The sequence below is a fragment of the Bdellovibrio sp. ZAP7 genome, assembly GCF_006874645.1.
GTDB lineage: Bacteria > Bdellovibrionota > Bdellovibrionia > Bdellovibrionales > Bdellovibrionaceae > Bdellovibrio.
Genome location: NZ_CP030082.1, coordinates 4,029,919 through 4,123,562 on the forward strand (window position 1 = coordinate 4,029,919; position 93,644 = coordinate 4,123,562).

Annotated in this window: 90 protein-coding genes (1 of these 90 running past the window's edge); 37 read left to right on the top strand and 53 right to left on the bottom strand. The window is 44.8% G+C overall.

Features of this window, described 5'->3' with window-relative positions; genetic code table 11:
* Together DOM22_RS19365 and DOM22_RS19370 are read left to right on the top strand one after the other, a co-directional pair.
* Window positions 1-812, top strand: the 3' portion of a protein-coding gene (locus tag DOM22_RS19365; protein ID WP_142701953.1) for a hypothetical protein. It extends 466 nt beyond the left edge of the window; only the last 812 of its 1,278 coding nucleotides appear in the window; its start codon lies beyond the left edge, outside the window; it ends in the stop codon at window positions 810-812.
* On the top strand, window positions 802-1,464 hold the full coding sequence (locus DOM22_RS19370) for a hypothetical protein (protein ID WP_142701954.1): 663 nt from the start codon (window positions 802-804) through the stop codon (window positions 1,462-1,464). Before DOM22_RS19365 ends, DOM22_RS19370 begins: the two co-directional genes overlap by 11 nt.
* A gap of 2 nt (window positions 1,465-1,466) precedes the next feature.
* Here the strand turns inward: DOM22_RS19370 and DOM22_RS19375 are convergent, their stop codons facing one another.
* Window positions 1,467-1,889: a hypothetical protein gene (locus DOM22_RS19375; protein ID WP_142701955.1), complete on the bottom strand. Its 423-nt coding sequence runs from the start codon at window positions 1,887-1,889 to the stop codon at window positions 1,467-1,469.
* A gap of 423 nt (window positions 1,890-2,312) precedes the next feature.
* Here DOM22_RS19375 and DOM22_RS19380 point away from each other — a divergent pair, with 423 nt between their 5' ends.
* The 9 genes from DOM22_RS19380 to DOM22_RS19420 all read left to right on the top strand — a co-directional run bounded on the left by DOM22_RS19380 (window position 2,313) and on the right by DOM22_RS19420 (window position 10,708).
* Complete coding sequence (locus tag DOM22_RS19380; RefSeq protein ID WP_142701956.1) at window positions 2,313-3,140, top strand: serine protease; 828 nt, start codon at window positions 2,313-2,315, stop codon at window positions 3,138-3,140.
* Between the two features lie 72 nt (window positions 3,141-3,212).
* Window positions 3,213-4,358, top strand: coding sequence for an AGE family epimerase/isomerase (locus DOM22_RS19385; protein ID WP_142701957.1), 1,146 nt, complete (start codon window positions 3,213-3,215; stop codon window positions 4,356-4,358).
* A 66-nt stretch (window positions 4,359-4,424) separates the two neighbouring features.
* Window positions 4,425-4,730 carry a hypothetical protein gene (locus DOM22_RS19390; protein ID WP_142701958.1) on the top strand — a complete coding sequence of 102 codons (306 nt, stop codon included), beginning with the start codon at window positions 4,425-4,427 and terminating at the stop codon, window positions 4,728-4,730.
* A gap of 14 nt (window positions 4,731-4,744) precedes the next feature.
* Entirely contained in the window at window positions 4,745-5,170 is a 426-nt protein-coding gene (gene ndk, locus DOM22_RS19395; protein WP_142701959.1) for a nucleoside-diphosphate kinase, read from the top strand.
* A 3-nt stretch (window positions 5,171-5,173) separates the two neighbouring features.
* Window positions 5,174-6,319: a class I SAM-dependent RNA methyltransferase gene (locus DOM22_RS19400; RefSeq protein ID WP_246845763.1), complete on the top strand. Its 1,146-nt coding sequence runs from the start codon at window positions 5,174-5,176 to the stop codon at window positions 6,317-6,319.
* Between the two features lie 24 nt (window positions 6,320-6,343).
* Window positions 6,344-7,099 (top strand): tetratricopeptide repeat protein, encoded by a 756-nt coding sequence (locus DOM22_RS19405; RefSeq protein ID WP_142701960.1) that lies wholly within the window; start codon window positions 6,344-6,346, stop codon window positions 7,097-7,099.
* Window positions 7,096-8,184, top strand: a complete 1,089-nt coding sequence (locus DOM22_RS19410) for a helix-turn-helix domain-containing protein (protein ID WP_142701961.1) — start codon at window positions 7,096-7,098, stop codon at window positions 8,182-8,184. Before DOM22_RS19405 ends, DOM22_RS19410 begins: the two co-directional genes overlap by 4 nt.
* Before the next feature lie 2 nt (window positions 8,185-8,186).
* Complete coding sequence (locus DOM22_RS19415; RefSeq protein ID WP_142701962.1) at window positions 8,187-9,503, top strand: glycosyltransferase family 39 protein; 1,317 nt, start codon at window positions 8,187-8,189, stop codon at window positions 9,501-9,503.
* Window positions 9,500-10,708 (top strand): hypothetical protein, encoded by a 1,209-nt coding sequence (locus DOM22_RS19420; protein WP_142701963.1) that lies wholly within the window; start codon window positions 9,500-9,502, stop codon window positions 10,706-10,708. Before DOM22_RS19415 ends, DOM22_RS19420 begins: the two co-directional genes overlap by 4 nt.
* Here DOM22_RS19420 and DOM22_RS19425 read toward each other — a convergent pair.
* Window positions 10,683-11,006, bottom strand: a complete 324-nt coding sequence (locus DOM22_RS19425) for a 2Fe-2S iron-sulfur cluster-binding protein (RefSeq protein ID WP_246845764.1) — start codon at window positions 11,004-11,006, stop codon at window positions 10,683-10,685. The two genes, DOM22_RS19420 and DOM22_RS19425, sit on opposite strands and share 26 nt — an antisense overlap.
* Window positions 11,007-11,075: 69 nt before the next feature.
* Between DOM22_RS19425 and DOM22_RS19430 the strand changes: the two genes are divergently transcribed.
* On the top strand, window positions 11,076-11,690 hold the full coding sequence (locus tag DOM22_RS19430; RefSeq protein ID WP_142701964.1) for a PolC-type DNA polymerase III: 615 nt from the start codon (window positions 11,076-11,078) through the stop codon (window positions 11,688-11,690).
* Here the strand turns inward: DOM22_RS19430 and DOM22_RS19435 are convergent.
* The 3 genes from DOM22_RS19435 to DOM22_RS19445 all read right to left on the bottom strand — a co-directional run bounded on the left by DOM22_RS19435 (window position 11,687) and on the right by DOM22_RS19445 (window position 14,693).
* On the bottom strand, window positions 11,687-13,300 hold the full coding sequence (locus DOM22_RS19435; protein ID WP_142701965.1) for an NAD+ synthase: 1,614 nt from the start codon (window positions 13,298-13,300) through the stop codon (window positions 11,687-11,689). The genes DOM22_RS19430 and DOM22_RS19435 overlap by 4 nt on opposite strands.
* Before the next feature lie 43 nt (window positions 13,301-13,343).
* Window positions 13,344-13,700 (bottom strand): DUF2203 domain-containing protein, encoded by a 357-nt coding sequence (locus tag DOM22_RS19440; protein WP_246845954.1) that lies wholly within the window; start codon window positions 13,698-13,700, stop codon window positions 13,344-13,346.
* 132 nt (window positions 13,701-13,832) lie between these two features.
* Window positions 13,833-14,693, bottom strand: a complete 861-nt coding sequence (locus DOM22_RS19445; protein ID WP_246845955.1) for a hypothetical protein — start codon at window positions 14,691-14,693, stop codon at window positions 13,833-13,835.
* A 25-nt stretch (window positions 14,694-14,718) separates the two neighbouring features.
* Here DOM22_RS19445 and DOM22_RS19450 point away from each other — a divergent pair, with 25 nt between their 5' ends.
* Window positions 14,719-15,783, top strand: a complete 1,065-nt coding sequence (locus DOM22_RS19450) for a tetratricopeptide repeat protein (RefSeq protein WP_142701968.1) — start codon at window positions 14,719-14,721, stop codon at window positions 15,781-15,783.
* Between the two features lie 69 nt (window positions 15,784-15,852).
* Here the strand turns inward: DOM22_RS19450 and rimO are convergent, their stop codons facing one another.
* From rimO to DOM22_RS19970, 3 genes are read right to left on the bottom strand one after another with little or no spacing between them, the layout of a single operon-like run.
* Window positions 15,853-17,226, bottom strand: a complete 1,374-nt coding sequence (rimO, locus tag DOM22_RS19455) for a 30S ribosomal protein S12 methylthiotransferase RimO (RefSeq protein WP_142701969.1) — start codon at window positions 17,224-17,226, stop codon at window positions 15,853-15,855.
* Window positions 17,223-17,873, bottom strand: coding sequence for an outer membrane lipoprotein carrier protein LolA (locus DOM22_RS19460; protein WP_168196702.1), 651 nt, complete (start codon window positions 17,871-17,873; stop codon window positions 17,223-17,225). The genes rimO and DOM22_RS19460 overlap by 4 nt, the downstream gene beginning before the upstream one ends.
* A gap of 22 nt (window positions 17,874-17,895) precedes the next feature.
* Complete coding sequence (locus DOM22_RS19970; RefSeq protein ID WP_168196703.1) at window positions 17,896-18,552, bottom strand: ComF family protein; 657 nt, start codon at window positions 18,550-18,552, stop codon at window positions 17,896-17,898.
* A gap of 95 nt (window positions 18,553-18,647) precedes the next feature.
* On the opposite strand from DOM22_RS19970, the gene DOM22_RS19465 reads away from it, so the two are divergent.
* Window positions 18,648-19,421: a protein-glutamine glutaminase family protein gene (locus tag DOM22_RS19465; RefSeq protein WP_142701971.1), complete on the top strand. Its 774-nt coding sequence runs from the start codon at window positions 18,648-18,650 to the stop codon at window positions 19,419-19,421.
* A 74-nt stretch (window positions 19,422-19,495) separates the two neighbouring features.
* Here the strand turns inward: DOM22_RS19465 and DOM22_RS19470 are convergent, their stop codons facing one another.
* The 7 genes from DOM22_RS19470 to DOM22_RS19500 form a co-directional block, all read right to left on the bottom strand.
* Entirely contained in the window at window positions 19,496-19,966 is a 471-nt protein-coding gene (locus DOM22_RS19470) for a 23S rRNA (pseudouridine(1915)-N(3))-methyltransferase RlmH (protein ID WP_142701972.1), read from the bottom strand.
* Window positions 19,966-20,991 carry a nicotinate (nicotinamide) nucleotide adenylyltransferase gene (nadD, locus tag DOM22_RS19475; RefSeq protein ID WP_142701973.1) on the bottom strand — a complete coding sequence of 342 codons (1,026 nt, stop codon included), beginning with the start codon at window positions 20,989-20,991 and terminating at the stop codon, window positions 19,966-19,968. Before nadD ends, DOM22_RS19470 begins: the two co-directional genes overlap by 1 nt.
* Window positions 20,991-22,019: a GTPase ObgE gene (gene obgE, locus DOM22_RS19480; RefSeq protein ID WP_142701974.1), complete on the bottom strand. Its 1,029-nt coding sequence runs from the start codon at window positions 22,017-22,019 to the stop codon at window positions 20,991-20,993. Before obgE ends, nadD begins: the two co-directional genes overlap by 1 nt.
* Before the next feature lie 114 nt (window positions 22,020-22,133).
* Entirely contained in the window at window positions 22,134-22,394 is a 261-nt protein-coding gene (gene rpmA / locus DOM22_RS19485; RefSeq protein ID WP_088615960.1) for a 50S ribosomal protein L27, read from the bottom strand.
* A 26-nt stretch (window positions 22,395-22,420) separates the two neighbouring features.
* Entirely contained in the window at window positions 22,421-22,981 is a 561-nt protein-coding gene (rplU, locus tag DOM22_RS19490; protein WP_142701975.1) for a 50S ribosomal protein L21, read from the bottom strand.
* A gap of 206 nt (window positions 22,982-23,187) precedes the next feature.
* Window positions 23,188-24,798, bottom strand: coding sequence for a hypothetical protein (locus DOM22_RS19495; RefSeq protein ID WP_142701976.1), 1,611 nt, complete (start codon window positions 24,796-24,798; stop codon window positions 23,188-23,190).
* An 84-nt stretch (window positions 24,799-24,882) separates the two neighbouring features.
* Window positions 24,883-26,400 (bottom strand): Rne/Rng family ribonuclease, encoded by a 1,518-nt coding sequence (locus DOM22_RS19500; protein ID WP_142701977.1) that lies wholly within the window; start codon window positions 26,398-26,400, stop codon window positions 24,883-24,885.
* A gap of 150 nt (window positions 26,401-26,550) precedes the next feature.
* On the opposite strand from DOM22_RS19500, the gene DOM22_RS19505 reads away from it, so the two are divergent.
* The 9 genes from DOM22_RS19505 (at window position 26,551) to DOM22_RS19545 (ending at window position 36,658) form a co-directional block, all read left to right on the top strand.
* Window positions 26,551-27,636: a type IV pilus twitching motility protein PilT gene (locus tag DOM22_RS19505; RefSeq protein WP_142701978.1), complete on the top strand. Its 1,086-nt coding sequence runs from the start codon at window positions 26,551-26,553 to the stop codon at window positions 27,634-27,636.
* Between the two features lie 145 nt (window positions 27,637-27,781).
* Entirely contained in the window at window positions 27,782-28,444 is a 663-nt protein-coding gene (deoC, locus tag DOM22_RS19510) for a deoxyribose-phosphate aldolase (RefSeq protein WP_142702311.1), read from the top strand.
* Window positions 28,444-29,763: a thymidine phosphorylase gene (locus DOM22_RS19515; RefSeq protein ID WP_142701979.1), complete on the top strand. Its 1,320-nt coding sequence runs from the start codon at window positions 28,444-28,446 to the stop codon at window positions 29,761-29,763. Before deoC ends, DOM22_RS19515 begins: the two co-directional genes overlap by 1 nt.
* Window positions 29,764-29,788: 25 nt before the next feature.
* Window positions 29,789-30,604, top strand: coding sequence for a purine-nucleoside phosphorylase (locus tag DOM22_RS19520; protein WP_142701980.1), 816 nt, complete (start codon window positions 29,789-29,791; stop codon window positions 30,602-30,604).
* Window positions 30,605-30,743: 139 nt separating this feature from the next.
* Window positions 30,744-31,538 (top strand): hypothetical protein, encoded by a 795-nt coding sequence (locus DOM22_RS19525; protein WP_142701981.1) that lies wholly within the window; start codon window positions 30,744-30,746, stop codon window positions 31,536-31,538.
* A gap of 155 nt (window positions 31,539-31,693) precedes the next feature.
* Complete coding sequence (locus tag DOM22_RS19530; protein ID WP_142701982.1) at window positions 31,694-32,923, top strand: S8 family peptidase; 1,230 nt, start codon at window positions 31,694-31,696, stop codon at window positions 32,921-32,923.
* A 129-nt stretch (window positions 32,924-33,052) separates the two neighbouring features.
* Entirely contained in the window at window positions 33,053-34,618 is a 1,566-nt protein-coding gene (locus DOM22_RS19535) for an acyl-CoA carboxylase subunit beta (protein WP_142701983.1), read from the top strand.
* A gap of 8 nt (window positions 34,619-34,626) precedes the next feature.
* Window positions 34,627-36,129 carry an acetyl-CoA carboxylase biotin carboxylase subunit gene (accC, locus tag DOM22_RS19540; RefSeq protein ID WP_142701984.1) on the top strand — a complete coding sequence of 501 codons (1,503 nt, stop codon included), beginning with the start codon at window positions 34,627-34,629 and terminating at the stop codon, window positions 36,127-36,129.
* 1 nt (window position 36,130) lies between these two features.
* Window positions 36,131-36,658, top strand: a complete 528-nt coding sequence (locus DOM22_RS19545; RefSeq protein WP_142701985.1) for an acetyl-CoA carboxylase biotin carboxyl carrier protein subunit — start codon at window positions 36,131-36,133, stop codon at window positions 36,656-36,658.
* Window positions 36,659-36,752: 94 nt separating this feature from the next.
* Here the strand turns inward: DOM22_RS19545 and tatC are convergent, their stop codons facing one another.
* Genes tatC through DOM22_RS19560 form a run of 3 tightly spaced genes read right to left on the bottom strand, consistent with a single transcriptional unit; the run spans window position 36,753 to window position 38,533 of the window.
* Entirely contained in the window at window positions 36,753-37,517 is a 765-nt protein-coding gene (gene tatC, locus DOM22_RS19550; RefSeq protein ID WP_142701986.1) for a twin-arginine translocase subunit TatC, read from the bottom strand.
* Window positions 37,517-37,894 carry a twin-arginine translocase TatA/TatE family subunit gene (locus DOM22_RS19555; RefSeq protein ID WP_246845766.1) on the bottom strand — a complete coding sequence of 126 codons (378 nt, stop codon included), beginning with the start codon at window positions 37,892-37,894 and terminating at the stop codon, window positions 37,517-37,519. Before DOM22_RS19555 ends, tatC begins: the two co-directional genes overlap by 1 nt.
* A gap of 33 nt (window positions 37,895-37,927) precedes the next feature.
* Window positions 37,928-38,533 carry a hypothetical protein gene (locus DOM22_RS19560; RefSeq protein ID WP_142701988.1) on the bottom strand — a complete coding sequence of 202 codons (606 nt, stop codon included), beginning with the start codon at window positions 38,531-38,533 and terminating at the stop codon, window positions 37,928-37,930.
* Between the two features lie 269 nt (window positions 38,534-38,802).
* On the opposite strand from DOM22_RS19560, the gene DOM22_RS19565 reads away from it, so the two are divergent.
* The gene (locus DOM22_RS19565; RefSeq protein WP_142701989.1) at window positions 38,803-40,332 is read left to right on the top strand and encodes a lytic transglycosylase domain-containing protein; all 1,530 of its coding nucleotides are present in this window, start codon (window positions 38,803-38,805) and stop codon (window positions 40,330-40,332) included.
* Between the two features lie 22 nt (window positions 40,333-40,354).
* Here DOM22_RS19565 and DOM22_RS19570 read toward each other — a convergent pair whose 3' ends face one another.
* A complete protein-coding gene (locus DOM22_RS19570; RefSeq protein WP_142701990.1) occupies window positions 40,355-42,955 on the bottom strand; it encodes a pitrilysin family protein in 2,601 nt (866 codons plus the stop codon).
* Between the two features lie 16 nt (window positions 42,956-42,971).
* On the opposite strand from DOM22_RS19570, the gene hemW reads away from it, so the two are divergent.
* The 9 genes from hemW (at window position 42,972) to DOM22_RS19615 (ending at window position 51,936) form a co-directional block, all read left to right on the top strand.
* Window positions 42,972-44,144 carry a radical SAM family heme chaperone HemW gene (gene hemW, locus DOM22_RS19575; RefSeq protein WP_142701991.1) on the top strand — a complete coding sequence of 391 codons (1,173 nt, stop codon included), beginning with the start codon at window positions 42,972-42,974 and terminating at the stop codon, window positions 44,142-44,144.
* A 77-nt stretch (window positions 44,145-44,221) separates the two neighbouring features.
* A complete protein-coding gene (grpE, locus tag DOM22_RS19580; protein ID WP_142701992.1) occupies window positions 44,222-44,743 on the top strand; it encodes a nucleotide exchange factor GrpE in 522 nt (173 codons plus the stop codon).
* 10 nt (window positions 44,744-44,753) lie between these two features.
* The gene (locus DOM22_RS19585) at window positions 44,754-45,764 is read left to right on the top strand and encodes a DnaJ C-terminal domain-containing protein (RefSeq protein ID WP_142701993.1); all 1,011 of its coding nucleotides are present in this window, start codon (window positions 44,754-44,756) and stop codon (window positions 45,762-45,764) included.
* Window positions 45,761-47,428 (top strand): penicillin-binding protein activator, encoded by a 1,668-nt coding sequence (locus tag DOM22_RS19590; RefSeq protein ID WP_142701994.1) that lies wholly within the window; start codon window positions 45,761-45,763, stop codon window positions 47,426-47,428. Before DOM22_RS19585 ends, DOM22_RS19590 begins: the two co-directional genes overlap by 4 nt.
* 108 nt (window positions 47,429-47,536) lie before the next feature.
* The gene (locus tag DOM22_RS19595) at window positions 47,537-47,908 is read left to right on the top strand and encodes a TraR/DksA C4-type zinc finger protein (RefSeq protein WP_142701995.1); all 372 of its coding nucleotides are present in this window, start codon (window positions 47,537-47,539) and stop codon (window positions 47,906-47,908) included.
* A gap of 181 nt (window positions 47,909-48,089) precedes the next feature.
* Window positions 48,090-48,452, top strand: a complete 363-nt coding sequence (locus DOM22_RS19600) for a TraR/DksA family transcriptional regulator (RefSeq protein ID WP_142701996.1) — start codon at window positions 48,090-48,092, stop codon at window positions 48,450-48,452.
* 105 nt (window positions 48,453-48,557) lie between these two features.
* Window positions 48,558-50,963: an endopeptidase La gene (lon, locus tag DOM22_RS19605; RefSeq protein WP_142701997.1), complete on the top strand. Its 2,406-nt coding sequence runs from the start codon at window positions 48,558-48,560 to the stop codon at window positions 50,961-50,963.
* Between the two features lie 185 nt (window positions 50,964-51,148).
* A complete protein-coding gene (locus tag DOM22_RS19610; protein WP_142701998.1) occupies window positions 51,149-51,352 on the top strand; it encodes a DUF2892 domain-containing protein in 204 nt (67 codons plus the stop codon).
* A gap of 65 nt (window positions 51,353-51,417) precedes the next feature.
* A complete protein-coding gene (locus tag DOM22_RS19615; RefSeq protein WP_142701999.1) occupies window positions 51,418-51,936 on the top strand; it encodes a thermonuclease family protein in 519 nt (172 codons plus the stop codon).
* Here DOM22_RS19615 and DOM22_RS19620 read toward each other — a convergent pair.
* Both DOM22_RS19620 and DOM22_RS19625 read right to left on the bottom strand, forming a co-directional pair.
* Window positions 51,869-52,690: an FAD:protein FMN transferase gene (locus DOM22_RS19620; protein ID WP_168196704.1), complete on the bottom strand. Its 822-nt coding sequence runs from the start codon at window positions 52,688-52,690 to the stop codon at window positions 51,869-51,871. The two genes, DOM22_RS19615 and DOM22_RS19620, sit on opposite strands and share 68 nt — an antisense overlap.
* A gap of 79 nt (window positions 52,691-52,769) precedes the next feature.
* Window positions 52,770-53,261 carry a hypothetical protein gene (locus DOM22_RS19625; RefSeq protein ID WP_246845767.1) on the bottom strand — a complete coding sequence of 164 codons (492 nt, stop codon included), beginning with the start codon at window positions 53,259-53,261 and terminating at the stop codon, window positions 52,770-52,772.
* 260 nt (window positions 53,262-53,521) lie between these two features.
* On the opposite strand from DOM22_RS19625, the gene DOM22_RS19630 reads away from it, so the two are divergent.
* The gene (locus tag DOM22_RS19630) at window positions 53,522-54,724 is read left to right on the top strand and encodes a patatin-like phospholipase family protein (RefSeq protein WP_142702001.1); all 1,203 of its coding nucleotides are present in this window, start codon (window positions 53,522-53,524) and stop codon (window positions 54,722-54,724) included.
* Here the strand turns inward: DOM22_RS19630 and DOM22_RS19635 are convergent.
* From DOM22_RS19635 to DOM22_RS19680, 10 genes are all read right to left on the bottom strand, one after another.
* Window positions 54,721-55,437: a hypothetical protein gene (locus DOM22_RS19635; protein ID WP_142702002.1), complete on the bottom strand. Its 717-nt coding sequence runs from the start codon at window positions 55,435-55,437 to the stop codon at window positions 54,721-54,723. The genes DOM22_RS19630 and DOM22_RS19635 overlap by 4 nt on opposite strands.
* Window position 55,438: 1 nt before the next feature.
* Window positions 55,439-57,157, bottom strand: coding sequence for a hypothetical protein (locus tag DOM22_RS19640; RefSeq protein ID WP_142702003.1), 1,719 nt, complete (start codon window positions 57,155-57,157; stop codon window positions 55,439-55,441).
* Between the two features lie 9 nt (window positions 57,158-57,166).
* Window positions 57,167-58,639, bottom strand: a complete 1,473-nt coding sequence (locus DOM22_RS19645) for a hypothetical protein (RefSeq protein WP_142702004.1) — start codon at window positions 58,637-58,639, stop codon at window positions 57,167-57,169.
* 178 nt (window positions 58,640-58,817) lie between these two features.
* Window positions 58,818-60,278, bottom strand: coding sequence for an NADH-quinone oxidoreductase subunit N (locus tag DOM22_RS19650; protein WP_142702005.1), 1,461 nt, complete (start codon window positions 60,276-60,278; stop codon window positions 58,818-58,820).
* Window positions 60,278-61,879: a NuoM family protein gene (locus DOM22_RS19655; protein WP_142702006.1), complete on the bottom strand. Its 1,602-nt coding sequence runs from the start codon at window positions 61,877-61,879 to the stop codon at window positions 60,278-60,280. Before DOM22_RS19655 ends, DOM22_RS19650 begins: the two co-directional genes overlap by 1 nt.
* 3 nt (window positions 61,880-61,882) lie before the next feature.
* Entirely contained in the window at window positions 61,883-63,814 is a 1,932-nt protein-coding gene (nuoL, locus tag DOM22_RS19660) for an NADH-quinone oxidoreductase subunit L (protein WP_142702007.1), read from the bottom strand.
* A gap of 5 nt (window positions 63,815-63,819) precedes the next feature.
* The gene (gene nuoK / locus DOM22_RS19665; protein WP_142702008.1) at window positions 63,820-64,143 is read right to left on the bottom strand and encodes an NADH-quinone oxidoreductase subunit NuoK; all 324 of its coding nucleotides are present in this window, start codon (window positions 64,141-64,143) and stop codon (window positions 63,820-63,822) included.
* Window positions 64,133-64,669, bottom strand: a complete 537-nt coding sequence (locus tag DOM22_RS19670; protein ID WP_142702009.1) for an NADH-quinone oxidoreductase subunit J — start codon at window positions 64,667-64,669, stop codon at window positions 64,133-64,135. Before DOM22_RS19670 ends, nuoK begins: the two co-directional genes overlap by 11 nt.
* Before the next feature lie 11 nt (window positions 64,670-64,680).
* Window positions 64,681-65,838 carry a complex I subunit 1 family protein gene (locus DOM22_RS19675; RefSeq protein ID WP_142702010.1) on the bottom strand — a complete coding sequence of 386 codons (1,158 nt, stop codon included), beginning with the start codon at window positions 65,836-65,838 and terminating at the stop codon, window positions 64,681-64,683.
* 3 nt (window positions 65,839-65,841) lie between these two features.
* A complete protein-coding gene (locus tag DOM22_RS19680; protein WP_142702011.1) occupies window positions 65,842-66,210 on the bottom strand; it encodes an NADH-quinone oxidoreductase subunit A in 369 nt (122 codons plus the stop codon).
* A 119-nt stretch (window positions 66,211-66,329) separates the two neighbouring features.
* Here DOM22_RS19680 and mfd point away from each other — a divergent pair, with 119 nt between their 5' ends.
* The gene (gene mfd, locus DOM22_RS19685) at window positions 66,330-69,851 is read left to right on the top strand and encodes a transcription-repair coupling factor (RefSeq protein WP_142702012.1); all 3,522 of its coding nucleotides are present in this window, start codon (window positions 66,330-66,332) and stop codon (window positions 69,849-69,851) included.
* Here the strand turns inward: mfd and DOM22_RS19690 are convergent.
* Entirely contained in the window at window positions 69,848-70,615 is a 768-nt protein-coding gene (locus DOM22_RS19690; RefSeq protein ID WP_142702013.1) for a hypothetical protein, read from the bottom strand. The genes mfd and DOM22_RS19690 overlap by 4 nt on opposite strands.
* 55 nt (window positions 70,616-70,670) lie before the next feature.
* Here DOM22_RS19690 and DOM22_RS19695 point away from each other — a divergent pair, with 55 nt between their 5' ends.
* Window positions 70,671-72,359, top strand: a complete 1,689-nt coding sequence (locus DOM22_RS19695) for a glycoside hydrolase family 3 protein (RefSeq protein WP_142702014.1) — start codon at window positions 70,671-70,673, stop codon at window positions 72,357-72,359.
* Here the strand turns inward: DOM22_RS19695 and DOM22_RS19700 are convergent.
* The 13 genes from DOM22_RS19700 to DOM22_RS19760 all read right to left on the bottom strand — a co-directional run bounded on the left by DOM22_RS19700 (window position 72,356) and on the right by DOM22_RS19760 (window position 85,759).
* A complete protein-coding gene (locus DOM22_RS19700) occupies window positions 72,356-73,936 on the bottom strand; it encodes an exonuclease domain-containing protein (RefSeq protein ID WP_246845768.1) in 1,581 nt (526 codons plus the stop codon). The two genes, DOM22_RS19695 and DOM22_RS19700, sit on opposite strands and share 4 nt — an antisense overlap.
* A complete protein-coding gene (locus DOM22_RS19705) occupies window positions 73,933-76,350 on the bottom strand; it encodes an ATP-dependent DNA helicase (RefSeq protein WP_142702015.1) in 2,418 nt (805 codons plus the stop codon). Before DOM22_RS19705 ends, DOM22_RS19700 begins: the two co-directional genes overlap by 4 nt.
* A 17-nt stretch (window positions 76,351-76,367) precedes the next feature.
* Window positions 76,368-77,468 (bottom strand): PA0069 family radical SAM protein, encoded by a 1,101-nt coding sequence (locus DOM22_RS19710; RefSeq protein WP_142702016.1) that lies wholly within the window; start codon window positions 77,466-77,468, stop codon window positions 76,368-76,370.
* Between the two features lie 85 nt (window positions 77,469-77,553).
* On the bottom strand, window positions 77,554-77,970 hold the full coding sequence (gene atpC / locus DOM22_RS19715) for an ATP synthase F1 subunit epsilon (protein WP_142702017.1): 417 nt from the start codon (window positions 77,968-77,970) through the stop codon (window positions 77,554-77,556).
* 61 nt (window positions 77,971-78,031) lie between these two features.
* Window positions 78,032-79,438: a F0F1 ATP synthase subunit beta gene (gene atpD / locus DOM22_RS19720; protein WP_142702018.1), complete on the bottom strand. Its 1,407-nt coding sequence runs from the start codon at window positions 79,436-79,438 to the stop codon at window positions 78,032-78,034.
* 11 nt (window positions 79,439-79,449) lie between these two features.
* Window positions 79,450-80,337 carry an ATP synthase F1 subunit gamma gene (atpG, locus tag DOM22_RS19725; protein ID WP_142702019.1) on the bottom strand — a complete coding sequence of 296 codons (888 nt, stop codon included), beginning with the start codon at window positions 80,335-80,337 and terminating at the stop codon, window positions 79,450-79,452.
* A 12-nt stretch (window positions 80,338-80,349) separates the two neighbouring features.
* Window positions 80,350-81,873 carry a F0F1 ATP synthase subunit alpha gene (atpA, locus tag DOM22_RS19730; RefSeq protein WP_142702020.1) on the bottom strand — a complete coding sequence of 508 codons (1,524 nt, stop codon included), beginning with the start codon at window positions 81,871-81,873 and terminating at the stop codon, window positions 80,350-80,352.
* A gap of 2 nt (window positions 81,874-81,875) precedes the next feature.
* Window positions 81,876-82,424 (bottom strand): ATP synthase F1 subunit delta, encoded by a 549-nt coding sequence (gene atpH, locus DOM22_RS19735; RefSeq protein ID WP_142702021.1) that lies wholly within the window; start codon window positions 82,422-82,424, stop codon window positions 81,876-81,878.
* Window positions 82,421-82,990 carry an ATP synthase F0 subunit B gene (locus tag DOM22_RS19740; protein ID WP_142702022.1) on the bottom strand — a complete coding sequence of 190 codons (570 nt, stop codon included), beginning with the start codon at window positions 82,988-82,990 and terminating at the stop codon, window positions 82,421-82,423. Before DOM22_RS19740 ends, atpH begins: the two co-directional genes overlap by 4 nt.
* 11 nt (window positions 82,991-83,001) lie before the next feature.
* Window positions 83,002-83,436: an ATP synthase F0 subunit B gene (locus DOM22_RS19745; protein ID WP_142702023.1), complete on the bottom strand. Its 435-nt coding sequence runs from the start codon at window positions 83,434-83,436 to the stop codon at window positions 83,002-83,004.
* Window positions 83,437-83,548: 112 nt separating this feature from the next.
* A complete protein-coding gene (locus DOM22_RS19750) occupies window positions 83,549-83,914 on the bottom strand; it encodes a polymer-forming cytoskeletal protein (protein WP_142702024.1) in 366 nt (121 codons plus the stop codon).
* Entirely contained in the window at window positions 83,905-84,936 is a 1,032-nt protein-coding gene (locus DOM22_RS19755) for a ParB/RepB/Spo0J family partition protein (RefSeq protein ID WP_142702025.1), read from the bottom strand. The genes DOM22_RS19750 and DOM22_RS19755 overlap by 10 nt, the downstream gene beginning before the upstream one ends.
* The gene (locus tag DOM22_RS19760; protein WP_142702026.1) at window positions 84,929-85,759 is read right to left on the bottom strand and encodes a ParA family protein; all 831 of its coding nucleotides are present in this window, start codon (window positions 85,757-85,759) and stop codon (window positions 84,929-84,931) included. Before DOM22_RS19760 ends, DOM22_RS19755 begins: the two co-directional genes overlap by 8 nt.
* Before the next feature lie 128 nt (window positions 85,760-85,887).
* On the opposite strand from DOM22_RS19760, the gene DOM22_RS19765 reads away from it, so the two are divergent.
* Window positions 85,888-86,430 (top strand): hypothetical protein, encoded by a 543-nt coding sequence (locus DOM22_RS19765; RefSeq protein ID WP_210415655.1) that lies wholly within the window; start codon window positions 85,888-85,890, stop codon window positions 86,428-86,430.
* Between the two features lie 44 nt (window positions 86,431-86,474).
* Here DOM22_RS19765 and rsmG read toward each other — a convergent pair whose 3' ends face one another.
* The 8 genes from rsmG to rpmH are packed head-to-tail and all read right to left on the bottom strand — an operon-like array spanning window position 86,475 to window position 93,429.
* Window positions 86,475-87,143: a 16S rRNA (guanine(527)-N(7))-methyltransferase RsmG gene (gene rsmG, locus DOM22_RS19770; protein ID WP_142702027.1), complete on the bottom strand. Its 669-nt coding sequence runs from the start codon at window positions 87,141-87,143 to the stop codon at window positions 86,475-86,477.
* Complete coding sequence (gene mnmG, locus DOM22_RS19775; RefSeq protein WP_142702028.1) at window positions 87,130-89,025, bottom strand: tRNA uridine-5-carboxymethylaminomethyl(34) synthesis enzyme MnmG; 1,896 nt, start codon at window positions 89,023-89,025, stop codon at window positions 87,130-87,132. The genes rsmG and mnmG overlap by 14 nt, the downstream gene beginning before the upstream one ends.
* A 3-nt stretch (window positions 89,026-89,028) precedes the next feature.
* Window positions 89,029-90,453 carry a tRNA uridine-5-carboxymethylaminomethyl(34) synthesis GTPase MnmE gene (gene mnmE / locus DOM22_RS19780; protein WP_142702029.1) on the bottom strand — a complete coding sequence of 475 codons (1,425 nt, stop codon included), beginning with the start codon at window positions 90,451-90,453 and terminating at the stop codon, window positions 89,029-89,031.
* A gap of 16 nt (window positions 90,454-90,469) precedes the next feature.
* Window positions 90,470-91,033: a R3H domain-containing nucleic acid-binding protein gene (locus DOM22_RS19785; RefSeq protein ID WP_142702030.1), complete on the bottom strand. Its 564-nt coding sequence runs from the start codon at window positions 91,031-91,033 to the stop codon at window positions 90,470-90,472.
* A gap of 35 nt (window positions 91,034-91,068) precedes the next feature.
* Window positions 91,069-92,709 (bottom strand): membrane protein insertase YidC, encoded by a 1,641-nt coding sequence (gene yidC / locus DOM22_RS19790; RefSeq protein ID WP_142702031.1) that lies wholly within the window; start codon window positions 92,707-92,709, stop codon window positions 91,069-91,071.
* The gene (yidD, locus tag DOM22_RS20270; RefSeq protein WP_371715757.1) at window positions 92,687-92,980 is read right to left on the bottom strand and encodes a membrane protein insertion efficiency factor YidD; all 294 of its coding nucleotides are present in this window, start codon (window positions 92,978-92,980) and stop codon (window positions 92,687-92,689) included. The genes yidC and yidD overlap by 23 nt, the downstream gene beginning before the upstream one ends.
* Window positions 92,931-93,290 carry a ribonuclease P protein component gene (gene rnpA, locus DOM22_RS20275; protein WP_142702032.1) on the bottom strand — a complete coding sequence of 120 codons (360 nt, stop codon included), beginning with the start codon at window positions 93,288-93,290 and terminating at the stop codon, window positions 92,931-92,933. The genes yidD and rnpA overlap by 50 nt, the downstream gene beginning before the upstream one ends.
* The gene (gene rpmH / locus DOM22_RS19805; protein WP_088616015.1) at window positions 93,280-93,429 is read right to left on the bottom strand and encodes a 50S ribosomal protein L34; all 150 of its coding nucleotides are present in this window, start codon (window positions 93,427-93,429) and stop codon (window positions 93,280-93,282) included. The genes rnpA and rpmH overlap by 11 nt, the downstream gene beginning before the upstream one ends.
* Window positions 93,430-93,644: the final 215 nt, after the last annotated feature.

A 93,644-nucleotide genomic window follows, 5' to 3' on the forward strand; every position in this document is an offset into this window, starting at 1 on the left:
CCGGACCGGTTCGCAATCAAGGCACCGATGGCTGGTGCTATGCTTTTACGGTTGCGAATATGGTCTCGTGGAAATCCGGAAAAGAAATCTCTGCTGCTGGTGTGGCATTCGGCTATACCGATAATGGTTACCATGATCTTTATCGCATGATCGGCATGACTCAAGATCAAATCACCAACCAGGGATTCACGACTGCAGCCTTCCGCGCTTCGAAACCCGGTGGATTCTGCCTAGAAAGTGAATTACCCAGTGAAGGCTTTAATGGCATCAACACCAACGTGCCACTGGCCTTCTTAGATAAACTTGGCAAAAAGGCCGTTGGCGGAAAAATTTCTGAAGAAGAGTTTATCAAAGTTGCTAAGACGATGTTTCCGAATCTAAGCAAAGAGCAATTTTCTGAGATTATTAAGAAATCCAGTAAATCGACGTACTTCAACACACTGGTAAGAAAAAGCTGCGAACACCGTGTAAGTGCTGACGGAATGGAAATGTCATTCTTTACCAATTTTAACTCTGAAAAATTTGGCAAACAGATCGAAAAACATCTAGAGCAGGGCACACCAGTTGAAATTGGCTATAATGCCGATTTCTTTGCTCACCCCTACAGCCCATCCGGCAACGCTTATCATTCAAGTTTGCTGGTCGGCCGTAGAATGAATACGAAAACAGGTCAGTGTGAATATCTACTAAAAAATACCTACGGCACCACTTGGAAACCAGCGGCTGCAGAGTTTGATTCAGCAGATGGATATGCCTGGGTTCCAAAATCCCGAATGATTGAAGCAACAAGGAACGCAAGCTATGTTAAATAAGTTCATTCTTATAACTTTATTATCTTTTTCTACTGCTCATGCTGTTGATCAGGTTAAAACTTATGGCTTTGGTGAAACGTCTTCCGAGCTGATCGCTGATGGCTACAAGTCCGTTATAAAATCAAATGGAAATGAAATTTATGAAAAACGTGGCAATGGAACTTGGTATAAAATAGTTTCCATGAAAAATGAAAACGTCACCAGACTTTACAGTGACAGCACTGGTAAATACCTTCAGTACACTAAACTTGATGACAAAGGAAAAGTACTTGGCCAGGCCCAGTGCAAGTTTAGAAGAGCTGTAATGACGACTTCCTGTGATGTTCAGACGGCTCCTATCTGCAAAGAGCTTATCAACAAAGTCGAATCCGGCGGATTTGATATCGATCTCAAAAAGATCAAAGAGTGCGCGGAAATTTCTGGAAAAGTAAATTACAGTCGTGCGGGAATAGATGAGTTTTTTGTGGAAGCAAAAAAACAGCTGGAATTGACAAACATGGGTGCACTTCCAAACGTTGTGAAAAGCACACCCAGTTCCCTGCAGACTCTTTTAAAAGATTACAATGCTTGTAAAGCCGTAGAGTCTGAACTTTCTGAACAAACAGAGTATTCAGCCGCCGCAAAAGTGACAGCTGAAAAAGGTGCGCACTAGGACTACTGACAAACCAAACCTGGCTCATTGCCTTCGCTGCGGAAGTCAAAGTAGCGGCGTTGATCCAGGTCATTCACGAACAATTGACCGGTGTATTTTCCTGTCGCCTTACCATTAGCAATCTGTGGATAAAGTTGTAGATAAACCCCGCCTTGGGAAGCGTCACCACGCATATTCAAATCACCACTCCCCTGAATCGGAGAAAGAACGATATCTGTTTTATAAAGATTGTTAGAACGATCTTCTTTAACAGTAAGGTGCGCATTGATCGTACTGAAACCAACCCATGGGCTTTGTGGATCAACGGAACGGTCCGTTTGAATGCGAACTAGATCGCCTGTGATAGTTGAGCAATTCAATTGAGTAAAAGACGCCATTGCGAATAGTGGGAACTGAATCAAAACGGCTAGGATCAATGTTTTCATGGATAACCCCTTAATTAATGGCACCGTTTAACCCCTCCTTTGCCATCAGGCAAGTGGGTATTTCCAATTAATAACTGATTGAAAACAGAGGCCGAAACAGCTTTGGACGAGGACTCCAGTACTGATATATTCTTTATAAGAAAGAAAACTCCCCATCCGAGGAAATCTTGTGCTTAAGGATGTTAAACAGACCTACAAACAAGGCGGCTTTCGAGCCCTCCGTAAAAAGTATGGCTGGAAGATGTTTGCGGTGATCGTCAGCTATTATCTGGTTCGGGACGTCACTCTGTATATAGTAATCCCCTATTTCGTCATAAAATCCTTCTGAGTCTGTGTCAAAAATCTCGACAGTTCACCCGGAAGAAATTTCCATTTCGCTGTTAGTTTCCCTCTGAAATACCCCTTCTGCTAAGATGCAATCCTATGAAATCATGGGCTTTGCTACTTCCATTCGTTCTCTCTGCTTGTGTCGCCAAAGAGGCCGGCAACGTGGGACCATTTGACGGACCTGCCGCGTACTATGACGGAGATTCTCGTCAAGAAGTAAGCGAATCGGATCGCACATATCTGGTTGGCCAGGCGACTGCGATGATTTTTGACGGCACTCGCAAAAACTTTCCCTTTCTGAAAGATATGTATCCCCTATGTGAAAATGAACGCTTCCAAGATCAACGAGTCATTGGTTTTTGCTCCGGAGTTTTAGTGGCTCCCAACAAAGTTCTGACCGCCGCGCACTGCATGCAGGAAGCGTCTCGCTGTGAAAATGGTAAATTTGTTTTTGGCGCGACCGACGGCGCTCAGAATCTTGCGATTTACAGCTGCAAAAAAGTTATTTCGATTGACCGCAACCTTGATTTTGCAGTTGTTGAATTAGATCGAACTGTTGATGACGTGATCCCTGCACAGGTTGCCACAACGCACTCCCTGAATGATGGTGATACGGTATTAAGCATGTCATATCCCCTTGGCCTTCCACTGAAGCAAGATCTGGGTAAAATTAAAGATGCGGCACCAGATAAGAACTTTTTTAAAGTCGCCGTCGATACGTTTTCAGGTAGCTCTGGATCACCGCTTTTTAATCGCCAAGGTGAGGTTATCGGCATCTTAAGTCGCGGCGCTGAAGACATCCTTGAAGACGATATCTATCGCGTGCAAACCAAAGGAGGGTGCGTCAACTTCAACGGCTGCGAAAACGGCCAATGCAGAGGCGAAACTTTCCTTAAGGTTTCACTGATCAGCGACAAAATTTAAACATGCCTTGACCATTTGCTCTCTGGATTTGATTCTTCAGATATCAACTTTTTCTGATGAACCGAGAGCAATATGAATCCATCACAACGAATTGAATTTTCTAAAAACTGGCTTACACAAAATGTCTTTCCACTGTGGAGTGAAAAAGGTATCGATCGCAAAAACGGAGGCTTCGTTGAGAGCCTTACCTTCGAGGGCGAACCGATGGATCTGCCTCGACGTGCGATGGTTCAGTCTCGTCAGATTTATTCTTTCCTGACAGGTTTGCGCATGAATACTGTTTCAAAAGAAGTTGCCACCTTCGCGGTTCAACAAGGTACCAAATACATGGTGGATAAATTCTCGCAACCCTCAGGTGCATTTATTTACTCTGTTAATCCAGACGGCACTCCCAAAAGCTTAAATCCCGATCTTTACACTCAAGCTTTCGCATTGTTTGGTTTGGCGCAAGCTTATCAGCTGGATCCAAAACCCGAATACAAAACTCGTGCGAAAGAACTGGTAAAGTATCTTTACCGTGAACGCAGCGTGAAGGCTGGTGGCTTTACGGAACTCGATGAAAAGGGAACTGTCAGCTACAAATCAAATCCGCATATGCACATGTTTGAATCCGCGATCGCGTGGATGCAAATCGATAAAGATCAAGAATGGTGGAAACTGGGCGACGAGCTTGCTCAACTGGCGATCACGAAATTTATCGATCAACAAACGGGTGTACTGGGCGAATACTTCGATGAAAACTGGAATCACTTGCGTGAAAACGGTCGCTTCATCTATGAGCCCGGCCATCAGTTCGAGTGGTCATGGTTGTTTTCACTGTATCAGGAACTGACTGGAAAAGACTGCAAGGCAATCCGCCACAATCTATTCCTTTTGGCTGAAAAGCACGGCACTGATCCCGTTCGTAAGATTGCCTATGACGAAATGTGGAGCGACTTCACTCCCAAATTGATTTCCTCACGTTTCTGGCCTCAATGTGAGCGCATTAAAGCGGCGGTTCGATTAGGAACTGAAGTCCCTGCTGGCGAAAAAGCTGCCTACCAAAAGGGCGCCGATGACGGGATGGACACTTTATTTAAGTTCTTTGAAACCCCTAAAAAAGGTATGTGGTACGACCAGCTTTCAGCTCAGGATACTTTTTCTGGAAATTCTTCCAAATCCAGCTCTTTGTACCATATTATCAATGCCTTAGAGGAATACGTAAACTTGCGAAATTAGGACGGAATGCTTGACAGCAGGGTCTCCCCAAGGCTAACAAGAGGACCTTAAAAAAGGGAGACCACTGTGAAGAAGCTTTTCGTCATGGCTTTGCTTTTGGCATCGTCGACAGCTCATGCAGGCGCCATCAAAGAAGTTGCTATCATGGCAATGGACGATGTCGAAGAAACTTTGAATCTATTAAATCCTGATTTTCGCTATGTCGTTAAAGGTCAGGGTTTCGCTGAGGCCGATGATTCCACAGGAACGGCAATTCAAACAGTGGTAGAGATCCGCAATTTGATCACGTTCCAAGTTCGCGAGTGGAATTGCACAACTCAGTTCCATAAAACACCAGAATTTTTTGAAATCACATATACAGTTTGTAAATAACAAGGAGATATCTAATGGCTATCGAACAAACATTCTCAATCATCAAACCAAACGCTATGAAAAAAAATGCTATCGGTGACATCGTAAGCATGTTCGAAGCAAACGGTTTGAAAATCGCTGCTGCTAAAATCGTAGTTTTAACTGCTGATAAAGCTGGCGAGTTCTACGCTGAACACAAAGCTCGTCCATTCTTTGGCGAACTAGTTTCTTTCATGACTTCTGGCCCAGTTATGTTGATGTGCTTGCAAGGTGAAGGCGCAGTTTTGAAAAACCGCGAAATCATGGGTGCAACTGATCCTAAAAAAGCTAACCCAGGCACAGTACGTTCTAAATTCGGTGACAACATGGGCGAAAACGCAGTTCACGGTTCTGACTCTGTTGAATCTGCAGCTCGCGAACTTGCTTTGTTCTTCGAAAAACACGAAATCTGCAACGTGTAGTTTGTGAACGTAAATTCTCGTATCCAAGTTAAGATCGAGAAAATGGCCATCGGGGGAGCGGGCATCGCCCGCCACGATGGCCTTGTTATTTTTGTCCCGCTGGCAGCACCTGAAGACGAACTTCTCGTCGAAATCACGACTGCCAAGAAAAATTTCGCTGAAGCCCGCATCGTTGATATTTTAAAACCGGGCCCCTCACGCAGAACTCCACCATGTCCCGTCGCGGATATTTGTGGTGGTTGCAACTGGCAGCAAATCACTGAAGACGAACAACGAAAACAAAAAGAATCTTTGGTTCTTGAGACAATTAAGAAGTTTAATCCCGAATTGAATTTCGAATATCTGCCGGTACAGGCGAGTCCTCGTTCGTTTCGCTATCGCAATCGTATTCAGCCTAAATTTCACAATGGTCGCTTCGGATTTTTCGCAAGAAATTCCCATGAAATCGTGGAAATCGATGATTGCCCGATCACCGAGGAAATTCTGACGAAAAAATTTGCTGAAGTCAGACAATGGGCCGCAGAAAAAAAATCTCGCGATCTGTTGCGCTTGGAAATGTACATCGCGGAAAACGAAGAAGTCCGTTATGGTCTGATCACTGATGAAGACGACGGCATCGGCTTTTCGCAGGTCAATCGCTTCCAGAATCCACATTTGTTAGAAACGACTTTGAATTGGGCCGGTGATATAGAATACCCGCAGGTTTTTGACCTTTACGCGGGCTCGGGCAACTTTACCTTTCCGTTAATGCAAAAGTATAAATCCGCCAAAGTGACCGCAGTCGAACTGAATCCGAAGTTAGTGGAACGTGGTCGAGGTTTGAATAAAGATAAGCGTCTTCGCTACTTTATGTCGGATGTGGAAAGCTACATGCGCAGAGCCGATATTCAAAATCAGGACCTCGTAGTCCTGGACCCTCCCCGTGCTGGAGCCAGCGAATATATCATGCGCTCCTTAGCTGCGGCAGCTCCGCAAAAGATCATTTATATTAGCTGCCACCCTGTTTCCCTGGCACGCGATCTGAAATGGTTCTTTGCATGGGCGCAAAAGCTCGGCAAAAATTTCCGCCTCGAGCGAATGCAAACATTCGAGATGTTTCCTCAGACAGACCATGTAGAGACTATTGCTGAGCTCAGGGTTGACTCTTAGCTCTCTAATGATACCTTTTTAGACATGCGTAAATGGATTATCGCTGCTTGCATGCTTGCTTTGGCTGGTTGTGCAAGTTGGAGTCAGAACAAAGAAAAGTCAGAATTATATCTTCGAATGGGCAATGCCTTTATCGAAGAGGGTAACTATCCCAATGCAATCGTGGCTCTACAAAAAGCTCAAGAGCTTGATACCACGAATGCCGCTGTACCAAACAGTATGGGCCAAGCGCTGTTCATGCGTGAACGCTACGATCTTGCAGAAAAACAATTCCGTAAAGCTGTTGCGATGAACCCGAAATACTCCGACGCCCGCAACAATCTGGGGCGTGTGTTGATCGAACAAGGAAAGTACGCTGAGGCAGATAAAGAGCTGACTCTGGTACTCAATGACCTGACTTATTCAGGCGTCGATAAAGCCTTTACTAACTACGGCCTCTCCAAATTCAACCAAAAGCAATATGCCGCTGCTCAGGAAGCCTTCTTAAGCGTTTTGAAGACTAAGTCGGATGATTGTTGGGCAAACTCATACTATGGTCGAGCTTTCTTTGAAGAAAAAAAGTATGCACAGGCCACAGAGGCCTTGGATCGCGCGATCGGCTTTTGTCAGAAAAATCTGATCGACGAACCTCACTATTACAGTGCACTGGCTTATTACCGTGTGGGCGACAAATCTAAATCTATCGCGCGCTTTGAAGAAATCATTCGTTACTACCCAGATGGCAAATACCGCGACAAAGCCAAGGGCATGCTGGATCTGATTCGAAAGGGACAACAATGAAGAAAACAGGTGAGATTTTAAAGGCAGCACGTGAAGAAAAAGGCCTCTCTCTGAATGAAGTGGCGTTGTCTCTTAAAATCAGCAGCAAAGTTTTGAAAGCCATCGAAGAAGGTGATGAAAGCCAGCTTCCAGCAAAAACATTCTTGCGTGGTTTTGTAAAAAGCTATGCAACATTCTTACGTTTGGATGCGGATAAGATTCTTGAAAGCTTCTATGAGGAAATGGGCAGCACTCGTCCCCAACCTTACATCCGTCCCAGCAGCACTCCTGAAAAAGATATTGCCGTCGACAACAAATCAGAAGCAACTGACTCTGCTGAGGCGACAGTTACGCCAATTCGCAAATCTGCACCCGCTTCCAGCAGCAACGATTACTCCCCGTTGAACAAAAAGAACAACACTAAGACTATCGTTGCGGCAGTTCTTTTGTGTGTGCTTGCGGGACTTATTATCTTTACTAAAAAGATGATCGATAAATATTCCAAAGAAGCAGAAATTCCACCGTCCGTTGCGCAAACAATGGAAGGCGTAACTCCTGTTGATGGAGAGGCTCCAACTTTGACAGAGCCTTTGACTTCCCAAAGTCCAACGCCAAGCACATCTCCATTGGAAAATCTGACTAAAGCAGACGCTGGCAAAACCGAGCCGGTCAGCAAAGCAACACCGACTGTGACGCCAAAAGCATCTCCTTCGCCGTCAACAACTGAGACGCCAAAGGCATCGCCAAGTCCTTCAGCAACTCATACTCCTTCGCCAACCCCATCGGCCTCCGCTTCTCCATCGCCAACAGCAAGCGCAACTGCGACGGCGTCAGCTTCTCCGTCTCCATCGGCCTCTCCAACTCCGGAAAAGCCAAAGCCAGTGGAGCTGATCGTGGAAGCACTCGACACGGTTGAAATTGAATACTCCTCCCCGAATGGCAAACCACAGAAAATCAAATTATCTGCGGAACAAGTTCATACATTCAAAAGCAAAAGCGGTTTAAAGATTAATTTCTCCAACGGCGGTGCCGTAAACTTGATTTTGAACGGAAAAGAATTGGGCATCCCGGGCGACCTGGGTAAGCCAATTAAATTGAGTTACTAATCTTGAAAGACCTCAAACGACTTTGGCTTATCAGCCTTTTCGTCAAACTGATTCTTGCGGCACTGATTCCACTCAGTGCCGATGAAGCTTACTACTGGGTCTGGTCTCACCGTCTGCAACTAAGTTATTTCGATCATCCGCCGATGGTGGCATGGCTGTTTTCTTTAGGACATTTTCTTGAGCCTTTTCTACATTCCGTGCGCTGGCCTGCAGTTATCCTGGGGCATGCTTCTATTTGGGTCGGAATCAAACTGCTAAGCAGGCACATGGATCTGGAAAAGATTCGTACTTGGATTTACTTGGTGTTGTTCTCTCCCCTTTTGGGATTTGGCTCTTTGATCGTTACACCGGATTTACCCGTGATCTTTTTCTGGATCGTGAGCCTGTACTATTTGGATCAGGTACTGGAGAAAAAAGATCTTAAAAACTATGCCGCTTTCGGTGTGGCATTGGGTTTGGGATTCTGCGCGAAATACCACATCGTTCTTTTTGTTCCCTGCCTTCTTTTGTATCTGCTAATCGAAAAAAAATGGACTGCCGTTAACTGGAAACTAGTTCCCGTAACATTGATCGCGGGCTTGGTATTCTGCCTGCCGGTGATTCTGTGGAACTATCAGAATGATTTTGCCTCCTTCAGGTTTCAGCTTGAACATGGCTTTGAAAGACCGCACTACAATCCAGAGTGGACAATTTCATACGTGCTTGCCCAGATCGTTATTATCTTCCCTTGGGTTCTTTGGGCCGCAATTCGTGTCAAGCCCGCAAAACCTGTTCGCTATATGATGTATTTCGCGTGGCTGCCGTTGTTGTTCTTCCTGGGCACCTCGTTTAAGGCTCTGGTAGAAGCGAATTGGCCTATCATCGCTTATCCTGCGGTATTTATGTTAGCGGCCATGCACCCACGCATGTCACAGTGGAAAAAATATTACGTCGGTTTCTTTGGAATGATTATCGCAGCTGCCGTAGTGATCTTGTTGGTGCCACAATTCAGAACGATTGATCCAAAAATTAATGAGCCCTTTGCTCTTCAAAATTTGGCGCAAGAAACTGCTGAATATCAGCCGCTGTATGGCGACTCCTATCAAATGTCATCTTCGCTGTGGTATTTCAGCAAATCACCCGTGTTTAAGCTGAAAGACATCAGTCGTTTTGACTTTTTCGACACGCTTCCCGAAGCAAAACCTGCTGGAAACAAGTTTTATTTAGTGAAGCATCAAGGCAATGGTTTACCCCAGTGGCTTTCCGAACAACAATGGACTTATCAGGAGATTAAGAAAATCGCTCCTGACTTTGTTGTTTTGGAATTCACACGACCATGAAATCACTAGTCGCTTTTTCATTTTTGCTGGTTTTCTATTTCCTGTTTGGATTTTATCTAAACCAGTTCGACACGTCGATTGTACCAAGACAGCTTTCCGCTGCGCACTCCTCCAATTACTATGACTATAAAGGCGTGATGAACGTTCACACGGATTTGTCATCCGGATCTGCCACTCCAAGCTTTGTCATCACTTCTGCAAAGCTCGCGAATTTAGATTTTCTAATTTTTACAGATTTGAATTTGTTCAACATGCCGACAAGTTTTGAATCTTATCACGGGAACCTAATGGTTCTTTCCGCTGGCAAGTACAGCTATCTGGATTCTCGATTGATTTATTACTCTTTATCTCAAGAAAGCATCGGTAGCAGTCTTGGCGATGCGCAAGTGACGCTGGCAGATTTACTTTCACAAAAAACAGGTGCAAACAAAGACTCTTTAACGATTTTGGCTCATCCCTATAAAGCCGGCTTCACTTGGAGTGGCGAAATTCCCTCCGGTCTTGATGGCTTTGAACTCTGGAATCTGAAAAGTCTTTCGAACCGCGCGTGGCAGGATTCAAAACTTTCCACTATCTGGAGTTTTTTGATTTATCCGTTTAATCCCCGTCTGTCTTTCCTGCGCCTTTACTCTGAACCTACAGACGAAATTGCCTTGCTGGATAAGCTTTCCATGGAACGTAAAATCGTTGTCTATGCCGGTGCAGAAGCCAACGCCCGCGCAATCCCCCTGGCAAATTATTTCATTCGCTTTCCGAGCTATAAGCGTTCCTTTGAGATAATGAGCAATCACGTGATGCTTAAGTCTGAACTGACAGGAAGTTTCAACGGCGACCGCGCCAAGATCTTCAATGCGCTTAAGCAAGGGAACTTCTATATGGCGATGGATATCCTGGGAGATCCTAAGGGTTTCGTTGCCACGATCGATGATGAAAAGCAGTCCTACATGATGGGTTCCGAGATGAAGTTTAAAAAGGGCATGGTCCTTAAAGTAAAACTTCCGACGACGCCCAAAGAATTTTTTGAAATCGTTATTTATCGCAACGGTGAAGCTGTTGCGCGCATCAATGAGGCGGAAACTTCATTTCCCATCACAGCAGCGGGTGTCTACCGCGTTCAAGTACGTGTGACTTCGACGATGCCAATTCCCGATGCGAAGAAATGGGTCACGTGGATTTATACTAATCCCTATTACGTACATCCTTAGAAGGTCTTTCAATCACCAGGCCATCCATCGGCTCGGTTTGACACGCCAAGCGTTCAAAATCCTGAAATCCACGATCCTCGGCGATATCCGCCTCAATTTCATTTCGTGGAGGCAGTTTCTCGAGTCCCTGGCGAATAAAAATCCGACACGTTCCGCAAGTTCCGAAGCCACCACAAGTGTGATCCAAAGCGAAGCCTTCCCGCACAGCCACATCAAGTATACTCTGGTCTTTTTGACTCACCAAGACATCAATGCCGTCCGGCAAAAAGGTTATATATTTTCCAGACTTAGGCTTCACGGCGGAAATCTCCTCTAAACAGACAGTCTTTCATTGAAAGGGCCTCTGCCATTTTGTATCAATTATGCCATGAGATTTGTAGCTTTTGACTTTGAAACAACTGGAACTGTACCTGGCGTAGACCAAATTATTGAAATTGGGGCTGTCCGCTTCATTAACGGTGAACCAGAGGCTGTATTTGCGACTCTTGTTGATCCACTTCGCCCGATTGCTCCTGGTGCCTCAAAAGTAAATGGTATTTACGACAATATGGTTAAAGGAAAACCAACTATCGACACGTTGTTGGACTCTTTGGCTGACTTTTGCGGTGATGACATCCTGGTTGCGCACAATGCTCCTTTCGATGCTCAATTCCTGACTGCAGACGTAAAGAAATACGAATCAAAAGCGCCACGCGGGATCGTCTTAGACTCCTTGCCAATCGCTCGTAAAGTATTCCCGGGTCTTCCAAACTACAAATTGGGGACTTTGGTTCAACACTTGAAAATTCCAACAACTGATTTCCATAGAGCTGAAGAAGATGCGACTTACTTAGGTCACATGTTCACTCAAATGCTGAAAAGAATTTCTGTGGGCGGACAAGCACCTCAAGTTGCTAACTTGGTGGCTTTGACTGGTAAACCTGAATTGCGTTTCCCACAAATCGTGCGCCAACCGAAACAAATGGATTTCTTCGGCGTTTAAGCTTTGTGGGCAATCGGATAGCGGCGTCCCCGTCCAAACGCATGCGGAGACACTTTTAGAATCGGCGCCGCCTGCCAACGTTTAAATTCAGTTCGCATCAACACGGGATACAACCATTTATCTGCAGCCGTTTTTGGTTCTTTAAATTGCTCAACCAAAGACACCACCGATTTATCCAAATCGTCGTACTCAGGCAAAGAATCCTGATCTTTTTGGTTCGGGCGAAGCTCTGCTGATGGTGGACGAGTGATGATCGTTTCCGGAATCACTTCGCCTTCTTTGTTATAATGTTTTGCTAGCGCATAGACTTGTTGTTTCGTCAGGTCACCCAGTGGCGCCAAGCCACCGCACATGTCTCCATAAAGAGTTGAATAGCCTGAAGCGTATTCACTCTTATTTCCCGTTGTAAGAAGCATGCTGTTGTTTTGATTTGAATACGCCATCAGTGTCAGGCCACGCAGACGAGCCTGCAGATTTTCGTTTACAACACTAAAGCCGGAAAGGCCGATGCCTTTTTCCAAACCCTTCACCACTTGTTCATACATGGGTGCAATTTCGACAACCTTGAATTCCACCCCAAGATTTTTCGCCAATGTTTCAGCCAACGTTAAACTCATCGAAGCATTGTAAGGGCCTGGCAAAGCCAGGGTCGTCACATTGGCCGGACCCATCGCATCCACTGCCAGAGCTGCTGCGACGGCGGAATCAATACCGCCACTGGAACCCAAATGGACTTTCTTCATTCCTGTTTTTGCGCAGAAATCACGAATACCCAAAACCAGGGCGCGACGAAGTTCTTCGACACTTTGGATTTTTGGATTCTTGCTCCACACTTCTTTGGTGTCGAGATCAATAACGTTTAAGTCTTCCTCGAAAGGAAGGCAGGTCATTAGCTTTTTGCCTTTTTTATCCAGCACAAAACTTGCGCCATCAAAAATGATTTCATCCTGCGCACCGACCATGTTCGCATATAAAATCGGTGCATTGAAATATTCTGCCGTTTTACGGGTCACGTATTCACGCTGCTTCATTTTATCCACGAAATATGGTGAGGCACTTAGATTTACGACCATGTCGACTTTCTGTTTCTTAACTTTCGCAAGCGGATTCACTCTGTAAGCAGAGTGACCCTTGGCATCCGGCCAAGCCCAGATATCTTCACAGATTGTCAGGAAAAATTTCTTACCCTTCCAGGTGAAATAGTTTTTCGACATATCGCCAGGTTCGATAAAGCGAGCTTCATCAAAAACATCGCCCGTCGGCAAAAGCTGTTTGTGGAAAAAGCGTGGCTTTTGACCCTTCACTGCAAAAACAGCAGAGTTGAAATAGGGACGACCCTTTTTATCTGGATTGCGCGTGATGACTCCGAAAATGACCGCGATGTTTTTGGGAATTTTTTTCAGTAAATCCCTCATTTCGGTTTCTTGTCTTTTAACGATTTGTTCGCGCTCTAATAAATCAAAAGGATGGTAACCAAATAGTGAACATTCCGGAAATACCACCATTTCGCACTTACGTTGTTGCGCCTGGTGGATATATTCCAAAATCTTTTCTTTATTGGTTTTAAAATCAGCAAGAGTGGGATTGATTTGCGCCAGAGCTATTCTCATGCGCTCAATATACGCTCACCCATTGGACTTTCAAGTCGGGTTTTTAATTGTCGATTGGTTTTCGGCCCGAGAAGCCATCGTGGTAACCATGGAAGTGACCAACATGGGTTTCAGGGTATTTCCAACAGAAATAGCCCTCGCCGCTGTCAAAATCAGCCATCCATAGACCCTTAGGTTCTGCGCCTAATTTTTCAATCTTGGCCTGCCAGCGATCAATAATGACGTTGATTTGCTCTTCGATAACAACAACAGAAGGGTGAGTTTTATCGGAATACGCTTCGATCCTGTTCACATGAACCTTCACTTCGCGATTGGCCTCATCAGTCAACCGATAGATGATCGGTAGCAACTGACGTGCTTCTTCAATTGTGAAGAATTTCTTGCGATTGATCTCAATCACATTTTCCAAAAATGGCCCCCTCGAAACAAGCGAGTGCCTTGTATGCTCGAAACAAACGATTGATTCAAGCACTTCCGTTTGGTGACAGACAACTTAAGATTTAATGTGGAATTTTTCTAAACGCGATGCAGACTATTTTTCACCACTCTTGGAAAATTGCAGAGCTTGACCACCGAGGAAGATCACGAGTGCAATTATCAACGCGGCGATGAATAACCAACGTATAAAATTTCCAAAAGTTACTGGTTCTTCCGGAGCTTCTGCGATGTTTCTTGCTTCCGGTTTTTTCACTGCAGTTTTCTTAGGTTTCGTACTCACGTCAGATGAAACCACAGTGGATTTTTTTCCTGCTTCGGCTTTCTTTTCGAGTTTTTTTCGGTCTTCTTCGGTCATACCACTGATCGGCAAAGAGGCCACACGTCGACCGCCCTCAACAACATAAGAAGATCCGTTTTTTGCTTTGTATAAAGTACCGGCGCCACCACCTTCGAGGGTGATCTCAATTACTTTTCCACCGCCAACATCACTATTTCCAGAGACACCTTTGTTCGGCGCTCTCGCGCTGATTATGGAGTTGCTTCCACGTGGACGAGAGCTCGAGCCAGCATAACTGCCACTGCTGGATGACGAGCTGGAACTGGATTTCGAACTGCTTTTATCCGATGAAGAACTATCGCTGCTGGAATTGTTGGAGTTTGATTTTCCGGTATTGGAAGAATTTGACGTGTTCCCAGAGACAGCTTGAAAGCTGAATTTGCATTCACTCTCTTTAGTGGTGTCTGCGCCGAGCGCGGGAAGCTCTCCGGTTTCCAGCAAACATGCAAGATAATCTCCCATGAACGACTGAACAAATGCCTGGAAGGGCTTAAAGATCTGAGTCATTAACATCAAGACGAGCGACACCGATATCACCAGCATCAATACGTACTCAATGACAGCCTGACCGCGATTATTTTTTAGTCTAGCTGAATATTTAGATTTCTTCACTCGCATGCGCATTTAAGTCATAATACAACATATGAAAAGCAGACTGAATTTCAAACACTTGCTCGTGGTAATCATCTTGCCTTTTGTCTCATTATCGACCATTGCCGGAACGGTTACCCCGACCTCTGGTCAGGATAAGATTGAAGCTTTGAAGGCGGAAATTAAAAAAGATCCTAAAAATACCAAGCTGGTTGTGCAGTTGGCGCAGGAATTTTACACACAAAAAGACTACGAAAAGGTTACGCTGCTTCTGTGGAAGCAGATTGATAAACTTGATCGTCAGGCAATTTTATTGCTAGCAAAAGCCCACGAAGCACGCCAGGAGACCGGCGACATGATTCGTGCTTTGAATAATTTGATTAGCAAAAATGATAAAGATTTCGAAGCTTATTCTTTGTTGGGTAATGCCTACACCATGCAAAAGAAACCCAAAGAGGCTTTAGAGAACTATAAACTCGCGATCGAATCCAACCCCAAGTTTGAGCCCCCCTACAACGCCCTCATGAAAATGTACGAAAACCGCCAACCGCCGAACTATTATGAAATGCGCATTCTTGCGCAGGACATGATCGATAATATGGGTAAAAAAGCGGAATACCTGGCGAAACTTTGCGAGATCAACACCAATGACGGAACTTTTGAGGCAGGCGTTAACTCTTGCCGCGAAACTATTCAGAAAGATCCGAAAATTGCCGATGCCCATGTGAACTTGGGTCTTAGCATGAAAGGCATGGGCGATGATGACAAAGCCAAAGCGACTTTAAAAAAAGCCGCTGACAGCTTCCCTAAGTCGGAGTTCGCACAATACACCTACGGACACCTTCTGGAAGAGGATAAAAGCTCCATAGAAGCGATGAAATACTTTAAGGTAGGTTCAGAGGCCGACCCCAAGTCAGCGCGCTCCTGGCTGGGATTAGCGACGACATCGTTTGATATTAAAAAATACGAAGTTGCACTGATCGCATATAAGAATGCCTGCAAGTACGATAAAAAGAACGCTGTCGCCTTCAGAAAGGCGACGACTGTGTTAAGAAATTCCCGCGTCTCTGAATGGGTTGGGAAGTTTGAAAGCGCATCGGAAAACTGCACGTTCTAACCCGACCGTGATTTGAAATAAAAAAGGCCCCACTTGGGAGCCTTTTTTATTTCTGTATTTAGCAGAAGTTTAGTTCTCGGCAACGATTTCACCGATAAGGTCGTATTCCATAGAGTCCGTCACGTGGACTTTAACCATATCGCCAACTTTAGCTTCACCGTCGTTGATCAAGACAACGCCGTCGATATCCGGAGCTTGACCCCAGAAACGACCTTGAAGAAGCAAATCAGTTTCCTCAGAGAAACCTTCCACGATAACTTCGATCGTTTTACCGACGAAATCACGGTGTTTGTTACGGGAAATGTTTTGTTGAACTTCCATCAAAGCGTCGTGACGGTAGTCTTTAGTTTCGTCATCAACCTGGTTGTCCATACGGCCACCTGGAGTGTTTTCTTCAGGAGAGTATTTGAAGCAACCCACGCGGTCGAACTGTTGTTCGGCGACGAAGTTTAATAGCTCTTCGAATTGCTCTTCAGTTTCACCAGGGAACCCCACGATGAATTGAGTACGGATCACTGCTTCTGGCAGGTGTTCGCGAATGTTCATCAAAGCTGTTTCGATTTCATCACGAGTCATTTTACGATTCATTGATTTAAGAACCGCGTCGTTCACGTGTTGAAGTGGCATATCGAAGTAACGCACGATCTTTTTGCTGTTTTTGATAACTTGAACCATCTCTTGCGTGATGCCATCTGGATACAAGTACATCAAACGGATCCATTGAAGGCCTTCAACGTGTTCAAGCGCTTTCAAAAGCTCTACGGGACTTTCTTTGCGAGTTGGATCTTTACGGCGGATGTCCCAACCATAGTCAGTGAAGTCATGGCTGATGATGATTAGTTCTTTAACTCCGCCAGCAACCAGCAATTTTGCTTCAGCAACGATGGCGTCGATAGAACGGGACTGCAAGTTACCGCGGATCAAAGGAATCGCGCAGAACGCACAACGCTTCATGCAACCCTCGGAGATCTTCAAATAGGCGCGGTGGCCCGGTTGTGAGTTCACACGCGGAGTTGCTTCTTCCTGAAGATACGTCGGAAGATTGAAGAAAGTTTTTTGCTTTTCGCCAGCTTCAGAGTTCTTCAAGATTTTAGAGATGTTTTGGAATTCACCAGAACCAACGAACAAGTCCGCCTCTGGCAAACCCTCAACAAGATCGTCCTTATAGCGCTGAGTTAAGCAACCAGCGACAACGACTTTTTTAACTTTACCTTGTTGCTTTAGATCGCTCATGTCCAAAATACGTTGGATCGATTCTTTTTTGGAATCTTCGATGAAACCACAAGTATTAACGATAACTGTATCAGCCTCTTCAGCTTCGCCCACAACTTGGAAGCCATCTTTCATTAGAGTTCCCGCCATGATCTCGGAATCTACGAGATTCTTTGGGCAACCCAAGCTGATAAAGTGTACTTTTTTGTTTTCAACTGTTTCTTGCTTCATAGGTTTGTTACCGGTTTACCTTTAGGTGGTTCATACTTAAATAAATTCTTTTTGATACTGTCTTTGAGTTTGATGTCCGAGAACTTCATCGTCACAAGATTTTGTAGGTCATCCGTATATGAAATCTCTGTGATTTCAGATTTTTTCAAGTCGATAATCATCTGTAAATTCTTAACAGGAAGATCATCCTTGGGAGCGATGAACAGAGTTGATGAAGTTTCTCCGTCTTTTTTCTCGTCCACTACTTTGAAAGTCTTTTGGATATCGCCACCGATCAACGTCGCCGCGATTAATTGCCCGCGTGTTTTTTTATCGGGCTTGCCACGAGCAATCTGTGGATCCCCACCAAATTCCTTCGGCGGATATTGTACGTTCCAGATAGTAACTCCGTCATAAACCACAAGAGCTTCATCTGGAGTTTTTGTTTCTAGGCGAAATTTGCTATTCGAAATTGAAAGAGTGCCTGTGTACTTTGCCACTTTTCCTGTCAGATCTGACTTAACTGTTTTTTCAACAGACATTTCCACAAGCTTCGCCGCGCGATACTTTACGGAAACTTTCTTAAGAGTGGCGTTGGTTTTATCGGCTGCAAATGCGCTGACTGAAAGTCCAAGAGATAAAATTAAGGCACTGATTTGTTTAAACATTCGGGCGTTATAGCAGAAGGGGTCAGTCTCCGCAAGTAAGCGTCCTATGAGCCAGGGCCCAAGTTTCAAAATGAGGGGGACTTCCAAGGGCTTTGAACGCGGCAAGCGCCGTGGAGCCCGTGGTAACGATATCGTCGGCAAACACCCACAGGGCCTCTGACCAATATTCAGACACCACTGAAGAATTTTCATCGAGCTCCAAGATAACCTCAACCCGCTTATCTCGGGTTGCGCCCCGCTGGTTCCGAGTCGTTACCTTTTTCAAACAGGGATGCACCTCTCCCCCTACTGCCTTTGCCAAAGCTTCCGCCCATTGATGGGCGTGATCCCTTTTGTGATTCTTCGAGGGGGCAGGAATGACTATGATTTTTCGGTCAGGAAGACCCTGCAACATTCTTCTGGTCGCAAAACGGGTGGCCCAATAACTCCAGTCGGGCCGGTGATGATATCCTTTAAGCCCCGCAATTTGCGTCGATAACAGATCACTAGTTCCAGGATTCCAGCGAAACAACGCCAAAGCCTCGAAGATTGCCAGGGGCCGCACTTCCAGGTTTTGCCCAAGATAACTGTTTAGCCTTTGGCGGCAATGTTCACACAGCAAACCTTCGCTTTTCAGCAATGATCCGCAGTGCAGACAGGGATAAATATAGCGGTTTAATAATTTGATTATAGAGTTCATTGCGGATTCTTGGAGCAATTACCAATCCACCCCTTTGCCTTTCATTTGACAAGATCCTAAGGGCGTCTTAGAACCCAAAATGGGTGGGGATTTTCATGAAATTAATCACAGGTCTGATTACAGCTTTAGTTATACTTGCTCCGAATGCCTATGCGGGATTGCCTGCTCATCGCCAAGCGAATGAATCCTTCCAAGATGCGAAATCTCGCAGCCGTGGAAATGTTTTATTTTCTGATCTTGATAGTGAATTTTCTGGTTCCGGTCCCGAGTCCTTGGCGAAACCCATGTCTCAACTAAAGCTAAACGAAATTCCGGCTCTTTCGTCGTATCAGGAGCTTGTCGCTCAGTTTTACTTCATTCGGGATTCTTATTTCGTGAAAGCCGGATACACTCCTCGTCGCTTGACTTGGCTTTTCCCTGATGACGGTTGCTATGCCCGTGCGGAACTGGCGGCAGAACATCTGATTATGAATCACGCTATCTCTCCTAAAAAGGTTTTCGCATTCGGAGAACTTCACGCAGCGACTAACAACTCACCCAATGGTTGGGTGGAGTGGTGGTACCACGTTGCTGTTATCTATCGCGTGGATAACACAGCATACGTTCTAGATCCGGCGTTGAATCCTCACCAACCTTTAACTTTGTCTCAATGGGGCGAGGCGATCGGAGGAGACAAAACGGCGGTGAACTACTCAATCTGCTCTAAAGACGCCTTCGATCCAGACAGCGCCTGCATGCAGCCTCCTAAAATTGATGAGGACATGGCCGAGCAAGAACAGGAAGTCTTTCTTCCTGAAGAATGGAACCGAATTTTAGAATTAGGCCGCGATCCAGAAAAAGAACTCGGCAACCAGCCACCTTGGCTGTAACTTAAAAAGGCTCCTTCCGGGAGCCTTTTTTATTTCTAAAAACTCAGGATTTTAAGCGCTGTACGTCTACTATCCTAGATATTGTGATACGGAATCTTTTTGATAATTGTAAAGGCGCGATAGATTTGCTCCAAGCTCATCGCTTGCGCCATTAAATGATTCATGACCATTGGGGAAAGTGCCACTTTCAAATCCGCACGCTTCCGAACCTCTTCGTTGACGCCGAAGGCTCCGCCGATAATAAATATCGCCCGTTTCTTAGAACTTCCCAGAATATTTTCGATTTTTTTTGAGAACTGAATTGAATCCAAAACCGATCCGCGCTCGTCAAAAAGTATGACGTAATCGTCGGAATTGATATTTTTAAGAATGAGATCTGATTCTTCATTGCGCTTAAAGTCTGCATCTTCACGAGCAGACTTTTTAGCCTTCAGACTTTGAATATCAAAGGGAATGAAAAAGGAAATTTTCTTTTTGTACAACCCGCTGACCTCATCAGCCCACGCCTCTTTGGCGGTTGCGAGGTTGTACAAAATGAATTTCATTACTGTTGCTTCCCAACGTATGGATCTTTAAGAGGCAAAACTGTTCCTTGTCTCCACAAGTTTTCAAGACCGTATTCAAGGCGTACGAAATCATAGAATACGTGAATGATCAAAGTACCGTAATCAACCAGAACCCAACGACCTTCATCAACACCCTCTACGGATTGTGGATGAACGTTGAACTCTTCTTTAACTGCGATCACGATGTTTTCTGCCATAGCCGTCGCATGACGAGTGGAAGTACCGGATGCGATCAAAGCGAACTCGCTAGGAGCTGTGATCTTTCTTAGATCGTAACCAAGAACGTTAATACCTTTGTTCGCAAACAAAACATTAGCGCAGAACTCAGTGAACTTAGTGTAGTCACCGATACGATCGCCAAGGTTTCTGTAAAGTTTGTGTTCTTTGATGTAAGTCTCAACAGCAAGCGGCAAGTACTGCTCAACTGGCTTCCCAGAACGAAGCCATTTACGAACTTCACTGGAAGAGATTTCGATATCACGCAAAGTAATGAACTGGATGCTACGACCTGTAGTTAGTTCGATGAAATTGAAATCGAAGTCAGCAACAAGTGGTTTCAAATAACCAGGCATTTCATCCAAAGACTCTGGCATGTCGTAACCTGGGCGAGTTGTCACAACCAAGTTCGTTTCAGCTAGAATTTTGGAATAGTCTTTCCACTGACTTAGTTCCTCAAACTTGTCAGCGCCCACGATCAAATACAAATCAGATGCTTCGTATGTTTTGCGAAGATTCATGATTGTGTCGATTGTATAGCTCATGCCACCACGTTTTAGCTCTTGATCATCAACGAAGTAAGTTTCGCCGTATTGAGCGAAAGCAAGCTTTGTAAGTTCAAGGCGTTGCTCTGCGGAAGGACCTTCCACTGGAGTTTTAAGAGGATTTTGAGCTGCAGGAATCACGTGGACTTTGTTCAAGCCCATTTTCTTTGCCACTGTTTGAATGGCGTTGATGTGACCCATATGAGGAGGATTAAAGCTTCCGCCAAAGATACCAATTTTCATTATTCTTCATCCTTCAAAATCTGGCGACCCAACTCTGTAACAAGTTCTGTGATGTTTTTCCCTGTGACCGCAGAAATGGCCAAAGGAGCAGAGCCTGTCGCTTTTTTGAATTTCAATTTTAGTTTTTCAAGTTGATCTGTGCTGAGAGTGTCAATTTTGTTGAGCACGACAAATTGCGGACGCGTCTGCAAAGGGAAGAAACCCTCTTTGTCCTGATTGCTCTCATCATACATCTTAAGTTCATAGTTAAGATCTTCAAAATCCTGAAGTGGATCACGGCCCGACAAACCTGATGCATCCACCAAGTGAATGAATACGCGTGTACGTTCAACGTGTTTCAAGAATTGAATACCAAGACCCACACCTTCGTGTGCGCCTTTAACCAAACCAGGAATGTCAGCAACCACGAATGAGCTATAGTCACCCGCTTTAACCACACCCAAGTTTGGCGTCAAAGTTGTAAAAGGATAATCTGCGATTTTTGGTTTCGCTGCTGAGATACGAGAGATCAAAGTCGACTTACCCGCATTTGGGAAGCCGATGATACCAACGTCAGCGATCAATTTAAGCTCAAGCTTAACTTCCAACTCTTCGTTGTCTTCACCTGGTTGAGCATGAGTCGGAGCTTGGTTAATGGAAGTTTTGAAAAACTCATTACCCTTACCACCACGGCCACCACGCAAAAGTACGTGTTCATCGATGCCAGTCATATCGACAACGATTTCACCTTCTAGATTTCTAAGTATCGTACCCTGAGGCACAACTAGAACTAGATTTTCACCATCAGCACCATGTTTTTGACGGCCGAAACCCATCTCACCATTTTGAGCTGCGTATCTTTTGTTTTGTCTGATTTCGAAAAGGGAATTGATATGTCGCGAAGTCTTGATAATAACATCGCCGCCTTTGCCGCCGTCTCCGCCATCTGGTCCACCACGAGGAGCACCCGATTCTCTACGGAAACTAACGCAACCCGGACCGCCGCGGCCAGAGGCTAATGTAATTCTAACTTCATCAATGAATTTCATAAGAGCACCAATACTTTGAGGAGAGATATACAACAAAAAAGGAGCCCAGAGAGGCTCCTTTTTATGTATTGTAAAATCTCTTGGTGCTTATCGAAGCTGTGGATCTAGTTAGAACTAGACAGCTTTAGGATAAACACTAACTTTGAAGCGATCTTTTGCAAAACGCTCAAATTTAACAAGACCTTCGATTACAGAATAGATCGTGTGGTCACGACCGATTTTTACGTTGTTACCAACATGGAATTTTGTACCACGTTGACGAACGATAATTGTTCCAGAAAGCACTTTTTCGCCACCGAAACGTTTAACGCCTAAGCGTTTACTCTGTGAATCACGACCATTCTTTGTACTACCACCGGCCTTCTTACTTGCCATGACTAACCTCGCTTAAAATCTTTTAATTACGCTTTTTTAGAAGTTTTTTTAGCTGTTTTTTTCTTAGCGGTTGCTTTTTTTGCAGTCTTTTTAACTGCTTTTTTAGCAACTTTCTTTTTCGCTACAGTTTTTTTAGCAGCTTTTTTTACAACTTCTTCGCCTTTGTTTTTGTTAGCAGCGCGGTCTTTGCGAGCAGCAACACGAGCTTCAGCAGCTTCAGTGCGTTTCGCAGCAACGTCTACCACATTTGGCGTAGCATCTGTTTTTGTTGTTTTACCATCAAGAGAAATCGCTTTCACGAAAAGTTCAGTGAACTCTTGTTTGTGAGTTGCGAATTTTCTGTAACCTTGACGACGTTTCTTTTTAAAAACGATTTCTTTTCTAGTCTTAGCTTGCTTAGTAACTACAACAGTTACTTTTGCACCTTTAACAAGAGGTTGACCAACATGAGTGGACTCACCACCAACCATCAAGATTTCGTTGATATCAAACTCTGCACCTAGTTTTTGTTCTAGTTTATCAACTTGAACAACATCACCAGCTTGAACTTTATATTGCTTACCACCAGTACGAATAATCGCGTACATTAGAACCTCCAGCTACCCGAATTAAGCCAGTCGTAAATGCCACTTCGCACTAGGCTTTGTCAACCTATTACATGCTAATTTTTTCAGCTTTTCAGGAAGAAGAAGAGATTATCGGTGCAGCCGACTCTTGGCAATAAAAAAGACAGCTTTTTTCAGAATCCAGCCGTTCTGCAATTAGTGTCTATATTCGGACATTTACCTATGTGTTAGGGTCTTAGAAGTTCGCTCTTTAGCGCATCGCTCAATCGAAGCTGCGGATTATTCACAACGGCCTCAATCAATTTTCGGTGCGTCTGATAATTTGATTGCGCAGCAACACTCGAAGGATTCTGGCTCGAAATAGTTCGAAGTTCCTGTTTTTCCCTCTTCAAAGCTTCGTAGATTGCCTCTGACTTAGAATTCCCGGTTTCTTTACTGTAGCTCTTTATAAAATAGTCCGCCGCTTTGTCGTATCTTTCGGCGTTCGCATTTATTTTTGCGCCCATCCAGTAGTCACGGTCCGACTTTGTAAGTTTTACATCATTCACCACAGTTTCGAAGGAATCCGCCGCCGATCGGAAGCTTTGTTTCGCTTCGTTGGTTTTGCCAGAGCTCAAGAGTTTCTCCGCCTGAAGGCGCATGGTGTTTGAATAAGTGCGAGCCGCCATACCACTTGATAGAGAGCCCGCAAGACCTTGGCGCAATAATAGCTCACGCTCGGTTTCGCTAAATCCTGCCGTCTTTAATATGTCTGCTTTGTTTTTTAGGTCGGTAGCTGAGTATGATCCGTAACCTCGCCCCGTCCCGGCTGCGACTTCATGGGCATCAATAAGTGCTTTCTGTTCTGCTGACGTCAGAGTTCGGCCCAAAGATTTTTCAGCGGCAGTGATGCGTTCTACATTAGAAAGCTTGGCTGCTTTTTCCAAATCCGCGGCTGTCGCCACGATACGCGCGCCCGAGGTGGCTTTTGTGGCGTCGATGGAAACTCCCGCGATCTTTGCGATGTTTTGCATTCTTGAGGCTTTCAAAGCCCACCCCGCAGGTCCAATGGCGACAGTGCCGACTTCAGCAATAGCTTCGCAAACCATGGCGGCTGCTTGTTGCGAGCTGTAGCATTCCAGTCGCACACCGACTTCTTTAAGTTTTGCTTTCGCCGCATCCAAAAGACTTGTTTGAGTTCCCGGAAGACGTCTTTGCCCCCACTCGACCACTTCTTTTTCATCCGCTGTCAGACTGGTTTTTTGCAAAAGCATCTTGCGATTCAAAGCAAGACTTAGTTCGTCTGCCTTTTGTCCTTGTTGAAGCTTGATAGTGGCTTTTACTTTGGCGCAGTTTGTTTTTGCCAGAACCGCGTCCGAGGGTTTTGCAATTTTCAAAAGCTTGGGGACGTTTTGATTGTATTGCTCGATCAGTTGCATTTTGCCATTCGGATCGGCGTCGCAAGTTTTATTAGCAGCGTTTTCCAGTTCGACGTCATCGACAAACTTGCCGACACTCTTTGCGCCATCAGCAACAGCAGTCCCCATACCGACAAAGGTGTCCTTCACAAAGTTCCAGCCACCGATGGCGCACCCGGAAGTGTAGCTCCAAGCACTGTACTCTTGGGCCAGAGAATTTCCGTCTGAGCAGTTCGGAGCTTTTTCCGCAGGGTTTTCCCCAGCAGCTTTCATTTTGCCGTAAAGATCTGTGCAGGCTTTTGATTTTACTATCTGCTCGCAGGAATTCTTTGAAAGGTCATTCAGGGCATCAAACGCCGTGTTGGAAAATGTGCTGCAGACCTCGCCCCATGAGAGGAGCGGAAGAAGTAAAAATGTCAGCAGCAGCACCAGGTGTTTCATAGTACTCTCGTCGGATAATCAGAGAGTAAAATGAACGAATTTTTAGAAAAACACCGACCTCAACTTGGTCGATGTGTTTCAAAATTAGACGAAAAATATCTCGTATTGTTCTAAGTGGTAGTTAGGCTCGATTTTGAAGGCCACGGAGCGGCCGAGTTTCTTTTCGATTCCCTCTAGACTTTCGCCTTCAACTTCGTAAATCCAATCGACAACTTCACTGTGGCAATGGATTACGACGTTCGTTTTCTTATTCGTCAACATGTCAGCGTCGCGCTCAAGTTCACGGAAGATCTCGTTCGCAACTGTAGATTTGCGTTTGATATAGCCTTTGCCATCGCAGTATGAGCATGGCTCACACAAAGTTTTAATCAAGCTTGGACGGATGCGCTTACGAGTCATCTCTACCAATCCCAACTGGGACATCGATACGATGTTCGTGCGCGCGCGGTCTTTGCTAAGCTCCTCTGCCAAGGCTTCCATCACTTTTTCACGGTGAGATTCTTTTTCCATATCGATGAAATCGATGATGATAATCCCGCCGCAATTACGAATACGCAGGTGATGGGCTGTTTCGCGAACCGCTTCTAAGTTTGTTTTTAAAATCGTGTCCTCGAGGTCTTTTTTGCCTACGAATTTACCCGTATTCACGTCGATCACAACCAAAGCTTCCGCTTCGTCGATCACGATGTATCCGCCGGACTTCAACCAGATTTTTCTTTCCATCGACCGAGAAATTTCGATGTCGATATCGTACAAATCGAAAAGAGGTTTTCTTTCTTCATAAAGCACGATGTTTTGTTTGTACTTAGGCATGAACTGAGACACGAATTTCACAACTTTTTTCTGAACTTCGACGTCGTCAACCCAAACGCTGGTAACATCCTCACTCATCAAATCGCGAAGAGCGCGAAGCTCAACATCAAGTTCCGTGTGCAAAGCGCCCGGAGTTTTCTTTTTCTCGTAGTGCTTGAAGATTTCTTTGCTCATGCGATCAAGATATTCGATGTCGGCTTTCAACATTTCTTCGGATGCGCCATCGCCAGCAGTACGCACGATAACTCCGCCGGAGGGATTGATTTTTTGCACCAACTGACGAAGTCTGTCGCGCTCGGCCTCGTCTTCGATACGACGAGAAATTCCCAAGTGTCTTACAGTTGGCAAGAACACCACGAAACGTCCTGGAAGTGATAAGTGCGTTGTTAAACGGGCACCTTTTGTTCCAAGCGGATCTTTCGCCACTTGCACCAAAATACTTTGACCTTCTTTTAATAAATCCTGAATCGGTGTTTTAACTTGATGAGAGTGGGGCTTGTCGTCGTCACCCTCATCCAAAGGTTCTTCGCGGTCTACGCTGGAAAGAAAATTATCGTCGACGTCTTCGCGGATGTCGCCAACGTATAAGAAAGCCGCTTTCTCAAGACCAATGTCCACGAAAGCCGCCTGCATTCCTGGAAGTACGCGGATCACCGTCCCGCGGTGAATAGACCCGACCAATGTCGGTGAAGTTTTGCGTTCAATTTTTAAATCAGTAAGAATACCGCCTTCAACATAGGCTACGCGTGTTTCTTGAGGTCTAACGTTGATGAGAATTTCTGCGGACACGGGGGCTCCTTCTGGGTCGTCTCTGTTGATCTTTGGGAGATCAACCTCTCTTCAATAGTCCAGAAACAATCGTGAGAGCAATTAATATTTAAACATTAGAGCATATCTTACCGAAAAGATCACTGAATTAGACCATTTAGGGAGAATAGAATGGCAACGATTGATGAACTGTTTAAACTCATGGTTGAGCAAGGCGCTTCCGACTTGCACATTACAAGTGGTGCCGCACCTTATTTGCGTCTGCATGGGAACATGGTTCCGTTGAACTATCGTGAGCTTTCAAATCAGGATGTTCAGGGACTAATCTTCGAAATTCTTTCCGAAAAGCAAAAGAAAGCCTTCGTTGAAAAATGGGAGCTCGATTTTGCCTATACTCTGCCAGGAATTGGACGTTTCCGTTGCAATGTATTTATGCAGCGTAAAGGCCTTGGCGCCGTCATGCGTATTATCCCTGAAAAAATTAAAACAGCGCAAGAGCTGGGAGTTCCTCCTGCGGTTCTTGATATGATCGACTGTGATCGTGGTTTGATTCTGGTAACAGGTCCGACGGGTTCTGGTAAATCCACGACTCTGGCGGCGATGATCCATCAAATCAATTTAACTCGTGAAGCGCATATCATCACGGTTGAAGATCCGATCGAGTTCGTGCATCCCAATATCAAATCCTTGGTGAATCAGCGTGAAGTTGGTAGCCATACTAAAACTTTCGCCAACGCCCTGAAAGCCGCTCTCCGTGAAGACCCGGATATCTTGCTGGTGGGTGAGTTGCGTGACTTGGAAACAATCGGTCTTGCATTGACTGCTGCCGAAACGGGTCACATCGTATTTGGTACTTTACATACCAACAGTGCTGCGAAAACTATTGACCGTATCATCGACGTTTTCCCTGCGGGACAACAAGCTCAGATCAGAACGATGCTTGCAGAGTCTTTGCGTGGAGTTGTGGCGCAAACGCTTTTCTCTCGCGCGGACGGTCAAGGCCGTGTGGCTGCTTACGAGATTATGCGTAATACAAAAGCGATTTCGAATTTGATTCGTGAAGGTAAGATCCATCAGGTGGCATCTGCGATGCAAACGGGTTCAAGCCAAGGTATGATCCTGTTCGAAAAATATATCGAGGATTTGGTTCGCAAAGGAAAAGTTTCTGCTGCTGATGCTAAGACATTCTTGGGTCAATCCAGTGGTGGCGATACTGCGATCCAAGCCGGTCCCGGAACCAAAGCCAAGACCGGATAGGAAATTCAGTAAAAATATTCGTAGACTATCTGAGCCCTTGGCAAAACCAAGGGCTCTTCTCTTTTCAAAGTCACCATTGCCCTAAACTTTATTCTGCGGTACCTTTTTCTTTTGAATCTGAATGAGGTGCCCATTGAAGCCAACAGTGCAGCTGAATAAGTATATCGACCACACTCTCTTAAAGCCTGAAGCGCAGTCCGCGCAAATCGAAAAACTGTGCAAAGAAGCGCGCGAGCACGGCTTCTTCAGCGTTTGCGTAAACACTTCTTATGTAAAACAGTGCGCAGAATTGTTGCGTGATTCTGATGTTAAAGTTTGCTGCGTGGTGGGCTTCCCCTTGGGTGCGATGGATTCCGCGAGCAAAGCCTTTGAGACTCGTACGGCCATCACAAACGGTGCTGGCGAGATCGATATGGTTGTGCAAATCGGCGCTCTGAAGGATCGTCGCTTGGATTATGTTCGCGACGACATCAAGGCCGTTGTACAGGCGGCACCAGGTATAAAAGTAAAAGTAATCATCGAAACATCCTTGATCAATGATGAAGAAAAAGTCCTGGCCTGCAAAGCCGCTATGGAAGCGGGGGCTGCGTTTGTTAAAACCAGCACGGGATTCGCTGGCGGCGGAGCCACTGTGGAAGATGTGAAGCTTATGAAGTCTGTTGTTGGCGACAAGTTGGAAGTGAAAGCTTCTGGTGGTGTTAAAAATGCAGAGCAAGCTATCGCACTTATTCAAGCCGGCGCGACTCGTTTGGGCACAAGTTCTGGTGTCGCTTTGGTTCAAGGTCAACAATCTCAAGGAGGCTACTAATGTCTTTCCTTCCTGCTGAAATTATTAAAAAGAAACGCAATGGTGGCGAACTCTCGAATGACGAAATCGAAGAATTTATTCTGGGTTATGCTCGCGGCTCCATTCCCGATTACCAGATGTCTGCTCTTTTGATGGCGATCTTTTTTAAAGGCATGACTAAAGAAGAAACTTTGGGCTTAACTAAAGCGATGCTTCACTCTGGTGAAGTTGTCGACTTCTCTTCTGTTAAAGGCTTTAAGGTTGATAAACATTCAACGGGCGGCGTGGGAGACAAGACTAGCTTGATTTTGGGGCCGATCGTTGCTGCAGCGGGCGCACCCGTTCCGATGATTTCCGGTCGCGGTCTTGGTCATACGGGTGGCACTTTGGATAAGCTTGAAGCCATTCCCGGTTTCAATACGCAAAAACCTTTGCCTGAATTTATTGAGCTTGTTCGCAAAAATAATATCTGTTTCATCGGCCAAACCAAAGAGATCTGCCCTGCTGATAAAAAAATCTATGCTTTGCGCGATGTGACTGCGACGGTGGAAAGTCTGCCGTTGATTTGTGCCTCTATCATGTCCAAAAAATTGGCTGAAGGCATCGATGGCTTGGTACTTGATGTGAAATATGGCTCTGGTGCCTTTATGAAAACGCCTGTTCTTGCAGAAGAACTTGCGACGAACTTGATGAACATTGCAAAAGGTTACGGCAAAAAAGTGACTTCTCTTTTGACGAACATGGATCAACCTTTGGGTCGCTATGCCGGTAATTCTTTGGAAGTTGATGAGTGTGTGGCGATCATGAAAAATGAAAAATTCATCGGCCCACACGGATATGATCTTTACGAAGATACGCGCGAGTTGAGCTTGCGCCTTTCTGCTCACATGTTGCTTCTTGCGGGAATTGGTAAAACGGAAGAAGAGTCCTATCAAATCGCTCTGGAGACTTTAACTTCTGGAAAAGCGCTCGCAAAATTTGAGGAGCTTTGCAAAATTCACGGCGGTGATCTTCGCAATGTTCCAAAACCAAAATTCAGTCTGACAGTGACTGCTGAAAAATCAGGATTTGTACAAAGCTTCCACACAGAGAGTATCGGTGTTGCCGGAATTTTAATCAAAGCTGGTCGCGCGCAAACAACTGATATTATTGCACCTACAGCCGGGATAGAATTTCACGCAAAAGTTGGTGATGAAGTGAAGGCTGGTGACACATTGTTCACTCTGCATGGTGACGATGAAGGACTGTTGATGTCTGCAGTTCCGATGCTAAAATCAGCAATTACTATTTCCTTGCAAAAGGTACCAAAGCCTAGTTTGATACTGAAAGTTTTGAGCTAAAGCTCGAGGACAATAGGAGAACAACTTGGTACTCAATAAACTTCAAGAATCGATCAGCTTCATCCGTACAAAAACTTCGGCGAAACCGAAGATCGGTGTCGTTCTCGGCTCGGGTTTGGGTGCCTTTGTGAAAGATGTCGAAGTCGAAACTACGATTCCGTACAAAGACATTCCTCATTTCTCCCCGCCAACAGTTGAAGGTCACTCTGGAAATTTGATTTTCGGTAAAGTGAACGGTCAATCTATCGTTATTCTTCAAGGTCGTAATCACTATTACGAAGGTCACAGCATGGAAAGTGTTGTGTTCCCGACTCGTACTCTGGCATTGCTTGGAATTGAGGCTTTGATTTTAACGAACTCTGCCGGCGGCTTTGGCGAAAGCATGCAAGCTGGTGATTTCATGATCATCGAAGACCACATCAACTTGATGGGCACGAATCCTTTGATGGGACCAAACATCAAGGAGCTTGGACCTCGCTTCCCTGACATGACTGAAGCTTACGACAAACGCTTGATCACGATCATGGAACAAGTTCTACAAAAACAGGGAACTCGCTACCACAAAGGTATCTACTGTGGCGTAAGCGGTCCTACTTATGAAACTCCTGCTGAAGTTCGTTACTTGAAAATGATTGGCGGTAAAGCTGTCGGCATGAGCACTGTCCCTGAAACAATCGCGGCAAATCACTTGGGCCTTCGCGTGTCGGCTCTTAGCTGCATCACGAATCTGGCTGCAGGCATTTCTTCACAAAAACTTTCTCATGACGAAGTCACTGAGACTGCAAAACGAGTCGAGATCCAATTTACTTCGTTCCTCAAAGAATTCATCACCAACATCTAGACTAGAGGCTGTTTATAAACAGCCAAAGGTGTGACTCCACCCCCTGTTTGTTCTGAATTTCCCTTTGGAAACAAACAATTTTTAGTCAATTTGAATACACAAGCTTAAGTTTGCATATTTGTGTGCCGAACGAATAATCATGAAAAAGTTTATTCTGTTTTCAATTATGCTAAGCGCTCTTTCTTCTACGATCATTTCTTGTGGCTCTCCGCCGAAGAAGGAAACTGATTCTTCTTCTACGACGCCGACTGTGAAAGACGTTAATTTCGATCAGACGCCAAAGAACACGACTCTTTATGTTGGCGTTCAAACGAGATGGGAAGGTGGTACCGAACTTGTCGCCCAAGGCAATTGCACAGCTCTGACCACGGATACGCCGGAGGCTGGCGCGAAGGACTGTAATATCTCAATTCCGGAAGGTCAGCTCTATTACAGTGACGTGATAATTACGCTGGGTTCTAAAGCTGCAGAATTCTGTTCAATTGTGTCCTTCAGTTCATATTACTATAGAAGATCTAAAGTGGACGATTACGTTCCACCAGGCAGTACCGAGAAAATAAAATGCGCATCCGATGCAGATGCCAAAGCCAACATTGGCTGCTGGGGTGGTGCCGGTCCTCTGATTTATTCCGATTTCCCGAAAACCGGTGGCCAGTATTTTACTTTGGCTTCAGGATTAAGCACCAGCATCACGATTCCCGCAGCGAACGCTCGGCGCTATGGAAGCAACAGAGCTACTACTAATACGTTGGTAGATCGAACAGTTGATAATGCCGACTATGTCGCTGATACAATGAGTGACTACTATATCACTTGCAGGGATATCTGGGCCCAGCCAATCTATCAGTTCAAATTGACGATAAAAGATGAAGATACGCAAGGAACCGAAAACATGCCGGCTCGAAATCAAATTCCTGACTGGCAAGGGTTTTAGGAAAAAGACCAAGGTCGAGGGATCTTGGTCTTTTTGTTTATGGGCTTAAGGATAAACTAGCCTCATAATGGGACGAATTTTTCCGATCTATTAACCTGTGTGGGTTAGCATGAAGTCTCATAAATGGGACCTTCGGGCCCGCACAGGGAGTGAACATGGATGTTCAAAAGATACTCTCGGCGGTTGCTTGCGTCTTAGTATTTACAGCTTGTAGCAAAAAATCGTCGAACTCAGTTTTCTCAGACAGCACTGCGCTTGATTCGGCAGCGTGTATGGGACAAGCGATCAAAAGCAAATTCATTGTTCAGTGGGAAGATGGCCGATTCACTGTTGAATCCGGCACCGATGCTGAATCATTCAAAAAAGAATTTATCGAACCACAGTTAGAAAGCATTCGCCGAGTCGAATTCGATCGTCGTATTCAAATTGAATCGACCAAAGAATACGCTTCATCGTCTGTAAGCGACACTTGGGGCTTAAGCATGATCAAAGCGAACTCTGCTTATACCCAAGGCGTCTATGGTCAAGGTATCAAGGTCGCAGTTGTGGATGCGTATGTGGATGTTACCCATCCGCAGCTTGCGGGCCGAATCGCCGTGAACACGGGTGAGATTCCTAATAACGGAATTGATGATGATAAAAACGGTATCGTCGATGACTACTATGGAGCGAGCTTTGTCTCTGTTCCTTCTTCGACAACAACACCGAGTCCCCACGGATCTCACGTGGCGGGTATCATTGCAGCCGATTCTAACTTCGGACCGGTTTCTGGGGTTGCTCCCCGCGCACAAATTATTCCAGCACAATTCATTGCCAATGATGGTGGTGGTTCTTTAGGTGATGCGATTCTGGCGCTACAATATGCAGCAAGCCGTGGTGCTAAAATTATCAATGCCAGCTGGGGTGGCGCTCCTTGTGTCGCTTCATTGAAAAATGCGTTCCAAGTTCTTGAGTCTCAAGGAATTCTGGTCGTAGTAGCGGCGGGCAATGATGCGCGCGATATCGATGTGTATCCTGAATTCCCTGCTTCCTTTGATCTTTCCAATCAAATCACTGTGGCGGCATCAAGTGTCAGTGATTTTATGACGTCTTGGTCGAACAGTGGTTTCGAATTTGTTCACGTGGCAGCACCTGGTGAGCATATTTTAAGCACGATTCCTGGCAACAGTTCGACATACATGGATGGAACAAGTATGGCGGCACCCTTTGTTTCTGGAACTGCGGCTTTGCTATGGAGCTACAAGCCAAACGCTACTGCAAAGCAGATTAAAGCCGCCATCGAACAGTCAGTTGACGTTACTTCAGGACACGAGTTTAAAGTAAAAACTCGAGGCCGAATCAATATTCAGAAAGCACTTCAAGTACTTGGACAGTTAGTCCCATAAATTCAACAAGATACCTGCTGAACGCAGAGCAGAAAAACATGCTCTGCGTCTGTCGTTTTAAGATGATTACTCAAATGCTCATTGATAGAAGTATGCCTTCCGTTTTTTCAAACGTTAAAGAAGGAATTTATGAGCGAAGTATCTTCAGGCATTCAAGCAAAGCTTGCCGATCTAGAAAAAAGAAATGAAGCCGCAATGGCGGGTGGCGGAGCTGCTCGTGTTGCGAAACACAAACAAGGCGGCAGACTTTCTGCACGCGAACGTTTAGATGTTCTTTTGGATCCAGGCAGCTTCGTTGAGATGGATCGTTTCGTTACTCATCGTTGCACAAACTTCGGCATGGACAAGAATGTTGTTCCTGGCGACGGCGTGGTAACTGGCTACGGTCGTATCAACGGCAAATTGGTTTACGTCTCTTCTCAAGATTTCACTGTTATCGGTGGATCTATGTCCCGCACTCAAGCAAACAAAATCTGCAAAGTGATGGACCTTTCTATCAAGAACGGTGCGCCTTTCATTTCTTTGAATGACTCTGGTGGCGCGCGTATTCAAGAAGGTATCGAATCACTTGGTGGTTACGCTGATATCTTTACTCGCAACACGATGGCTTCTGGTTTGGTTCCACAAATCACAGCAATCATGGGGCCATGCGCGGGTGGCGCGGTTTACTCACCGTCTATCACTGACTTTGTCTTCATGGTTAAGAACACTTCCTACATGTTTGTAACGGGTCCTGATGTTATCAAGACTGTGACTCATGAAGAAGTAACTAAAGAAGATTTGGGTGGAGCAACGACTCACTCTGCAAAATCAGGTGTGGCGCACTTTGCTGCTGAAGATGACAAGCACTGCTTGTTGCTAATCCGCGAATTGATGAACTTCCTTCCGTCAAATAACTTGGATGATGCTCCAGCATTGCCGAATACAGATCGCCCTGACCGCTTGACTGAAGCGATCATGAACTTGATCCCTGAAAATCCTAAAAAACCTTACGACATGCTGGCAGTTATCACTGAATGCGTGGACGAGGGTTACTTCCTAGAAGTTCACAAGCATTTTGCAGCAAACGTCATCGTAGGCTTTGCTCGTTTCAACGGTCGTCCTGTTGGTATCGTCGCCAATCAACCAAACGTACTTGCTGGTTGCTTGAACATCGAAGCTTCCCGTAAGGCAGCTCGCTTCATCCGCTTCTGTGATGCCTTCAACATCCCTGTTGTTTCATTCGTTGACGTTCCAGGCTTCTTGCCAGGTAAAGATCAAGAATGGAATGGTATCATCACTCACGGTGCAAAACTTCTTTACGCGTACGCTGAAGCGACTGTGCCTAAGATTACAGTTATCACTCGCAAAGCTTACGGTGGTGCATACATCGTTATGGGTTCTAAACTTTTGAGATCTGACGTGAACCTAGCTTACCCTTCTGCAGAGATCGCAGTCATGGGTGCTGAAGGTGCAGTAAGCATCATCAGCCGCGAAGAGATCAATAAAGCTAAAGACCCAGCAGCTGAAAAAGCTCGTTTGACAGCACAATACGAAGAGAAGTTCTCGAATCCGTATGTTTCTGCTGAACTTGGTTACACTGACGAAGTTATCGATCCAGCGTTGACTCGTAAACGCATCATCGATTCTTTGGAAATGTTAAAAAATAAACGTGATATCACTCCGGCTAAAAAGCACGGCAATATCCCTCTGTAGGAGCGAACATGGCATTGTTTAAAAAAATCCTGATCGCAAATCGTGGGGAAATCGCAATTCGTATCACTCGCGCCTGCCGCGAGCTTGGTATCGCATCCGTTGCTGTTTTTTCTGATGCCGATCGTGATAGCTTGCACGTTTTCTTGGCGGACGAGGCCTATCATATCGGGCCTTCTCCGTCAAAAGAGAGCTATTTGAACTATAGAAAAATTTTGGAAGTGGCAAAAAAGGCTGGCGCCGATGCTGTCCATCCAGGCTACGGCTTCTTGTCTGAAAACACGACGTTTGCAAAAGCATGTGAAGAAGCGGGAATCACTTTCATCGGACCAACAGTTGCGAACATCGAATCTATGGGAGATAAAATCTCTGCCAAAGCTTTAATGAAAAAATCTGGCGTGCCAACGGTTCCAGGATCTGATGGCGGCGTTGAGTCGGTTGAAGACGCAGTGAAAATCGCGGAAAAAATTGGTCTTCCTATCATCATCAAAGCGACTGCTGGCGGCGGTGGTAAAGGGATGCGTATCGTTCGTAAACTAGACGAAGTGGAAAGTGCATTCCGCGCTTGCCGCTCTGAAGGTCAGAACTATTTCGCGAATCCGACTGTTTACATCGAGAAATTCATCAACGATCCGAAACACATCGAGATCCAAGTGTTCGGCGATAAACACGGTAACCATGTTCACTTGTTTGAACGTGAGTGCTCTGTACAACGTCGTAACCAAAAGATCATCGAAGAGTCTCCATCTCCTTCTGTTCCTCATGAAGTGCGTTTGCGCATGGGCGAGGCTTCTGTTCGCGCAGCGAAACAGATTAACTATGTAGGCGCTGGTACGATCGAATACATCTTCGATAACACGACTAAAGAATTTTATTTCATGGAGATGAATACACGTCTTCAAGTTGAACATCCGATCACTGAGATCGTGACTGGTTTCGACTTGGTTCGTGAACAAATCAACGTGGCTGCTGGCAAACCTTTGAGCTTTAAACAAGAAGACATAAAGCAAAAAGGCCACGCGATCGAAGCACGTATCTGCGCTGAAGATCCTGTGACTTACAAACCAAATCCAGGTGTTATCCGCGCTTGCCGTCACCCACAAGGTCCATTCATGCGTGTGGATTCTTATGCTTACCCTGGTTACAACGTTCCGATCTATTACGATCCAATGATCTCTAAGGTTATTACTTGGGGTGATACTCGTAATGAAGCGATCGATCGTATGCAACGTGCTTTGTCTGAGTTCGTATTGACGGGTATCAAAACCAACATCGTTCTTCATAAAACGATTTTGGATCACCCGACTTTCCGTGACGGTACTTACACGACACAATTTATCGAAAAGAACTTCGAAGTTATCGAACCAGAGATGTTCAAGCAAGTTGACGACCCTGTGTTCTTGATCGCGGCGGCTATTGAAGCCTACAACGATCGTAAATCGAAGGATATCCGTCAGCTTAACGTTCGCTCCACTTGGAGAAGCGTTGGTCGTAAACTTCAGTTGAGGACGTAACATGTATTTCGAAGCAGAACTTAGAGGAAAAAAATATAAAGTAGATGTGACGGAAGGTCGTCACTCTTGGAAAGTATCTTTGCAAGAAGAAGGCAAAGCATGGGCTCACCATGATATTTCTAAGAACGACTATAAGCACGCGGAAGAGTACATCAGCTTCCTTTTCCAAGGTAAGTCGTACCTTATTGACGTCGTGGGTTCAGACACTGAATACACAGTGTTTACGCGTAACTCATTCCGTTCTATCAAGATCTTCAATGACGAAATGTTGTTGCATGAATCATTGAAAAAAGGCGGCGGTTTCGGGGGCGATATGGAGCTTAAAGCTGGTATGCCGGGAAAAATCATCGAGATCTTTGCAAAAGAAGGCGACATCGTGAAAGCGAACAAGCCACTTTTGATCATGGAAGCGATGAAAATGGAAAACGAAATGCGCTCCGCTCGTGACGTGAAAATCAAAGAGATCAAAGTCAAGCAAGGTGACTCTGTTGAATCAGGTGCCGTGTTGATCAAATTCGAAGAGCCTTAATCAGCTCTTCGTTACTGACGAAATAAAAAGGGAAACTTCTTTCGGAGTTTCCCTTTTTTATTATTTAAATTTTACTGAGATCTTTTAGAGCGAACTATTCTCGTTCGTTTTGTCTGAATTGGGCTTCACGTTTTCTTTCAAAGATACCGACCATCAAGACGCCGATTTCATATAGCAGAACCATCGGAATCAACATCATGATCATACTCATCAAATCTGGCGGAGTAATGATCGCGGCAGCCACCGCAAGACCCATAATCGCGTAACGACGTTTATCTTTAAGAAATTTTTGGCTTACAAGGCCCATCATTCCCAAGATAGAAATGACCAGGGGAAGCTCGAAAGAAACGCCGAACATCAAACACATTTGGGTAAAGAAACCCAAGTACTGTTCGATAGAGATCATCGGCTTATCTACCGTGCCGCCATAGTTCATTAAGAAGTGGAATGCCATCGGCAAAACCACATAGTATGAAAACGCCGCACCCAAAATGAAAAGAACTGATCCAGCGACGATAAAGCCAACAGAATACTTTTTTTCTTTTTGATAAAGACCCGGCGCTACGAACTTCCAAATTTGATAAAGCCACAATGGGCAAGAAATCAAAATACCGCACACAAATGATATTTTGATGTGCGCTAGGAATTTATCTAAAGGACCCGTATAAATTAATCCCCCACCCGGGAGATACGGAGCGATGGGTGCACGGATATAATCGAAAACTTGCTCGCTAAAGTGATAGCAGATTCCAGTCGCCAACAACAAAATCCAAACCATGCGAACAAGGCGGAAACGAAGCTCGCCCAAGTGTTCGTAAAGGGATTGGGCTTTTTGGTCTAATTCTTCAGAAGAGCCCATTAGCCTTTGCTCCCTTTATCGTCGTCATCGTTGGAGTTGTTTTGAATTTTAAATTCCATTTGTTGAGGATTTGATTCTTTTGCGGCCATCGCTTGCCCATGCGGAACGTGATCTTCAGAAGTCCAATCACCAGGATCCGCCGTTTCAGCCTCGGGCTTTACTTCCGGATTTGCTGGAGGTCCATTGTGTGCTTGCTTGTGTCTATCGTACAAGTCGATCGGATCAATACGCGCTTGTTGTTTCAAGTCGTCAGTGAATTCACTGGTCGTTCTTTTAAGTTCATTAAGAAAGCGGCCGAGTGTGCGCGCCACTTGTGGAAGTTCCTTGGGGCCGATCACGATCAGCGCCAAGATAGCTAAGAAAATGATTTCTGACATGCCTAAACCGAACATGGTCGCAGATTAGTGGAATCACCCTTGTTTGCCAAGCTTTACTTGGTCTTGAGGCAGGGTCAAAACACCCATTTCCACCAGCTTTTCTTTGGCCAACTCAGAGCCGGTACGCTGATAGCGGTCATAGAGGCGAAGGATACTTTCATCAGACTTAATAAAGGAATGCTGGCTAATGTAAGTCAGCACATCAACGAACTCAATAAAGCGCGCTGAGAACGTTTTATAAACTTTCGCAAGACCATCTTCACGAGTGCAGTGTGCTAGATGGGTGTATGCTGCTCCACCGATATTCGCATAGTAATCCACATCCACAGTTTTTCTTTGGAGTGAGTCACCAAAAAAACCACTGATGTAGAGTGCGCGATCACCAAGCTTTCTAAGCTTTTCAAGTTTCACTGACTGTTCCGCATTTTGCGCGTGCAGGTACATTTCAGCTAATGTTGCTTCCGCTTCAAACAAAGCTTTGGCATCTAGATATTGTTTTAAAAGATTTACGAGATACGCTTCGACAAGAGGAAGCGTTTGAACTTTACGGTCGTAAAGTCCCTTAGAGACGAGCTCCTGAAAATAACCTTCAGGGCTTACGAATAACTCTACCGTTTGCGAGTTTGGTTTTTCTTTCATCCTTCACTCACCTGCTACACTTACTATAAGTCTAACAACTTATCGGAATGCTTCGGTTAATTGTTTATTATGAATTAATACCTTAGTCCGTAATCCTTCTTGTCGGCCCTCCGGGCTTAAAATCCCAAGGTGTATCAAAATGGAACGGCTGCCCTTTCCGCGCAAAGTGTATAACTTCTATACGGTTCCACGGCATCTAATGGGTTTCCACAGGTTTTAACAGTGGCACCGGGCTTGCTCTTTCCAAGGATGAAGAAAGAGCGGGTTGCATGATTAAAGTTAATTTGACCACCAAATTGGATACGAAAAAGAAGAAGTTCACCGCGGGCTTCGTGATGACCGTAGTGGCCCTCACGGGTGTTGTGGCTCTTTATAATTCTGTTCAAATGGTTGATACCGACACTTTACTTGCTGAAACATCTGCTCCCGTTGAAAAGTCCAATGAACCTATGGTTCTAGCAGCAAATTCTGATTCTGAAATGGATGGCGAAGCTACTGGATTTAATTTGGAAATCCCGCAATTCGTTGCACTGGATGAGGACACCGGCCCCATTGCTGAATCTGGCATTGTGGAAAACCGTGAGCATATCCTGAATGACTATCAAAATCTAATCTCGGAAGAATTCCACATCCCTGAAAACCTGCGTGATCGTGTAGGTTTCTGGTTTGATATCTATACTCTTCATAACTCTAATAAACGCCTGATTCACCACTCGGTTTACCCATGGATAGTGTTTGAAGTGGTCGACACGACAGACATTATTAATTCCGATACACCAAAACACCGCTGGATGAGAAATCTGAAAGCCGACGCTTTGGTAAAACAACAGGTTGAAAAAACAAAGACGGCGTTGAAATCATTGGCTAAAAAGAAAAATCTTGATGATTTGACTGACGATGAAAAACGCGTGATGGAAGCACTTTCCCATCTTGATGGCGACGTGAAAGAAAAAGCTAAATTCGCACTTAAAAATATCCGTGTGCAAACGGGTCAAAGAAACTTCTTCCAAGAGGGCTTGGAAGTATCTCCAAAATACCTTCCTGGTATGGAAGAAATCTTTGAAAATTACAATTTGCCGGTCGAGTTGACACGCATTCCATTTGTGGAAAGCTCTTTCAACAAACACGCAAAATCTAAAGTGGGTGCTTCAGGTATCTGGCAATTTATGGGTGGCACTGGCCGTAAATTCATGGTTGTGACAGACAATATCGATGAAAGACACTCTCCGTTTAAAGCGACTGTCGCTGCCGCCCAATTGCTTAAAGAAAACCACATGATCTTAAAGCGCTCATGGCCTTTGGCGATCACGGCGTGGAATCACGGTCCTCCGGGAATCCGCAAAGGTATGGCTAAAGCTAAATCACAAGATCTGGGCGAGATTATCGCTAAATACAGGACAAAATCATTCGACTTTGCCTCTTCAAATTTCTATTCAGAATTTTTGGCAGCCTTGTTCGCTGAGAAATATCATGAAGAAGCGTTCAAAGATTTGAACTACTCTGAAAAGTTGAATCTGCATACAGTGAAGCTTTCCAGAAGCATCAACGCCAAAGATCTTTTGCGCAGAAGCAAACTTACTGAAGACAATTTTGTGATGTTTAATCCAGATTTGAAAAAAGCTGTAAAGATAAACGCGCAAGTTCCATCGGGATTTACTTTGATGTTGGATGATGACTCTCGTGATCTTCTAAAAGGAATCGTTGCTCAAGCGACCCTGGGTAAGAAACGTAAAGTTCCTAAAGCGAAAACGGCTTCAAGCGAAGTTTCCTTGAGCGAACCAGTAGCTCGCGATCTTTAATCGCGAGCCTTCTATAACAGTCCTAGATATCATTCGGTCCAACCAGAGAAATGATCTCTGGTTGCGAAAAGATCTTTTGAGCTAACTTCTGAATATCTTCAGGCGTAATCGCAAAATACTTATCTGCGACATCCAGGCTTTCACGATAGTCCAATCCGTAAATGTCATCGAATAAAATAGCATTACAGATCGTGCCTTTGCGTTGCAATTCGATGTCATGGCGACCTATCAAGTATCTTTGCGCACGCGTCAGCTCTTCCTCGCCAACTTTAACTTCAGCCAGCTTATTGAATTCTGCTTTTAACATCTGAATGGACTTTTGCGCCTTCTCTGGAGAACAACCAATATATCCACCAAAGTAGCCGCCTTCAATTCCTTCCATGTGCATCGGTGAAACTGAATACGCCAATGAGTTCTTATCACGAAGCTCCAAGAACAAACGACCACCTTGGCCACTTAAAATCGACTGAATGATTTCTAGAGTGTATCTTTCGGGACTTTTCAAAGTCAGACCCTGATATCCCACGATGATGTGGCTTTGTTCTTTTTTTAGTTCGTGAAAGACATGACGGTTCTCAGTCACTTTGGTGATCGGAAAATGATTTTCAATTTTCTTCCCAGCCGGTAAAGCCGCTGTCACTTCTTCAAAAGCTTTCACCCATTTTTTCGCATCGACATCACCAACCACACACAAAGTAAGATTTTTTGCGTGAGCTACGTCGTTATAGTATTTACGAAGCGATGCCTGGCTGATGGCAGAGATGGATTTATCATCACCCAACAGATCACGAGAATAAGGGTGATTTTTAAACACTTCTTTCATGAAATTCATCACACAGATCTGTGATGGATTGTCATTACGAGACTTCACTTGATTCTTCTGCACCACTTTTTCACGTTCCAAGATGCCTTCAGGGAATTGTGGGTTCAGCAATGAATCAGTATAGATCTCAAGCATCTTGTCTTCGAATGGGGAAAGATAGTCCATCGACATACCGACAGAGTTTCTGCCGCCGAATGCACCAATCCCCGCAGCTAACTCGTCCACACGGTGATTGATATCATCCTCTGTGAACTTTTTAGAGCCAGACAGCCAGTTTCTTGAAAACAGCTCTGTCAATCCGTTCGTAGTTCCGTCTTCCATACGGGCGCCGCCCAGGAAGGCTGCTTTCATGGAAACGTAAGGAGTGTCTTTTTGTTCACGGATCAACAGTGTTGCCCCCGATTTCAAAGTAATTCTTTGAGTTTCTGGAGTGTGCTTAACTGCCTCGGTGTTGATCGAGAATTTTTTAGGAACAAACTTCGCTGGCTTCGCCTTAGACGGTTTAGTTTCAGCCAAAGATTTCTTTAAATTCTTAGCAAAAGTTTTCAAAGACTTCTCGGCGACCTTTTTATCCATGTTCGTCATAAGCGACAAACTAAAGGCATCTGCTTTAAAGTATTTCTTCGCGGCCTTTTGAATGTCTTCTGGCTTAAGCGAATACACTTGTTTCATGTATTTACGATAGTGATCGTGATCACCATAGTAAAACTCATCGCCTCCGGCTTTTCTCGCAATGTTATCCACAGTCTCCATGGAATAAACTTCGTGGCTGGCAAAATTAGTGATCGCCTTTTGCATTTCCATTGGCGAAGGTGGTTCGTGAATAATACGAGTCAGTTCCGGAATCATCGCTGACAGTGCTTTATCAAGATTTTCTTGTTCAAGGTTAAAGGAAACCGCAAACAAACCATCATCCGGCATTGAATAACTAAAAGTTCCGACGGAGTTTGTTAATGGCTCTCTGATGCGCAAAGTTTGCATCAAGCGAGAAGAATCTCCTTGACCCAAGATCGCTGCCAAAACTTCAAGGGCCGCAATGTCTTTGTGCTTAACGTTGGGAATTCTCCAGCTTAAGTATCCAGTCGTCGTTTCAAACTTTGCCTGTTCAATCTTAATACGAATGCTTTTTTGCGCGGGCTCTTTGGTATGCGATGTCTTACGCAATTTAAACGGCTCAAAGCCGCCGAACATTTTTTCAACCTTTGTCTTCATTTCCTTGGATTCGAAATCGCCGGCAATAACCAGGAACATGTTCGAAGGAACATATCGACTTTGATAGTATTCACGAATCTTTTTCGCGCTGACTTTTTTAACGACTTTGTCATAGCCAATGACTGGAGTACCGTAAGGGTGCTTACGGAAAATATTTGAAAATAAAAGCTGACTTGATCTGCGGCCCGGGCTGTCTTGACCACGTTTGATTTCCTCGATCACCACTTCGCGTTCGTTATCGATTTCTTGGGGATCAAATGTCGGATACCCCATCATCTCGCTGATCACATCCATCGCGACATCAGTGAATTGTTTTGAAATCGTTACGTAAAAGACCGTTTGGTCAAATGACGTATAGGCGTTCAACTCCCCGCCGGATCCCTCAACTGTTGAAGCGATTTCGCCCACTTTGTATTTACGAGTCCCTTTGAAAACCAAGTGCTCGATAAAGTGAGAAATCCCCTCTTCGCCTTTTTTCTCGTCGGCGGAGCCTGTTTTCACCCACATTTGAACTGAGACCACAGGGGACTTATGACTCTCTAATAAAAGGACTTTTAGACCGTTTTTTAGTTGAAATTTTTTAGACATACTCTAGATAACTCCCATGGCTTTTGGCGTTTACGTTCACATTCCCTACTGTATTCAGCGCTGCACATATTGTGACTTCGCGACTTATGAGCAAAGTAAGATTTTGCCTCCGGATCAGTACGTCCAATTGCTGTTTGAGGAGATTCGCCAAAAGCATCGCTATTATCAGCCTCAAAAGTTAGACACACTTTACTTCGGTGGTGGAACACCCAGTTTGATCCCAGCTCATCTTATTGTAGCCGTCATAAAAGAGTTGGGTAGATATGGCTATACAACTGGACCCGAAACCGAAATCACCATCGAGATCAATCCGGCGACCGTCGACAAAGATAAACTGAAAATGTACATCGACCACGGAGTGAATCGTTTTAGTGTCGGTGCTCAAACTTTTGATGATCGCTTGTTGAAAATGGTTCACCGCGAACACTCCGCAAAACAAACGCTTGAGACCCTGGACCTTTTGCGGGCACACAATCTGAATTTCAGCTTCGACATCTTGTTTGCGTTGCCGTCTCAGACTCTTGAAGGCTTAAAAAACGATGTGCGTATCGCAGTTGAACAAGGTGCAAAACATATTAGCCCCTATTGTTTGACAGTTCCTGATGGTCATCCACTTTCCAAAGGCCGTGCGCTTGAGGATGAACAAGTCGATATGTTTGATTTTATCGCGAGCGAATTAACAGGTCGCGGTTTTCAACAATATGAAATTTCTAATTTCGCAATCCCCGGTTATGAATCCCGTCACAACATGTTGTACTGGATTGATCAGCCCTATTGGAGTTTGGGACTAAGTTCTCATTCGTATTCCAAAGAATCCCCATGGGGCACGCGTTATTGGAATTTGAATTCCATTGGCGAATACAAGAAGCAGATTCTGGAGCACGAGGGCAAAGAATTTACTTCGCCGTCTCAACATTTGCCTGACTCCCAAGTCGAGGCCCTGGAAATGCATCAAGCCCTCACGGACTTTTGTCATACTTCGATGCGTTTGATGCGTGGCCTCAATGAGCGCGAGCTTCAGGAGAAATTCCCTGTCGCAGTTTATCATCAAGTATCCAGTATTATGAGCAAACTAATGGGCAATGGCTGGGTTCAAGCTGACCAGGGGCACTGGTCCTTAACACGAGAAGGCCTTGTTATTAGTAACAAAGTTTTCCAAGAGCTAACCTTCTTAAAAGAAGATGTCTAGGTTCCAAAAATCTGCTCCCACCGTAATTGACAATATCTAATGAATACACAATCTTAAGTATTGCGAAAGGATCCCTCATGTCAGAAGAAAACAACTCTCAAAATTCTAATCCTGCGGCATCATCTGAAAATTTCGATGTCTCTTCTGAAATTCAAAAACTTCAAGAACAGGCAGAGAAGTATAAAAACGATTTTTTATACCTGCGCGCAGAATTTGAAAACTACAAGCGTAACGCAATCAAAGAACGTTCAGAGTTAATGAAGTACGGTGGCGAGCGCTTCATCCGTGATCTTTTGGATATCGTTGATAATTTCGATCGCGCTCTGCAAGTGAATGTAACCGCAGAAAATCTTAACACTTTCAAACAAGGTGTTGAGATGACGGCCTCTGAACTTAAAAATCTTTTGGTTAAGCACTCGGTGACGGAAATCCCTTCAGAAGGCGCACCTTTTGATCCAAACATTCACGAAGCCCTTAGTGCCGAAGCTACTGACAAAGTCGCTCCCGGCCATGTGGCTCGCGTGTTTAAAAAACCTTACAAATTGCACGACAAGGTGATTCGCACAGGCCAAGTGGTTGTCGCGAAGAAACCAGAATAAGAGGCTTTGATTGTCTAAGAAGGACTACTACTCCCTTTTAAATGTTTCGCGTACAGCGACTGCGGACGAGATTAAGAAATCTTTCCGCAAGCTTGCGATGCAGTATCATCCGGATAAAAATCCTGGGGATAAAAAGGCTGAGGAGAAATTCAAGGAACTCAGCGAAGCATACGAAGTTTTAAGCGATACTAAAAAACGCGAAATGTATGATCAGTTTGGCCACGCCGGCCCAGGTTTTGGGGGCGGCGGCGGAGCTGGTGGACCATTCGGTGGCGCCGGAGGATTCGGCGGTTTCGGCAACAGTGGCGGCTTTGGCGGCGCTGGTGGTGGAGCCGGTGGAGATCCCTTCCAAGATATCTTTGGCGATGTCTTTGGAGACATTTTCGGTGGCGCCCGTGGTGGTCCTGGAGCAGGTGCGCGCACGCGCCGCCCACAAAAAGGCACAGATCTGCGCTATACTTTGAATGTTACGTTCGAAGAGGCTGCCGTCGGCACGGAAAAAGTAATTAGTTTCATGCGCCAACGTGGCAACAAAGAAGAATCCGCAAAATTGTCTGTTAACGTCCCTGCCGGTGTGAAAGAAGGCCAACGCCTTAAACTTTCTGGCGAGGGCGATGCTGCTGGCGGAAGCGCCGGTGATTTGTATGTGATTATCGCCGTTCAAGAGCACCCTTTGTTTAAGCGTGCTGAAAACGATGTGACTCTGGATTTGCCAATCACTTATACCGACGCAATTTTGGGAACTAATATTGAAGTTCCGACTTTGACGGGCAAAGCGATGATTCGCATTCCACCAGGGACTCACTCGGGTCAGAATTTCCGTCTTAAAGGAAAAGGCTTCCCAAAAATTGGCGGTTTTGGCACGGGAGATATGATGGTGCGAATTTTAGTCGACACTCCTCACAATCTTTCTAGCCGACAAAAAGAATTAATTGAAGAATTGGCTAAGTCCGGGGAAGCAACACCTATGGTGAAGGCTTTCCACGAAAAAGTATCTCATTTGATGAGGAATAGAAAATGACATCGAAGCTCGCTCTGATTTTCTCCGCACTTGTAATGGCTTCTTGTACGACAACCACGACGAAGAAAACGGAGATCAAGCAAGCTCCGGTCGCGACTAAAACTAACGGGAAAAAAGGCAAAGGCATGTCAGGGCTGGCTGCAAAGCCCCCTCCCGAGCCAGTTCCCGCTCCGCAAATTCCTGCACCAGTAGTAAATGATCCGATGGCGGCTCTTAAGAATTTGGTCGTGCTATCTGTTCAAGCTCCTACGAAACAAGAACAAGATGTTTATCGCCTGAAAGCGATTGAAGATGTTGAAAACCGTCTGAATGAAAAACAACTCGAAGAAGTGGCAGATAATTCTGACTACGGATTCTTGCGTGGTCATGCGATGTCTCGCCTGGCTGATAAAGCCTTAGATGAGCGCGATATCTATAAAGCTAAAAAATATTATTCAGGTGTGATTGATTATTTGCCGGAAAGTGATCTTGCTGCCCGCGCTAAAGATATTTTGTCACAGCTTGAGGCCGCAAAAACAGTGCAATCAAAAACTATTGGGGTGGTACTTCCTTTAAGTGGAAAAAATGCGCCCGTCGGTCAACGTGCCCTTCGTGGCCTGGAAATGGGCCTGGGCCTTCACGTTCCGGGTTCAGGGTTTAAGCTTGCGGTAATGGACAGTGAGGGTAATCCCGACTCTGCTCGCCGTGGTGTTGAGCGTTTAGTCAAAGAAGACAATGTTATTGCCGTTGTCGGTAGCTTACTTAGTAAGACGGCACCCGCAGTGGCGGCGAAATCTGACGAGCTGGGCGTTCCAAGCATCGCACTTTCTCAACGTTCAGGATTAACAGAGATTGGGCCTTCAGTTTTCAGAAACTCCCTGACCAGTGAAATGCAAGTTCGTCAGCTGGTTAGAACGGCGATGGATGATCTGGGCATGAAAAAGTTCGCCGTACTTTATCCGAACGATCAGTATGGAGTCGAATTCACAAATATCTTTTGGGATGAAGTATTGGCTCGTGGCGGGCAAATTACGGCGATCCAAACTTATTCCACTAAAGAAACTGATTTCCGTCTGGTCGTACAACGCCTAGTGGGCACGTATTATGGTGAAGGTCGTCAAGATGAGTTCAATTTGCGCCTGAAAGATTTGAAACATTCCGACAGAAAACGTTCTGTCCGTAAAGATAACACTGAGAACGTTCTCCCGCCGGTAACGGATTTTGATGCGATCTTTATTCCCGATAGCGCTAAGGCTATGGGTCAAATTGCTGCGATGCTCGCATTTAACGACGTGCGTGGTGTAAAGCTGATGGGCACAAACTTGTGGAACACGGCGGGTGTTGCAAAGCGTGCTGGTAACTTTGCGAACAACTTGATGTTCGTGGACTCTATGGCTCCGACTTCGCAGGAACAATCTCGCTTTCTAACTGAATATAAAAATCTTTACGGCGAAGCACCGACGCTGATTGAAGTTCAGGCGTATGATGCAGGTTTGATTTTGCGTCAATTGGTGGCCTCAGGAGCCGATTCTAGAGAGGCTTTGACAGCTAAGCTCCTAGGGTTAAAGAAGTTCCCAGGATCCCTTGGCACGCTTTCTATGAGCTCTGAGCGCGAGATCGAACGCCCTGTGGTTTCCCTTACCGTGGAAAAAGGTGAAATTGCACCCCTCCGCGTTCGCCAATAGGCGCTATAAAAATATTTAATGACCTTTTTTTAACCGGCCCCCTCCCCTTCCTCGTCTAAGGAACACAAAGCGGCAAGCAAGTCGCTAATCCTAAAGAAGGGGGCTGTTATGAAGACGCAGATTACAGAAACAATCGTTACCGAGTGCCGTAGAAAACTAATTCTGACAAAACAAGATATTCTGAATCGTATCAGAGCAGCCCAATCCGCTTTCGTTCACGCAGAAAAGTCTGGCGACGAAGGAGATGTGTCAGCAGCACACATCGAGGAACACACTTTTTTAGTTTCACAAGAGCGCATGAGAAACCAACTACTCGAGATCGAGATGGCCCTGGGCAGAATAGAGACCGGCACTTTCGGTATGTGTGAAGAAACCGAAGAGCCCATCGAAGCTGAAAGACTTCTTGCGATCCCTTGGACTCGTCTCAGCATTGAAGGTGCGGAAATGCGCGAAGCAGTAGGCAGAAAGTTTGCACGCTAGAAAAAATCTGTTTCACTTTCTGTTTCTGTTTCACTTTCTGTCTCGACACTTTTCCTCTGACAGCTATGCAGCAAAGCAGTGCTTACTAATTCGTCACGCACTGCTTTTTCCGTGACACTTTTCTTATCCCCCGTAATAACGAGCAAGATTTTCGGCGATGATCATCATATCGGGGGGTGAGATGAACGCAACCGAACTAAGTACAACAGAACTAGAAAACTTGAAGGACTCGTTGCTTTTTCAAAAAGGCTCGATCCTAAACAAGTCACACGAATTCATTGCAGAGCAATCCAGCATCAGTGGTGCTGGTGATGAAGCAGAAGTTGCTTCTCAAGATGTTGCGAACAACATCTCTATTCATCTGCATGAAAGAGACCGCACAGCACTCTATGCAATCGAACGTGCACTGGGAAAAATTGCTGAGGGGACTTACGGCCAGTGCGAATCTTGCGGGGAGCTGATTGGCGCCCGCAGACTTCAGGCCAGACCTTTCACAGCCCTTTGTATTGAATGCATGGAAGAACAAGAAGCGCTCTCTCACTGACACGGATGTCAGTCTAATTTTTCACATTTCTATTCAAGCTATTTTCACCACGCTCCGAAAAGTCTCATACATGAAACATTTCCCGCATCAACGCGGAGGAGCGGTATGAGTTTTGACGATAAAGTTCTAGAAATCCCACAGACACTTCCAATGCTACCTGTGAGAGACATCGTTGTTTTCCCCTACATGATTATTCCTTTGTTTGTAGGTCGTGATTCTTCAATCCGTTCTGTTGAAGAAGCTTTGGCAAAAAATCGCCTTATCTTCCTGGCTTCACAAAAAGATATCTCTGAAGAAAATCCAACTCCAGATTCTATCTACACAGTAGGTACAATCGCGATGATCATGAGAATGCGTAAGCTTTCTGATGGTCGCGTAAAAATCCTGATTCAAGGTGTGGCTAAGGGTCGAGTTAAAAACTACTCTAAGACTTCTCCTTCTTTCGAAGTTGCAGTTGAAAAAATCGAAGAAATTCCAAATCAAAAATCCGTTGTTGAAAACGAAGGTTTGATCAGAACTGCGAAAGAACACATCGAGCGCATCATTGCGATGGGCCGCCCTCTTTCTCCAGACATCTTGTTGGTACTTGACGATGTCACTGATCCAGGTCGCATTGCTGACTTGATCGCTTCCAACTTAGGCATCAAAGTTCAAGACGCTCAAAAAGTTCTTGAGACTCATGATTCTACTGAAAGACTTAAAATCGTTACTGAGATCTTGGCTGCTGAGCTTGAAGTTATGCAAACTCAACAGAAAAATCGTCCAAACCAAAAAGACGATGCTAACAAATCTCAACGTGAATACTTCTTGCGCGAGCAAATGAAGGCTATAAAGAATGAGTTGGGCGAGCAAGATTCTAAATCTGAAGAGATGGACGAGTTGCGTGACAAACTGACAAATGCCGGTATGCCTCCTCATGTAGAACAAGAAGCTATGAAACAATTGGGTCGTTTGGAGCGTATGCATCCAGATGCATCTGAAGCTACAATGGTTCGTACATACCTTGACTGGATGGCGGATCTTCCTTGGAGCAAAAAATCTGAAGATCATATCGATCTTAAGCGCTCTAAAGAAATTCTTGATGAAGATCACTACGAGCTTGAAAAAGCAAAAGACCGCGTGATGGAATTCCTTGCGGTTCGCAAGTTGAAACCAGACCTTAAAGGACCAATCTTGTGCTTTGGTGGTCCTCCAGGTGTAGGTAAAACATCTCTTGGTAAATCTATCGCTCGTGCGATGGGCCGTGAATACTTCCGTATCGCTTTGGGCGGCGTGAAAGATGAAGCGGAAATCCGTGGTCACCGCCGTACTTATGTAGGTGCGATGCCAGGTAAAATTATCCAAGCTCTTCGCCAAGCGAAAACAAACAATCCAGTTATCGTACTAGATGAAGTTGATAAATTGGGTTCTGATTTCCGCGGTGACCCTTCAGCAGCAATGCTTGAGGTTTTGGATCCAGAACAAAATGCTACTTTCCGTGATAACTATTTGAATGTGGATTTCGACCTTTCAAACGTGTTGTTCATCGCTACTGCTAACGTGTTGGAAAATATCCCACCAGCATTGCGTGACCGTATGGAAATCTTGAATATCCCTGGTTACACAGAGAACGATAAACTTTTGATCACTAAAAAACATTTGATCAGAAGACAAATCGAAGCAAACGGTATCACTCCAGAGAACATCAGTTTCACTGATGATGGTATCAAATACCTTATCGCTGGCTACACTCGCGAAGCAGGTCTTCGTAACCTGGAACGCGAAGTAGGTTCAGTTTGCCGTAAAGTTGCGAAGATGGTGGTAATGGGCGAAAAGAACTTCGTAGAAGTAAATGCTACGACTGTTCCGGAAATCCTTGGTCCTCCACGCTTCCAACGCGACGACAAAATCGCTGACTCTCAAGTTGGTGTGGTGCAAGGTCTTGCATGGACACAAGCTGGTGGTGAAGTGTTGACTGTTGAAGCATTAAAAATGAAAGGTAAAGGACATCTTTCGCTTACGGGCCAACTTGGCGACGTGATGAAAGAATCTGCTCACGCAGCAATGTCTTACGCTCGTGCTCACATGGAAGAATTGAACATTCCTGAAGACTTCTTTGAAAAGTACGATATCCATATCCACTTGCCAGCGGGCGCTATCCCTAAAGATGGTCCTTCTGCAGGTATCACGCTTACAACTGCGCTTGTAAGTTTGATGACAGGTACTCCAGTTCGCCATGACCTGGCAATGACTGGTGAAGTGACTCTACAAGGTCGCGTACTTCCTGTCGGTGGTATCAGAGAGAAATGTCTTGCGGCTTTGAATCTTGGTATCACAAATATCATCATTCCAATGGCTTGTAAGAAAGACTTGGCTGATATTCCAAAAGTATTTAGAGACAATATCAACTTCATCTTCGCCGAGAATCTTGATGAAGTGTTCGCAGTAGCTTTCGACAAAGACGCTGCAACACAAACTAAGAAGACTGGCGTTAAGAAAGAAGCTAAGAAAACTAAATCTTTGGCTGCGTAATCCGTCGCCAAAGTACATCGCCCCTCCCAAGATGAGATGTAATGAGAAAGGACTGAGAAATCAGTCCTTTCTCTATTTCCGAATAAACAAGTATAAATCCAACCGGGGTCTAGCTCCCCATATGTCCAAGATCATATTTCAAGGTTTAAAACAGGTGTAAAATTAAGTTATGCACCGGAGGATTTATGAAACTCTCTACTAACATCGGTAACAAAGAACGTGTCGTTCGTATCATCGTGGGTCTTGCGATTGCTTCACTTGCATTCTGGGGTCCCGCAAACATGTGGTTTTTGCTTGGTCTGATTCCAGTTATGACAGGGGTTGTTGGATGGTGTCCTCCCTATCAACTTCTTCATATCAATACGAAGTCAAAAAGCGCTCATCAGTGATTTAATTTTTTATTCTCTAAAGAATTAGTTTTCTGAGAGGCTCTTTTATCTGTTAGCATTTGGATATGCGTCTTGTTTCATCCATCTTGCTAGCAGCCCTGTTCATTCAACCTACTTTCGCTTTCGCCAAGAAGAATAGGAATCAGCGAACATTTTTATCAGGCGTGGTCGAACAATGTCATGACGGAGATACTTGTCGCGTACGAGTCAAAGGCAAGATCGCCAAAATTCGCTTTGCCGGCATTGACTGCCCTGAACTTTCTCAAAAGTACGGAAAACAGGCCCGCAACTTCACTGAATCAATCGTTAAAGGAAAGCAGGTCGATCTTGAATGCGATGGCAAATCTTTTGATCGCCTGACTTGTGTAGTATTCGTCGGCGACAAGAATGTAAATTTGATGATCGTGCAACATGGTTGGGCTTACGACTCTACCAAGTACTCGAAAGGCAGATATCTGGCTTCTGTGGATGAAGCAAAATCTCAACGCTTAGGAATTTGGGCAGATAAGAATCTGACTAGTCCCTATTGTTACCGCCATAAGACGAATAAGAAATGTGCCCTTGATCAAAGCTATATGCCTTAGATTCTTCAAAGATTTCTTCGATCTCTCCGGCCTCATCAAACACGATAATTTGTGCATCCAGCTCCGCCACACAGGACTGGACAACATTTTTTGGTGCATACAGCCCAATTTTCGCCAGGGCATTTGCCGTTACACTAGAATCTGCAATCACAGAAATTGTGTGACGCCCACTGATTCCGTGTCTTAGGGGGTGCAAATACAGCGTCGCCGACTCGGGGTCGTATAAATTCCCACGAGACTCTGTTGTCGCAATTGCATCCTTAAACAATCCCAGCTCTTTTTCGATGTCGGCGTTACTCATGCGCACGTGAATAGACCTCTTGGGACAGTTAAAAAAGCGAATCCCCTCCGCCAGATGAACCATCCCCATCAGACCTGGATGCTTGGACTTTAAGAAACTCACGGCTTGATCGATGATGTAACCTCGAATCAGGCTCTTTAAATCCAAGTTCTTAGATTCTTCACGAAAGGGTTCAAAATAGCCTTCTGATAGAGTGCTGATATCCAAGGCTTTCTCCAAAACTTCCGCCACCGGTTTACTCATTTCGAATGAGTCATCACCCTCAACGGTTAGTATTCGGCATATTTCAGATTGGGGATCATCAAGGTTTAGGGTGCCTTCAATTTCAGCAAGCTTTTGCAAAGTCGAAGTTAAAAGAGCTTCGTGGCTTCCCGTTGAAAAGAGATTAATTTGAATAAAGTCGCCAAGCATTGGACGACCCGCCTGGGCAGTGATTTCAAGTTGGTTTTCCATATGCCTTAACGTTAAAAGCAAAAAACCCCGGGTGACATCATCAACCGGGGTTCTTGTAAGATAACATTTTAAAGGCGGCTTATTGTTTGAAGCCTTTAAGGCGGTCGTTTTCGGATTCCAAAACTCGAACCAGAGTTTTAAGGTCCGTAACTTCATCCTTCAATTGGAAGATCTGCTCTTCCTTTTCTTGAAGGATCTGCGTGTAAGCTTTTTTTAATTCGTTCAAAAGCTTATTTGCGGCGGTAAGGATCGGCTCATCCTTATTTACTTTAACCGTCTTTTCAGCAAGGTCCTGAGCCTTCACTTCGTCCTTTGAAGAAGCCATTTCCGTTCCTTCTTTCATCATTCCTTGATGAGCACCCACCAAAGCAAGGTTTTCGCTTTCTTGGGAGGGGCGATGTACTCTTTGATGGGTACCCATCGGTTCATCCATGATGAAGTACTTGCCGTCTTCAAATCGGAATCGAATGTCGTCAGCTTTGATTCTTCGGCGGAGAGTACTCACACTAATTCTGTATTTAGTGGAGTAGTCCATTAGCGGTAGCCAAGAACCATTCATCTCAACGTTCATTCGATCCCCTTTTACTCACCCTGAGCGAACTCAAAGTGCAAGTAGCTAGCTTTTCGGAAATGGTGGTCGCCTACTCAGCTTGCGTAATCAACCCTATCACAGGACTTCAGTCTGTCAAAGATAGTGTGACTACTTACTCAAATTCAACAAAAAACAGGACCTTGATCTGGCTATTCAGCGACTAGTCAGGGTTTTAAGCTAGACCAACGTCTGACCAACCTTGCCCTCCACCACCTGAGATCACATACTTATGCATAGATATGCGCATAAAAGAGAAAAAGAAAATTGCATTGGTCTTAAGTGGTGGCGGCATTAAAGCAGCAGCTTTCCACATTGGCGTTTGCATGGCTCTCCAAGAAAAGGGATTTAAGTTTGCCGGCGGAACCAAAGAGATGGTGCGTCAGAACTTCGATGAAAACGATCCGATGACCATTCGTTGTTACGTAGGGTCCAGTGCGGGTGCTTTCGTAGCCTCGATTTTGGGGGCTGGCTATCCAATAGAATCTTTGGTTAATGCCTTTCAAGTGGGCTCCGGTAACAACCCGACATTCGATAAATCGGATCTTCGTTATTTAAAGCCGATCTCGTACCGCAATATCTTTAATTTGAATTCCAGCGGTTTGCTTCGTTTCATACCCCGAGCCTTATTGGATAAAACCATCGTTAAGGGTGGTGTGGAGTCCTTAATTAAGAACGGGTTGAAACTAAATGGTCTATTTTCAACCAGCGGGATCGAAAGCTACTTACGGAAAGATGTCCTTTTGGATAATGACTTTGCCCGTTTAGGTGTGGATTTGTTCGTTATCGGCACACAGCTAAACCATACACGTAAGGCTATCTTCGGGAATTTCCCCGAGTCTTTTAAAACTCCGAACCATATGTACATCAACCACGCCTCGATCAGTACGGCGGTGGCGGCATCGACTTCCTTGCCTCCAGTTTATGCACCTTATGGCATTAAGCGCCCCGAAGATAACAAAGAGATCTTCTTTTATGATGGCGAAATTCGTGACACGCTTTCCACTCACGTGGCGGCCGATCATGGGGCTGACCTGGTGATTTCTTCGTACTCCACTCAGCCTTATCATTATACGGAAGAGATGGGTTCTTTACATAAATATGGAATCCCCTTGATCTTGAATCAGGCATTATATCAGGTGATTCAGCAAAAGATCGCGAAGCACATTCAGGCTCAAAACGACATTAAGACGATTTACAACGCAGTTGATGGATACTTAAAGCAGATCAAACTGCCCGAAGATCAGCGCGAAAAGCTTTTGGGCATTATCCGCGACAAAGTCCATCACAGACCTGAGGTCGATTATATCTATATATCTCCACGGCCTCAGAATTATGAAATGTTCTTTGTGGACCATTTCAGTTTAAATCCTGAGATTTTAGCTCGTATCGTTCGCATTGGATTTAAATCAGGAATCAACGTTCTTCGTCAGCACGATATCTAAAGCGCTTCCCAGCCCGTTGATTCGCAAGCAACCATCATCAATAAGCGCCAACGATCAATAAGCTTGATCGCAGGGTCTATTTGAACGGCCTTTTCATCGGCGAGTTGCAATCCGGTGATCATACCCACTCCCGGATCATCACCGCGATAGAAGTAAGACAATAACGTATTGATGCTGGTGGCATCGATGACCGGGGCCGCCCCCCCAATTTTTTTCATCAGATTATTAACAAATACATCATTTGAAAGAATTTGCTCGCACGCTTGGATTTTGTAAGCTGCACGTAAAGTCGTCGCTGGTTGATTCATAGGAGCAACGATGGTTCCGTCACAATCAGCACCGCTGCTTACATCCAAAATTGGATTTCCGGAATCACACGGCAGACCAAATGTTCCCGTTCGCGCAACGATAGTGCTTACAAGAAGCTTTGAAAGCACGCGATTGTTACCAGCTGTATCTGCGATGGCAGGGTCTTTAAATGTATCCATTAATAAACTCTGAATCTGATAGCGATTTGCCAGCAGCGGGGCTTGAGTGCTTGGAGTTGGAACCGAGCCACCCGGGTGATCCACAGAAGTTCCTGATTCTATCGTATTACCAGTGAGTGAAGCTAATTCGAAATTATTCGAACCCATACAGTTTTGAAAAAACACACTGATTCCCATGAGCCCTGTTGCGACAAGTAGAGCTTTAGTAGATTTTGGGCTTTTCAAATTACCCTCCTACCAGTTTGCTTTTGCCGTAGTTATTCACGAAAACGCCATTGGAATCATTGAAAGTCACCAGTGGTGGTGCAGAGTTTTCCCAAGGATTGCTATTTAATCTCATCAATCCCACAAGACTTGAAGGCACCGCGGCCACACCCGGCATCGCTCCTTGCGAACCTTTATAACCTTCGATTTCAGCCGAAGTACCATTGGTACCATTGCCGGTTGTTCTCATTAGCAAATTTCCAGTTACATAAGGTCCGTTTTTAATCGCACCTGAGTAAATAGAAGTAACCATGTTGTTATAGCCATGTCCTGTTCCGCCTGTAGGCGCCACACTTCTGGCAAATTCACTGCTGACTTGAAGAACAGACTCGTTCCAAAGGTTCGCATTGGTGCCAATACGTTTATAAAGATTCAAGCGATCTTTGAATTCCAGAATGCCCGCAAGAATTCCAGAATAGAATCTGTTAGCGATCAACAAAGTTGATAAGCGTCCATTTGCTCCGTCCATATCAGAATCCATACGACTCATTGTTACGTTTTGAGCTACGCCCCCAATAGTTGTTGGGAAAAGCGCTGAATCCAGTCGGAAACCATTATGAAAAATACCGATATTATTTGAAAGATCGTTGCGCAAGACATACTCCGCAAGAGCGAACTGCTCTGGTAAATCTGCAAAGTGCATTCGCTTAACGACATCACGCATATCAGTTCCAGCCTGATAGACCGCGCTCACGCGCCCCAACGCCACACCGGTTTCAGAAAACGGATAACCATAAATTGCCTGACCTTTACCGTCCAAGTAGGCGTCATTGATCCCCGGAGTCGTCATCGCAACTGTTCCAAGCATCGCCGTTTTATAGCGAGTTACAGCTTCTTCCCAGAAACCTTCGATATCACCAAGTCCTGCTTTAATTTTCTTAGCAGCATTCTCAAGATTTTTATTCAAAGTATCGGAACCCACGCGATTTGATCGTGCGTAAGTTTTCATATAAGCCATCGCCGTGTCGTAAGCGGCCTGTTGGGAAGCTTTAAGATTAAACGACGTCGTCATCGAAGTTCCGACTTGGAAAGGTGACATCAATGACGTGGGATTTGCAGCGGTTTTGGTATAGGCTTTATTTGTCTTACTAGCGAAAAAGCTTCCGCTTGTTCCACTGACCATCACGCCAGCAAATAGATTCTCGGCCTGATCCGCCATCATCCCTTGTAAGCTTGGCAATCCAGTCACCGGAACCTGAACTAAAAGCGCGTTCACGTCGTGACCGTCAGACTTTGAGGCGAATCCGCGCATTACCATCATATTGTTCAAAATATCAGAGGCAGAGCGACTGCCTCCGTTGCCATTTGCGATCTTCGTTTGAAATAAATACGGAACCAGAACACCGTTATAGTTCATGGTTTTAAGTTCAGCCCCGGTCACAACTCCATTTGAGGAAGTAAATGCCGTTGCCAACCACTGATTGTTCATTGCTATTGTACCAATGTCCTCGCCCGAGCTTAGTTTGATCCAGTGATCAAATGCAAAACGAATTGGACCACCATTTAACCACAGGTTGACGTGATACCTTGTGCTGTCTTGACCGACTCCCAAAGTTTCAGCCCGTGCCTGTTGTACAAAACCGGCTACAATCTTAAATGCCAGGGAATCCATAATGCCCGGCAAACTTGCCAAACCAGCTGCACCCGTTAGACCTGTTCTTAAAAAACTTCGTCTATCCATTTGCTTCCCCTATTTGCCCGTATCTGAAAAGTTTGCTGATCGGTAGTAAGGCGACGAAATAATATTTTCGATCAACTTTTGTAGCGACTGATTACTGCGAAGTTGCTGTCCCAGATCTTCGATAAATCTGCGATCAGCTGCTTCACGCGTCGTTATCGCTTTATTTAAAACCGCATTTGCGGGATCAGAACGGTCATAAAGTGAGACGTTGATTCCCGTAAAATATTCGAAATACCGTTTGGCTGCACACTGATAGAAGTCGTTTGTGTTAGCCATCGCCTGACCCAAGCCTTCAATTCCACTAACACTTTGTTTAATCAATTGTCCGTCGGCATTCGATCTAAACATCAACACGCCGGTCGGCTGTTGCTTTTGAAAATCAGAAACAGTTTTTGAAGACCAGCCCGCTACTGAAGCAATACTTGGTTTGAATTTACCAATCATAATGCTTTTTGTATTAAGCGGCACACCGTTTCCTCTAATATCATCAACAGTCAATGATACGACCAAATTACGAGTGGTATAAGACGCCTGATCCATACTTGCGTGACAACGAATACAGCTTGAAGATTGTCTGAACGGCGCAACGGAGGCAGAGTCAACATACTGAAGGACATCTGCCTCTCTTAAAGATGGAAGTGTCAGACACAGCATGGATTCCATCGCTGTTTTTGACCATTTTCTAGGAAGTTTTAAGGCGCCATCAAAAATCTGACCTTGGGGCTGCCCACTATTCAATAAAAAGAAAGCACGAGAACCCAAGATCCCGCCACCTTGATTAGCATAAAAGTCCACGCTAGTTTCTGCGCCCGCACTCATAGCCGCGCCATTCGCGACCGCCGTACGACCCAGGTTGGGAATCGCATAATTCTGAAGTACAAACGATGATGCCGACTCATTAATAGATCTGATTGGGCCTTTGCCGGTCATAAACATTAGTGGAACCATTTGCATGCCGGGACTAACGATGCTTCCATCGGCATTCAAAAATGAAAGAGATCCGGTCTTTATTGCAGGATCATTAACTCGCTTGCCCTCCAAGCGTGTAGTGCCCGAAAGCACATTTCTATAATCATCACCCGTGAATAGATTGCGAGTAAGGAATAATGCTGGCTCTGACATATCGATAAATTTGTCAGTGTTGCTTTCAAACTCGGCGCGATAGCCTGTGATTTGCTCTTTGTTAGCAGTGGGAAACCATGTGCGATGAAATTGATAAAAATTATTTACGATGAGTGTGGCGCGCACATCGGTGTTTTTAAGATTGCCCGAGGCATCCATGTCAGCCAATTGAAGAAGGCTTTTGCAAGCAGCAACACCCGACTGTTTTCCCGCCACAACTTCTTTGTACAAGCTATCCGAGAACGGAACCGTCGTACCGGTAAGCTGAGAGTAGCAGCGAGCATAGATGGCTTTATCTGAAAGTGCGTGTGCATAGGGTCCAGCACTCAGCGCAAGCGCAAGTATAACCGTAGCCTTCATTTCTTCCCCCTGACCACTATCGTATCGGTTTCAAATATGATTCGGTCATAAGTTATTCAGAATCCGAATTCCTAAGTGTTCGGGGAAATTTGGAGTGACTCCGGAAAGATTCTACGAGGTGTAGAAACAAAAAAGGCCGCTATTACGCGGCCTTTTGCAATCTCAATATGAAACTGAATTAAAGTAAGCTTTTCTCAACTGCTGTAAATAGAGGTCCTGATACGAAGCCCAGGAACAAAATTGCGATAGCCATCACAACCACTGTCACTGTTGTTGCATTCAAAGAGTGTTCTGCAACGTCAGCTTGGCCTTCTTTCATGTACATAACTACAATTGGGCGCAAGTAGTAGTAAACGGAAATTACGGAGCTAATCATACCCCAAATTGCCAACCACATGAGGCCTTCACCGATAGCTGCATTGAACAGATAGAACTTACCAAAGAAACCCAAAGTTGGCGGAATACCTGTCAATGAAAGCAAGAACACAGTCAGGCAAAGTGCGATCATCGGTCTTTGTTTTGCCAAACCAGCAAGATCATCCACGTCTACGATATGATTTTCTGATTTTTCAAGCATGCTTGCAATTGCAAACGCTCCCAAAGTCATCAAGCCATAGCTTAGTAAATAAAAGATCACACCAGATGCACCGAAAGCCGCATCGTCACTTACACCCGCCGTAATTACACCCACTAAGATATATCCAGAGTGTGCAATCGAAGAGTAAGCAAGCATACGTTTCAAGTTGTTTTGCAGGATCGCTGCTGTGTTGCCCACGATCATCGTGATTACAGCCAACCATTGAAGCATATCAAACAAGTGCTCTGAACCAACCAATGAACGAGTCGCAATCACACGCAAGAAAGCTGCGAAGGAAACCGTCTTAACCGCAGTCGCCATGAAAGCTGTGTGCGGAGTCGGTGCACCTTGATAAACATCTGGAGTCCAGGCATGGAATGGAGCGATTGAAACTTTGAAGCAGAAGCCCAAAACCACAAACACCATACCGAACAAAAATAAGCGGCTTGTTTGAATCAAGTCAGCTGCATTTTCCATGAACGAAAGGATGTTCGTATTTCCAGTTGTACCAAAGATAAATGCCACACCGTAAAGGAACAACGCCGAAGCAAATGAACCCAGGATGAAGTACTTAAGAGCGGCTTCTTTAGAAAGTTTTTCTTCGTGGCTCATCGCGATCATCAGATACAATGCCAAAGACATCATTTCCAAACCGATGAAAACCATCAAAAGATCTACAGCAGAAACCAGAATCAACATACCCACCGCAGACGACATCGCCAGGAAGATCAGTTCAGAAAACTGTCTGCCCGTTGTCGCTGGGTTTTCGTACATCATGATCATCGCCGCACCAGCAGAAAGAAGCGCAATCACGCCCATCCACTGAGTAACACCATCAAAGATCAAGCCGTTGTTGAACGCTGTTTTGCCAGCACCACCGAAGACCACTAAAAGACCGACTGCCACTACGATACCACCCAATGCCTGGCAAAGAGTGATGATCGGGTTTTGTTCGCGATTTCCACGAAGAACTTTTGCAGTGATCGGCACCAAACTCGCAAGGAACAAAGCGATCATTGGTGAAACAAGAAGAATGTCACTAAGACCAATATTCATATTCATTATTTATCTCCTTGTGCTGCTGCTGTCGTTTGCTCCGTTGCCGGAGCAGTTGTCGTTGCAGTTGCTGCCGTAGTCGCAGGCGCACCAGGTTGATTAATTGTCAGATTGTAGCTGTTTTTGTTGTGTACCAAGTGATCCACGCTGGCTTTTGAGTAGTTCAAGAAGTTATTCGGGAACAGACCCATCCAGAAAACCATGATCACAAGAGGAACAAGAACCGCGATTTCGCGCGCATTCAAATCGTGAAGTGGATGATGTTCGTCTTTAACCAACTCACCTTGCTCACCAAAGAAAACGCGTTTAAACATCCACAACATGTACACGGCACCCAGAACCACACCTGTTACTGCAAAGTATGCAAAAACGGGTTGAGCCTGAAATGTACCCATCAGGATAAAGAACTCGCCCACGAAACCATTTGTCATCGGAACCGCAATCGAAGAAAGCGTGATGATAAAGAAGAAGATCGTGAACAATGGAAGAACCCCTGCCAAACCACCGTATTTAGTGATTTCACGAGAGTGAGTTCTTTCATAGATCATACCGATCAAGATGAACAGAGCACCCGTCGAGATACCGTGATTCAACATTTGGTACAAACCACCGTTCATACCGTAAGAGTTGAATGCAAACAGACCCAACAAGATGTAACCCATGTGCGATACTGAAGAGTACGCCACAAGTTTTTTCACGTCCGGCTGAACCATCGCTACCAAAGCACCATAGATGATTCCCACGGTACCGATCAACATGAACAACCAAGACCAGTATTCAGACGCCTCTGGGAACAACGGAATTACCCAGCGCATGAAGCCGTAAGTACCCATCTTAAGCATAACACCGGCAAGAATTACTGAACCAGGAGTTGGTGCTTCAACGTGGGCATCTGGCAACCAAGTATGAACGGGGAATGCCGGAACTTTGATCGCAAACGCCAAGGCGAACGCAAAGAACAGAAGTGTTTGAAGGCTGAAGAAAGTTCCACCCACAAACGGGATTTTCAATTTATAGAAATCGAGCAAGCTTGCACTCATTTGACCAGTCGTCTCTTGAGTCAGGTACATCATATAGATCATCGCAACAAGCATCATGACAGAGCCGGCGAAAGTATAGATGAAGAGCTTAACCGTTGCGTAAATTCTGCGAGATCCACCCCAGATACCAATCATGAAGTACATTGGGATCAGTGCAAGTTCCCAGAAGATATAGAAGAAGATCGCATCCATCGCCAAGAAAGTACCCAGCATTGCCGTTTGCAGGATGAACAAGCAAACGTGGAAGCCTTTGATTCTTTCAGTAACTGATGTCCAGCTAGCCAAAACAATAATCGGAGTTAAGAACGTCGTTAAAAGAACCAACCACAACGAGATACCATCGATCCCAAAGAAGTAGCTGATACCAAATCGCTCAATCCACATATATCGCTCAACCATTTGTAGGTTGGCGGTATTTGGGTCGAACTGTTGGAACAACGCCAATGAAACGATAAATTCGATCACCGCAAAACCCATCGCCAAAGGACGTAGAGTTTTAGCATTCGGCCAAACCGCGACAATCAAAGCAAACAAAAGAGGTAGAAAAACAATTGTACTTAGGATCATAGCTTACCCCAGGATCACATATGAAAGGACAACAACGACACCGAGTCCGATGTACATCGCGTATTGCTGCATATTTCCGGTTTGAAGCGAACGACCCAAAGAGCCCATTCCGCGAACCAAATCCCCTGCCCAGTATGTGCACTTATCGATGAAATTAACATCAACGTAGTACCACATGTTTTTACCCAGGTTTACCAAAGGATTAATGATTCCGCCGAAGTACGCTTCGTCCACGAAATATTTGTTATATACCAAGTTGTAAACTGGCTTGATGCTTTCAGCGATTTTCTTAGGAGTCTCTGGAGACTTCACATAGAACTGATAAGCAATTGAAGCCGAGATCACTGCCAAACCAACCGAGCAACCCATCAACACCCACTCAGTAGATGCATCGAAGTGACCCAAGTTAGGGATTTTGGTGATCATTGGATCCAACCAGTGCTCCCAAACATTAGGAATATGACCCAAATGTTCACCGATCACATGAGGGATACCGATCCAACCACCAATCACCGACAACACCGCAAGAACGATCAAAGGAATCGTCATCAATGCCGGAGATTCATGCGGATGAACGTGAGAAGGAACGCGTGATTTACCCCAGAACGTAAGAGCCATCAAACGGGTCATATAGAATGCTGTCAAAGTCGCACCCAAGGCACCCGCGGCCCACAAGATTGGAGAACCCATTGGAGAGAAGAATGAATAAGCCAAGATTTCGTCTTTAGAGAAGAAACCCGCGAATGGAGGCATACCGATAATCGCCAACCAACCCAAGAAGAACGTTACGTGAGTGATTGGAAGATATTTCTTAAGACCACCCATTTTCCGTATGTCTTGTTCCTCGTGCATCGCATGGATCACAGAACCAGAACCCAAGAACATCAGGGCTTTAAAGAATGCGTGAGTCATCAAGTGGAACATCGCCGCTCCGAAAGCACCCACACCGCAAGCTAGGAACATGTAACCAAGTTGAGATACTGTCGAGTAAGCCAAAACTTTCTTGATATCCCATTGGGTCATACCGATCGTCGCTGCAAGAACCGCCGTCGCCGCACCGATAACTGCAATCACCATCATTGTGTTTGGAGCTACGATGAACAAAGGATTCAAACGAACGATCATGTAAACACCGGCAGTAACCATCGTCGCCGCATGGATCAATGCGGAAACTGGAGTTGGACCAGCCATCGCGTCTGGAAGCCAAACGTACAATGGAATCTGTGCAGATTTACCAGTTGCACCGATGAACAGGAACAAAGTTCCCAATGTCACGGCACCCATCCAGGAAGCTTCAACAGTTGTTGGAGCCAAAGCGTTTAGTTCGTGGAAATTCAAAGTACCGAAAGTCATGAACAAAACAAACATACCCAACAAGAAAGCGGCGTCACCAACACGATTCGTGATGAAGGCTTTCATACCCGCTGCTGCTTTTTCTGCATCCGTGAACCAGAAACCGATTAGCAAGTACGAGCAAAGGCCCACACCTTCCCAACCAACGAACATCACTAGCAAGCTGTCACCAAGAACCAGCAACAACATGTTAAAGATGAACAGATTCAGGTATGCGAAGTATTTCGCAGCACCTTTATCGTGGTGCATGTAACCGATCGAAAACAAGTGGATCAAAGTACCAACGCCCGTGATCACAAGGACCATGATCGCGCTGATTTGATCGACTACGAAACCGGCATTTACTTTAAATTTATCAATCGCCATCCACTCAAAGAATGTCACAGCAATACGACGAGATTCTGCAGCCATACCTACAAGGTCTGTCACCAAAAGAACCGCGCTGATAAAAGAAATTGCCACTGCCAGAGTTGCAATAACACCTGCAACGTTTGCAGAGTGTTTTTTATAACGGAAACCGTTGATCAGAAAACCAACCAGCGGACTTAGGATAACAATGGCCATTAATACTGAATGATTCATTCGGCCTATCCTTTCAGATGCTCAAAGAAGCGAATATTCACTTCGTTAAAGCGTTTAAAGATCGAAACGGCCAACGCCAGACCCACAGCTGCTTCCGCCGCTGCGATTGTCATTACGAAGAACACCATGATGTGCCCTTCAAGATGGCCCATGTATTTAGAGAATGCGATGAACGTCAAATTTACTGAGTTCAACATAAGCTCGATGGACATCAAAAGTACGATCACGTTACGACGAAGAAGAACTCCCGCCATACCCATAACAAAAACAATCGATGCCAGGACAAGGTAGTGAGTCAGTCCAATGTTATTAATGAAATCAATGTTCATGAGTTCCACCTTTACTGCGAGAAAGTGCCACTGCGCCCACCGCGATCACCAAAAGAAGAACGCCAAGAGCCTCAAAGCCAAAGATATATTTAGAGAACAGAATCTGACCAAGTTGCTTAGTCGTCTCCATGCCCGTTCCAACAGTCACAGGGTTGTCTGTTGTTTTGAAAACCAATTGCTCAACTGTTTTATAAATTGAGGCAACGATCATTCCCAACAACAAGCCCACAGACATTATTTTCAAGATGCCCGAGAACTTGCCGCGCGTGAATGCCGACACATCCTGCTTCAAGTCGAAAAGCATGATAACCATCGTGAACAAAACCATCACGGCGCCGGCATAAACGATCAACTGAACACCTGCGATAAAGTAAGCGTTCAGAGTCACAAACAAAGCTGACATCGTGACCATCGTCATCGCCAGGCTTAATGCGGAATAAATAGGATTTTTCAATAGGATCACCATTAGGCCTGAAGCCAACAATGCGATCGCTAAAAACCAAAATAGAAAAGCGTCTGCTGTCACTTTTTAGCTCCTTACAATGATGCCGCGTAAATCACGAAAGCCGTGATGATGGTATTAGCCAATGCCCAAGGAAGCATTGTTTTCCAACCAAGATCCATCAATTGGTCGTAACGGAAACGTGGCAAAGTCCAACGAACCCAAATAAATGCCCACAAGAATAGGAAGAATTTTACGTTGAAAACAAGGAAGTGGATCAACGCCACCAAAGCCGAAGCCCAGTTTGCATTTGAAGTCACAGTCATTGCCCACTCACGTACCTGCTCAACGGAAACGTACGGAATACCGTAACCACCGAAGAAGAAGATCGCCATCAAACCAGAAGCGATCATCATGTGACCGTACTCGCCGATGAAGAACATGTTGAATTTAAAGCCGCCATACTCAGTATGGAAGCCCGCAACCAACTCAGACTCGCCCTCTGCCAAGTCGAATGGCAAACGGTTGGATTCTGCAAACGTCGCTGTGAAGAATAAAAGCGCGCCCAATGGTTGGAAGAAAATACCCCAATTTGGAAGGTACTGAGATGTGATCGTGTGACCCATGAATTGGAAGTGCAATGGACCTTGTTGCGCCAAAGTCATATCGCCCAAGTGGAAAGTTCCGTACATCATAATCACACCAACGATTGAAAGGCCCAAAGCCAATTCATAAGAAATCGTTTGTGCGGATGCACGAAGAGCACCCATCAAAGAGTACTTATTTCCTGAACCCCAACCTGCCATCAACATCGTGTAAGCAGCTAGAGAAGAAACGCCCAAGATGAAAACGATACCAACGCCAATATCATAACCTTGAACCAAGAATGTGTATGGCCCCCAGGTTTGACCGAACAATTCGAATGTCCCAACGGAAATTGGAGTCGACATAGGAATTGCCGAGAACGCCACCGCACCAGGAATCAACGCGAATACTGGAGCTGCATAGTACAACAACGGTTTTGCGGTTGAAGGAACGAAAGCTTCTTTTGTTAAGAACTTCACGGCATCGGCCAGCAATTGCATCAATCCCAAAGGACCCACGCGATTCGGACCAAGACGATTTTGAATGAAAGCAGAACCACGACGCTCAACCCATACAAGGATCGGCACGAGTTGAACCATCATCAAAAAGATAACAACGAGCTTAAGCCCGTTGACGATAATTTCGAATGAATCTTTACCCATTCCCATTGATTAATCCCATTCCAATGCTTTTGATTTAACTTCCCAGAACAAACCGAAAATGAAGACGGCCAAGAAGAAGATCATAGATCCAAATACAAATGCACCCTGGCCTGAAGCGATGAAATCACGGAAGGATATCGCCCATGGGTACATGAAGATGATTTCGATATCGAAAAGAATGAAAAGAATTGCTGTGAGATAAAACTTCACAGAAACTTTCGTATCTTTTTTATCTAGCGAAGGGAGACCACACTCGTAGGGCTCGTACTTAACCGGATGATAATGGACCTTTCCACCTGTCTTAATCGAAAGCCAGACTAGAAAACTGCCAAATAGCGCAATAAAAATGACGATGAAAATGATTCCACCGAGTGCCACAAACCCTCCAAAGTTGTCGTTATTATTTGGATTTCAATTAGTTATATATGTGGTGCCCCTGAAATCCAAGAAATATGAATGGAAACAAGGCGATAACCATGGCAACATGAGCGCACAAAATGAAAGCCGAAATGACTCATACAAGGCTCGAATCGATACTTGATCGCGCCTTCGAAACAACCCGCGGAAAAATTCAAGTGACCGGAGCTTCTTCTCCGCTCGCGTTGGCTTTCTTTTTGTCTCAGACTTACTCTAAAAAAATCAACGGCTTGCCGCACTTAGTTGTAGTTGGCAGTCAGGCAGAAGCACTGAAATTACAGCAACTCCTACAGTTCTTTGACCCACTTCGTCAGAGCACAGTTCTACCGGCATTTGATGTTTCCGCGTATTCAGGTCTCTATCCAAACACGAGATCTGCCGCGGATCGTGTGCGTTTTCTCGCGAAAGCACAGGCTGCAAAGGCCGGAGAAATCTTCATCGCATCACCTGACGCGCTGGTTCAGAAAACAATTCCGGTCAAAATTCTCAAAGAAAACTCGCGAACCCTGTCAGTTGGCGATGAGTTGCCGGAAGACATCGCCGATTATTTGAACTCTTTGGGGTATGTTTCCGCACCGATGGTTGAAGACAAGGGTCAGTATGCTTTACGTGGAGGTATCGTTGATATTTTCCCACCAAGCGAAGATGCACCCGTTCGTTTAGATTTATTCGGCGATCAAGTTGAAACTCTTCGCCACTTTAGCGTCGATGATCAGCGCAGCTCAGATGAAATCAAATCTTTCGTACTGACGCCCGCTCGCGAAATTCTATTCCGCGATGAAACTCATGAACGACTTTTGCAAAGAGTGCGCGCGAACATCGATGACCGCCCGGTTGAAAAAGCCGAGGCCGATGAAATGTTACGCTCGTTGGTTTTAAAGAATTCTTTTCCGGGAATCGAGTTCTTGTTGCCGTATTTTTACGGAGAGCCGGCAAGTCCTGTGGACCATTTTCCAAATCCCATCAATGTGTGGTTCCTGGATCCAGTAGAGATCTCCAGAAGTGCCGACGAAAACATGGCCGAGCTTAAAGCGGACTATGCGACGAGCTCAAGTCATGTGATTCGTCCTGACATGGATTTGTTGTTTCAAAATTTTGAAACCATTACTTATCCCGAAAACAGCCGTCAGATTTATTTCTCAACTTTAGAATACCTGGATGCCGACAATGCAGCAGAGGCTCATGTCGAGTATCGCACATCTCTGACTCAGGATTTTTCTAATCTTTCTAATTCTAATCCCGTCGGTTCTGAGTTGTGGCTTCAGGCTGCAACGAACAAACTTCATAAGTGGCGAGATGACGGCTACCGCATTTTCGTCAGCACCAAGAATCAATCCCACATTGATCGTCTGTCATTGATATTTGAAAAACTAGAACTGAAAGCCGTACGTTGTGGGCAGGATGAATATAAATGGGATACGTGGCTGCAAGATCAGGATTCAGACAAGCACCTTGTTCATATCGTAAGCCGCTATCTATCTGACAGCTTAAGACTTGACGAAGAGCGCGTGATCTTTCTACGCGATGAAGATTTTTACGGCAAGAAAATGCGCAGCCGTGAATCCACGGCCGCCCAAGACTTTCAAAAGCAGGCTAAGCGCCTGGCATTTGGTGATTTAAAACCCGGTGATTTAGTTGTTCACGTTAAACACGGTGTTGGGATCTATGAGGGTCTTAAGATCATGGCGATCGGCGGAGTGGAGTCTGAGTTCATTCAAGTCGGCTTTAAAGATAAGGATAAGCTTTATCTGCCTGTCTACCGCGTGGGACAGTTGCAAAAGTTCTCTGGAGCTGGTGCCACGACTGTTTTGGATAAACTAGGTGGAACTGCCTGGGAAAAAACCAAAGCAAAAGTTAAATCCCACGTTCGCGATATCGCCGCCGACCTGTTAGCACTTTATGCAAAACGTGCAGAGATGCACCGCCCACCATTTGATTTTAAAGAAAATGAAATTCAACTTTTCGAAAATGGCTTCCCTTACGAAGAAACTAATGATCAGTTGCGTGCCATCGGCGATATCCTGAGCGATTTAAAATCCACAAAGCCTATGGACCGCTTAGTCTGTGGCGACGTTGGATTTGGTAAAACGGAAGTCGCAATGCGGGCAGCTTTCTTTGCTGTCCAGGCTCGTCGTCAAGTCGCGATTCTTGCTCCTACAACCGTTCTGACTTTCCAACACTTTGAAACATTTAAAAAACGCTTTGAAGGCTGGCCTGTTGATATTCGCGTTCTGAACAGATTTATAACGCCGGCTGAATCAAAAAAAACAATTCAAGATATTAAGGACGGTAAAGTCGATATCATCGTAGGTACTCACAAGCTTTTAGGAAGCTCCATTGGATTTAAGGACTTGGGACTTCTAATTATCGATGAAGAGCAAAAGTTCGGCGTTACTCACAAAGAAAAAATCAAAAAAATTAAAACCAGTGTTGATACCCTCACGTTGTCGGCAACACCGATTCCCCGAACTTTAAATATGGCACTGGTTGGTATTCGGGATTTAAGTCTTATCAACACCGCACCAGTGGATCGTTTGCCGACTCGTACTTTTGTTACTAAGTTTGATGAAGAAACTATTCGCAAGGCGATTACTGCGGAGATTTCTCGCGGTGGCCAGGTTTACTTTATTCATAATCGTATCGAATCCATCTATGGGTTGGCTGACGAAATCAGAAGCATCGTCCCTGAGGCACGTATTAAAGTCGCCCACGGTCAGATGGAGGAGCACGAACTCGAAAAAGCGATGCTTTCATTCTTCCATCACGAGATTGACGTTTTAATTTGTACAGCGATCGTCGAATCCGGAATGGACGTACCGCGTGCAAATACAATGTTCATTGATTCCGCCCACATGTTTGGTTTGTCTCAGCTTTATCAATTGCGTGGTCGCGTGGGTCGTTCAAAAACCCGTGCCTATTGCTATTTAATGATGCCGCGAAACCGCAAGCTCGATAAAGAGCAACAAGAACGCTTAAAAATCATTCAAGAGAACACCGCTCTGGGCAGTGGTATTAAGATCGCGCAGTACGATTTAGAACTTCGCGGTTCCGGAAATATTCTGGGCGAGGAACAATCGGGGCACGTAAACTCTGTCGGTTATGAACTATATATGGATCTTTTAAATGAAGCCTTGGCCGAAGCTAAGGGTGAAAAAGTTGAAGATATGGAGCTTGATCCTGAAATCAATCTTAAGATCCCAGCTTTAATCCCTGATGCATATATCAAAGACATTCGCATCCGCTTGGGCTACTATAAGGCACTTGCCGAAATCACTTCTAATGAAGATCTCGATAGAATTGAAGAAGAACTGCGCGATCAGTTCGGACCAATCCCCGATCAAACATTGAATTTAATGGGTCTGATGCTCATTCGTCGTCAGTGTAAGGAACTTGGTGTTCGCGATATCAGCGCGGGTGTTACTTCGATCTCATTAGTATTCACCGAAAAAACAAAATTAGATCCAACACGTGTGATTCAATTGGCGATGAAGGAAGCAAAAAAATATTCCATCACTCCTGATAATCGCCTGAATATCAAAATGGCAAATATCTCGTGGTCAGCAGTTCACGAGGAAATGGAAAGACTTTTAAGTCTGATTTAGAATTCCATGCGCAGGCCGACGCCCCAAATCGGATCGGATTCCATGTTGGCATCTTCTTCTCCACCAGAAGCTAAATACTGAGTCATAAAGACATCGATGAAGGTATTTTCAAGGCCGTAGTTAAACGTCGCATTTTTTGCAGCGTCGTAGTCCATCCAATCAAGCTGCAGTAGCAAACCAAATGTGTAAGCATAACCCATCGGTGGACTTTCGCTTACCGTGTTAGTCGTGGACTTATCATTAAGGCTCATTTGATACATCGACATGCCGACATAAGGAGCCACATACGGTTCTTTCAAGATATTATCCAGCGTGAACTTCAAAGTTCCCATGTACTTCGTGATTTCCAAAGTACGCTTATCACCACTGCGATCGTCTTCGATACTCCCCATGCCTGCAGAAACACCTAATGCCAAAGAACCCAGCGCAAAGTTGTATTTATAATCCAAAGCTAAATTGAAAATAGGGATCGCTTCACCATTGAAAAGCTCTTGATATGTTTTTCCGTCGTTTAGGGAAACGAAGCTGCTAGGAACATAGTTTTCATACTCCAAACCGAAATAGATCCCGTGAGTTTCGCGGCGAGTTTTATAGTCCGCAAGATTGTCCTGGCGTATGTGAAGTTCCACCAAAGATTCAGGACTATAGACCTCAACCAGACCTTCTTCTTCGGGCGTTGCGGCCGAAGCAAACGATGTCATGAGGATCAACACCAGCGACACCAGTGCTTTGATTTGGATTATAGGACTAAGGTGCAATTTCATGCTGTAACTCAAATCTTGTCTATTCCCACTCGAGGCGAATGATATTCTAAGACCTATGAATAAGTATATCAGGGAAATCTTCAGAATTTTGAGTAATACTCTTTTGTTTTTTGCATTTCCCGCCCTTGTTCTAGCTCAAAGCAATCCGGCCCCAAGTAAAAGTCTTGATGAAATCATCGATCTTAAAATTTCTAAAATGAGTCTCCAGGAAAAAGTAGGACAATTGTTCATCGTAGGTTTTCCTTACACTAAGACCAATAAAGACCTGGAAAAATTTATTGGCGATTATAAACCAGGCGCCTTTTTGTTGTTTAAAAGAAATATCGTTTCTCTTGAGCAGGTTAAAAAATTAAACGAGGACCTTTACAAAATTTCTTACCAATCAACAAAGCTTCCGCCACTCATCGCAATTGATCAAGAAGGCGGAGCCGTTTCTCGGTTACCAATTCAACCGAGTCCCCCGAATGCCTTAGCCATTGGCCAAACTCAATCGACCGAGCTTTCTGAAGAGATGGGATATCAAACTGGGTTGTTCTTGCGCGAAGTGGGTTTTAACATGAACCTCGCCCCGGTATTGGATATCGCAGATCCTTACAGCACCAGCTTTATCGGTGTCCGTTCTTTTGGTTCTGATCCCAATCTAGTGAAGGAAATTGGCACAGCCTACGCAAAAGGTCTTCTGCGTTCTAAAGTTATTCCAACCGCCAAACATTTTCCGGGCACAGGAAATATCAAGGCAGATCCCCATAGTACTATTGTGAATAATGCGGCCTCTGAAAATGATTTAAAAAAGAAGGACCTTGTTCCGTTTGAAGGTTATTCGTCACTGGGTACGAATGTCGCTGTGATGTTATCGCATTCGATCTATCCTGCACTTGACCCAAAACGACTGCCTGCAAGTTTTTCCTCAAAGATATCAACAGAACTTTTACGAAATGATTTGAAATACAAGGGCCTCGTAGTCACTGATGATTTGCAGATGAAAGGATCTAAGGAGGTTTTGCGCACGGACCTTGCCGCCCTGAAAGCCCTGCTGGCAGGAGCTGACATTGTGATGATGACTTGGTCTGTTCCGGATCAGGAGCGCGCCATGAAGACTGTTAAAACCGCCGTAGAAGATGGCAGATTCCCGATCGATTCTTTAAATCAAAAGCTCCATCGCATTCTTGTTACAAAAGCCTTCGCAAATATTTATCGTCGCGATCCGAATCTCCCGTCATTGATAGCCGGTGACACCTTAAGTTCGCAAGACTATGTGGAGCTCGAGGATAAAGTTTTAACTGAAAATATTAAAACAAACTTACTGACTAAATCTCTGCCAGAAGCCCGCGCCAATGCGCGCACTCCTGCGGCTGCAACCGGCAAAGTCTGCGCGTATTCACCGTCAAAAGAGTTTTTAGATAGCTTTAAATCAGCATCTCAAGAGAAAGTTATTACCAAACAGCTTTTCGGAACTTCGAAAGTTACCGACGTTACTGCGGTTAACAAATCGTCGCGCTGTAATGTCATTTTGATGGCTGTGACGGGCCCGAAGACGGCTCGCCTGTTAAAGATGCTTCCGGTTGAAATTAAGAAAAGCGCCGTCGTGGTTAACTTAGGTTCACCAGGACTCGTTCCCAAGGAACATGGGTATCGCAAGTTAATCCAACTTTACTTCAATCACAAAGATTCGGGAAAAAAGGTTGCAGAACATTTTCTGGAAATTCTAAGTTCCGAATCTGAAAATTTTGCCTGGAATCCCTAGCGATAGTGAATTTCGACTTCGCCCTCTTGGGTGCGGATTTTGCCAAGCTCCATCAAAAGAACACTCATGCGATCATAGGTATCGATGTTCAATCCGTTCCAAAGTGAAATCTTTGGAATGCGGCCTCCATGTGCCTCCTGGACAATGTGTCCGCCGCGGACCTGCACATGATAAGGGTCTTGCTGCTCGGACGTCGCTGGCTTATATGAAATATCCGCATTCAAAATTTTAGTCAGCGCTTTAGCTCGGACATAGGTGCGTCCTGCACGCATGATATGTCTTTCAATCTTATCTGCGATATCAACCGCGGTAAGTTCTATCAACTCATCAACTTCATCTGCTGATAATTCTTCTTTAGACTCTTCAGTCGCTTCGTCTCCAAGCTCCTCTTCGTCATCCAACAAGTCATATTGGCGATTCCACCAAAGGCCCAACGCCAGCATATTACGGACTGATTTAAAGATCTCAGGAGTAAATGAATTGCGCTCGCAGAACAACTTAAATCCCTCTTCGACTAATGCTGCATCGATGGGTTCGTAAAAAACATTGTCATGAAACTTACCGTTTACAAGGCAATCACGAAGGTTGCGAATCGAATCAAACACGAGACTGCTTGAAAAAGGACCGATATTAAACTCTGCACTTTGTTCAAAATCAATGTGCGTCATTTCGCGATTAAAGAAGACCACATTGCGATGGCCTGCCTTTAATGAAATATTATAGCGAGGATCCCATTTTTTAATTTCATCAGTTTCCAGCAATGCTGCTTCCAGCGGACTTCCGCAAACCGTCACACGCAAATCATAAACCTGGGTCAGCATTTCGAGTTTGCGCGAATCGCGATTTTTCTGACCACGGAAATAACTATTCACGCGATCTTTAAGGGAAGTCGCCTTACCGACGTATAAGATCTCATCCCACTTGCTGATCATGCGATAGACGCCAGGCTGATCTGGCAAAGTCAGGCGTTTATCTTTTTGCAGCGGGTATTCGTACTTGGTTTTTTTAATCTTGGGAGTGACCTGCAGCCATTCTTGAAGTTGTTCCCACGTTTCAATATCAATCTTAGCGAGTTCTGCCACCAGGCTCGTCCAAATGGCTTGGGTAGCAGATGTTTGTTGGGCCGCTCTTTTTAAATCTTGAGTGGGATAACCAAAGTATCCGGCTAAACCCTTAATTCCCCGAGTAGGCAAGTTAGGAAAAAGTCTTTTCGCAATTTCATGGGTGCAAATAATTTCGAAAGGAAACTCTTTGTCGAATTGTGCGTATTGATGCGACAGAAATGGTTTTTCAAACTGCGCAAAATGAATAACGCAACGATGATTCGCAAATTTCTCTTCTAAGGACGCAAATACAGCATCAGCAGGATTAGCTGCATCCATATCGTCGTTATAAATTCCTGTGATCATTTGAATGCGATATGGAATCTTCTCGTCATTCGGAAGTTTAATCAGGCTTGCTTCCGTGTTTCCACTAACAGATGTCCAAGCCATTTCCAAAATGGCAGCGCCATTCTCGGGTTTTGCTCCCGTGGTCTGCAGATCAAAAAAGAAAATGGGCATTTCAGTTAACTTCACGCTTCGATTTCACTCTCAGAATTAGTTTCAATGCTCTTCCAAAAATCGGTCACGTCAGAAATGATTTTTCCTGAGACCAATTCCTGGGCACCTTGCTCAAACCAGCCTTGGGGCATGGTTTCGGAGTACGTTGTCTCTAAAAATCTGGAATCCATCAAGACGATAATTCCCTTGTCATTTTCAGAGCGAATCACCCGGCCCGCGGATTGAATCGTCTTCGCCATGGCGGGATAGACATAGGTGTAATTGAATGCTTGGCCTTTATCATAGGAACGCTCGTAATACTGGCGAATTTGTTCGCGCTCAAAATCAAAATTAGGCAGCGCGGGTCCAACCACGAAAGCACCAATTAGCATATCACCCGGAAAATCGACGCCTTCAGAAAAGATTCCACCCTGCACAGCCAATAGCAAAGTTGGCTTATCTGCATTCTTCATAAATGACAGGAAGTCGTCGACCCGTGCGGCTTTCATTTCACGATGCTGAACTAATCTTTGATAGGAACTGTCTCGCAGATGTCCCTCAACATCCTTCATGAACTCGAAGCTGGGGAAGAGTGCAATATAGTTTCCGGGCTTTACCGCCATAATCTTTTCCATAGCCTGGGCAATCTTTGGCGCGTTCATCGGACGATCTTTAAACTTTGTCGAGATTTGGGGAATTAGCAAAATCTTGCGATGTTCTTTCGGAAATGGAGAAACGAATTCAAGGCACTTGGTCGTAATCTCGTCAAAACCCAAAAGTTTCATGGAATAGGTAAACGGCTTTAACGTCGCAGAAAATGCGACAACGTTTTTAAATGATTTATAAATTTCATTTAAGTGTCTAGAGGCATCACAACAAGTCACCTTCAGGGTCTCGTTGATTTCGCCAAATAGACGATTCTTTTGGTATGTCTGAAAAAATTCAGGGCCCTGGAGTTCGAGAGCTTGTGCAAAGTCGCTCCACATATTCACCAGACGCAAGACCCCGTCTTGCGTTTGAATCTCGATGTCGGCTTCCAGATATTCGCCCAAAAACTCACGCATTCTGGACTCAAGCTCAAAGACCGGATCAAAATCAATAACCACAGTACGAGACTCACCACGATAGGTTTCAATCAGCTCGATCGCTTCTTCGCAAAGTATCTGCGCCCGCTTTTGAAGGCGGATATTGATTTTTCCTAGCGACGGAATGATGTTCTGCAGATCCCGCGTTGAAATCGCTGGTGAAAAATAGTCTTGTGCCCGTGCCGGCAAATTATGAGCTTCATCGATTACCAGATTTGCTTTTTGAGTGGGCTCCATTAAAGGAAGCTCTAAACGTCCTAATAGACTTCTGGTTGAAAAAACATAGTTATAGTCAGCTATGACCACGTCTGCTCTTTCGATCGCCTCTAAAGACAATTCAAAAGGGCACACTTGGTACTGCTCACCCAACTCTTGAAGTTTTCCCTGGCTCAAAGAGCGAAGCTTCGTAACTTTGTTAACCAGATCATTCTCTGCCAGTTTTTTGTAATAGTCCTTAGCAAATTCACAGTACTGCGGATTGCATAAAGGTTCGGCCTTAAAACACATCTTACTTTTCGCCGTGATTGTCAGGGGTCTGATTGATGCGCCCTGATCCTGCAGTTTTTCAACTGCTTCTTCGGCCACCTGATGCTGGGAGTTCTTTGGTGTCACATAGATCACCTTTTGTCCACGCGCCAAAGAGTCCTTCAGGGAAGGATATAAAACACCAATCGTCTTACCCAAGCCTGTCGGTGCCTGAATGACCATCGATTTTTCCTCGATGAATCCCAACTGTATATTTTCAATTAATTCAGTCTGCCCAGGACGTGGTGAAGTAAACGGAAACTTCAAATCCTCTGCTGCTGCCACACGCTTTTTGAATAGCTTCTCGCGGATCTTAGTTTCTTCTGTTAGTTCTGCCAAGCGCAGCGCTAACCAGGCCTCGTATTCTTCAATATCCAATTCAAAATAGATCTCGGACTGTTTAAAGTTTCGCGAAGAAACCAAAAGCATTTTAAGCTCTGGAACTTCACCCATTTGCTTGTAAAGAATGTATCCGTATGTGCGAAGCTGCCACACATAGGGATGATTATCATCCACTGTAAGTTTGTGTTCCAGCGACTCAACATCGAAAGCCGATTTGATTTCTTCAACTTGAAAGCTTGCGCCCTCAACCACACCATCTGCACGGCCCGAGACAACAAACAAGTACTGATCACGTTCAAATTCGATAGAAAGTCTTTTCTCGGCTTCGTAGCCTGGAATCTCGCGAATTCTTTTTCTTTGAATGTTCTGATGTATCTCTTGGCCCAGGCGAGGAGTTTGCCCGTAACCGGAGTGAGCCTCAATGCTGCCCACTCTTGGGCATGGCAAAGCGAACTGGCGCAGATCAATTTGAATTTTGCGTAAGTTCTTTTTTGCCATGGTCTCTCTTAATTAAACTAATCTAAATTAAAACTAAGTTGCGCTTGTGCCGCAATTTCTTCAGTCGTCGGTGGCCTTTGAAAGCTTGCCGCCGACAGATTCCAATTCTTTTTATTCAAACCGTACTTGCGACTGTAAACTTCAAACACTTGCGCCAGCTGCTCTGCTCGCGGCCCAGTACCCGTCATCCGATTTCCAAATTCCGAGTTGTACATTTTGCCATCGCGAACATTCTTAACCGCTTCAATCACTTTGCTTTTACGCAAAGGTCGATGCACATCCAACCACTCTTCAAACAGTGGAGCAACCGCAAGAGGCAATCGCAACATCGTATAACCCGCTGAAGTAGCCCCCGCATCCGCTGCCGCTTTCAGTATCGCTGGCATCTCGTGATCGGTTAGACCCAAAATCACCGGAGCAACATTCACTCCAACAGGAATTCCCGCTTTTGCCAATTCCTCAATCGCCCGCAAACGCGCTGCAGGTCTTGATGTGCGGGGTTCCAATGAAGCGATCAAGTCCGCATCTAGTGATGTGATAGAAATAGTAACAACGATCCCCTGGTACTTGGCCATCTCCTGTAGAATATCTATATCGCGCGTAACCATATGATTCTTTGTGATGATCGCGCCTGGATTTTTAAATTTATTCAAAACTTCCAAGCATCCACGAGTCAGGTTGTATTCACGCTCAAGCGGCTGATAACAATCAGTCACGCCACTCATCATGATCACTTGAGGCTCCCATGATTTTTTCATCAGCGCTTCTTCTAAAAGCTCTGGCGCATTTTCTTTCACCATGATCTTTGATTCAAAATCTAATCCCGCAGACATTCCCAAATACTCATGCGTTGGACGAGCATAGCAATAGATACACCCGTGCTCACAGCCACGATAAGGATTTACAGAATAAGTGAATCCGATATCAGGACTGTCGTTTTTAGTTAAAACAGCGCGCGACGAATCCTTCAGAACTTGCGTCTGCAAACGAGGTTTTTCCTCTTCTAAATAGTTATCAAAATCCTGTGGCTCGGCTTCGAAATGGAGGGAATCAAAACGATTCGGAATATTACTGCTGGCGCCTCTACCCCGGATATCTTTGCGAAATTCTCGGGTCATGGGCGGAGTATCGCACACATGTTACAAAAAACAAAAGGCCCAAGTGTGAACTTGAGCCTTTCTTATTTTTATCCTTCGAGAAGAACTATTTTTTAGCGACGTTTTCAGCCACTTCAATTTTCGCTCTTGCGCGAGTCCACTCTTTTTGGAACTCAGTCCAATCTGCATCTGTGATAACTTCGTCAAGGACGTGTTTCTCAGACTTAGCAAGGTACTCTTTAGTTGCAACAAGATCGATTTCTTCTGGCAAGTCAGCGATGTTCGCTAGAACATTCACGCCTTCAGGGGATACTTGGCAATAACCCCAGCTAATAACAGCTTGGTTTTGCTTTTCTTGACCCTTAAGTCTCCACTTCATCACACCAACACCTAGTGTAGTGATTAGAGGCGCGTGACCAGGAAGAATATTAAGTTCCCCTTTAAAACCAGGCACAGTTACTTCTTCAACCTCTTGGTTTACTAGAAGACGACGCTCTGGAGTCACGATTGTCAGTTTAAACATAAATCACCTTTTCTAAAAGCGACCCTTTCAGGCCGCCTTATGAAAGCGAAGTCTTTTCAGACTACGCTTGCAACTTCTTAGCTTTTTCGATTGCGTCTTCGATTGTACCAACAAGGTAGAACGCTTGTTCAGGAAGAGCATCGTGTTTACCATCAAGGATTTCGCGGAAACCACGAACTGTATCTTTGATATCAACGTATTTACCTGGCAAACCAGTGAATTGCTCAGCAACGAAGAACGGTTGAGACAAGAAACGTTGGATTTTACGAGAACGAGATACAACCAATTTATCTGCTTCAGACAATTCGTCCATACCAAGGATCGCGATGATATCTTGTAGCTCACGGTTACGTTGCAACAGTGCTTGAACGTCACGAGCGCATTTATAGTGCTCTTCACCGATAACAGCTGGATCCAAAAGACGTGATGTAGACGTCAATGGGTGAACCGCTGGGAAGATCGCCATAGCTGCGATATCACGGTCAAGATTCGTAGTCGCATCCAAGTGAGTAAATGTAGTTGCTGGAGCTGGATCCGTATAGTCATCGGCAGGTACGTATACCGCTTGAACTGAAGTGATCGAACCTTTTTTAGTAGAAGTGATACGCTCTTGAAGAGTACCCATCTCAGTTGCCAATGTTGGTTGGTAACCTACCGCTGAAGGGATACGACCCAACAACGCAGATACTTCAGCACCCGCTTGAGTAAAGCGGAAGATGTTATCAACGAAGAAAAGAACGTCTTGGTTTTCAACGTCACGGAAGTATTCAGCAACAGTCAAACCAGTCAAAGCAACACGCGCACGCGCTCCTGGTGGCTCATTCATTTGACCGAAAACTAGAGAAGTCTTAGCCAATACGCCTGACTGTTTCATCTCTTGCCACAAGTCATTACCTTCACGAGTACGTTCACCTACACCGGCGAATACAGAGAAACCACCGTGCTCAGTAGCGATGTTACGGATAAGTTCTTGGATAAGAACCGTTTTACCAACGCCCGCACCACCGAACAAACCGATCTTACCACCCTTAGCGTAAGGTGCTAGCAAGTCTACGACTTTGATACCAGTCATCAACATTGCTGCAGATGTAGCTTGGTCTTCGAATTTAGGAGCAGTTCTGTGGATGCCCCATTGTTCTTTAGCGTTTACTGGGCCCATTTCGTCGATTGGTTCACCAACTACGTTGATGATACGACCCAAAGCTTCGCGACCTACTGGTGCTGTGATTTGTGTGCCCAATGCTTTAACTTTTTCACCACGAACCAAACCTTCAGTTTGGTCCATTGAGATAGTTCTTACAACGCCATCACCCAAGTGCTGGGCAACTTCAAGAACTAGGTTGTATTCAGCGTCAGAGATAAATTTATTTGATACACGAAGAGCAGAATTGATTGCAGGAAGTTCTCCGCCTTCGAATTCTACGTCCACTACGGGACCCATAACTTGTTTTACTTTACCGAATGCCATTATTCAGCTCCCTATCCTTTAAGCGCTTCAGCGCCCGATACGATTTCGATCAATTCTGTAGTAATTTTTTCTTGTCTCAATTTGTTGTACGTCAGAGTGAGTTTGTTAATCATCTCTTTCGCGTTGTTTGTCGCGTTCTCCATCGCGCTCATACGAGCACCATGTTCACCAGCAACAGACTCCGACATACATCTGTAAACCTGAAGGTCGAAATGCTTTTCAAGCAACTCTTTAATGATTTGCTCTGGAGCTGGTTCGAAGATCATGTCGACAGCAAAGTTTGATGCAGTCTCAGCTTCTGTGTTGAAAGTCGTCAATCCAAGATCAATTGGAAGAAGAGTTTCAGCCGTAACAACTTGAGAGATTGCAGATTGGAACTCGTTATGGATGATACGAACTTCATCGTATGCACCTTCGAGGTAATCATTCATCACGCGATTCGCAACTTTGGAAGCCAACTCATAAGAGATGTCCTTATCAAGCTTCGTGATGTAATCAACCGGCTTGATGCCTCTTCTGGCGAAGTAGTCATGACCACGACGACCGATGAAAAGGAAATCAATCTTCTCAAGATTTGCTTTGTTGTTGTTGTAATACGCCTCGGTGAATTTGTTGATATTGCTGTTGAAAGCGCCGCAGAGACCGCGATCAGAAGTGATAACAACAAGCAAAACATTCTTTACTTGTTCTTTCTTCTCCATCAACGGGTGCGTAACTTTATTAGTCACAGCGATATCCGCAATCACCTTACGCAAAGTAAGAGCATAAGGACGCATATTAACGATGTTATTCTGCGCCTTTCTCAACTTTGCAGCAGACACGAGCTTCATAGCTTTCGTGATCTGCTGGGTGTTTTTAGTGGACTCAATCTGAGCCCGGATATCCTTCAAGCTTGCCATTTAAGCACCAAATTACTTGTTAGAAGGTTGGAAGATAGCTTTGAACTCTTCAAGAGCTGCCAACAACGCTTTTTTAGTGTCATCAGCGATTGCTTTCTTCTCAGTGATAGTCTTGATGATGTCCGCGTGCTTGTTTTTCAAGAACTCGATCATCTCTTTTTCGTATCTCTTAACGTCTGTCTCTGGATAGATATCCACGAACGCGTTACCAGCCGCGAAGATCATGATGATTTGTTCTTCAACTTTTACTGGAGAGTACTGAGGTTGTTTCAAAACTTCGATCAAACGACGACCACGTGCCAACTGTTGTTGAGACGCTTTATCCAAGTCAGATGCGAACGCTGCGAAAGCTTCCATAGAACGGAACTGAGCAAGCTCAAGTTTCAAAGAACCCGCAACTTGTTTCATCGCTTTAATCTGAGCGGCACCACCCACACGAGAAACCGATTTACCTACAGAGATAGCTGGACGCACACCTTTGTAGAATAGATCTGATTCAAGGAAGATCTGACCGTCAGTGATAGAGATAACGTTTGTTGGGATATATGCAGAGATATCGCCCGCTTGTGTTTCGATGATTGGCAATGCAGTCAAAGAACCGCCGCCTTTATCAGCTGACAACTTAGAAGCACGCTCAAGAAGACGGCTATGGCAATAGAACACGTCGCCTGGGTAAGCTTCACGTCCTGGAGGACGACGAAGAAGAAGAGACAATTGACGGTAAGCTTGAGCTTGTTTCGTCAAGTCATCGTATACGATAAGAGCATGTCTGCCAGTATCACGGAAGTATTCAGCCATTGCTGTACCAGAGTAAGCAGCAAGGTATTGAAGTGGAGCTGGATCAGATGCATTTGCCGCGATAACAGTCGTGTACTCAAGAGCACCAGCTGCACGAAGTTTTTCAACAACTAGAGCAACTGTAGATTGTTTTTGACCGATAGCTACGTAAAAGCACTGAACGTTTTGACCTTTTTGGTTGATAATAGTGTCAACCGCGATAGTCGTTTTACCAGTTTGACGGTCACCAATGATCAATTCACGCTGACCACGACCGATTGGTACAAGGGCATCGATAGCTTTGATACCTGTTTGAAGAGGCTCTTCAACTGGGTGACGGTAAACGATACCAGGGGCTTTAGTTTCAACGATACGTGAGTGAGGCGTGTTGATAGGACCACGACCGTCGATCGCATTACCTAGGGCGTCCACAACGCGACCTAGAAGTGCTTCACCAACTGGAACGGAAACGATTTTTTTAGTTCTTTTAACAGTGTCGCCTTCTTTGATTTGGCGGTCTTCACCGAACAAAACGGTACCTACGTGACCTTCTTCAAGGTTCAATACCATTCCGTAAACTTCACCTGGGAACTCAACTAGCTCACCAGCCATTGCGTTTTCAAGACCGTAGATACGAGCAACGCCGTCCCCTACTGAAAGAACGCTACCTGTTTCACTTACTTCAATCTTTTTGTTGTATTGATTGATTTGCTCTTTGAGAACGCGACTGATCTCGTCGGCACGGATTTGTGTTTCCATTTTTAGTTGGCTCTCCTGTTTAATTCTTCATTAATTTTTTTAAGATGTGTTTCGATGCTGTCGTCAAAAGTCCATCCACCAACTTGGGCTACAGCGCCACCCAAAAGTTTAGGATCTTGTTGGTAAGTAAGAACGATTTTTTTACCAAGCGTTTTGCTTACTTTAGACTCAAGTTCTTTTTGTGCGTCAGCAGACAATGGTTGTGCCGAACGAACAGTTCCGCGAGTAACACCCTCTTCGATATCAAGGTATTCGCGGTATGCAATAGCAACTTCAGAAACAAGTTGGATACGGCCTTTTTCAGCCATCAATACCAATGTGTTCACTACTTCTTCGGAAGTGCCTTTACCCTCAAGAGCGCCTTTAACAGCTGCTACTTTTTGAGTTGCAGATACTACGGGATTTTTAAAAAACGCAGAAACTGCTGCATCCTTTTCAAATGCATCAGCAGCCGCTTGCAATTCAGCGTATACTTTCGTGTGAACGCCTTTTTGCTTAGCTACAGCAAGAAGAGCTTTCGCATATCTTCTGGATACTTCGTTTACTTTCATCGACTAACCTCGATGTGATTGATGAATTCGTTTTGTAGTTTCTGTTGATCAGAAGCACCGATGTCTTTTGTCAAAACCATGCGTGCCGCCTCAACTGAATCTGCCAACAATTGTTGACGCAATTCTTTTTGAGCGCGTTGAGTTTCAAGCTTAGCCGTCAACTCTGCTTCGTCTTTGATGCGTTTAGAAACTTGAGCCGCCTCGTCGATGATTTGATTTTTCAAATCATTCGCATGAGCCTGTGCTTTCGCCAATTGCTCTTGGTGAGTGCTTTGAAGGTTTGCAAGTTTGTTTTTGATGTCTACAAATTCACGCTCCGCTTGTTCGCGAGCGAATGCAGATTTTTGAGCTGCCTCAAGATAAGCTGCTTTTCTGCCACCAAAGAAAGATACGATCGAATCTTTTGTGAAATAGATCAAACCACCAATTAGGATGGCGATGTTGATCGCTTGAAAGATTACTGACTTAGGAATTTCAACAGCGTGATGACCACCACCGTGTTCAGCCGCAGAGGCGAAAACGATCGCAGGCGCCAGGATGATAAGAAGGTTTACAAGAACTTTCATTTTCTTCTCTCTTATTTGCCCAACAATTTGGATGTGATTGCAAGAGCAACAGTTTGTGTTTGAGCTTTCAATTCTTTTGAAGCTGACTCTACTGCTGCAGTGATTTTTGATCTGTTTGTAGTGATGTGTTGATCGGCCTCTGCACGAGACTTAGCAACTACAGATTCATACTGTTTGTTAGCTTCCGATTTAGAAGCATCCACAATATTTTTGATTTCAAGGTTTAGAGCACGCATTTTTGTTTCGTACTCGGAGTGAAGCTCAACTGATTTCGCTTGGTATTCCAAAGCCAAATCTTCGCCACCCTTAGTTTTGTTTTGTCTTTCTTCAAGTGCATGAGCATATGGAGTGAAAACAAATTTTGTTAAGAATAACAAAGCAATCGCAAAGAACACGAACTGGATGCCGGCTGTAGCGTTGATGCCTAATTGTCCAAAAATATCCATTTTATTGAAATCCCTGTTTTTTTTGAACCTCGGAAGTAGCATTTCAAGCCAGAAAAGGTCAAGGTCAAAAACCTATTGAGAATTTAGGCTGCGCTAATGAAAACAGGGGTGCTTAAGACTTGGGCATATAGGACGCACCCTCAAAAACCACGCCCTCATCGATACGCAAACTTGGAGATGTTACGGTACCTTTGAAGATTGCGGGTGGGTGCATAATAACTCGGCGGCGGGCAAAGAGATTTCCCTCAACCCGGCCACTGATAATAATAGTATCGGCCTCAACTTGGGCCGCCACGGAGGCTCCCTCATTAATAACGATGGTATCTTTCGTAAAGATTTCCCCTTTAAAATCACCGCCAATTTGTACGGTGCCTTCAAAGCTGAGCTTTCCTTCGAAATGTGTACCCTGATCAAGGATCGCCGTCACATGACCTGAAAGTACGTCTTCTTGGAAAGTTTGTGGGATATTTACTGCCATCCTTCTTTCAGCCTATCTACTAAGTTGGTTAGTTCATCGTCGGAATAGAAGTGAATGCTGATTTTACCTTTAGCTCCGGAATAATCAATGTTCACTTTTGTGCCCATGATTTTCTGAAGTTCATCACTTAATCCGTTGATCAATCGTTGAGTCACATTGGAATCGAAAGTTGGAACTTCCAATTCGTCTGCTGTTCCCTTAACGATAGCTTGAACCATTTTTTCCAATTTACGAACTGCGATCTTGTCGTTCACGACCTTTTTCGCCATTTCGATTTGTTTTTTAGGTTCTGGTAAAGAAAGAAGGACTTTTGCATGACCAACAGAAAGGTCATTGGCAGAAATCATATCTTTTACTTCGTTTGGCAATGCCAACAAACGAACCGCATTCGCAACAGTCGCGCGATCACGGCCCACTTTTTCAGCCACTTGTTGTTGAGACAATTTGAACTCTGTGATTAGGCGAGAATATCCTTCTGCCTCTTCAATTGGGTTCAAATCTTCACGTTGAATGTTCTCAACGATTGCTAACTCAAGTGCCTGTTTGTCGTCGTAAGACTTTAGAATAACTGGGACTTCATGTAACCCAGCAAGTTGAGAAGCTCTCCAACGACGCTCACCCGCCACGATTTCAAGTTTCCCAGAAGTCGTTCTGCGGGCCACGATCGGCTGAAGAATTCCGTTCTCTTTAATGGACTGAGCAAGCTCTTGCAGCGGCTCTTTTTCAAAAGTTGTACGAGGTTGATATTTACCTGGAGACAACTTGTCGATTGCGACTTTCCAAATTTTGCTTTCTGGATCCACGGGAGGGGCAACAGTTGCAGCAACATTTACAGAAGGCGCACCGGCAGCAGTCGCCGCAGGTGATACAGTTGTTGAATTCGCCGGCGCAGCTTTTACGGGAGGGGCTGATGCCGCAGGCGCATTCATTAAATCATTATTAGCAGGTCCACCCAAAAGAGAACCCAGGCCGCGACCCAAGCCTCTCTTTTTGTTTGAGGATTCTACAGCAGTATCAGACATTTACTTCCCCTTCATAGGCGTTCGTGTTTGCAACTTGGCTCGCCTCTGTCTGCTTCGGAACTGATCTTGCGATCACTTCGTGGGCTAATTCCAGATAGCGAACGGAACCGATAGATTTGCTGTCGTACTCAAGGATGGATTGACCATGGCTCGGCGCTTCGCTGAGTCGCACGTTTCTTGGAATAATTGCGTTAAATACTTTTTCACCGAAGTGTTCTTTGATTTGAGTAACAACTTGATGACTCAAATTATTGCGCACATCGAACATTGTTAGAACGATACCTTCAATATGCAATGAAGGATTCAGGCTCTTCTTGATTAGTCCCGCAGTGTTCAAAAGCTGACTCAAACCTTCCAATGCATAGTATTCACATTGAAGAGGCACAAGGAAGCTGTCTGCAGAGTTCAGAGCATTCAGAGTAATCAAACCCAAAGATGGAGGGCAATCAATGATCACGAAATCGTATTGATCAGCCACGATGGATACAGCTTGCTTCAAGCGGTATTCACGATGCGGCATGTCTACAAGCTCGATTTCAGCGCCCACCAAGTCAGGATTAGCCGTACAGATTTTTAGATTTGGATTAGACGTTGGATGAGTAGCCTCTGTCAGCGTTTTTTCACCGATGAGTACGTGGTATGAGTTAGCATCTTGAGTATCATATCTTTTGATACCCAAACCGCTGGAAGCATTACCTTGTGGATCCATATCGATCAACAAAACACGCTTACCAAGAGTAGCCAACGCTGAAGAGAGATTCACAGACGTCGTTGTCTTACCTACTCCACCCTTTTGATTAGCTATACAGATAGTTTTAGCCATCGTTTCCTCCTTGATAATCAAAATTCGTATTTTTTACACACATGTGCAACTATAAAGACTAGTTTTTCGCACCTCGCCTTAGGTTTTTCCGCATTTTTGCCGATGTTCCACGTGGAACAATACCAATTATGAAGTTTATCACCGCCATACTTCTTATTTTTACTCTCGCAGCTTGCAGTAAGCCGGATCCAAACCCCGAGCTTAAAGATCCTATTTATTCCGATCTTCAAGCGCAAGTGGGAGCCGCAACGGCAGCGCTTGAGGCAGAAAAAAAGAAACTCGAGGGTTTCGAAAAAGATAAAATGGAAGTTGTTCCGCAGACCGGGCAAATTAAGTACGCCAATAAACGTATTTATGAATCACAAGCCGCCATCACCCGCCTCGAGCAACAGGTGGAGTATTTAAAACTCAAAGTCGAACAACGAGCCAGAACTGCGCAAGCGGCCTATAAAAAGGCTTACGCGAACAAGCAAGAATGGCCCGATCCTAAAGAATGGTCCTCTTATCAGGCCGAACAGAAGCTTAGAAATGCCAAAAGAAGTTGGGATGTGAAAGCTCGCATGAGAGATGCGGGAGTTACGATCGATACGGGCTTGGGGCACGGAGAGGGAGCTGCGGGTGGCGAAGGTCACGGTGGCGGAGAGAAGAAAGCCGAAGGCGGCGGTCATTAGAGAATGTTCCACGTGGAACATTCCCTTTTTATCAAAAATAACGATTAAGAGATCTTTTCGGTGCGAACGACACCGTATTTCACGGCACCAACGGGAAGTTTATATTCTCCCACTAGTGAGGGCGACCAAATCGAGCAAAGTTGAGTCGGAATTTCCCCGACCTCAATACCCCACTCCTCGCCCTTAAGGTGATAGACGGATCCGCCTTTAACGACAATCTTACGGGCCATCAAGATAGCTTTAGAAATATTCCCAAACCCACGGCAGATCGCCCACTTCACAGAGTCAGCCGGCAAAGCCTCGATGTTCTTGTTTTCGACTGTGACATTCTTAAGCTTCAAAGCCTGGATCGCGTGACCCAAGAACTCGCATTTCTTTACGTCCGTATCTACAAGGACGACCTGAATGTTAGGGTTCATAATTCCAAACACAATCCCAGGGAAACCATTCCCACTGCCAAAGTCATAGACTTTATCCATGTTCGGATTGGACTTAATGATTGCTTTGCTCGCGTTAATAGAATCAGCGAAATGAAGAGCATCTGCTACAAAAACCGATTTCGCCGAGATCAAACTCAGTGTGCGATTAAACTTTTGTAGCTCTTCATGATAGGCCTTAAGTCGGGATCTGACCTCAGGACTTAGATCGGGGAACCATTCGTCAATACGCCAAAAGATTTGCGGTGGCGCTTCAGAGCCATCAATGTTGCTCATCCAGATTCATCTCCTTGATCTTTTTATGACCTTTTAGATGAATCATTATAGCTTGAATCGCCGAGGGATTTACACCACTAATACGCTGTGCTTGACCTAAGGTACGGGGCCTAACGCGTTGCAGCTTATCTTTCTCTTCGTTAGAGAGACCACGAATGTCTGCATATAAAAGTGTGTCTGGAAGCACCAGTTCTTCCAGCCTTTTTGACTGATTAATAAGGTCCATCTGCCGACGAACATAACCGGAGTACTTTACTTCGATTTCTACGGGTTCCACGACATTTGGATCACTATCCAACTCGAAATTTAACAATTCCAAGTGAGAACTCGTAAGCTCAGGACGACGCAGCAACTCTTCGAAAGACAAAGACTTTGTCATAGCTGAGGTCGGAATTTTAGCGAGTATTTCTTGAACGTCTTTAGTTGGATAAACCTTCGTTTCACGCAGACGATCGTGCAAAACTTTACGTTTTTCACGTAGTACCGATAAAAGCTCCAAGGACTGCTCAGACACAATACCCAACTTTTGGGCCCAATGCGCCAACCTGTCGATAGTATTGTCTTCTCTTAGAACTAATCTGTGTTCCGCACGAGAAGTAAACATACGATACGGTTCACGAGTTCCTTTGGTCACAAGGTCATCAATTAAGACGCCCATGTATGCTTCATCACGACCCAAAATAAATTCATCGCGACCAAGAATACTATTCGCTGCGTTCACACCAGCAATGAAACCTTGAGCAGCCGCTTCTTCATAACCAGAAGTTCCGTTGATTTGACCAGCAAGGAATAACTGGCGAATCGTTCTTGTTTCCAAGCGATGCCAGATTTGAGTCGGCTCAATATAATCATACTCAACCGCATAGCCGTAACGAGCGACTTTTACATTTTCCAATCCCGGAATAGTCTTTAAAAATTCATCCTGAGTTTCCTCAGGCAAACTTGTTGAAATACCCTGAAGGTAAATCAAATCCGTGTTCAAACCTTCCGGTTCCAGGAAAGTTTGGTGACTTGGTCTTTCATGAAAACGAGTTACTTTATCTTCGATCGACGGACAATAACGAGGACCAACACCTTCAATAATCCCGCAATACATAGGAGATTTATCCAGGTTTCCACGGATAATATCGTGAGTTTTTTCTGTGGTGCGAGTTAGATAGCAAAGAATCTGTGGAAGTTTTAATTGAGTCGAAGATTTGTAGCTGAAAGGATAAACCTTTTCATCGCCACCATGAGGAGTTGTTTTCGACCAATCGATAGAATCTTTAAGCAAACGAGCTGGCGTACCCGTCTTCAAACGTTTTACTTCAAAACCGAATTGCGCCAATTGATCAGAAAGACCAATTGAAGGTTTATCACCCACACGGCCACCCGCCTCTTGGCGAAGACCCGTATGCATAACACCGTTCATGAACGTACCAGTTGTGATGATTGTTGCTTTCGCAAAAATCTCGGAACCATCATCCAAAACCACGCCGGCACAGAGGTCTTTATCCAAAATCAGGCGTTTCACTTCGCCTTGAAGAACTTCAAGATTTGGCTGAGTAAAAAGAGCGTTTTTTTGGAAAGCAGAATAAAGATGCTTATCGTTTTGAACTCGAGTTCCGCGAACCGCGGGACCTTTCGAGGAGTTAAGACGCTTGTACTGAATTGTTGTTTCGTCAGCAGCGATACCCATTTGTCCGCCAAGCACGTCAATTTCACGAACCATATGGCCCTTTGCAAGTCCACCAATGGAAGGGTTGCAACTCATATAACCAATACGATCAACATTCGTAGTTACCATCAAAGTTTGAAGACCCAAACGAGCGGACGCCAAACATGCTTCGATTCCGGCATGTCCCGCGCCTACGACGATCACATCAAATTTTTTATTAGTCATAAGTTACTTCCCGATACAAAACTCTTTAAATACTCGGTCCATGATTTGATCATCGAACCGCTTACCTAAAGTTTCGTGAATCGCGATGAGAGATTCCTTAAGCTCTAACGCCAGGAATTCAGAACCCATCCCCTGATCCACCAAGGTTTGTGACCTTTGAGTATTCTCTAAAGCACGAACCAGGTTTTCATAGTGACGGGCATTGGAAATAAGAACGGTATTTTCCACCTGCATATCCGCGAATTCCTGGACAAGCTCTTGAAGGACACTCGAACGCACCTTTTTATCAAGAGCACTGACAAAGAACACCCTTCTTGTGAAGAAAGCCTGGGGATCTACGATTTTCTGGAAAAATTTACTGTTTTTAATGGCTTTTTCGACGATTTCTAGGGGTTTAGACCCACCAATTCGGTCGATTTTATTAGCTAAAATGAAGGTTTTTTGAGGATCCAAGGACTCCAAAATTTGAGTCTCTTCAGCTCCCAACCCCTTCTCGATATCGAAAACAAAGAAAACTACATCGGATTCATTTTGAGCTTCGTAGCTTTTTTGAATACCAATGCGCTCAACCAGGTCCGTCGCCTCATCACGAAGACCGGCCGTGTCTACGAAAGTGAACTTAACACCCTCATAAGAAGTATCCCCGTGAATCACATCACGAGTGGTTCCCGGAATATCCGTTACGATAGCGCGTTCATCTTCCAAGAAAAGATTTAGCAAACTGGATTTTCCCACGTTCGGAAGACCCGTCAGAACAACTCTAAATCCATCCTTTAAAAGGCGGCCAACTTTGAAAGTCCCAACCAGATCTTTAAGTGTCGCTTCGATTTTTTTAAGACGAACTTGAACAACAGAATAATCGACGACATCGATACCTTCCGTAGAAAAATCGATGCTCGCTTCTGCGTGAGCCAAGATCCAAGTCATGTCGTCTTCGACTTCTTCCAGTTTACTGGACAGCTGACCTTTTAATTGGCGAAGAGCCAATTTAGCTGCCTGTTGAGATTGGGATTCGATCAAAGCCAGAACGGATTCAGCCTGTACCAAATCCAATTTACCATTCATAAAAGCACGATATGTGAACTCGCCGCGATCCGCAGGACGAGCACCCAACTGCACCAGTGAATTTAAAATATTTTGGCAGATTAAAGGACTTCCGTGGCAGGAAATCTCGATTACTTCTTCACCCGTGAAGGAGCGACCATTTTGGAAGTAAGTTACCAGAACTTCATCAATCTCCCTCGCGCCGTCTTTCAGATTTCCGAAATAGACTTTATGAGATTCAGGATGTGCAGGTAAGAATTTGCAAAGTTTCGATACGATTTCAAAAGTACGAGGGCCGCTGACTCTAATGACGGAGATACCGCCCACTCCGTGAGGAGTGGAGACCGCGCATATTGTATCCTTGTCACGATCTCCTCGAAGCATGCGACCCTACTTAATACTAATCGTGGTGAGCTTCTTCAGCGTTGTTATTTTGCGCTGAATTGCCACCTTTAGCTGGATAGATTTTGATTTTTTTGTACAAGCCATCACCCAAAGAACGGCTTTTGATACGAGGATCTTTAGCCAAATATTGGTGAACAACTTTGCGATCTTTCGGAGGCAAAGCTCTGTAATATACAGATTTACCCTGCTCGATGCAGATTGCTTTCAAGTTCTCTGCGCGTTCGATAAGAGCGCTTTCAGTTTCATCACGGTATCCACCGCAATCAACTGTGATGTTTGTTTTATCTTCAGGGAAATTGTGTTGAACAACGCGTTTCAAGAACAATTGGAAAGCATCCAACATTTGTCCTTTTTTATCTTTCAAAAGCTCTTCATCTCCACCAGAGAATTGAACTGAAAGAACCGCCCCACCGTCTTCCTCTTTTGAAGAGTTGATTTCAAAAGAAAGATCGAACTGAGCTTTTTCGATGATACCCTCTAGAGTCGCTTGAACCAAAGATTCAACTTCGCTGTTAGCGCTCTTGCTTTTTCCCCCGAAAAGCTTACTAAAAAAACCCATTTTACCTCCCAGGTAAAAATAAAAAATCTAAGTAACTATTTCGCCTTAACCGCTTTGATAGCTGGTTTGGCAGTTGGATCTCTCATGATCAAATACTGTTGGATGATACCGAACAATGTGCTGACCACCATATAAAGAGTCAGACCTGCAGGTAACTGCAACATGAAGATCGAGAAAACCAATGGCATGAACTGCATAATTTTAGCTTGAGTAGGATCCATCGTTGATGGAGTGATCTTTTGCTGGATGTACATAAATACAGCCATAGATACCGGCAACACATAGAACTTATCGTGCGCTGACAAGTCCGTAATCCAAAGAATGAACGGCGAATTGTAAAGCTCAATTGAAGAACCAATAACGCGGTAAAGAGCAAAGAAGATCGGGATCTGAAGAAGCATCGGCAAACAACCAGACATTGGATTTGCACCGTGCTGTTTCATCACTGCCATCATCTCAGTGTTCAATCTCATCGCATCGTCTTTATATTTTTCGCGAAGACCTGCGATAATAGGTTGAACCTTTTGCATCGCCTTCATTGATTTAGCAGACATGATATTGAATGGAAGAACCACGAAACGAACAGCCAATGTCAAAAGGATGATCGCCACACCCCAGTTGCCAACAACTGTGTGGAATGCCTTCATCACATACAACAATGGACGAGCGATAAAACCAAAGAAACCGAAGTCGATGATGTGAGCCATTTCAGGATCAACAGCTTTCAACATGTCGATAGATTTAGGACCCGCATAGAACAAAGATTCAAACTTCATTTGTTCTTTCAATTGAACTGGTTTGTAAACCATCTCAGCTTGTGCAGTTTTCTTTTCGATGTTTGCAGTCAGTTTAACCTCAGGAATAATGTCAGACTTGTCCATCGCTGCGGCTGCAAAATATTGCGAGCTTACAGAGATCAACTGAGTATTCGGCATGTCCTTGGTTACGTTTTCTTTGGAGTTGCTGAAATTTACAGTCTCGTGTTTGTCATCACTGTGACTAACAAAGAAATCCTGGTGATCATAAGAAGGCATAAAGAAAGAGTGTGAACCCTTGTCGTGAATGCTTTCAGGAATCAGGATGGAGAAACCTTTTTTAATCTCTTCAGAAGGTTGAGAGATCGAGATCGTATTTGTGAATGAAGATTTCGCGGCGTCGAAATTCAACTCACGAGTCACCGTCATGCCGCCAACTTGAGCAACACCAACATAAGAACCCGGTGCTTTTTCAGTCAGATTGAAAACCAACGATTTATCAGCACCAGTCAAACGCATAGAATACAAACCGTCATTATCAGCGCCACCAAGTTTGATTTTGCCACCGGATTTGTCTTCGTAATTATTCACAGTGTAGTTCTTAAGACCCATACCGTGATTTGAAATTTGGAAGGAAACTTTATCGTTAGAGAATGAGAAGGACTGTTCTTGAACCGGAGCAACTGTTTCAGATTTTGATTCAATTGTGCTGCCAGAAGAAGGAGAAGCAGCAGTAGCAGTCGCACCAGGAGTCGTTGCTGTGTCAGCAGTCTGAGTTTGTGCTGGTTTCGGTTTATTATAGTCTGGATACTTTTTGCCAAGATACGTCTGCCATCCGAAATAAATCAGAGCGACGGCACCCACTGCGATCAACGTTTTAGGGTCGAAAAAGCCTGGGTTATTGTTTTGTTGCTGAGCCATGGAGAATTCCCCCTGAATCTGGGACCGGATCGTATCCACAAGGACCACCCGGTCTACATTTACAAATTCGTTTTGTGATTAACCAAACTGCTGTATGCGATTTGTGTTTTTGGATAGCTTCAAGAGCGTAGGCCGAACAACTGGGTTCGAAGCGACAGGAACCACCCAAATGAGTAGTTCCAATTGATCTGTAGGCAGCAACGAAAAACCAAAGCAATGCTTTAAAGGTTTTTTCGAAGAGACCCAATCCCGCGATCCATAGCTTTGACAAATTCCTCGTGTGGGAGGCCTTTATAAAAGTTGGGATCCATGGGTTTGAAGATAATGTTAATATCGGCTTCAATGGAGTTATCCGTTTTAAGCAACGCTCGGAAGTATTCTCGACTCCAACGCTTAAGCTTGTTTCGCACAACTGCAGGGCCGACTTTTCGACTTGCGGTTACGCCAAAACGCAACTGACCAACGGAGTTCTTCTGATAATTCAGAAGTAACCACTTCGTAGGCCAGTTTCTTTTGCCAGATTGTTTGAGAGAGAGAAACTCAGAGCTGCGCTTAATTCCTAGCGGAGAACTATTTTCCACCTGTAGAAACCGTCAAACGTTTTCTACCTTTAGCGCGGCGACGATTAAGAACATCTTGACCAGCTTTAGTAGCCATTCTTGCGCGGAAACCGTGAGATGTTTTACGACGTTTGTTTGATGGTTGGTATGTACGTTTCATGTGTTCTCCTGAACTACTCTCTACCGAGAAATTTACGACGCTAAAAGACGTCAAATACGCCAATTTTATAATTGGCGGCTACATATACGATTCCACAAAGCTGTAATCAACTAGATACGTGGGGCACTAATTAATCACATTGCGTAATCAAGGTCAACTGTTGAAAACTTCAGCTCCCCTTGTTAAGGCTACTCTGCATTTCGAGGGGATGGTCT

Coding starts and splice junctions, on each gene's coding strand:
- DOM22_RS19370 (WP_142701954.1), top strand. CDS start 802: ATGTTAAATAAGTTCATTCTTATAACTTTATTATCTTTTTCTACTGCT.
- DOM22_RS19375 (WP_142701955.1), bottom strand. CDS start 1,889: ATGAAAACATTGATCCTAGCCGTTTTGATTCAGTTCCCACTATTCGCA.
- DOM22_RS19380 (WP_142701956.1), top strand. CDS start 2,313: ATGAAATCATGGGCTTTGCTACTTCCATTCGTTCTCTCTGCTTGTGTC.
- DOM22_RS19385 (WP_142701957.1), top strand. CDS start 3,213: ATGAATCCATCACAACGAATTGAATTTTCTAAAAACTGGCTTACACAA.
- ndk (WP_142701959.1), top strand. CDS start 4,745: ATGGCTATCGAACAAACATTCTCAATCATCAAACCAAACGCTATGAAA.
- DOM22_RS19405 (WP_142701960.1), top strand. CDS start 6,344: ATGCGTAAATGGATTATCGCTGCTTGCATGCTTGCTTTGGCTGGTTGT.
- DOM22_RS19410 (WP_142701961.1), top strand. CDS start 7,096: ATGAAGAAAACAGGTGAGATTTTAAAGGCAGCACGTGAAGAAAAAGGC.
- DOM22_RS19420 (WP_142701963.1), top strand. CDS start 9,500: ATGAAATCACTAGTCGCTTTTTCATTTTTGCTGGTTTTCTATTTCCTG.
- DOM22_RS19430 (WP_142701964.1), top strand. CDS start 11,076: ATGAGATTTGTAGCTTTTGACTTTGAAACAACTGGAACTGTACCTGGC.
- DOM22_RS19435 (WP_142701965.1), bottom strand. CDS start 13,300: ATGAGAATAGCTCTGGCGCAAATCAATCCCACTCTTGCTGATTTTAAA.
- DOM22_RS19445 (WP_246845955.1), bottom strand. CDS start 14,693: ATGCGAGTGAAGAAATCTAAATATTCAGCTAGACTAAAAAATAATCGC.
- DOM22_RS19450 (WP_142701968.1), top strand. CDS start 14,719: ATGAAAAGCAGACTGAATTTCAAACACTTGCTCGTGGTAATCATCTTG.
- rimO (WP_142701969.1), bottom strand. CDS start 17,226: ATGAAGCAAGAAACAGTTGAAAACAAAAAAGTACACTTTATCAGCTTG.
- DOM22_RS19460 (WP_168196702.1), bottom strand. CDS start 17,873: ATGTTTAAACAAATCAGTGCCTTAATTTTATCTCTTGGACTTTCAGTC.
- DOM22_RS19970 (WP_168196703.1), bottom strand. CDS start 18,552: ATGAACTCTATAATCAAATTATTAAACCGCTATATTTATCCCTGTCTG.
- DOM22_RS19465 (WP_142701971.1), top strand. CDS start 18,648: ATGAAATTAATCACAGGTCTGATTACAGCTTTAGTTATACTTGCTCCG.
- DOM22_RS19470 (WP_142701972.1), bottom strand. CDS start 19,966: ATGAAATTCATTTTGTACAACCTCGCAACCGCCAAAGAGGCGTGGGCT.
- nadD (WP_142701973.1), bottom strand. CDS start 20,991: ATGAAAATTGGTATCTTTGGCGGAAGCTTTAATCCTCCTCATATGGGT.
- obgE (WP_142701974.1), bottom strand. CDS start 22,019: ATGAAATTCATTGATGAAGTTAGAATTACATTAGCCTCTGGCCGCGGC.
- rpmA (WP_088615960.1), bottom strand. CDS start 22,394: ATGGCAAGTAAGAAGGCCGGTGGTAGTACAAAGAATGGTCGTGATTCA.
- rplU (WP_142701975.1), bottom strand. CDS start 22,981: ATGTACGCGATTATTCGTACTGGTGGTAAGCAATATAAAGTTCAAGCT.
- DOM22_RS19495 (WP_142701976.1), bottom strand. CDS start 24,798: ATGAAACACCTGGTGCTGCTGCTGACATTTTTACTTCTTCCGCTCCTC.
- DOM22_RS19505 (WP_142701978.1), top strand. CDS start 26,551: ATGGCAACGATTGATGAACTGTTTAAACTCATGGTTGAGCAAGGCGCT.
- DOM22_RS19515 (WP_142701979.1), top strand. CDS start 28,444: ATGTCTTTCCTTCCTGCTGAAATTATTAAAAAGAAACGCAATGGTGGC.
- DOM22_RS19525 (WP_142701981.1), top strand. CDS start 30,744: ATGAAAAAGTTTATTCTGTTTTCAATTATGCTAAGCGCTCTTTCTTCT.
- DOM22_RS19530 (WP_142701982.1), top strand. CDS start 31,694: ATGGATGTTCAAAAGATACTCTCGGCGGTTGCTTGCGTCTTAGTATTT.
- DOM22_RS19535 (WP_142701983.1), top strand. CDS start 33,053: ATGAGCGAAGTATCTTCAGGCATTCAAGCAAAGCTTGCCGATCTAGAA.
- accC (WP_142701984.1), top strand. CDS start 34,627: ATGGCATTGTTTAAAAAAATCCTGATCGCAAATCGTGGGGAAATCGCA.
- DOM22_RS19545 (WP_142701985.1), top strand. CDS start 36,131: ATGTATTTCGAAGCAGAACTTAGAGGAAAAAAATATAAAGTAGATGTG.
- tatC (WP_142701986.1), bottom strand. CDS start 37,517: ATGGGCTCTTCTGAAGAATTAGACCAAAAAGCCCAATCCCTTTACGAA.
- DOM22_RS19555 (WP_246845766.1), bottom strand. CDS start 37,894: ATGTCAGAAATCATTTTCTTAGCTATCTTGGCGCTGATCGTGATCGGC.
- DOM22_RS19560 (WP_142701988.1), bottom strand. CDS start 38,533: ATGAAAGAAAAACCAAACTCGCAAACGGTAGAGTTATTCGTAAGCCCT.
- DOM22_RS19565 (WP_142701989.1), top strand. CDS start 38,803: ATGATTAAAGTTAATTTGACCACCAAATTGGATACGAAAAAGAAGAAG.
- DOM22_RS19570 (WP_142701990.1), bottom strand. CDS start 42,955: ATGTCTAAAAAATTTCAACTAAAAAACGGTCTAAAAGTCCTTTTATTA.
- hemW (WP_142701991.1), top strand. CDS start 42,972: ATGGCTTTTGGCGTTTACGTTCACATTCCCTACTGTATTCAGCGCTGC.
- grpE (WP_142701992.1), top strand. CDS start 44,222: ATGTCAGAAGAAAACAACTCTCAAAATTCTAATCCTGCGGCATCATCT.
- DOM22_RS19590 (WP_142701994.1), top strand. CDS start 45,761: ATGACATCGAAGCTCGCTCTGATTTTCTCCGCACTTGTAATGGCTTCT.
- DOM22_RS19595 (WP_142701995.1), top strand. CDS start 47,537: ATGAAGACGCAGATTACAGAAACAATCGTTACCGAGTGCCGTAGAAAA.
- DOM22_RS19600 (WP_142701996.1), top strand. CDS start 48,090: ATGAACGCAACCGAACTAAGTACAACAGAACTAGAAAACTTGAAGGAC.
- lon (WP_142701997.1), top strand. CDS start 48,558: ATGAGTTTTGACGATAAAGTTCTAGAAATCCCACAGACACTTCCAATG.
- DOM22_RS19610 (WP_142701998.1), top strand. CDS start 51,149: ATGAAACTCTCTACTAACATCGGTAACAAAGAACGTGTCGTTCGTATC.
- DOM22_RS19615 (WP_142701999.1), top strand. CDS start 51,418: ATGCGTCTTGTTTCATCCATCTTGCTAGCAGCCCTGTTCATTCAACCT.
- DOM22_RS19620 (WP_168196704.1), bottom strand. CDS start 52,690: ATGGAAAACCAACTTGAAATCACTGCCCAGGCGGGTCGTCCAATGCTT.
- DOM22_RS19625 (WP_246845767.1), bottom strand. CDS start 53,261: ATGAACGTTGAGATGAATGGTTCTTGGCTACCGCTAATGGACTACTCC.
- DOM22_RS19630 (WP_142702001.1), top strand. CDS start 53,522: ATGCGCATAAAAGAGAAAAAGAAAATTGCATTGGTCTTAAGTGGTGGC.
- DOM22_RS19640 (WP_142702003.1), bottom strand. CDS start 57,157: ATGGATAGACGAAGTTTTTTAAGAACAGGTCTAACGGGTGCAGCTGGT.
- DOM22_RS19645 (WP_142702004.1), bottom strand. CDS start 58,639: ATGAAGGCTACGGTTATACTTGCGCTTGCGCTGAGTGCTGGACCCTAT.
- DOM22_RS19650 (WP_142702005.1), bottom strand. CDS start 60,278: ATGAATATGAATATTGGTCTTAGTGACATTCTTCTTGTTTCACCAATG.
- DOM22_RS19655 (WP_142702006.1), bottom strand. CDS start 61,879: ATGATCCTAAGTACAATTGTTTTTCTACCTCTTTTGTTTGCTTTGATT.
- nuoL (WP_142702007.1), bottom strand. CDS start 63,814: ATGAATCATTCAGTATTAATGGCCATTGTTATCCTAAGTCCGCTGGTT.
- nuoK (WP_142702008.1), bottom strand. CDS start 64,143: ATGAACATTGATTTCATTAATAACATTGGACTGACTCACTACCTTGTC.
- DOM22_RS19675 (WP_142702010.1), bottom strand. CDS start 65,838: ATGGGAATGGGTAAAGATTCATTCGAAATTATCGTCAACGGGCTTAAG.
- mfd (WP_142702012.1), top strand. CDS start 66,330: ATGAAAGCCGAAATGACTCATACAAGGCTCGAATCGATACTTGATCGC.
- DOM22_RS19690 (WP_142702013.1), bottom strand. CDS start 70,615: ATGAAATTGCACCTTAGTCCTATAATCCAAATCAAAGCACTGGTGTCG.
- DOM22_RS19695 (WP_142702014.1), top strand. CDS start 70,671: ATGAATAAGTATATCAGGGAAATCTTCAGAATTTTGAGTAATACTCTT.
- DOM22_RS19705 (WP_142702015.1), bottom strand. CDS start 76,350: ATGGCAAAAAAGAACTTACGCAAAATTCAAATTGATCTGCGCCAGTTC.
- DOM22_RS19710 (WP_142702016.1), bottom strand. CDS start 77,468: ATGACCCGAGAATTTCGCAAAGATATCCGGGGTAGAGGCGCCAGCAGT.
- atpC (WP_142702017.1), bottom strand. CDS start 77,970: ATGTTTAAACTGACAATCGTGACTCCAGAGCGTCGTCTTCTAGTAAAC.
- atpD (WP_142702018.1), bottom strand. CDS start 79,438: ATGGCATTCGGTAAAGTAAAACAAGTTATGGGTCCCGTAGTGGACGTA.
- atpG (WP_142702019.1), bottom strand. CDS start 80,337: ATGGCAAGCTTGAAGGATATCCGGGCTCAGATTGAGTCCACTAAAAAC.
- atpA (WP_142702020.1), bottom strand. CDS start 81,873: ATGGAAACACAAATCCGTGCCGACGAGATCAGTCGCGTTCTCAAAGAG.
- atpH (WP_142702021.1), bottom strand. CDS start 82,424: ATGAAAGTAAACGAAGTATCCAGAAGATATGCGAAAGCTCTTCTTGCT.
- DOM22_RS19740 (WP_142702022.1), bottom strand. CDS start 82,990: ATGAAAGTTCTTGTAAACCTTCTTATCATCCTGGCGCCTGCGATCGTT.
- DOM22_RS19745 (WP_142702023.1), bottom strand. CDS start 83,436: ATGGATATTTTTGGACAATTAGGCATCAACGCTACAGCCGGCATCCAG.
- DOM22_RS19750 (WP_142702024.1), bottom strand. CDS start 83,914: ATGGCAGTAAATATCCCACAAACTTTCCAAGAAGACGTACTTTCAGGT.
- DOM22_RS19755 (WP_142702025.1), bottom strand. CDS start 84,936: ATGTCTGATACTGCTGTAGAATCCTCAAACAAAAAGAGAGGCTTGGGT.
- DOM22_RS19760 (WP_142702026.1), bottom strand. CDS start 85,759: ATGGCTAAAACTATCTGTATAGCTAATCAAAAGGGTGGAGTAGGTAAG.
- DOM22_RS19765 (WP_210415655.1), top strand. CDS start 85,888: ATGAAGTTTATCACCGCCATACTTCTTATTTTTACTCTCGCAGCTTGC.
- rsmG (WP_142702027.1), bottom strand. CDS start 87,143: ATGAGCAACATTGATGGCTCTGAAGCGCCACCGCAAATCTTTTGGCGT.
- mnmG (WP_142702028.1), bottom strand. CDS start 89,025: ATGACTAATAAAAAATTTGATGTGATCGTCGTAGGCGCGGGACATGCC.
- mnmE (WP_142702029.1), bottom strand. CDS start 90,453: ATGCTTCGAGGAGATCGTGACAAGGATACAATATGCGCGGTCTCCACT.
- DOM22_RS19785 (WP_142702030.1), bottom strand. CDS start 91,033: ATGGGTTTTTTTAGTAAGCTTTTCGGGGGAAAAAGCAAGAGCGCTAAC.
- yidC (WP_142702031.1), bottom strand. CDS start 92,709: ATGGCTCAGCAACAAAACAATAACCCAGGCTTTTTCGACCCTAAAACG.
- rpmH (WP_088616015.1), bottom strand. CDS start 93,429: ATGAAACGTACATACCAACCATCAAACAAACGTCGTAAAACATCTCAC.